At 57.7% G+C, this 90,484-nt stretch carries 85 protein-coding genes, 3 tRNA genes and 1 pseudogene (2 of these 89 running past the window's edge); 52 read left to right on the forward strand and 37 right to left on the reverse strand.

The window, feature by feature from the left end; translation table 11 throughout:
• A protein-coding gene (locus tag GRI41_RS00315) for an ArsR/SmtB family transcription factor (RefSeq protein WP_160602684.1) crosses the window boundary here: on the forward strand, positions 1 to 316 show its 3' portion. Its footprint begins 23 nt before the window's first position; only the last 316 of its 339 coding nucleotides appear in the window; the start codon falls outside the window, past its left edge; the stop codon is at positions 314 to 316.
• Between the two features lie 243 nt (positions 317 to 559).
• Here GRI41_RS00315 and GRI41_RS00320 read toward each other — a convergent pair whose 3' ends face one another.
• The gene (locus GRI41_RS00320; RefSeq protein WP_160602685.1) at positions 560 to 1,339 is read right to left on the reverse strand and encodes a DUF2189 domain-containing protein; all 780 of its coding nucleotides are present in this window, start codon (positions 1,337 to 1,339) and stop codon (positions 560 to 562) included.
• Between the two features lie 118 nt (positions 1,340 to 1,457).
• On the opposite strand from GRI41_RS00320, the gene GRI41_RS00325 reads away from it, so the two are divergent.
• From GRI41_RS00325 to GRI41_RS00385, 13 genes are all read left to right on the forward strand, one after another.
• Positions 1,458 to 2,156, forward strand: a complete 699-nt coding sequence (locus tag GRI41_RS00325; protein WP_160602686.1) for a Crp/Fnr family transcriptional regulator — start codon at positions 1,458 to 1,460, stop codon at positions 2,154 to 2,156.
• 92 nt (positions 2,157 to 2,248) lie between these two features.
• Positions 2,249 to 3,913, forward strand: a complete 1,665-nt coding sequence (gene ccoN, locus GRI41_RS00330) for a cytochrome-c oxidase, cbb3-type subunit I (RefSeq protein WP_160602687.1) — start codon at positions 2,249 to 2,251, stop codon at positions 3,911 to 3,913.
• Between the two features lie 11 nt (positions 3,914 to 3,924).
• On the forward strand, positions 3,925 to 4,704 hold the full coding sequence (gene ccoO, locus GRI41_RS00335) for a cytochrome-c oxidase, cbb3-type subunit II (RefSeq protein ID WP_160602688.1): 780 nt from the start codon (positions 3,925 to 3,927) through the stop codon (positions 4,702 to 4,704).
• A gap of 2 nt (positions 4,705 to 4,706) precedes the next feature.
• Positions 4,707 to 4,865, forward strand: a complete 159-nt coding sequence (locus GRI41_RS00340; protein WP_407985504.1) for a cbb3-type cytochrome c oxidase subunit 3 — start codon at positions 4,707 to 4,709, stop codon at positions 4,863 to 4,865.
• On the forward strand, positions 4,852 to 5,793 hold the full coding sequence (gene ccoP / locus GRI41_RS00345; RefSeq protein WP_235901009.1) for a cytochrome-c oxidase, cbb3-type subunit III: 942 nt from the start codon (positions 4,852 to 4,854) through the stop codon (positions 5,791 to 5,793). Before GRI41_RS00340 ends, ccoP begins: the two co-directional genes overlap by 14 nt.
• Positions 5,780 to 7,264 (forward strand): cytochrome c oxidase accessory protein CcoG, encoded by a 1,485-nt coding sequence (gene ccoG / locus GRI41_RS00350; RefSeq protein WP_160602689.1) that lies wholly within the window; start codon positions 5,780 to 5,782, stop codon positions 7,262 to 7,264. The genes ccoP and ccoG overlap by 14 nt, the downstream gene beginning before the upstream one ends.
• Positions 7,264 to 7,710, forward strand: a complete 447-nt coding sequence (locus GRI41_RS00355; RefSeq protein WP_160602690.1) for a FixH family protein — start codon at positions 7,264 to 7,266, stop codon at positions 7,708 to 7,710. The genes ccoG and GRI41_RS00355 overlap by 1 nt, the downstream gene beginning before the upstream one ends.
• Positions 7,707 to 9,830, forward strand: a complete 2,124-nt coding sequence (locus tag GRI41_RS00360) for a heavy metal translocating P-type ATPase (protein ID WP_160602691.1) — start codon at positions 7,707 to 7,709, stop codon at positions 9,828 to 9,830. Before GRI41_RS00355 ends, GRI41_RS00360 begins: the two co-directional genes overlap by 4 nt.
• Positions 9,827 to 9,973: a cbb3-type cytochrome oxidase assembly protein CcoS gene (gene ccoS, locus GRI41_RS00365; RefSeq protein ID WP_160602692.1), complete on the forward strand. Its 147-nt coding sequence runs from the start codon at positions 9,827 to 9,829 to the stop codon at positions 9,971 to 9,973. The genes GRI41_RS00360 and ccoS overlap by 4 nt, the downstream gene beginning before the upstream one ends.
• Positions 9,974 to 10,276: 303 nt before the next feature.
• Positions 10,277 to 10,540 carry an SH2 domain-containing protein gene (locus GRI41_RS00370; RefSeq protein WP_160602693.1) on the forward strand — a complete coding sequence of 88 codons (264 nt, stop codon included), beginning with the start codon at positions 10,277 to 10,279 and terminating at the stop codon, positions 10,538 to 10,540.
• 345 nt (positions 10,541 to 10,885) lie between these two features.
• A complete protein-coding gene (locus GRI41_RS00375) occupies positions 10,886 to 11,467 on the forward strand; it encodes a tyrosine-type recombinase/integrase (RefSeq protein WP_160602694.1) in 582 nt (193 codons plus the stop codon).
• Positions 11,468 to 11,517: 50 nt separating this feature from the next.
• Positions 11,518 to 11,886, forward strand: a complete 369-nt coding sequence (locus GRI41_RS00380; protein ID WP_160602695.1) for a DUF3768 domain-containing protein — start codon at positions 11,518 to 11,520, stop codon at positions 11,884 to 11,886.
• Positions 11,886 to 12,674, forward strand: a complete 789-nt coding sequence (locus GRI41_RS00385) for a hypothetical protein (protein WP_160602696.1) — start codon at positions 11,886 to 11,888, stop codon at positions 12,672 to 12,674. Before GRI41_RS00380 ends, GRI41_RS00385 begins: the two co-directional genes overlap by 1 nt.
• Here GRI41_RS00385 and GRI41_RS00390 read toward each other — a convergent pair.
• On the reverse strand, positions 12,671 to 13,849 hold the full coding sequence (locus tag GRI41_RS00390; RefSeq protein WP_160602697.1) for a tyrosine-type recombinase/integrase: 1,179 nt from the start codon (positions 13,847 to 13,849) through the stop codon (positions 12,671 to 12,673). The genes GRI41_RS00385 and GRI41_RS00390 overlap by 4 nt on opposite strands.
• Before the next feature lie 144 nt (positions 13,850 to 13,993).
• Between GRI41_RS00390 and GRI41_RS00395 the strand changes: the two genes are divergently transcribed.
• A tRNA-Ser gene (locus GRI41_RS00395) sits at positions 13,994 to 14,072 on the forward strand.
• Between the two features lie 194 nt (positions 14,073 to 14,266).
• On the opposite strand, the gene GRI41_RS00400 is transcribed toward GRI41_RS00395, so the two are convergent.
• The 3 genes from GRI41_RS00400 to GRI41_RS00410 are packed head-to-tail and all read right to left on the reverse strand — an operon-like array spanning position 14,267 to position 16,612.
• Entirely contained in the window at positions 14,267 to 15,928 is a 1,662-nt protein-coding gene (locus GRI41_RS00400; RefSeq protein ID WP_202388621.1) for a recombinase family protein, read from the reverse strand.
• Positions 15,921 to 16,367 (reverse strand): DUF2924 domain-containing protein, encoded by a 447-nt coding sequence (locus GRI41_RS00405; RefSeq protein ID WP_160602698.1) that lies wholly within the window; start codon positions 16,365 to 16,367, stop codon positions 15,921 to 15,923. The genes GRI41_RS00400 and GRI41_RS00405 overlap by 8 nt, the downstream gene beginning before the upstream one ends.
• Positions 16,367 to 16,612 (reverse strand): DUF3489 domain-containing protein, encoded by a 246-nt coding sequence (locus GRI41_RS00410; RefSeq protein WP_160602699.1) that lies wholly within the window; start codon positions 16,610 to 16,612, stop codon positions 16,367 to 16,369. Before GRI41_RS00410 ends, GRI41_RS00405 begins: the two co-directional genes overlap by 1 nt.
• A 395-nt stretch (positions 16,613 to 17,007) precedes the next feature.
• Between GRI41_RS00410 and GRI41_RS00415 the strand changes: the two genes are divergently transcribed.
• Positions 17,008 to 17,694, forward strand: a complete 687-nt coding sequence (locus GRI41_RS00415) for a LamG domain-containing protein (RefSeq protein WP_160602700.1) — start codon at positions 17,008 to 17,010, stop codon at positions 17,692 to 17,694.
• A 773-nt stretch (positions 17,695 to 18,467) separates the two neighbouring features.
• On the opposite strand, the gene GRI41_RS00420 is transcribed toward GRI41_RS00415, so the two are convergent.
• Entirely contained in the window at positions 18,468 to 20,417 is a 1,950-nt protein-coding gene (locus GRI41_RS00420) for a sensor histidine kinase (RefSeq protein WP_160602701.1), read from the reverse strand.
• A gap of 144 nt (positions 20,418 to 20,561) precedes the next feature.
• On the reverse strand, positions 20,562 to 21,191 hold the full coding sequence (locus tag GRI41_RS00425; RefSeq protein ID WP_160602702.1) for a response regulator: 630 nt from the start codon (positions 21,189 to 21,191) through the stop codon (positions 20,562 to 20,564).
• 131 nt (positions 21,192 to 21,322) lie between these two features.
• Here GRI41_RS00425 and GRI41_RS00430 point away from each other — a divergent pair, with 131 nt between their 5' ends.
• From GRI41_RS00430 to GRI41_RS00440, 3 genes are read left to right on the forward strand one after another with little or no spacing between them, the layout of a single operon-like run.
• The gene (locus GRI41_RS00430; protein WP_160602703.1) at positions 21,323 to 23,665 is read left to right on the forward strand and encodes an MAC/perforin domain-containing protein; all 2,343 of its coding nucleotides are present in this window, start codon (positions 21,323 to 21,325) and stop codon (positions 23,663 to 23,665) included.
• Positions 23,662 to 24,483, forward strand: coding sequence for a DUF1036 domain-containing protein (locus GRI41_RS00435; protein WP_160602704.1), 822 nt, complete (start codon positions 23,662 to 23,664; stop codon positions 24,481 to 24,483). The genes GRI41_RS00430 and GRI41_RS00435 overlap by 4 nt, the downstream gene beginning before the upstream one ends.
• Entirely contained in the window at positions 24,467 to 25,540 is a 1,074-nt protein-coding gene (locus tag GRI41_RS00440) for a hypothetical protein (RefSeq protein WP_160602705.1), read from the forward strand. The genes GRI41_RS00435 and GRI41_RS00440 overlap by 17 nt, the downstream gene beginning before the upstream one ends.
• 204 nt (positions 25,541 to 25,744) lie before the next feature.
• Here GRI41_RS00440 and GRI41_RS00445 read toward each other — a convergent pair whose 3' ends face one another.
• On the reverse strand, positions 25,745 to 26,428 hold the full coding sequence (locus GRI41_RS00445) for a queuosine precursor transporter (protein WP_160602706.1): 684 nt from the start codon (positions 26,426 to 26,428) through the stop codon (positions 25,745 to 25,747).
• A gap of 148 nt (positions 26,429 to 26,576) precedes the next feature.
• Here GRI41_RS00445 and GRI41_RS00450 point away from each other — a divergent pair, with 148 nt between their 5' ends.
• The 3 genes from GRI41_RS00450 to GRI41_RS00460 all read left to right on the forward strand — a co-directional run bounded on the left by GRI41_RS00450 (position 26,577) and on the right by GRI41_RS00460 (position 32,539).
• Positions 26,577 to 27,923: a NupC/NupG family nucleoside CNT transporter gene (locus GRI41_RS00450; RefSeq protein ID WP_160604548.1), complete on the forward strand. Its 1,347-nt coding sequence runs from the start codon at positions 26,577 to 26,579 to the stop codon at positions 27,921 to 27,923.
• A 9-nt stretch (positions 27,924 to 27,932) separates the two neighbouring features.
• Positions 27,933 to 28,850 carry an isopenicillin N synthase family dioxygenase gene (locus GRI41_RS00455; RefSeq protein ID WP_160602707.1) on the forward strand — a complete coding sequence of 306 codons (918 nt, stop codon included), beginning with the start codon at positions 27,933 to 27,935 and terminating at the stop codon, positions 28,848 to 28,850.
• A gap of 269 nt (positions 28,851 to 29,119) precedes the next feature.
• Complete coding sequence (locus tag GRI41_RS00460; protein WP_160602708.1) at positions 29,120 to 32,539, forward strand: TonB-dependent receptor; 3,420 nt, start codon at positions 29,120 to 29,122, stop codon at positions 32,537 to 32,539.
• A gap of 138 nt (positions 32,540 to 32,677) precedes the next feature.
• On the opposite strand, the gene GRI41_RS00465 is transcribed toward GRI41_RS00460, so the two are convergent.
• Positions 32,678 to 35,482 carry an MASE1 domain-containing protein gene (locus GRI41_RS00465; protein ID WP_160602709.1) on the reverse strand — a complete coding sequence of 935 codons (2,805 nt, stop codon included), beginning with the start codon at positions 35,480 to 35,482 and terminating at the stop codon, positions 32,678 to 32,680.
• A 102-nt stretch (positions 35,483 to 35,584) separates the two neighbouring features.
• Here GRI41_RS00465 and GRI41_RS00470 point away from each other — a divergent pair, with 102 nt between their 5' ends.
• From GRI41_RS00470 to GRI41_RS00480, 3 genes are all read left to right on the forward strand, one after another.
• A complete protein-coding gene (locus tag GRI41_RS00470; RefSeq protein ID WP_160602710.1) occupies positions 35,585 to 36,313 on the forward strand; it encodes an energy transducer TonB in 729 nt (242 codons plus the stop codon).
• Positions 36,314 to 36,378: 65 nt separating this feature from the next.
• The gene (locus tag GRI41_RS00475; RefSeq protein ID WP_160602711.1) at positions 36,379 to 37,413 is read left to right on the forward strand and encodes a mannose-1-phosphate guanylyltransferase; all 1,035 of its coding nucleotides are present in this window, start codon (positions 36,379 to 36,381) and stop codon (positions 37,411 to 37,413) included.
• A gap of 78 nt (positions 37,414 to 37,491) precedes the next feature.
• Positions 37,492 to 37,932: a DUF2721 domain-containing protein gene (locus tag GRI41_RS00480; RefSeq protein WP_160602712.1), complete on the forward strand. Its 441-nt coding sequence runs from the start codon at positions 37,492 to 37,494 to the stop codon at positions 37,930 to 37,932.
• On the opposite strand, the gene GRI41_RS00485 is transcribed toward GRI41_RS00480, so the two are convergent.
• The 3 genes from GRI41_RS00485 to GRI41_RS00495 are packed head-to-tail and all read right to left on the reverse strand — an operon-like array spanning position 37,929 to position 40,259.
• Positions 37,929 to 38,240, reverse strand: coding sequence for a polyhydroxyalkanoic acid system family protein (locus GRI41_RS00485; protein ID WP_160602713.1), 312 nt, complete (start codon positions 38,238 to 38,240; stop codon positions 37,929 to 37,931). The two genes, GRI41_RS00480 and GRI41_RS00485, sit on opposite strands and share 4 nt — an antisense overlap.
• Positions 38,240 to 39,049, reverse strand: a complete 810-nt coding sequence (locus tag GRI41_RS00490) for a hypothetical protein (protein WP_235901010.1) — start codon at positions 39,047 to 39,049, stop codon at positions 38,240 to 38,242. The genes GRI41_RS00485 and GRI41_RS00490 overlap by 1 nt, the downstream gene beginning before the upstream one ends.
• The gene (locus GRI41_RS00495; RefSeq protein WP_160602714.1) at positions 39,039 to 40,259 is read right to left on the reverse strand and encodes a toxic anion resistance protein; all 1,221 of its coding nucleotides are present in this window, start codon (positions 40,257 to 40,259) and stop codon (positions 39,039 to 39,041) included. The genes GRI41_RS00490 and GRI41_RS00495 overlap by 11 nt, the downstream gene beginning before the upstream one ends.
• A 205-nt stretch (positions 40,260 to 40,464) precedes the next feature.
• On the opposite strand from GRI41_RS00495, the gene GRI41_RS00500 reads away from it, so the two are divergent.
• On the forward strand, positions 40,465 to 41,988 hold the full coding sequence (locus tag GRI41_RS00500; RefSeq protein WP_160602715.1) for a TIGR00341 family protein: 1,524 nt from the start codon (positions 40,465 to 40,467) through the stop codon (positions 41,986 to 41,988).
• Positions 41,989 to 42,010: 22 nt separating this feature from the next.
• Here GRI41_RS00500 and GRI41_RS00505 read toward each other — a convergent pair whose 3' ends face one another.
• Positions 42,011 to 43,780 carry a fatty acyl-AMP ligase gene (locus tag GRI41_RS00505; protein ID WP_160602716.1) on the reverse strand — a complete coding sequence of 590 codons (1,770 nt, stop codon included), beginning with the start codon at positions 43,778 to 43,780 and terminating at the stop codon, positions 42,011 to 42,013.
• Positions 43,781 to 43,937: 157 nt separating this feature from the next.
• On the opposite strand from GRI41_RS00505, the gene GRI41_RS00510 reads away from it, so the two are divergent.
• The 4 genes and pseudogenes from GRI41_RS00510 to GRI41_RS14280 all read left to right on the forward strand — a co-directional run.
• Positions 43,938 to 44,489 carry a regulatory protein RecX gene (locus GRI41_RS00510; protein ID WP_328600489.1) on the forward strand — a complete coding sequence of 184 codons (552 nt, stop codon included), beginning with the start codon at positions 43,938 to 43,940 and terminating at the stop codon, positions 44,487 to 44,489.
• 1 nt (position 44,490) lies between these two features.
• On the forward strand, positions 44,491 to 44,979 hold the full coding sequence (locus tag GRI41_RS00515) for a DUF192 domain-containing protein (protein ID WP_160602718.1): 489 nt from the start codon (positions 44,491 to 44,493) through the stop codon (positions 44,977 to 44,979).
• A gap of 96 nt (positions 44,980 to 45,075) precedes the next feature.
• Positions 45,076 to 45,474 (forward strand): NADH:ubiquinone oxidoreductase subunit NDUFA12, encoded by a 399-nt coding sequence (locus GRI41_RS00520; protein WP_160602719.1) that lies wholly within the window; start codon positions 45,076 to 45,078, stop codon positions 45,472 to 45,474.
• 227 nt (positions 45,475 to 45,701) lie between these two features.
• Positions 45,702 to 45,875, forward strand: a pseudogene (locus GRI41_RS14280) (DUF2155 domain-containing protein); the annotation flags it as partial.
• Positions 45,876 to 45,910: 35 nt separating this feature from the next.
• Here the strand turns inward: GRI41_RS14280 and aat are convergent.
• On the reverse strand, positions 45,911 to 46,660 hold the full coding sequence (aat, locus tag GRI41_RS00530; protein ID WP_202388622.1) for a leucyl/phenylalanyl-tRNA--protein transferase: 750 nt from the start codon (positions 46,658 to 46,660) through the stop codon (positions 45,911 to 45,913).
• A gap of 117 nt (positions 46,661 to 46,777) precedes the next feature.
• Here aat and GRI41_RS00535 point away from each other — a divergent pair.
• Positions 46,778 to 46,853: transfer RNA gene (locus GRI41_RS00535), tRNA-Trp, on the forward strand.
• Between the two features lie 35 nt (positions 46,854 to 46,888).
• Here the strand turns inward: GRI41_RS00535 and GRI41_RS00540 are convergent.
• Entirely contained in the window at positions 46,889 to 48,382 is a 1,494-nt protein-coding gene (locus GRI41_RS00540; protein ID WP_160602720.1) for a hypothetical protein, read from the reverse strand.
• Positions 48,383 to 48,664: 282 nt separating this feature from the next.
• On the opposite strand from GRI41_RS00540, the gene GRI41_RS14205 reads away from it, so the two are divergent.
• Positions 48,665 to 48,814, forward strand: a complete 150-nt coding sequence (locus GRI41_RS14205) for a hypothetical protein (RefSeq protein ID WP_202388623.1) — start codon at positions 48,665 to 48,667, stop codon at positions 48,812 to 48,814.
• An 85-nt stretch (positions 48,815 to 48,899) separates the two neighbouring features.
• On the opposite strand, the gene GRI41_RS00545 is transcribed toward GRI41_RS14205, so the two are convergent.
• Positions 48,900 to 50,438: an alanine/glycine:cation symporter family protein gene (locus GRI41_RS00545; RefSeq protein WP_160602721.1), complete on the reverse strand. Its 1,539-nt coding sequence runs from the start codon at positions 50,436 to 50,438 to the stop codon at positions 48,900 to 48,902.
• 283 nt (positions 50,439 to 50,721) lie between these two features.
• On the opposite strand from GRI41_RS00545, the gene secE reads away from it, so the two are divergent.
• Both secE and nusG read left to right on the forward strand, forming a co-directional pair.
• Complete coding sequence (gene secE, locus GRI41_RS00550; protein WP_160602722.1) at positions 50,722 to 50,928, forward strand: preprotein translocase subunit SecE; 207 nt, start codon at positions 50,722 to 50,724, stop codon at positions 50,926 to 50,928.
• Between the two features lie 58 nt (positions 50,929 to 50,986).
• On the forward strand, positions 50,987 to 51,523 hold the full coding sequence (gene nusG, locus GRI41_RS00555) for a transcription termination/antitermination protein NusG (protein ID WP_160602723.1): 537 nt from the start codon (positions 50,987 to 50,989) through the stop codon (positions 51,521 to 51,523).
• 34 nt (positions 51,524 to 51,557) lie between these two features.
• On the opposite strand, the gene GRI41_RS00560 is transcribed toward nusG, so the two are convergent.
• The gene (locus tag GRI41_RS00560; protein ID WP_160602724.1) at positions 51,558 to 52,223 is read right to left on the reverse strand and encodes a PspA/IM30 family protein; all 666 of its coding nucleotides are present in this window, start codon (positions 52,221 to 52,223) and stop codon (positions 51,558 to 51,560) included.
• A gap of 548 nt (positions 52,224 to 52,771) precedes the next feature.
• Between GRI41_RS00560 and GRI41_RS00565 the strand changes: the two genes are divergently transcribed.
• A complete protein-coding gene (locus GRI41_RS00565; RefSeq protein ID WP_235901011.1) occupies positions 52,772 to 55,780 on the forward strand; it encodes a TonB-dependent receptor domain-containing protein in 3,009 nt (1,002 codons plus the stop codon).
• 61 nt (positions 55,781 to 55,841) lie between these two features.
• Here the strand turns inward: GRI41_RS00565 and GRI41_RS00570 are convergent, their stop codons facing one another.
• Entirely contained in the window at positions 55,842 to 56,885 is a 1,044-nt protein-coding gene (locus GRI41_RS00570; RefSeq protein WP_160602726.1) for an aspartyl protease family protein, read from the reverse strand.
• Positions 56,886 to 57,106: 221 nt separating this feature from the next.
• Between GRI41_RS00570 and rplK the strand changes: the two genes are divergently transcribed.
• Complete coding sequence (gene rplK / locus GRI41_RS00575) at positions 57,107 to 57,538, forward strand: 50S ribosomal protein L11 (protein ID WP_160602727.1); 432 nt, start codon at positions 57,107 to 57,109, stop codon at positions 57,536 to 57,538.
• 4 nt (positions 57,539 to 57,542) lie between these two features.
• Positions 57,543 to 58,238: a 50S ribosomal protein L1 gene (rplA, locus tag GRI41_RS00580; protein ID WP_160602728.1), complete on the forward strand. Its 696-nt coding sequence runs from the start codon at positions 57,543 to 57,545 to the stop codon at positions 58,236 to 58,238.
• A gap of 60 nt (positions 58,239 to 58,298) precedes the next feature.
• Here rplA and GRI41_RS00585 read toward each other — a convergent pair whose 3' ends face one another.
• The 4 genes from GRI41_RS00585 to GRI41_RS00600 all read right to left on the reverse strand — a co-directional run bounded on the left by GRI41_RS00585 (position 58,299) and on the right by GRI41_RS00600 (position 62,552).
• Positions 58,299 to 59,213: a GNAT family N-acetyltransferase gene (locus GRI41_RS00585; RefSeq protein WP_160602729.1), complete on the reverse strand. Its 915-nt coding sequence runs from the start codon at positions 59,211 to 59,213 to the stop codon at positions 58,299 to 58,301.
• Positions 59,213 to 60,187, reverse strand: coding sequence for a polysaccharide deacetylase family protein (locus GRI41_RS00590; protein WP_160602730.1), 975 nt, complete (start codon positions 60,185 to 60,187; stop codon positions 59,213 to 59,215). The genes GRI41_RS00585 and GRI41_RS00590 overlap by 1 nt, the downstream gene beginning before the upstream one ends.
• Before the next feature lie 61 nt (positions 60,188 to 60,248).
• Entirely contained in the window at positions 60,249 to 61,004 is a 756-nt protein-coding gene (locus GRI41_RS00595) for a competence/damage-inducible protein A (RefSeq protein WP_160602731.1), read from the reverse strand.
• Between the two features lie 45 nt (positions 61,005 to 61,049).
• Positions 61,050 to 62,552, reverse strand: a complete 1,503-nt coding sequence (locus tag GRI41_RS00600; RefSeq protein WP_160602732.1) for a flavin-containing monooxygenase — start codon at positions 62,550 to 62,552, stop codon at positions 61,050 to 61,052.
• Between the two features lie 104 nt (positions 62,553 to 62,656).
• On the opposite strand from GRI41_RS00600, the gene GRI41_RS00605 reads away from it, so the two are divergent.
• Entirely contained in the window at positions 62,657 to 64,681 is a 2,025-nt protein-coding gene (locus GRI41_RS00605; protein WP_160602733.1) for a TonB-dependent receptor plug domain-containing protein, read from the forward strand.
• Here GRI41_RS00605 and GRI41_RS00610 read toward each other — a convergent pair.
• The 4 genes from GRI41_RS00610 to GRI41_RS00625 all read right to left on the reverse strand — a co-directional run bounded on the left by GRI41_RS00610 (position 64,678) and on the right by GRI41_RS00625 (position 68,614).
• Complete coding sequence (locus GRI41_RS00610) at positions 64,678 to 65,718, reverse strand: ACP S-malonyltransferase (protein WP_160602734.1); 1,041 nt, start codon at positions 65,716 to 65,718, stop codon at positions 64,678 to 64,680. The genes GRI41_RS00605 and GRI41_RS00610 overlap by 4 nt on opposite strands.
• On the reverse strand, positions 65,715 to 67,904 hold the full coding sequence (locus GRI41_RS00615; RefSeq protein ID WP_160602735.1) for a thiamine pyrophosphate-dependent enzyme: 2,190 nt from the start codon (positions 67,902 to 67,904) through the stop codon (positions 65,715 to 65,717). The genes GRI41_RS00610 and GRI41_RS00615 overlap by 4 nt, the downstream gene beginning before the upstream one ends.
• A 75-nt stretch (positions 67,905 to 67,979) precedes the next feature.
• Entirely contained in the window at positions 67,980 to 68,387 is a 408-nt protein-coding gene (locus GRI41_RS00620; protein ID WP_160602736.1) for a PilZ domain-containing protein, read from the reverse strand.
• A 137-nt stretch (positions 68,388 to 68,524) separates the two neighbouring features.
• Positions 68,525 to 68,614, reverse strand: a tRNA-Ser gene (locus GRI41_RS00625).
• Positions 68,615 to 68,841: 227 nt separating this feature from the next.
• Between GRI41_RS00625 and GRI41_RS00630 the strand changes: the two genes are divergently transcribed.
• From GRI41_RS00630 to GRI41_RS00640, 3 genes are all read left to right on the forward strand, one after another.
• Positions 68,842 to 69,681, forward strand: coding sequence for a DUF1134 domain-containing protein (locus GRI41_RS00630; RefSeq protein WP_160602737.1), 840 nt, complete (start codon positions 68,842 to 68,844; stop codon positions 69,679 to 69,681).
• A 103-nt stretch (positions 69,682 to 69,784) separates the two neighbouring features.
• Positions 69,785 to 70,960 (forward strand): amino acid aminotransferase, encoded by a 1,176-nt coding sequence (locus tag GRI41_RS00635; protein ID WP_160602738.1) that lies wholly within the window; start codon positions 69,785 to 69,787, stop codon positions 70,958 to 70,960.
• A complete protein-coding gene (locus GRI41_RS00640) occupies positions 70,961 to 71,500 on the forward strand; it encodes a GNAT family N-acetyltransferase (protein ID WP_160602739.1) in 540 nt (179 codons plus the stop codon).
• A gap of 34 nt (positions 71,501 to 71,534) precedes the next feature.
• On the opposite strand, the gene GRI41_RS00645 is transcribed toward GRI41_RS00640, so the two are convergent.
• The 6 genes from GRI41_RS00645 to GRI41_RS00670 all read right to left on the reverse strand — a co-directional run bounded on the left by GRI41_RS00645 (position 71,535) and on the right by GRI41_RS00670 (position 75,440).
• Positions 71,535 to 72,152, reverse strand: coding sequence for a riboflavin synthase (locus GRI41_RS00645; protein ID WP_160602740.1), 618 nt, complete (start codon positions 72,150 to 72,152; stop codon positions 71,535 to 71,537).
• On the reverse strand, positions 72,153 to 73,145 hold the full coding sequence (gene ribD, locus GRI41_RS00650) for a bifunctional diaminohydroxyphosphoribosylaminopyrimidine deaminase/5-amino-6-(5-phosphoribosylamino)uracil reductase RibD (protein ID WP_328600490.1): 993 nt from the start codon (positions 73,143 to 73,145) through the stop codon (positions 72,153 to 72,155). It abuts the gene before it with no gap.
• Positions 73,142 to 73,603, reverse strand: coding sequence for a hypothetical protein (locus GRI41_RS00655; protein WP_160602741.1), 462 nt, complete (start codon positions 73,601 to 73,603; stop codon positions 73,142 to 73,144). The genes ribD and GRI41_RS00655 overlap by 4 nt, the downstream gene beginning before the upstream one ends.
• A gap of 63 nt (positions 73,604 to 73,666) precedes the next feature.
• A complete protein-coding gene (locus tag GRI41_RS00660; protein ID WP_160602742.1) occupies positions 73,667 to 74,401 on the reverse strand; it encodes a M48 family metallopeptidase in 735 nt (244 codons plus the stop codon).
• A complete protein-coding gene (locus GRI41_RS00665) occupies positions 74,398 to 74,841 on the reverse strand; it encodes a YcgN family cysteine cluster protein (RefSeq protein WP_160602743.1) in 444 nt (147 codons plus the stop codon). The genes GRI41_RS00660 and GRI41_RS00665 overlap by 4 nt, the downstream gene beginning before the upstream one ends.
• The gene (locus GRI41_RS00670; RefSeq protein WP_160602744.1) at positions 74,829 to 75,440 is read right to left on the reverse strand and encodes an SCO family protein; all 612 of its coding nucleotides are present in this window, start codon (positions 75,438 to 75,440) and stop codon (positions 74,829 to 74,831) included. Before GRI41_RS00670 ends, GRI41_RS00665 begins: the two co-directional genes overlap by 13 nt.
• Positions 75,441 to 75,526: 86 nt before the next feature.
• On the opposite strand from GRI41_RS00670, the gene GRI41_RS00675 reads away from it, so the two are divergent.
• From GRI41_RS00675 to GRI41_RS00700, 6 genes are all read left to right on the forward strand, one after another.
• Positions 75,527 to 76,159 carry an ankyrin repeat domain-containing protein gene (locus tag GRI41_RS00675; RefSeq protein WP_160602745.1) on the forward strand — a complete coding sequence of 211 codons (633 nt, stop codon included), beginning with the start codon at positions 75,527 to 75,529 and terminating at the stop codon, positions 76,157 to 76,159.
• 1 nt (position 76,160) lies between these two features.
• On the forward strand, positions 76,161 to 76,820 hold the full coding sequence (locus GRI41_RS00680; RefSeq protein WP_160602746.1) for a COQ9 family protein: 660 nt from the start codon (positions 76,161 to 76,163) through the stop codon (positions 76,818 to 76,820).
• 51 nt (positions 76,821 to 76,871) lie between these two features.
• Positions 76,872 to 77,126, forward strand: coding sequence for a FeoA family protein (locus GRI41_RS00685; RefSeq protein WP_160602747.1), 255 nt, complete (start codon positions 76,872 to 76,874; stop codon positions 77,124 to 77,126).
• Positions 77,123 to 78,970, forward strand: a complete 1,848-nt coding sequence (feoB, locus tag GRI41_RS00690; protein WP_160602748.1) for a ferrous iron transporter B — start codon at positions 77,123 to 77,125, stop codon at positions 78,968 to 78,970. Before GRI41_RS00685 ends, feoB begins: the two co-directional genes overlap by 4 nt.
• Positions 78,971 to 79,083: 113 nt before the next feature.
• Positions 79,084 to 79,599 carry a single-stranded DNA-binding protein gene (gene ssb, locus GRI41_RS00695; protein ID WP_160602749.1) on the forward strand — a complete coding sequence of 172 codons (516 nt, stop codon included), beginning with the start codon at positions 79,084 to 79,086 and terminating at the stop codon, positions 79,597 to 79,599.
• A gap of 29 nt (positions 79,600 to 79,628) precedes the next feature.
• Complete coding sequence (locus GRI41_RS00700; protein WP_160602750.1) at positions 79,629 to 80,171, forward strand: hypothetical protein; 543 nt, start codon at positions 79,629 to 79,631, stop codon at positions 80,169 to 80,171.
• Here GRI41_RS00700 and GRI41_RS00705 read toward each other — a convergent pair.
• Both GRI41_RS00705 and GRI41_RS00710 read right to left on the reverse strand, forming a co-directional pair.
• On the reverse strand, positions 80,168 to 80,686 hold the full coding sequence (locus GRI41_RS00705; protein ID WP_160602751.1) for a YceD family protein: 519 nt from the start codon (positions 80,684 to 80,686) through the stop codon (positions 80,168 to 80,170). The genes GRI41_RS00700 and GRI41_RS00705 overlap by 4 nt on opposite strands.
• Positions 80,683 to 81,198: a ubiquinol-cytochrome C chaperone family protein gene (locus GRI41_RS00710; RefSeq protein WP_160602752.1), complete on the reverse strand. Its 516-nt coding sequence runs from the start codon at positions 81,196 to 81,198 to the stop codon at positions 80,683 to 80,685. The genes GRI41_RS00705 and GRI41_RS00710 overlap by 4 nt, the downstream gene beginning before the upstream one ends.
• A gap of 194 nt (positions 81,199 to 81,392) precedes the next feature.
• Between GRI41_RS00710 and GRI41_RS00715 the strand changes: the two genes are divergently transcribed.
• The 5 genes from GRI41_RS00715 (at position 81,393) to GRI41_RS00735 (ending at position 87,196) form a co-directional block, all read left to right on the forward strand.
• The gene (locus tag GRI41_RS00715) at positions 81,393 to 81,866 is read left to right on the forward strand and encodes an outer membrane protein assembly factor BamE (RefSeq protein WP_160602753.1); all 474 of its coding nucleotides are present in this window, start codon (positions 81,393 to 81,395) and stop codon (positions 81,864 to 81,866) included.
• Positions 81,867 to 81,936: 70 nt separating this feature from the next.
• Entirely contained in the window at positions 81,937 to 82,497 is a 561-nt protein-coding gene (hslV, locus tag GRI41_RS00720; RefSeq protein ID WP_160602754.1) for an ATP-dependent protease subunit HslV, read from the forward strand.
• An 8-nt stretch (positions 82,498 to 82,505) separates the two neighbouring features.
• Complete coding sequence (gene hslU, locus GRI41_RS00725; protein ID WP_160602755.1) at positions 82,506 to 83,807, forward strand: ATP-dependent protease ATPase subunit HslU; 1,302 nt, start codon at positions 82,506 to 82,508, stop codon at positions 83,805 to 83,807.
• Positions 83,808 to 83,816: 9 nt separating this feature from the next.
• Positions 83,817 to 84,236 (forward strand): ACT domain-containing protein, encoded by a 420-nt coding sequence (locus tag GRI41_RS00730; RefSeq protein ID WP_160602756.1) that lies wholly within the window; start codon positions 83,817 to 83,819, stop codon positions 84,234 to 84,236.
• A gap of 116 nt (positions 84,237 to 84,352) precedes the next feature.
• Complete coding sequence (locus tag GRI41_RS00735; protein ID WP_160602757.1) at positions 84,353 to 87,196, forward strand: M16 family metallopeptidase; 2,844 nt, start codon at positions 84,353 to 84,355, stop codon at positions 87,194 to 87,196.
• 58 nt (positions 87,197 to 87,254) lie between these two features.
• Here the strand turns inward: GRI41_RS00735 and GRI41_RS00740 are convergent, their stop codons facing one another.
• From GRI41_RS00740 to GRI41_RS00750, 3 genes are all read right to left on the reverse strand, one after another.
• Positions 87,255 to 89,054, reverse strand: a complete 1,800-nt coding sequence (locus GRI41_RS00740) for an ABCB family ABC transporter ATP-binding protein/permease (protein ID WP_160602758.1) — start codon at positions 89,052 to 89,054, stop codon at positions 87,255 to 87,257.
• Positions 89,055 to 89,116: 62 nt separating this feature from the next.
• Positions 89,117 to 90,115: a retroviral-like aspartic protease family protein gene (locus tag GRI41_RS00745; protein WP_160602759.1), complete on the reverse strand. Its 999-nt coding sequence runs from the start codon at positions 90,113 to 90,115 to the stop codon at positions 89,117 to 89,119.
• A 70-nt stretch (positions 90,116 to 90,185) separates the two neighbouring features.
• A protein-coding gene (locus tag GRI41_RS00750) for a lipopolysaccharide biosynthesis protein (protein ID WP_328600491.1) crosses the window boundary here: on the reverse strand, positions 90,186 to 90,484 show its 3' portion. 1,216 nt of this gene lie beyond the right edge of the window; only the last 299 of its 1,515 coding nucleotides appear in the window; its start codon lies beyond the right edge, outside the window; it ends in the stop codon at positions 90,186 to 90,188.

Genomic DNA, 90,484 nt, shown 5'->3' on the forward strand with positions numbered 1-90,484 from the left:
AATATTGAAAGCACTCGCGCACCCAATCCGGCTAAAGCTCCTTCAAGTGCTGGCAGACGAAGAGCTCAACGTCGGTGAGATCGAGGTGGCATCGAAAGTAGGTCAACCAGCGCTCTCGCAGCAACTGGCCGTGCTGCGAAACGCAGGGATCGTTCAAACACGAAAAGATGCAAAACTGGTATTCTATCGGATCGATAAAGAGAGCTTGTCTGGCGTAGCGGCGTTGATCGAGGGGCTTGCTAGCAAGCGGTCGATGTCTCCAAAGTCCTCGAGAACATCAGCTCGGGGCGTAGCTAACTTTGCGCGTATGTCGTAGTTTGACGGTTACGGCATTCTCTCTTAGCCCGTCAGTAGGAATTCACAGTAGCATATCGAGTTGGTGGTCCGCTTTGCGCCCCAATCTCGGTCATAAGGGGTTTGCTTTCGAGGGCCTGAAAGCAGACATCCTATTCGGCCGCTTCGGCTAAGGAGGAGGGCGACTGCGTTTTCACAACTCGATCCATCGGTCAGAGCCGTATCCACTAGACACTAAATGCCAAAGTTTGACCAGGGTAACTGTTCAATCTTGGGGTTGAACCACTCGGCGGTAAAGGTGCCATGTTGCATGTCCTAACACTGGCAAGGCGATTAACAGTCCCAAAAAAAGCGAGACTATAGCCACAAACAGTGATGTAGCGATGATCACCGCCCAGCAGAGCAGGATCACGAGATTGGCGCGAAAAGCGCGTAGGCTGGTGATAATCGCTGTCAGAAAATCCACTTCGCGATCGACCAGCATCGGCAGGCTGACGACAGTGATGGTGTAGAACACCAAAGCTATCAGAGCTCCGGCGATGCCGCCGACCAATAGCATGGCAACGCCTAGCGTGGTGGCTAGAAATTCCAGTGTCTCAGATCCGGCTCCGGCCTCGACTACAAAGATCGAGAAGATTGTGTGGGCTACGATTGTCCAGAAACTGAATGCCACAAATAAAAGCACGCCCATGCTCAAAATTTGCTCATCGCCGCGCCCACCTACTGCCTGGAGAACCACTCCCCAATTGACCGGTAATCCGCGCTCTCGCCTCCGGCTCACCTCGTAAAGGCAAACCGCAGCGAACGGGGCAACGACCGGAAAGCCAGCCGCCGCCGCTATGAGCCATACATATTCACCACGCATGAACAGCAGGTAAGAAAACGCCAGGCCAGAAAGCACGAACGCTAAGGCAATACACAGCCCGTAAGCCGGGAGCGCGACGAAATCCGCCCAACCAGCCGATAGCGCAGTGCGCAGGTCGGCTAGTTTCAAATCTGTTGCGATGGCGGTAGTGGTCGGCGCGCTTTCCTCATGGCTGTCCATACCGTTCTCTCCCCCGACAGTTGGTTTATATTGTCATTGTTCCCAATGCCTGCTGAGCATTTTGATTTCATTGATCTAGATCAAAGACTGCCTTCAAAAATGGTGCGACGGGTGAGTCATGGAATCGCACGATCTCAAGCGGCGCTTTGCCGATTTTGTTCTGGGCAGTGCAACCGATCCGGTGACGCTAGACCAGTTCGCTGCAATTGCGCGTGTGGTGCGTGCGGATCGTACCGAACGTGTTCGGCTTGATGAGAGTGGACCGCAATTCGTCTTTATCGGAGAGGGCGCGACAAAACTTGTCGCGCACGCGTCGTCGGGGCGAGAGCAGATTGTCGCGTTCCACTTTCACGATGACCTCGTGTCGATTCCGCCGCGCGGGCCGCATTCCTATTATCTCTGCGCGCTCGAAAGTTGCACGATGTTGGTGTTCAACGCTGATAAGTTCATGGCGCTCGCCGTCACCGAGCCTGGCATTCTGAACGAGACCTGCCAACGTACATTGGCCGCGCTTTGGCGCTCACGGGAAAAGGCCATTCAGCTCGGTCGCAAGACGGCGCGCGAAAGGTTGGCTAATTTCCTGCTCCAGATGGCGGAGCGCAAAGTACCGCATCGAACCGGAAGCTGCGAAGTGCACCTGCCGATGTCGCGCCGCGACATTGCCGACAGTCTTGGTCTGACCATCGAAACGGTCAGCCGTCAGATCGGGGAACTCAAAACGGAGGGGCTGATCGGGACGGCAGGCCGCTCGACTGTGCATCTGCACGACCTCCAGTCCTTGCGGACGCGTGCGGACTTGCTGCCCGACCCGGGCTGATACCAAAACCAACATTTTTTCGAAATTTGATCTGGATCAATGAACGCGGTCGCGTCGCCAACTAACGACGCGACAGAATAACGGAGATTTTCATGCAGGCAGAAAATGCGCTGGGGCGAGTCGGATTGTGGTTCGGCGTGATGCTCTTGTCGATCGGTGCAATAGTCGCTGCAAAGGATAGCGGCTTCGCAGCGCACGCCACGATCATTGGCGTCGTTGCCTTCCTGCTGATGTGCTTTTCAGCCGCGCGGTTCGATCCGACGAGCAATGCGCGTAGCTTCTTCAAAATGCCCGAAGGACCGACGCGCTATGACGACGACCCGGTTCGCTGGGGCGTCATCGCGACGTTGTTCTGGGGAATTGCGGGCATGTTGGCGGGTGTTGTCATCGCGCTGCAAATGGCGTTCCCGCAGCTTAATATAGAACCCTATCTGAATTTTGGGCGCTTGCGACCGCTGCATACAAGTGCAGTGATCTTCGCGTTCGGCGGAAACGCACTGATTGCGACGAGCTATTACATTGTACAGCGTACTTGCCGCACACAGCTCGCCTTTCCGAGCCTCGCACGGTTTGTATTCTGGGGCTACCAACTGTTCATCGTCCTGGCTGCGACGGGCTACCTGCTCGGTATCACCCAGTCCAAAGAATACGCCGAGCCTGAATGGTATGTCGATCTATGGCTGACGGTGGTCTGGTTGGCTTATCTCGCGGTGTTTATCGGCACCATCGTGCGCCGCCGTGAACCGCATATTTATGTCGCCAACTGGTTCTTCCTTGCCTTCATCATCACCGTAGCGATGCTGCATGTGGTGAACAATTTGGCAATGCCAGTCAGCCTGTTGGGTGCGAAGAGCTATAGCGCGTTCGCCGGGGTGCAGGATGCGCTGACCCAATGGTGGTACGGCCATAATGCGGTCGGTTTCTTCCTGACCGCCGGTTTCCTTGCGATGATGTATTACTTCGTGCCGAAGCAGGCAGAGCGTCCGGTCTATTCCTACCGCCTGTCGATCATTCACTTCTGGTCGCTGATCTTCCTCTACATTTGGGCTGGCCCGCACCACCTGCACTATACCGCGCTGCCCGATTGGGCGCAGACGCTGGGCATGGTGTTCTCAATCATGCTGTGGATGCCCAGTTGGGGCGGCATGATCAACGGTCTGATGACGCTCAACGGCGCGTGGGACAAGATCCGCACCGATCCAATCATCCGGATGATGGTGATGGCGCTGGCCTTCTACGGCATGAGCACGTTCGAAGGTCCGATGATGAGTATCAAGGCGGTCAACAGCCTGTCACACTACACAGACTGGACAATTGGCCACGTTCACTCGGGTGCGCTTGGCTGGAACGGCCTGATCACCTTCGCTTGCATGTACTACCTCGTCCCACGCCTGTGGAAACGCGAGCGGATGTACAGCTTGCGGATGATCAACTGGCACTTCTGGCTCGCGACGATCGGCATTGTTTTCTACGCCGCAAGCATGTGGGTCGCCGGCATCATGCAGGGCCTGATGTGGCGCGAATACGGCACCGATGGTTACCTTCTGTGGTCCTTCGCCGACACGGTTTCCGCGATGTTCCCGATGTATGTCATGCGCGCCGTAGGCGGTCTGATGTACCTCTCTGGCGCGCTGATCATGACTTACAACGTCTGGATGACTCTGGCGGGCAAATTGCGTGAAGAGAAATCAATGACCGAAACGCCATACGATGCGGATGCCGACCGTCCCATCCCTGCAACCGTTCCTGCCGAATAGGACTGCCGACTATGACCGATCCCGTCGTCAAGGAAACCGCCGCTCTTGAGAAGCCCAAGGGGCACAAACGGCTCGAACGTAACGTCACGCTGTTGTCTGCTGTAACGCTCGTCGCTGTCGCTATTGGCGGCATCGTCGAGATCGCCCCGCTATTCTGGATCGACAATACAATCGAGAAAGTGGAAGGTATGCGGCCCTACACGCCGCTCGAACTGGCGGGGCGCGACATCTATATTCGTGAGGGTTGCTACACCTGCCACAGCCAGATGATCCGTCCGTTCCGCGATGAGGTGGAGCGCTATGGCCATTACAGCCTGGCCGCTGAATCGATGTATGACCATCCCTTCCAATGGGGTTCGAAGCGGACCGGGCCGGACCTGGCCCGTGTCGGTGGCCGCTACTCAGACGAATGGCATGTCCAACACTTGAAAGACCCGCAAAGCGTGGTGCCTGAAAGCATCATGCCGACCTATTCTTTCCTCTCCGAAACCCCGCTTGAGATCGCCGACCCAGCGGCGAATTTGAAGGCGCTCCAACGCCTCGGTGTGCCCTATACTGAAGAACATATCGCCAATGCCGAAAGCGATTTGAAGCTGCAGGCGGCAGAATTCGGCAGCGCGGCTGAGTTGGAGGCGCGTTATCCCAAATCGCAAATGCGCGACTATGATGGCGATCCCTCGCGGCTGACCGAAATGGACGCTCTCGTCGCGTACCTCCAGATGCTCGGCACTCTGGTCGACGTGAACAGCGCAGCCGCGCAGGAAGAACTGGCCGAAGAGAAGGGGCGCTGACCGTGTACGAAACACTCCGCCACTTCGCCGACAGTTACGGTCTGGCCGTAATGGTCGTGCTCTATCTCGCACTAGCTGCGTGGCCATTTCGCCCGGGTGCTCGCGAGCACAACCAGTCCGCCGCCAACTCGATTTTCAAGGACGACAATGATGGCGAATGAAGGATCCGACACGAAGACACCCGCCACCAAGCGGATCGACGAGCCGACCGGCACCGAGTTCGTGGGGCACGAATGGGACGGGATCGAGGAACTCGATACGCCGATGCCGCGCTGGTGGTTGTGGACCTTCTACCTCACGGTCATTTGGTCAGTCGTATATATGGTCCTTTACCCAGCATGGCCATTGATCGAGAAGGGCACTGAGGGCGTCCTTGGCTGGACCAGCCGCGGGCAGCTCTCCGAGGAAATGAGCCTCGCGGATCAGGCACGAGCAACTGTGCGCGAGCGAATTGCGGGCACGCCGATTGAACGTATCCCGGAAGATGCCGAGCTGTTGCAGAAAGCCGTCGCTGGCGGTGCCGCAGCCTTCAAGGTCAATTGCGTCCAGTGTCACGGCTCAGGCGCGGCGGGCAGTCAAACGCTCGGCTATCCCAACCTCAACGACGATGACTGGCTATGGGGCGGCGACATCAAGGCCATCGAATACACGCTGATCCACGGCATCCGTCAACCGGGTGATGATGCAACGCGGATGAGCGCGATGCCGCCCTATGAGGGCGTTTTCGATGATGCGCAGGCGGATGCAATTGTCGATCACGTTCTGTCGCTGAGCCGAAAGGCGCGGCCCAATGCGGTCGGTGCTGGACTGTATCAAACCAATTGCGCGTCATGCCACGGTGTCGATGGCACCGGAGATCGCGCGCAGGGCGCTCCAAACCTCGCCGATGCAATCTGGCTTTATGGTGACAGCAGGGGACAGGTTCGCCAGCAGATATTGCGTCCGCGCATAGGCATGATGCCCAAATGGGAAGGCCGGCTCGACTCGGTCACCATCAAGATGCTCGCGGCTTATGTTCACTCGCTCGGGGGAGGCGAAGACTTCGTGGAGGCCGCAAATTCGGCGGTCGAAGTCGATGAACAGCCCTAACAATCGGCCTGACGACTGGAGCGCCTTTACCAAGGTGAAGACCGAGCGGGCGGATCCGCTCTACGAGTCGGCCAAGACCGTTCACAACAAACGGATCGATGGGCCTTTCCGGCGTTTCAAATGGCTGGTCATGCTGGTCACGCTTGGCATCTACTACGGAACGCCGTGGATCCGCTGGGATCGCGGACCCTATGCACCAGATCAGGCGGTTCTAATCGATCTCGCCAATCGCCGCTTCTACATGTTCAATATTGAGATATGGCCGCACGAATTCTATTTCGTAGCTGGCCTGCTGATCATGGCCGGAATCGGATTGTTTCTGGTTACCAGTGCGGTTGGCCGCGCATGGTGCGGCTATGCCTGCCCGCAAACCGTCTGGACCGATCTGTTCCAGCACGTCGACCGCTTCGTCGATGGTGACCGCAACGCGCGTGTCAGGATGGAGGCCGCGCCATGGACCATCGCCAAGCTGTCGCGCCGTGTCTTCAAATATATGATCTATCTTGTCATCGGTTTTTGGACCGGTGGCGCATGGATAATGTATTTCGCTGACGCGCCAACACTGACAGTGGATTTCTGGACCGGGCAGGCGGCGATGGCTGCCTATATTACCGTTGCAATATTGACCCTCACCACAGTCGTATTGGGCGGCTTTATGCGCGAGCAAGTATGCGTTTATATGTGCCCGTGGCCACGCATCCAGACAGCGATGATGGACGAGAAGTCGCTGCTGGTGACGTATAAGGACTGGCGCGGCGAACCGCGCGGCAGCGTCAAGAAAGCACAAAAGAACCCCGGCGAATTCGGCGACTGTATCGACTGCATGCAATGCGTGCAGGTGTGCCCGACCGGAATCGATATCCGCGAAGGCCCGCAAATTGGCTGCATCACTTGTGCCCTGTGTATCGATGCCTGCGACAAGGTGATGGCCGATATCGGTCGGCCGCGCGGTTTGATCGATTACGCTACGCTCGAGGACTGTGAGGCCGAGCAGGCAGGCCAGCCTGCAAGACCCGCATGGAAGGCGCTAATGCGGCCGCGTACTTTTGCCTACACTCTGATCTGGGGCGCGATAGGGCTTGGCCTGCTATTCGCGCTGGGGGTGCGAAGTCATGCCGATATTTCAGTTGCTGCGGACCGCAATCCGCCCTTCATGCTGATGAGCGATGGGTCAGTGCGCAATTCCTACACTATCAAGCTGCGCAATATGGAAAGCCAGCCGCGCCGGATGGAAGTCGCGCTGAGCGGTCTTCCGGGCGGGCGGATGTGGACCGAAACTATCTCAAACGATGATGCTGCGCCGAGCCAGACCTTCGAAGTGCCCGCCGACCAGACATTGAGCACACGTGTCTATGTGATGGCACCTGCAGGTACCGAAGCGCAGGAATTCACGCTCGATCTCACAACACTCGACGAACAGCGTGAGTCCGACAGCGCTGCGACGAAGTTTGATGCGCCGGGAGACAATTGATGACACGCAAATTTACCGGACGGCACTTCGCGATCATAATGGTGGTCGGTTTCGGTATTGTCGTGGCGGTGAATCTGTTCATGGCAACTTTGGCCACGCGCGGTTTTGGCGGGGTAGTGGTCGAAAACTCTTATGTCGCGAGCCAGAAATTCAATGGCTGGCTCAAAGCGGCGCGCGAGCAGGAGAAGCTGGGTTGGACTATCGAGCCTTCGCGCGATGCGGAAGGCAGACTGGCGGTGCGGACTCAGGCGGTGCCGGCAACTGCCAGAGTGCGAGTGGATATAAGGCGTCCATTGGGGCAGCCTGAGCAGGCTGCTTTCGAACTCGTCCGTGAGAGCGATGGAATGTGGCGTTCGCCGGAACCTCTCGCGGAAGGACGTTGGCTTACCCGCCTTTATGTCGAAGCAGGCGACGATCGCTGGGCGAACGAGGTGATGATCCCGTGAATGCCTCGGTCGCCATAGACCAGGGCGCGGACAACACTGCCGTCGATACGCGTTTTACCGTGCCGGGCATGCGCTGTGCCGGGTGTATCGCGAAGATCGAACGCGGCCTTGCTGAGGTGGACGGCGTTGAAGCAGCGCGGGTGAACTTCTCCGCCAAGCGTGTAGCCGTGCGCCACGATTCCGCGCTTGATGACGAGCGACTGGTCGATGCCTTGCGAAAACTCGGTTTCGAAGCGCAGCCCGTACTCGCTAACCCGCTGGCGCAAGACGACAAGGAGACGCGGCAATTACTCCGCGCTTTGGCCGTGGCCGGTTTCGGCATGATGAACATCATGCTGCTCTCGGTCAGTGTTTGGTCCGGCGCGGGCGGTGTCACACGCGATCTGTTTCATTGGCTGTCGGCGCTAATTGCATTGCCTGTGGTCGCCTATTCGGGGCGTCCCTTCTTTTCCTCCGCGCTGATGGCGCTGCGCTATCGCCGAACCAATATGGACGTGCCGATTTCGATTGGCGTATTGCTGGCGACAGCGCTCAGCGTCTATGAAACCTTCAGCGGCGGCGGGCATGCCTATTTCGACGGCGCGGTGATGTTGTTGTTCTTCTTGCTCGCCGGACGCGCGCTCGATGCCACGATGCGGGGCCGTACGCGCGACGGCATTGGCGCATTGCTCGGCCGGATGGGCCGCAGCGCCAGCATTCTCCAACCCGGCGGATCAACCCGCAGGGTCGAGGTTGAGAATATCCGCCCCGGCATGATGATGATTGTCGCCGCCGGCGAAGCGCTGGCGGCCGATGGTGTGGTTGAACAGGGTACAGGCTCAATCGACAACTCGATGCTGACGGGCGAGAGCGTGCCTGACCCTGTGACGGTGGGCAGCGTTGTCCATGCCGGGGCGATGAACCTGTTCGATCCGATCCATGTGCGCGTCACCGCCGTGCAAGACGATACCGCTATTGCCGAAATTGCGCGGTTGATGGACGAGGCGGGACAGTCGCGTAGCCGCTATGTCCGCATCGCCGACCGCGCTTCGCGGCTCTATGCGCCAGCGGTGCACACATTGGCCGCGCTCGCTTTTATCGGCTGGATGATTGCCGGGGCTGGGTGGCATCAGTCACTGGTGATTGCGATTGCGGTGCTGATTATTACCTGCCCCTGCGCGATGGGCCTTGCTGTTCCCGCTGCACAGGTCGTGGCGAGCAACACGCTGATAAAGCACGGCCTACTCGTGAAAGATGGTAGCGCACTTGAGCGCCTCGCCGAGGTGGATGTTGCGATTTTCGACAAGACCGGAACGCTGACTTTGGGGGAACCGCGTGTCGATATTGCTCAACTCAGCGAAGCGCGTCGCTCAATCGCGCTGGCTCTGGCGCAAACCAGCCGCCATCCGCTGAGCCGAGGAATTGCCAAGTCGCTGATTGCTGCGGGTGTCACGCCCGCAGTGCTTGATGACGTTCATGAAATGCCCGGTTTGGGCATCGCTGGCGAATGTGCGGGAACCCCGGTGTTTCTCGGACGTCCGGCCAATGCGGGGGAGGGCATGGAAGTCGAGCTGCGCATTGGCGAGACAGGCAAACGGATAGCGCTCAGCGACCCGCTACGCGCTGATGCCAGCGAAGCAATTGCCCAACTCCACCAATACGATATCGACTCAATGATCCTGTCGGGTGACAATTCGCAGTCCGTCGCACAGGTCGCAGATGAACTCGGTCTTTATGCGAAGAGTTCGGTTGGGCCGCAGGACAAGCTCGCCGAAATAGAGCGAATGAAAAGCGAAGGGCGTATGCCAATGATGGTCGGCGATGGCCTCAATGACGGTCCAGCGCTCGCCGCCGCGCATGCATCTATTGCACCGGGCACGGCCAGCGATGCTAGCCAACAAGCAGCGGATGCGGTGTTCGTCGGTGAACGTTTGATGCCCGTTGCACTGGCCATCCGCGTGGCGCGCGCTACGATGCGGATCGTGCGTCAAAACTTCGCCTTTGCCATCGGTTACAATTTGCTTGCCGTTCCGCTCGCACTGGCAGGATTGGTGACTCCGTTGATAGCAGCCGTTGCGATGTCGGTTAGCTCGCTTGTTGTCGTGGCCAACTCGCTACGTCTTTCGAGGTCGGCCCAATGAACGGGCTTCTTCTCCTGATCCCGGTCGCACTAGGCCTCGGCATTTTCGGCCTTGCGATGTTCTTCTGGGCAATGCGCGATGGTCAATTCGAAGACCTTGACGGCGCTGCAAATCGGATCCTGATAGATGATGAGGAAGAATGATCTTGTTCCCGACTGACCTAGGCTTGTGTTTCCTAATAGCGACTTCAAGCCGAGATAAGTTGACGGTATTCGGATAATCCGGCGCTGCGCCCACAAAATTCTGAAGCCCATACCAACTCGTGAGCTGGCAAATGACTACTGCGAGATCAAGAGACGGAGAAACAGACAGTCAGCTAACGGCCCATCTACCGCCATTTTCGGCGGTCTGCACCTTAGCCTTTGATATCTTACTCCTCACTTTGGAATCCAACCAGAGCTATCACTGTAAATGATCCTTCCTAGCAAAAACCAAGGAAGAAAATCATGACAACTCTGACTTTTGACGGAACAGAGAAATGCTTGAAAGACTGGCTTGAAGATGAAGGTATTTTTGGAATCTGGTCAGACCAGCCCAATGGGGTCAAGATGCTCAGATGTGGGAAACAGGTGCAAATACATTGGTCGAGCACAAAAGGTTCGCTTTGGGTATCGGGCAAAGCGGATGCGAAACGTAAGATGGAAAAGCGCTTAGAGTCCGCACTAGCTGAAGTGGATGTCGATTATGCAGATTTCGATCTGGTCGAGTGAAGTGAATTGAACGGGTCACTAAACCGGAGCGAGCCAGCATATACCTTGCTGGCTCGCATTTCACCTCACAATCGACTTCGCTGTCTCAATCCACGGCCCAACGGAATGCCCAACTGATGGGTAAATCAGGTCAAACGCTGGGAAAAGGCAGACGTTTTGCCGTTTCGGAGTTTTTCTGGCGCGCCAAGTGACTTTACCGGGGCCACCAGACCCTAGAGCTAAACGCCGAAAAAGCGACTCTAAATGGCTGTAATATATAGATATATTGACATGCTTTGCGTATGGTGCTAGTTATCAAATCAGCGCCGATTGGGCGCGAAATCCCCAAAATCACAGGAAAAGGCAATGACAAGGCAACCAGCAAGGATGCTGGAGCCGGTCGATTTGCGCCGTTTGCAGGCGCATGTCGGCTCGCTCAGGCATGGGACACGCAATCGTGTCATGATAGAGGCAAGCTTCAAGGCGGGTTTAAGGGCGTGTGAGATCGCCGGGCTAACCTGGCCGATGGTGCTTACCTCAAGCGGCAAGATAAGCGATCACCTGACGATAACGAAATCCATTGCAAAATATGGCAGTGGAAGGTGCATCCCGATGCATACGGACCTGAAAAAGTCGCTCAGAAGCCATCATCGGTACTCTGATCGACAGATCGATGGTCCGATCATCGTATCGGAGCGGGGAGGCCATATGAGGGGCCAGAGCATCGTAAACTGGTTCAGTGAGGTTTATGCAGAACTCGGTATCATCGGTGCGTCATCGCATTCAGGGCGCAGAACCTTCATCACCCGCTCAGCAAGAGCAATCAGCAAGGCGGGCGGCTCATTGCGCGATGTACAGGAGCTAGCGGGTCACCGCGCTCTTACGACTACAGAACGCTACATTATGGGCGATAGGGACGCTCAGCGTAAATTGATCAGCATGCTTTGATCACTCCCTCACCGCACTTTCCAACAATCTAACCAACAGGAGACGAGGCTATGGCTAGCCGCGAACAGGACAGTTGTGTCCAAAATCCAGACCAAATCCGTATCGAAGAAATCAGAACGCTCAATGACACATTCCGCAAGAGGCCGGCGGATGGCCAGCTGATGCTGACCGAAGGCATCATCGCGCTTGGAGGTCGAGCGATGATGGAAGTGCTCCTACTGGTGTCGGAATTCGATAAATTTGACCCGTCGAACGATCCATATGGGGAGCATGACTTTGGAGCGATTACCTATCGCGGCCACAAGCTATTCTGGAAGATCGACTACTATGATCGATCCCTGAAATACGGGTCAGAGAACCCGGCCGACCCCTCCGTCACAACAAGGGTGCTGACCGTCATGCTAGCGCGAGAATACTGATGGCGCGCGAACCGCTTGAGATTGGCACTCTGTCATTTGCCAAGAACGGCCTTCGCATGGAGCTATCGGCAGAACGGCGGGTCGAAATCATTCTTGGCTGTATCCAGCTTTATCGTCCCAGGCTGCTCGTAACTGCAGGTTATGCGCTTGATACCATCCGCCAACTCACGGACTTAGCGCGTAGCCTCACAACCCTCGGTCAAAGTTTGGCGGTGGTGGCGGAGGTGCATCATGAAAGCGCCGTGCCGCTAGGTGATCCGACGAAGCACGCGTTGTGGATGATCACCGCGCCGAGCGGAGATATGCATCGGTTCGGTTCGCAGGCCTTTGGCATGGCTCACGAAGTGCCTACAAAAGACTGCGAGGCAGCTGCCAAACTTCGGTTGCAGCTTCCGGCCCGAATCGCGGGCTTCGGCGATTTTACGCTGCTCGGTTTGATCTGCGGGGAGATTAACATTCTTCAGGGACGGCGCAACCCGAAGTTTATGTGCCCTAGTGCCAAGGCCGCGATTATGGCGGCAGACATCGTGCTGAATCCCACGCATGACAGGATGGGTAACGGTGGCACATTGCGGGCTAAGCGAGCGGTTCTTTCGGCCAAGCGTCGAGATAGAAATCGCGCTTACATATCTTGCTCGAATTGGGATGTAAGTGGGGGAAAGCGCGGCCGTCAGAAGCCTTCGAGAACTTTGCATACGCTTTACCGGTCTGGCGAACCTTTGGAGTTCAAGGAGCGGGCAGATGGTTCAGATGGCTTCGTCTATCGGCGTTGGACGCTCGACCTCTAGTTACTTTCTGGCGACAATTTTGCGAGCGAAGCGCCAATAGAATTGGCTGCGTTCAGAGCGGGTTCGTGGTCAATATGCGCATATCGTAAGGTTGTTTGCGCTTGACTGTGTCCGAGCAACTTTCCGATCATTATGAGAGATGCCCCCTGCCTGGCAGCAATGCTCGCCGCAGTGTGCCGTAAATCGTGAATCCGGACATTCGTAAGCCCCATCTGCTCACAGACCTTTTGCCATGGTTTCCTTAGATTGATCATTCTTCCTGTCTTTCCATTGCCGGGAAAAAGGACCGCTGAATCGCCAACCGATTTGAGTTGCTGATTAATCGTATCAACCGCTTGTTGGCTAAGGTAGATTTTCTTCGGACCGGTTTTGCTTTCGGGCAACTCGATTACACGGTTTCGTAGATCAATCCATTCAGTGCGAGTTCCCAACATCTCATTCAATCTCGCGCCTGTTAGCAAGAGCAGCCGTATTGCATTTGCTGCGGATTCCGAGATCTCTTTTGCGCGCGTCATCTTGTTCAAAGTCACGGCCAATCGCGTCAACTCCTCAGATGACAGATATCGTTCCCTTGCCTTTTCAACGAACCTTTCCACCCCTTTGCAAGGGTTGCTTCCTTCTTGGCGGATACCCCATTTTTCTGCGAGCCCGAATAGGCGAGACATAAGAGCTAATGCACGATTTGCTTGATAAGGCGTGGCGCCATAACCTTTATGCCAAATCTCGATGTCGTTCCGGCACAACGTGTCAGCTCTATGGTGGGCGAATTTTGGCTCGATGAGCAAGCGCCACAGATTGGTATAATCGCGTTTTGTTTGAACCTTCCTTTGAATCAGTATTTCGGCCTGAAACCTGTCCCAAAGTGCAGCGATTGTCGGAGCGTTCCTTTGAACATCTCGCACTGATTGTAAATCTTGGCCGCTCGCGACCGAAGCCAGCGCCTGTACCGCCAACTTCCGGGCTTGATCAGGTGTAATATGACCATGTGTCCCGAGCATATACCAACGCTGTCGTGCTGATCTTCCCCCACCATCAGATCGGTACTTAATAAGATAACGCTTCTTGCCGCTTGGCAAACACTTTACGCCAAAGCCCGGCAACTGGTCGTCCCACAAGAAGACCGGCTTCTGCGAAACGGGCGAAAGCTGATCAACAGCCCTTTTGGTGATTCTCACTTGATTGAACTCCACAACGAATATCTGGCAACCACCTAGCAACCACGGAAAATGGGTACTTGGGGTAGCTCATAGTATCTGATGCAGCATGCGAAAACCTATTAAGTCAAATTAAATCAGATGTTTATAGGGAGGTATAGCAACGGGTAGCAGTCGATAGGAAATGGTCAAAAACTGACTTTTAATCAGTAGGTCGCTGGTTCGAACCCAGCAGGGCTCACCACCCAGTCTTAGAATTGCGACGGAAAAGACGTGTCCGCGGACTGTGCGAATTTTCGCCCGTCTTTCCGTGGCTTTGCCGCGCGCATCTCTGGCACTCAGTCTCTCCACGATCTCTGCTCTTGTATATCGACGAGATTTGCGCCGAACAGTCTCTGCGGTCCCAAAAGTGTCCTACGATTGGATTGTGATGCGGAGTTAGTTGGCCAGCAGCATCCCGCGTTGCGCTGCCCAATCCAGCGGAAGTGAGGCTGCTCGGACCAGTTTTCTGGCCGAGAGGTGAGCCGGCTGCGAGCCATCGAGGATGGCGATTACAATGTCCGGCGCGAGGTAACTTAATTTCGCCGTGCGCTCGAGGTGCCTGCGCTGGCGGATTGGCATTGCCGCGACGTCGGTGTCGTCCATTGCCAGCAAGGTGTCGCGAGCCTCGAACGCTCTTCCGAGCAAATCGACCAGCGCCTGGTTTGGGGCGGCGTTGCTTCGAGCCGGAGGATTGAGGCGAAGACGCTTCTCATGACCATGCGATCTTGTCGTGGTTGGCACGTCGATCTCGACCGTGTTCGAGCCCGCCTTTCCCTCGATTTTGGTTCCGGTAAGGCAGGCGAGATTGAGAATAGCATTTATTGAACGCTCGCCGACAGTGACCCGTAGATCGAGTTCGGCCAACTTGTTTTTGAGCGCAGTTCCTTCTGTCGAGCGAAGCTTGCTTGCAAGCCTGCCGGCTGCCGCAACTGCATTCAGCAAACCCGCATCCGGCAGCTCTCCAAACGATAGCCACAATCTATTCCGATCACTGAGGAAGCTCCCTATTGCCTTGACTACCGCCCCCTCGAGATCGGGTGCAGGAAAGCGAACAGCAGCATGCTTTGATCCGTCACGCGGAATGGAAGCGTAGTAGCGATAATGCTTGCCATGGTTCTGCGTATGGCACGGCGTCATCGGCCTGCCATGATCGTCATGGACACGCCCGACCAGGATGCTGGTGCGTGAGGCATTTGCCGTCCCACGTGCTCTTCCCTGGTTGAGTGCCAGCTTTGCCTGCACGCGGTCGAACAGCTCCTGGTCGACGATCGCATCGTGTTCTCCTTCGTATGCCTTGCCCTTGTGTGTAATCAGCCCGAGGTAGATGCGGTTCGACAGTAGGTGCGCGAGCGCACCGCGCCGAAACGGGGTTCCGCCCTTTACCGACCCGTCACGCATCTGCCTTCGCTTACTGACTACGCCGTCGCGTTCCAGCTCTTCGACAAGCGATGGCACGCCGTCGCTCTTGAGGTAGCGCTGCATGATGTCGCGGACGGTTGCGGCTTCCTCGGGGACCACCAGAAGCTTGCGGTCCCTCACCTCGTAGCCGAGTGGAACCGGCCCACCCATCCACATGCCGCGCTTCTTGGATGCAGCGATCTTGTCACGGATGCGTTCGGCAGCGACCTCGCGTTCGAACTGCGCAAACGAAAGCAGCACGTTTAGTGTCAGCCTGCCCATCGAGCTTGTCGTGTTAAACGACTGGGTCACACTCACAAACGAGCAATCCGCAGCATCGAAGGTCTCGACGATCTTGGCGAAGTCAGCGAGGCTGCGGGTCAGGCGGTCGATCTTGTAGACGACCACGACATCTACCCTGCCTGCTGCTACATCCCCGAGTAGTTGCTGCAAGGCAGGGCGATCCATGCTACCGCCCGAGTATCCGCCATCGTCGTAGTGATCAGCCAGTTGCACCCAGCCTTCGGACGATTGGCTCAATATATAGGCTGCGCATGCCTCGCGCTGGGCGTCGAGGCTGTTAAAGTCCTTCTCCAACCCTTCGTCGGTCGACTTTCGCGTATATATTGCGCAGCGAAGCTGCTTGATGCGCTCACCCATCGGTGGTCACTCCCAACGTTTCCAGGCGCGGGGAGGTGAGGCCGAAGAAGCGCGGGCCTGACCAGCGCGCTCCGGTGATCTTGCGAGCCACCGCGCTCAGTGAAGCGTAACGCTTGCCGCGATACTCCACGCCGTCATCAACTACGATCACCTGGTGAACTTCGCCATGCCATGTTCGCGACAGCCATGTGCCGGGTCGAACACTTCGCTTGGGTGAAGAAGTCCCAACGCTGCCCTCCATTGCGATCATTCTGATCCGTTTGACATTTGCGTTGGCAAGCCCGCCAAACGCCTTTTCCTGTTCGCGATACGCCAGCGCTCTTGCCAGGAGGCCCGAACCAAACGCAGGAGGTGGAGGCGACTTTGTCAGGCGCCTCCACTCAACCTTGCGTTCCCTGGCCGACATCGCTTCAATTGTTGCGATGCGGTCTGCGAGCATCACTTCGATTCACCCACGATTGAGTATCGCGACACTCCGTCGCTCTTTGTCCGGGTAATTTCCCGCCCCCTTTTCCGTAGTCCGCTCAACGCGGCGTGGGTGGTATGCGGCAGCCACGCAGTTGCTTGTACCATCTCCTCGAGGCTCGCGCCGTTCTTGCGGCGCATTAGCGCGATGACCTTGTTGATCTTGGAATCCGCCTTCTTTCTAGGCGCGCTTTCTTTCGTTGTCGTTTTCTTGGTCATGGGTGGTTCTCCGTATCACGGACGGCACCGTGCCGCCCCACCACCCAAGGCCCCGTTACGCGCTAGGCGTCGGGGTACAGCCGAGTTGCGGCTGCGATCCTCTGATCACACCAATGCTTGTCTTACAGACTAAGTCCAGTCGGAATGCAGGAAGTTATCGGTACTCTGTGAGAACGTGACCAGTTGCGCGATCTATGACCACTTTGCGCCCCAGTTTCGGACATCGTGACTCACAATTCTGGTATTCAAGAGCAGACGCCGCTGGCCCGGGTCTCGGTTCATGGACGAGAAAGTCTGAGGTCAAGAATATGGGGCCTGCCCCCCATGTTTCAGGTGTGTCAGCCCGTGCATAATTCAACCCATGGCATCGACGATGCACAAGAGGGAACAGAACTATGCTTCGAACGATCACATCTTTGCTGGCTGCAATGCTGTTGGCGCTTCCGGTCGTGGCTCAAGACAGCCAATACCTTCCGGACGTGCTTGAACTGGACGGCCAGACCACGCTTAATTTCCCAGCCGACGAAAGCCTTGATCTTTCAGGTGGCGCAACCATCGAGTTCTGGGTTCAGCCCGATTGGACGGATGCCCCACAGTTTGACCCGGTTATCCTGTCATATGCCGGAACCGAGGGAGCAAGCTATCTGGTAGCCATGTTGCGAGATCGAGACGGGATCGGCATCATGACCGGTGAAACATTCGAAGTGGCACCTTTCGATTTTTCCGACAGCAAGATGCACCACGTGGTGCTGATCGATTACGGAAATCAGATCGAGGTTCTCGTCGACAACGCACTGGTCGCGATACTGCCGGTGACAATTCAGTCGCTATCGGCCGACGGACTGTTCATCGGCTCATCCGATGGCGAGAATGACCCGTTTCTTGGCGCGCTGGCTGGGGTGCGCTTGTGGGGTTTGCCGGTTGCGCAGGATGTGGTCGCCAATTGGCGGATGCGCGATGTGCTTTCCAATGAAGAGCAAGAGCACCCCGACCTGAGGTTTCTGGTCGGCCACAGCGCCTTTCAAAGCGAAGATTTCCTACTTGCGAATGCGGAACCGAATACTGAGAATGAAGGAAACTGACATGACTTATAGACCAAGTACCAAGACAGTTCTCACTACCCTTGTCGCGGCAATGGCCATGAGCACGGTCACGGTTGAAGCAGAAGCAAAGCCCAAGCCTAAGGCAACTGCGGCAAGCGCCTCGAAAGAAAGGCCAAAAACCACCGCAAGGGCACCGGGTCAGCGTGCTGGGAACACGCGCAGCACCGCAACCGGGAATGGCACAAGGCCCGACACCAATCGCAACCAGCCGGGCTACATAAATCCCCCAACGGCCAAGCCGCCGCGCAAGGTAACCTTCAAACCTGCTACCAGATCAGACCGCACAGCAGCGAGCATGCTGCGCAGGAAACCAAGCAACAATGTTGTAGCTCTGAGCAGCATGACCATCGACCGTCTTTCCCCACAAGCGAGCGCGGCGCTGGCTGCCAAACAAAGAACGCGCGGCAAGCCGGTGATCAGCAAAACCTCGACTACAGCGCTTAATGTGGCAGCCGCGAACAACTTCCCGTCGACGCCAGCGGCCCGGGGAGCTGTAAGATTGGGAGCTGCTCCGGTCGGTTCTGGACAGGCGAGCACACGCCAATGGTCACAACTGGCCGCCCAGACAGCGGCACGCCGCGGGCTGCCTCAGCAGAGACCGGGGTTATTCAAACGACTTGGTCGAAAGTTTAAGGCCCTCTTCACGAGCTCTTGATTGCGAAGAACAAACGCTTCGGGTTAGTCAAACGAGCAACGCATCGGCAAAAGAGGCCGACGCGCATCTAGCCCGCCGGCCTTTTTCCTGACCAAGTCTAATCGTCAGACAGCCAGATAAAGGCGACGGATCCCGTGTCTTCTTGCGAGCGGAATTCGAAGGAATGCCCCAGTTCCTGACAAATGCGCTCGACAATATGCAAACCGAGGCCCGAACCTTGAGAGTTCGTTCCCTTCGCTCCGCGCGCTTTGAGCCGCCTAAGCTTGTTGGCTGAGAGCCCCCTACCATTGTTCCACACCTCGATGCGCGTACCATCGTTGCGTTTTCGGGCTGCCAGCAGAATTTTGTCTCCTTCGCCGTGTGACAAAGCGTTATCGACCAGATTACTCAGCACACGCATCAGCGAGATGGGATGGCTGCGGATCTGGAGGCCGCTCCCGTGTACTGCGATAGAAACACCTTTGTCGTGCGCCTGGTCGGTATAGAGCTCCACAATGTTGTCCAGCAAAACTCCGACGGGAAACAGCTCAAACCCTTCATCATCCGGAAGCCGCACCGAATCCGCATCGTGCCCCTGCGCGCGCGCTATTCCCTCCAGATACCCCACAACACTGCCCAGCGACTTATCCTCTGCCCCCTCAAAGCGTGCCAACCGCGCCAATGCATCCTTGATAACCATCAAAGGCTGGCGAATGTCATGCGACATTTCCGAAAGCTGCCTTTGCCCCTGTTCTGCATGGGATTTCGCTTCTTCAAAATCGCGCTGGCTGGCAGCCAATCGCTCGTTGAGCTTCAGTTGTTCTTGCGAGGCCTCGAGTTCAGCCGCGAGAGCATCATCGCGTTGGCGGCGCAGTGACAAGAACCGAAGCAAGATCGCCAGCGCAAAGGCAAGGCACTCGCCGAGCAAGGCGATGTGCCCAAAATCAAGCGTCGCATCGAGATCAAGAGCGCCTGGGATCAGATGTGCCGCAGTAGCATAGACCAGCGAGGCAAATACCAACATCGCCCCAAGCAGGAATGGCAACGCACCAATCCGGCCATGACGCAGAGCAAATACACCAGCCAGGCAAACGAAAATATTTGCCAACGGAGGCAAGAAATAAGCTGGAACAAAAAATGCCTCGTAAGCGATGAAGGCAAATGCGAGCGGAACACACAATGCCGCAATCCCAAGGAGCGCGATCAAGGCACGATCGAAATTGGGCGAAATGGCATCAAACCGGAATAATTGCCGGCATAGGTTGAGCCCGAGGGCGGTCATACTTAGCATGGAAGCAAGATTCATCGGCTCGTTGAGCCAGGCTGCGTCGGGCCACACCGTCTGCATGGGGTAGCCATCGGCAACTATGACATAAAATGCGCCCGCTCCGATGTAGGCGGCAAAAGAGGTTGCGAGCCGCCATCCGATGACAGGCATCAAAAGAAGTGAATAGACGATCATTGCGACCAGCATTCCGTTAAGGAATAGATCGACACTTAGCTCAGCCTGATGATTGGCAGTCACCCCATCGACTGTACCCACAGCCAAAGGGAGAAATGTCGTCGTGCTGCTGCGAAAACCAATCAGGAATGTTTTGGTCTCGCCCGGTTCAAACGGTATATCGGCAAGCAGGAAGCGGCTCGGAATGTCTCGCTGTGCAAAGGGATCCTCCTGCTCGTGGTCGAGCAGCAAAAGCGGCTCCCCTCCTTCGACCAACTCGAACAACCGAAGTTCCGTAAAATACTGTCGCTTCATATCGATACGGAAAATGTTGGGTTTGCTTCTGGTGTTGGTAGCTTCCCATTTCAGCCAAATACGATCGTTGGTGAGGCCAAAGTCGACATGGCGCGACGACAGCGACTGAAAATCCGCTGGAGCGCTGGCGATATCGTGGACGCTCTTGGTAAGCTCCGGATCCCGGTAATACTGCAGACTGTCCCTGACAGTGGCATAGAGCAGCGGATCATCGCCCAGTATGACCGGGGATATTTGCCCAACCTGAGTTTCTGGTGGCATCGCCGGGCTTGCGGGTGACTGGGCAAAGGCCAGACCCGGCAAGAAGCCCATACAAAGCCACACGACCAAAAAGGTTGAACGGTAAAGCGTCGCGCGCGATTGTAATCGCTGATTATGCACTATTTGCATGTGCAGAACCTGCGCTGCAACGGGCAGCAAGTCGATGGGTGGTGCGCCCCATATTTCGGCAGCAGTCTAGAGTTGTTTTTGTGCATCCAGATATCCCTCGCGTAGCGCGAAGGCGAGCAGTTCCGCCAAGGAGCGCACACCGAGCTTGCCCATTAGGCTGGCGCGATGCTTTTCGACAGTTTTGATGCTTATCCCAAGCCTTTCGGCGATCTCGGCATTGCTCGCGCCGGTTGCGACCAAAGACAAGACCTCGCCCTCACGCGCGGACAATTTCTTAGTCTCCAAGCCTTCTTTGAGTATGCGCCGGACTTCATCGGCGGCATATTTATGTCCGGCCAGAACTGTTTCAAAACAACGCTGGATTTCCTCTGAATCGCAGCTTTTCAGCAAAATCCCGTGGACATTTTGCGCCATGTAGTCGGCGAGCAGGTTCTGCGACGTCAGGCCCGTCATCATGACAATTCTAGTCTCTGGGCACCACCGCTGCACTTCTGCAAGCACCTCAATGCCTTTCGCGAGCGGCATAGCTTCATCCAGGACCAACATATCAGGCTTGAATTTGCGAGCCTGCGTGATCGCATCGAGACCATCGACCGCTTCGGCCACCACTTTGGTCTTCGGTATGCGGGCCAATATCTCGATGCTGGCCTTTCGGATGAGCACATGATCGTCAGCCACAATGACTGTCTTCATCATGTCAGCGCAATTGTCAGTCACCCAGGCCCCCACGGTTCGGTTGCCGATTGTCTACTAGATTTCGTCCGGAAGACCAATGTTCAGCCAGCAGCAAAGAGAAAGCCACCGAAATGGGGTGCTCTACCCATATTTTGCGCATCCTTCTTGTGAGACAAAGTTCTCGAATTGGTCGGAACGAGAACCCAGTTTCTCGTGACAGGGAGGTTACTTTGAAATCCAGAATTCTCGTTGTCGCTGCACTCTTGCCACTTGTGTTTACAAGCACGGCAAGCGGGCAATCTGGCAATCAGCAGCGTTCGCTCGAAGATGCTCTCACGCGTCCGGTTGCTGGCGGCAGCCCGCTTCTCGGCGACAAACCGGTCACACCTGTTGGTGCGCCAGCCGAGGCATTCAAGGGATGCGCCCCTCCTAAAAACCTGGATGGCGGGACCATCAACAATGCCGAGCGCATCAGGGCACGGCAAGCAACGGTAACCGATCCCGTAACGGCCCGCCGCTTTGCTGCGGTTGAAATAGACCCGAACGAAGCGGTTACCGATGAAGGCTTGGCGAACGATTGCCGGCTCCGCCTCGACGGGGTCTGGATACAGGATGCCCCGGTCGTATTCGACCGAACAAGCACGCCAAAGTTGTTTTCGGGTCTTCCGAACCAGGGGTTCAAACCAGAGCTCACCCACGGCAACTACACCACGCCCTTGATCCTCCATGTGAAGGCTTCTGATGACGGGCAGACCTTGGCCGTTCGCTCGGCCATGCATGACGACGAGCCGAACATATTGCGCAGCACTGACGGCATATCATTGCTGCGGCTTTTCACGCCGGGCGGCCCGGTCAAAACTTACAACAGCGGTGGTGGTGCGCCGATGGTTTTCGAAGCGAGCACCGACCGCTTTGGAAGGATCAGGCTACGCTTTGTCTCGATCAATTTTCGCAGGCCGCAGCCGACAGTGACCGAGGCGCAAGATACCAGCGCTGCAGATGTATTCGCGGTTGGGTTCAACCTCGACAATCTGACAGCGAATAGACGCGGCTACGACATTGTGACGATGAACATGTTCAATCTGCTGGCAGATGAACGGGCAGAGGTGTTCGCGGCTGCTAATCCCCAAGATTACTACATTTCGGAGAAACGCACGGTTCCATTGGGACTGAAGCTCCATCCCGAAAACTATTCGGGCACGGTCGCGTCCAGCACGATGACTTCCAGCCAGCGGGAATACCAGCAGGTCGTTTCCACCTCAATCGGGGTAAACATTGGCTTCAAGACGCTGGGCGATGACGGGAAAGCCTTGGAAGATCTGGGGAGTGCCTCTGCAGGCGCCAACTACGCAACAGAAAGAACAACTGGCGCAAAATACGGGACCGCCCAGATGCGTGATATCGGTTTTGCCCGGCACAAGCTCTACTCCCTGACGCTCGATCGACCCTTCGCAACGCTATCGAAGGATTTTATCGCTGCCATCGATGATGCGATGCGGCTCGGGCGCTACGATGAACTGATCCGAAAATTCGGGACACACTACCCCTATGCTATAACCTACGGTTCTGCCGCACGGATGGAAACGGGGTTTGACAGTGAGACGATCAATGAATGGCAGGCAAACGGTGAGAATGTCAGCACCAAATCAGGTTTTTCGCTGGTTGGGTTCGGAGTAAGCAGCCAGTCCAACGTCTACACCGAGAACCGAAAGAGCATCGAAGAATTCAACCAGGCGAGTTTTAAGGACTTCTCTGCTGTTGGTGGAACGGGAAGTTTCGGTGAAGGCGGTCATCAAACGGGAACTCCGTCGCCAATCCTGGCAGACCTGCGTCCGCTATATGAACTGCTGAGCCCGCTCTACTTCCCGAACGAGCCCAGAATATACACCACAGCGCGCTCGGAATTGAAGGTGGCAACCGAAGCCTATTTGCGCGAGCACGCCAACAAGACGAGCACTGCGAGATACGAGCCGGAAATCCAGACCTGGCGCATCCATTCGCGCTGGCTGCGCTGCACTTTTGCAGGCGACGACATCATCTCGATAAACCCCATAGGCCGCAGCCCTATCCCGAAAGCCCAGCTGCGCGGATGGATCAAGCTTCAGTCGATCCAGCAACCAGCAGGTCATGAACAGACGAACGCGGTCTATCCATTCCATGCCATCAACGGTGTCACCCGTGAAATCGGCTGCATGAATGACAATCGTGTGCAGCACAACATACGCAAGATGCGGCCGCATAACGATTATCTGATCGTGCGCGGGACAGTGGCGGAAATCCGGAAATATGTGTTCCGCTATCGCGCCGAAATTGCCGAGGTCGACGGAGGGCTCAACCCTGACGACACCATCAATGCGAATTCTCCGAACCTGCTCATCCCTGCAAGGGCCGACAGCAAGGTGGGTGACTACTACACACGCGAATGGGATTTGCCCCACCCCAGCGGCAAGCATGCCCGTCTGCACGTGAACACCCGGATCGAGCGGGTCAAATGATCTGGCGTTGCCCGAGCATTACGCCATCGCAATATTCCAGGGAGCGAGCTGTGCCAAACACGATAAAGGCGATTATCGGATCGGCCATCTTGGCGGTCTTTCTCTCAGTTGCGTTCGACATTCCGGAAGCAAGGGCAGCCGGGAAGCCGATGAACCTCACCGCATATTGCAATGCCAAACACAACCCCAGCGGGCGCGGGCTGTCATGGCGCGCGAAATACTATCAGGGTGCCGCGCAGTGGTGGTGCGAACAGGCGACAGAAACTGGGCCGGTATCGCGTGGCGGCGGTCGCAAGCGGATTGATCCGGCACAAGCATGCCTTTTGATGCACGACACACTGAAGATCCACACCCATCGCGGACTGGACTATGCAGTCGAATCCAACATGCACTGCGGCGTGCATAGCGGCCTGATGCCATCTGAAGCGGATATGCAGCCCGCGTCGCTAACTCTCTGCAACAATACCAGCGCCCCGAAACTGTCGGTTGGCTATGCCTATTGGGACCGGCGCGGCCGTTATACTCCCAATTGGCGGTCAAAAGGACATTGGATCTTGGCACGCGGCGAATGTGAAACGTTCGCTCTGCCAACCAGCTACGATCATTACGGATATCGCGGCGAGCTGTATGTGTTTGGCGGTCATCGCGGTGCGCTCATCCCCGGTCGAGGCAAACAAATTTGCGTGTGGGGATTTGGGAACTACGAGCAGCCTTTAGCCGACGATAGCAGTGCTTGCACAAAGAATGGCTACAGGATGATGCCAACGACCCGCGTTGAAGCTTTTGCAGGAGAAGTTCGCCATGCTTTCTCCGACTGACCGGAGGCCGGTAAAAATGGCCTCGTTCGGCCTACTTCTCGCTTTTGCTACTACGGCATCGGCATCAGTGTCGCCTCCAGTACTAAACAGGATCGACGTTCCGATTGATGTGATTGAATCTATCCGCACCTACACGATTAAACCACACGATGGCCGTGAACCCAGCGACGAATATAAACGCGAAATGGAAAGTGTCGCGGTCGATTGGTTGACTGATCTGGGATCTGATCCCTGGCGAGTGACATTTCTCGGCTTGGAGTCGGAGTTCAGCGACAGTCCCTATGCGCCATTGCCTCAATACCTCCGAGTGTATGGCGGCGGATTTGAACTGACCGTTGGCTTCGACGACGAAATCAATTCGTACATGTCCGCAGATGAGATACAGAACCGGATAAGTTTCGTCGGCTCAAGCGGTTTTCCGATCCTGGAACTGAACAGCGAAGACTGGAGGTTCGAGGCGAGCGTGCCGAGTACGCATATCGAAAAGGGCATCCGCGTTACGAAGTTCGGCGATGGTTCAATGACCCTAACTATCGATACCGGGTTTTTTGCGGTGTATGGTACTGACCGCAGGGTGGTACCGGGCGTGCCGGAGTTCATCATGCCCGAATTCGCTTACTTTCAGCATCGTCAGGCGTTCACCGGCGAAATCACGCTCGAAATGTCGATTGATGCTTTCAAAAAAGCCGAGACGGCGCAGGAACATCCGACTTGGCGAGAGATTCAGCATGAGGCGTGGAGGCGGGCAAATGCGCCTTCGATTTTCGAGCTGATGTCAATTTATGCTGGTGATCATCTAGCCTCGGCGGAGGGCCAACCCGCAGTCACCTTTCGCGCGCACCGTACCAGAAATGTGGCAGAAGAGTTCAGTGGTGAGCATATGGTTTCTGCGACAATTACCGTTTTTGACTTGCCGAATGACTCAATCAAGGGGCAACGTTGGACAGGCCTTGTCCGGTTTAATGATGATCAATGGTATCTTGAGCGCCTTTACCTTTCGCAGAAGTGTCGGCGCGGGCCAGACGAAGATCGGTGGACTAGCTCACCATGCGAATGATCTGGCAAAGCCAGCCCGGAATGCACCTCCAAATTGGCTGCCTCGAAGATCACACCAAGGCAGTATTGGCGTGAAGGCAGCACGAAGACTTCTTGATCGCGTCAACCCTATAGCAGACAGTCTCCTCTCGACCCGTTGACGGGTTAAGTGGTGACTGCGCCATTCACCACCTTTTCAACGACATGTTCAGAACCGCGAGAGCAGCTAAGCCTGTTCGCGATCGAGCCATTTGGCGAACTGGACGAAGCCGGTGATCAGGAATGGTACCAGCACAAATGACAGCACCACTTTGGCGAGCATCTGTCCGATCAGAAGGTCTCTGATTTCAAACTCGCCATAGAATGCCAGTGTAATGAAGATCACCGAATCGATCGCCTGGCTCAGCGCAGAGGCGATTGCGCCGCGCACCATCAGGCTGATCGTTCCGCCTTCACCGTCTCCGCGCAGTTTGGAAAATATCCAGACATTGAGCAGGAGCGAAACGAGATAGGCCGCGGGGCCGGCCAGCCACACACGCCACAATTGCGCGTGGACTTTTTGAAATGCAGCGAGATCGTCAGGGCGGAACTGCACCATTTCCGGCGAAGCGGGCAGCGAGAGGACCAGCGTCATCAAAAGCGACGAAACGCCCAGTGGGATAAACCCCCACCAGACAATTCTGTTGGCCAGTTTCTGCCCGTAAAGCTGCGCAACCGTGCTCGAAATCACCACCAGGATCAGGAACGCGAATATGCCTGCTTCTACCGCCAGATTGCTCGGCCATAGTTGCACCTGCTTATAGGCGAGCACCCCCGCAACAACGGTCGAACCGCCATAGAGCAGCAGCATAAAGAGCAAAGCACGGGTGATTGGGGCGCTGCCATTTGGCGCGGATTGCGAGTCTGTCATGGGCAGTGACTATTGTCTCCGCGCGCAAAAGAAAAGCCGGTGACGACAAGGGCTGTGGGTAGCGGGTTTGACTGGCGAGCCGCAAAAGGCGAAGGCTTTCGCCGAAGAATCGGGCGAGGGGCCCTGATTGAGATTCGCGAAAGAAACTATGCATCCGATCCTGACCAGCCTGCTCGGCATCCTCGCTATACTTGCCATCGCGTTCCTGCTTTCGACCGGCAAGAAACGGATCAAATTGCGCGTTGTCGGTGCGGCCTTTGCCTTGCAAGCGCTGATGGCATTGTTGGTGCTGCGAACCCCGTGGGGCGTGCAGGCGATCCAGTTCCTGTCGAACGGGGTGATCGCGCTGCTCGACTATTCCAAAGTCGGGATCGAGGCGGTGTTCGGCAGTATGGATGCCAACCCCTTCACCAATACGTTCGTGATCGCGGCGCTGCCGGTGATCGTGTTTTTCGCGGCGATTGTTTCAATCCTCTATCACTGGGGAATTATGCAGCGGCTGGTCCGCTGGGTCGGCGGCGCGATTGGCTGGATCACCGGGATCAGCAAAGTCGAAGCGCTGGGTAGCGCAGCCAACATCTTTGTCGGCCAGTCGGAAAGCCCGCTGGTTGTCCGGCCCTATCTCGCTGCGTTGTCGCCAAGCCGGCTGTTCACGCTGATGACTGTCGGTATGGCGGGCGTCGCGGGGACGATCCTTGCGGCCTATGCCAGTTTTATCGGCTCTGAAGCGGTGCCATTCCTGCTTGCGGCGGCTTTCATGTCCGCGCCGGGAGGCATTCTGATGGCCAAGATCATCATGCCCGATGATGAAAGCGATCTGGCCAAAGATGCGGCGGAACTGGCCGGAACCGAACCCGACACGATTGAACTGCCCAATGCGCGGATCAGCGCCGAAGGGCCCGGCGCGCTGGTCGAAGGCGGAAAACCGCATGAGGTCGAAGTCGCCGAGACTTTCGAGGAGGGGCACCGCCCCGCCAATGTTATCGAGGCCGCTGCGCAAGGTACGCAAACCGGAGTGAAGCTGGCGGTTGCGGTTGGTGCGATGGTGATGGTGTTTGTCGCGCTGGTTGCACTGGCAAACGGCATACTCGGCGGTGTTGGCGGGTGGTTTGGCTATAGCGATATCAGCTTCCAGCAATTGATCGGCTATGTCTTTGCGCCGGTCATGTATCTGATCGGTATTGCCGATTGGGAACAAGCACGGATCGCGGGCGGATTGTTCGGCACCAAGATTGTGCTCAACGAATTCGTCGCCTTTATCGAACTGGGCGCAATGACTGCTGGTGAGCTGACCGAACGCAGCCGCGCGATCATTACCTTTGCCCTGTGCGGCTTTGCCAATTTCAGCTCGATTGCCATCCAGATGGCGGTGACCGGCGGGCTCGCGCCCAATCAGCGGCCGGTGATTGCCAAACTGGGGCTGCGTGCGCTGGCCGCCGGTTCGCTTGCCAATTTGATGAGCGCGGCACTGGCAGGATTGTTCCTGCCGCTGTAAGATAGCGCCATGACCGATATCGCATCCGTTTCGATTGCGCGCCCGCTGTCCGAAGTGGCGGAGGAGCTGCGTTCAAGTTTTGCAGAATTTGGCTTCGCGGTAATTCGCGACCACGGCATTCCCGCCGATCTGATCGCTCGGGCAGAGGAAATGTCCAAGAGCTTCTTCGCGCTGCCCGAGGATGTGAAGCGCCAGTATATTCTGAAAGATGGCGGCGGCGCGCGCGGCTACACGCCGTTCGGCACAGAAAAAGCCAAAGACGCCAAAGTCCACGATCTCAAGGAATTCTGGCATGTCGGGCGCGAACTGCCAGAGGGGCACGAACTGTCCGAATTCATGGCGCCCAATATCTGGCCTAAAGAAGTGGATGGTTTCCGCGAAACTTGCGAAGCGCTGTACACCGCTTTCGAAGAAGCAGGGGACCGGGTCCTTCGCGCGATTGCATTGGGTCTTGGCCTCGAAGAGGACTTTTTCGTTGCCACGGTAAAGGATGGCAATTCGGTAATGCGCTTGCTGCGCTATCCGCCGCTCGAAGGCGCAGAGGCAGAAGGCGCGATCCGCGCTGCGGCGCATGGTGATATCAACACAATCACTCTTCTGCTTGGCGCTGAAGAGGCGGGCCTTGAATTGCTCAAGGCTGATGGGGAATGGCTTGCAATCGATCCGCCGGAAGGTGCGCTGGTGGTCAATATTGGCGATATGCTGGACCGGCTGACCAATGGCCGGCTGGTTTCGACCACGCACCGGGTGGTCAATCCCAAAGGCGAAGCGGCCTATCGTGCGCGCTATTCGATGCCGTTCTTCCTGCACTTCCGGCCCGACTATGTGATTGAGACCTTGCCCTCATGCATAGACGACAACGCGCCGGAACCGATTTCGAGCCACGCGTTCCTTTTGCAGCGACTCAAAGAGATCGGCCTCACCTGATTCGGTCTGGAATGACCACCTGTTACAAACAGAGTCAGATTACCTGACGTGTGTTGCAATGCAGCAACATCTCAAAATCTATATATTTCAGTAATTTAGGTTGATCTAGTGGGCCTGTGCATAAGAATCTGTGCGTCCGTCATATTCCCGTCATAAAAAGTCTTTTGCCCGTCATGTATCGCTCGTACCGGGCGCACAGTGAATTTAGTTGCTGAATTTTTACTGCCAATTTTCGTCACGTTCAGATCGTCAAATAGGGACCATCTTTCATGAAACTCAAATATCTCTTGGCTGCCAGTGTTGTCAGCCTTTCCGCATCCGCAATGGTTGCTGCACCGGCTTCGGCGCAGCAGATTACGTCGGGCATCGAAGGCGAAGTCACCGACGCTGAAGGCGCTGCAATTTCCGGCGCAACCATCGTCATTACCGATACGCGTACCGGTCAAACCCGCACGCTGACCACCGGAGCGGACGGTTCGTTCCGCGTCAGCTCTCTGGTTCCCGGCGGTCCATACACAGTCACCGCCACCGCGGCCGGTTTTGAAGGCCAGTCGGTTGAAGGACAGTTCATTACGGTTTCGGGCAACACCGACTTTACCTTTGAACTGGCAGCTTCTTCGGGCGGCGAAGACAACTTCATCGTTGTTACCGGTGAGCGCGCCAATGTGCAGCAGCTCGCAGTTGGCCCGGGTTCGGCATTCAGCGCAGAAACGCTGGAAGCATTCCCAAGCCTCACACGTGACGTTCGTGACGTTATCCGCCTCGACCCACGCGTCAGTCTGGAGCGTGACAACGAAGTGGACCGGATTTCCTGCCTCGGCGGTAATGACCGTTCGAACACTTTCACCGTTGACGGAATCGTGCAAGCCGACGTGTTCGGCCTGAACGGCACTCCTTTCGCAGCGCGCAACTCGCTGCCTCTGCCATTTGATGTTATTCGCGAAACTTCGGTCGAATTTGCGCCATTCGACGTTGAATATTCGGACTTCACCGGCTGCTTGGTCAACGTTGTTACCAAGTCGGGTGAGAACAAGTTCCACGGCAGCGCATTCTATACCTTCTTCAACGACAGCTTGCTTGCCGACACCATCATTGATGGTGACGGAGTGGAACAACCGCTTTCGTCGGGCAGTGAAAAACGTTGGGGTGCCACGCTTGGCGGGCCGATCATTCCTGATCGTCTGTTCTTCTATGCTGGCTATGAAGAAACCGACCTTGGCGATGCCAATGATACCGGTCCTGCAGGTGGCGGCTTTGCCAATGAAGTCGACGCCATCACGCAAGCCGATTTTGACCGCTTCGCGCAAATCGCGAACAATGTTTACGGTCAGGACGTGGGCGGTTACCCGCGCACTCTGGCTGAAACCAGCGTCCGTTACTTCGGCCGTCTTGACGCCTACATCACCGATGATCACCGTCTTGAAGCGACTTACCAGAAGCTGAAAGAAAGCAATGTCGAGCCTGACTTTGGTGGCGACAATCTCGGCGGTCTGAATTCCTTCGAAGAAGAAGGCACACAGTCCGATTATTACTCGGTTCGCCTCTATTCGGATTGGAGCGACAAGATTTCGACCGAGCTCCGTTTGAGCCGGGCAGAAGTATCAGACGTGCAGGGCCCATTCGGCTTCGGTGAAGCACAATCCGAAAACCCCACCGTTCGCCTCGTGGTTGGTACTCGCCAGCCGGGTGACGACGGAATCCTGGGCAATGGCGACGATGATTTCGGCGTGCTTAACACCGGTCCTGGCATTTTCCGGTCGGCCAACGCTCTTGAAAGCACGGTCAATCAGGCAAAATTCCAGATGAACATCGATGCCGGTGACCACCAGGTCAAACTCGGTGCGGAAATCAACGATCTGCAAGTGTACAACCTGTTCGCCATCAACGCGACCGGTTCGCTGTACTTCTCGAACCTCGATGATTTCGAAAACGGTATCCTGTCTCAGGGCTTCGCGTTCTTCCCCGACAACCAGGAAATCGTCGAAGGCGATGCCTATGGTGCGGATATCAACGCAACCCCATCGGGCGACATCAACGAAGCAGCGGCCACTTTCGGTCGTCAGATCTACTCGTTCTATGCCCAGGATGACTGGCAGGCGAGCGATCAGCTTTCGATCACCGCTGGCCTGCGTGTTCAGCTCTATGCCGGCGATGCTCCGCGCGCGAACCCTAACTTCTTCGCCCGCTATGGCTTCACCAACTCGAACTCGTTCGGTTCGCTCGATCCGGTATTGCTGCCGCGCCTCTCGGCGACTTACGAGCTCGATAATGACGGCTTGTTCAGCAACACACGTATCACCGGCGGCGTCGGGATCTTCTCGGGCGGTGATCCGGTTGTGTATTTCTCGAACGCGTTTTCGAACAACGGTTTCTCGTCAGCTCTGGGTACCTCGGTATTCTGTGCGACTACGCCAACCAATGTTCTGGACGCATCGGGCAACTTCACCGGGTTCCCACAATGTGTGCGCGACTCCGGCTCTGCAACCGCATCGGCCGGTCTCGCTGACACCCAGTCGACTGACCCGAACTTCAAAGTTCCGACGGTTACCCGCGCGAATATCGGGATCAGCACTGATTTCGGAACCGATACCGGTTTCTTCAGCGATTGGCGCCTGAACCTCGATTACATCTACAGCCGTTTCAACAACACGCTGAACTTCGTGGATCTCTCGCAGACTCCTGACGTTCGGCGTGCGGATGGCGGATATACGGTGGACGGTCGTCCGATTTACCGGGCCATCGATCCGAGCAACGCAGGTTGTAACGCAGTTCTGCAGGGCACCGGCGGCACACCGCCGACATACACCGGCGTAACTGCTGCTTGCTTTGCTACCGGCCGTGATGACGAAATCCAGCTGACCAATGGTCCAAGCTACGACAGTCACATTGCCTCGATCCTGCTTTCGAAGCGCTTTGACGGCATCTTCACCGACGGGGGAAGCACCAACTTCCGCATCGGCTATGCCTTCACGGATTCGAACAACAACCGCAATGTCGGATCTTCGACCGCAACCTCGTCATTCGACGTATCGGCTGCTTTCGACCGGCAGAACCCGGCTGTTTCGACTTCGAACTTTGAAACACGCCACAACATCACTGCGGCTCTGAGCTTCAAGGAAGAGTTCTTCAGTGATTATGCAACGCGTCTCGGTATCTTCTTCCGTGCGCGTTCGGGCCGTCCATACAGCCTTACTTTCGATGGCGGTTCGGTGTTCAACGACAGCTCGTCTGGTACAGACAACGCACTGGTTTACGTACCATCGGGTCCTGCTGATCCGAACGTATCGCCACTGTCTGATCCGGCTGCGGTCCAATCGCTGATCAACTATGTTGCGGCGTCGGGCTGTGAATATGAACCAGGTCAAAGCATCAAGCGTAACACCTGCCGCAATCCTTGGTCTTACGATCTCGACTTGCGCTTCAGTCAGGAACTGCCTTTCATTGGCCGCCTGACCGGTATCGTCGATGACAAGATCGAGCTGTTTGCCGATTTCGATAACTTCCTGAACTTTATCGACAGCAGCGCGAACCGCGTTAAGTTCCAACCCGAATTCACCGATGTGGTTGATGGCGGAGTGGATACGCAAGGGCGTTACATCATCAGCGGCTTCAACCCCGATGATGACCAGTTCGTTGCTATCTCCAGCTCGGCTTGGAAACTTCAGGTTGGTGTTCGTTACGAATTCTAATTCGTATCGGCATTGCTGAAAAGAAGCGGCGGCTCTCTTCGGAGGGCCGCCGTTTTCTTTTGGCCCCAGCGTTATCAGGCCCCAGTGTTGTCAGGCCCGAGCGTTTTCAGGCGCCAATGCGATCAGGCCCCAACGCAATCAAGCTGCGTCGAGCAGCGCCTCGGCCGCTTGGATGCGCGCATCGAGGTTCCCCGCTGACCGCAATGCCAGTTCGAGCGATTTTGCGCGTTCACCCAAAGTGTCCTCGCCAAAACTGCCCGCAGTCCCGGCGAGTTTGTGCACAATGCGGGCTAGCTCTTCCGCAGACTGGCCTTCCAGCGCCCCTTCGCGCAAAGCGCGCCCAACCGCGTCAATCGCCTCTTCGCGCCGGCTAATCCAGCGTTCCTGCAGGCTGGGCGAGACGGGTGATCCGATGGTTTCGCTGGCGCAAGGAAGTACGGCGCGAGGGCCGATAGTCGGCAGCCAATGTTGCAGCATGCCGGCCAGCGCCTCCATCTGGAGCGGCTTGGCCAGATGCGCTTGCATTCCTGCGTTCAGGGCGGCCTGAATGTCGTCTTCAAACGCGTTTGCGGTCAGTGCGACAATCGGTAGCTCGTTGGCAGAGATGCCCAGACTGCGGATGGTCTCGGTTGCGGTATACCCATCGCATTCGGGCATTTGCACGTCCATCAGCACCAGATCGAATGGTGCACCCTTGGCTTTGGCTTCCATCACCGCGGCGACGGCCTGTTCGCCATTCTTGACCAGATCGACGGTCTGGCCGCAACGCTCCAGCATCGCCGAAACGAGGACCCGGTTGATGTCATTATCTTCGGCCACCAGGATCCGTGCGCCTGCTATCAGTTCATGATGAGCGGCTGGCGCACGGCTTTCTGCCTTGATCGGCTCTGACCCTTCGGGAATGACCAGCGGGATCCGCAATTCAAACAGAGAACCCTTGCCGGGTTCGCTGCTGGCGGACAATCTGCCGCCGAGAAGATCGGCCATATGGCGGCTGATCGTCAGGCCCAGCCCTGTTCCGCCAAATCTGCGCGAAGTGGCATTGTCTGCCTGCTCGAAGGGCTGGAAAATGGCTTCGAGCCGGGTTGGTTCGATCCCGACACCGCTATCCTGAATTGCGATGACCAAGTGGTGCTGATCCACATATGCCCGCAAGGTAACTGTGCCTTGCGCGGTGAATTTCACCGCATTGCCCAGCAGGTTCAGAATGATCTGCCGCAACCGCAAGCTGTCGCTGAGAATGAATTCCGGCAGATCATCACCCACCGCCTCCTCCAGCTTGATGCGCTTTTTCGCTGCATTTGCGGAATGGAGCCTGAGGCAACTGGCCACCAGATCGCGCAGATCGACCCGCTCTTCGGTGACAGCAATCTGCCCTGCTTCGATCTTCGACAAGTCGAGAATGTCATTGAGCAGCCGCATCATCGAATTGCCCGATTCCTGTACCAGTTGCGCATGTTTGCGCTGCTCTTCGGGCAAATCGGATTGCAGCAGCAACTCGACGAAGCCGAGGACTCCGTTCATCGGGGTACGGATTTCGTGGCTCATATTGGCGAGGAATTGCGATTTGGCGATCGCTGCATTCTCTGCGTGGCGCCTTGCGCGCACCAGATTCTTTTCAAGCCTGACACGCTCGCTGACATCGCGGCAGGAAACGATAATCGTTTCGGGTTCGCCGGACCGCTCGCAGCGCACAAGTACACAATCTGCTTCGATGAAAACGGGCCGTCCGTCGCTATCATCGAGCACGCGGCGGTAAGTGAATCGCTCTCTTTCCGTCTGTCCGGTGACCAGTCGGGATTTGACCGTGGCAATTTCATCCTTTGCATCCGGGTGGACATCGTCAGCTGCGCCCTTGCCGACAAAATGTTCGCGGGGTTGGCCCAGCACATCCACGACAGAGGCAGATGCATATGTGCATACCCCCGCCAGATCGTACCGCATGACGGCATCGGACATATTGTCCGCCAAAAGGCCAAGCTGCATGCCGCGATCTTCCATCTCGGTGATCAAATCTTTCTGCCGATTGAGCAACGCGGCCACCGGAAGTCCGACCAGGAATACTGAAGCCAGAAAGGATTGCAGAACAACAAATTGCACCGCTTCGGAATGATCGAATAACCGGATCGGGCCGCGATCCAGCCATGTGCATAGTGTTGCGATTGTCCCGATCTTTATGATCGAAAAGGCAGTGCCCAATGTACCCAGCCGGAAAGCGTGGCTGAGAACAACGGGCATGACCAGAAAGAGCAAGGGATACTCTGTCTGGATGAATATTGCGGCGACGATTGTTGTGCCGATGGCTGTGAGCAGAAGCCACTCGATGCATTCGCGCCGGGTCGGCGCGCGCGGTGAACGCGCGGCATCGATAAATGTCAGCAGCGTAGGGGCAATCAGTATCATCCCCAGCCCGTCCGTAAGGACCCATTTAAGCCAATCGGCCAAAATGTCTTGAGACGCGGATTGCAGTGCGGTCATTGCGATCGTGGCCGATGCCGCAGGCGCGCAGAAACCGGCGAAACAGACGAACAATATCAGGTCACTGACCTTGCGCATGTCCGGCCGCGGACCAACGAAACGCCGCGTGAGAAACAGCGCCAATCCGATTTCGACAAGATTGCTGGCCGCGAGGGTAGAAGCTGTCGCAAAGGTGTCGCCGGCAACGAGATTGGCGGCGACATTCCCCATCCAGAGCGCAGCGAACAGGAGGTGTTCGCGCGGCGCATCCCACCGTAGCAGTGCTGCCACGGCGATGGCGTTGGGGATCCAGACCATTGCAATCCGCCCGTCACCGCGCGTCAGATCAATCGCCAGATGGGCAATCGCGCCGAACATGCAGCCTGCCGCCAGATAGAGCGCGGCGATGCGCACAATCGCCATAAGCTGTGTAGCCTTTTCAGACCCACGGAATGCAGCAAGATACGGCTTTGTGATGCCCGACATTGGTTTCCCCTTGGTGGCAGTCTATAGCTATGCCTGCATCACGCTTGGCTAATTGCCGAATAGGGGATTCTACGGGGCAGGGCAGAACATGGCGGACATGGAATGAGCGCAACCAAATATTCGACCATCAAGCGCAAGCCGCGGGTCAGCACGATCATCATCATCGTTCTGCTGCACATCTTGGCGATCTACGGGCTGACCAGGGCATTCGCCCCGCAAGCGGTGGAATCGGTTGAACGCAGCATCATTTCGGCTTTTACCGTGACGATCACCGCGCCGGAGGAAGCACCGCCGCCAGAAGCCGAACCGATCCCTGACGAAGGCGCGGCCGGTGATGCCGGCAAGAAAGCCAAGCCCAAGCCGGTTGCTGCCCCGGAAACACCGCTCAAGCCCAATTGGCCTATGCCCAAGGCGTCATCGACCGGCACCGCCAATGCTTCGGGTGCGAAGGAGGCGGGCGACGGAACCGGCGCGGCTGGAACCGGCGATGGTACAGGCAGCGGGCGTGGCGGCGGCGGGCAGGGCGGGGTGACAATCGCGACCAAACCGTCAGTCCGGTCTGGCGAACTCAATACCGCATCCGATTTCCCCGTACCGGAAGGAGGGCGTGAGACCCGGTTCGGCAAATCTGTGACGGTCCATTTCACCGTTGGAATTGATGGTGTGGCGAAAAACTGTTCGGTTGCGCGATCGGGTGTGGATTCCGCGACAACCGCGCTGGTTTGCCCGCTGGTCGTTCGCAAAATCAGATTCAATCCGGCGAAGCGTAGTGATGGAACTCTGGCCGAGGCGCGTTATGGTTACCGCGTCGATTTCAACAGCTCGCGCTGATCGCGGGCAGGTAATTCGATGGAAAGACGTGGCCGTTAAAGGCGCCGACAAGGAGACGCAAAGCAATGGGCGCAACAATCCATCCGGTAATCCTGTGCGGCGGAAGCGGCACCCGCCTATGGCCGCGCAGCCGGGTCGAAAAACCGAAGCCGTTCCTGCCGCTGGTCGGCAAGCGCAGCCTGTTCGAACAGACGCTGGCGCGCTGTGCAGGCGCGATTTTCGCGCCGCCCATGATTGTCACGGGGCACAAGCATCTCGGCCATGTCGAGCAGCAGCTGGGCGAATCCGAAGGCGCGTCGATTATTGTTGAACCGCAGGGAAAAAATACCGCCCCCGCAATTGCCTTGGCCGCGATGCGGCTGGCGCCCGATGCGGTCATGCTGGTGTGCCCCAGCGACCACTACATAAGAGATCAATCCGCATTCTCCGCCGCCGCCGAAACGGCTGCAGCGCTGGCCGAACAGGGCCAATTGGTGGCTTTCGGGATTGAAGCGGAACATCCTGAAACCGGCTATGGCTATATCAAGCGCGGCGGAGCAAACGGCAGCGGATTTGTGGTCGAACGCTTTGTTGAGAAGCCCGATCTCGAAACCGCCATGCGCTTTCTGGAGGAGGGTAATTACAGCTGGAATGGCGGCATTTTCGCTTTTCAGGCGGGCGCTTTCGTTGAAGAGCTGACCCGCTTCCGTCCCGAAATGGCAAAGCTGGTCCGCCAGTCAATCGATCGAGGCGAAGAGGATGGCGTGCGGTTCCACCCCGATGCGGCCAGCTTTGCGCAGATCGAGGGCGATTCCATCGATTATGCGGTGATGGAATCAACCGGAAAAGCGGCGATGGTTCCGGTGGCAATGGGTTGGTCCGATATCGGCAATTGGCAAGCGCTGCGCGATGCGAGTGAGCGCGACAGTAGTGGCAATGCGGCAAAGGGAAGGGCCGAGCTCGTCGATTGCAGCAACGTTCTGGTTCACAGCGACGGTCCGCGCGTTTCCGCGATCGGGCTCGACGACATAATCGTGGTGGTTGATGGTGACGATGTGCTTGTGACAACTGCAACCGGCGCGCAGAAAGTGGGCGATCTCAAAGGCGCAAAATCGCAGTAGGTATATGAAATACGGGCTTGTAGTCAGCGCGATGCGCGACCACATGGCGCGCATATCCAAGATCCAGCAGGACGCATCATGATTGCCGAAACCATCCAATTGTCGCTGACGCCAGTATTCGTACTGGTGGCGATTTCCAGCATTCTGAATTTCCTGACCACCCGATTGGGCAGAGTCGTCGACAGATCACGCCATTTGCGCGACCGGCATGGCGAAACAGAAGGCCCGGAGCATGATCTGCTGGTTTCCGAAATCCGTTCGCTGGCGCGGCGGATTGAACTGGTCAATCGCGCGATGCTGCTCCTGGTGTTGAGCGGTCTGACCATCGGCTCGACCGTAGTGATCCTCTTCGTAGGCGGCTTTTCGGGCAACAATCTCGATCAATTGGCAGCGGGCGCATTCATTGTTGCGATTGTGCTGATGCTGATCGGGTTGATCATGTTCCTGCTCGAAACGCGCGAAGCGTCGGCCTCGCTGCGGATTCCCGAAACCTATCTGGAACTGGATCGCAAGCTCTAGTCGCCCGACGGGGCTTCGAGCATCTTCTGCCCCTGCTTGCGGATCGCCCCCGAAATAATCGGTTCGACAAAGCCAAGCGCAGGCGGCAGCGCAATTTCGAACACGATCTGCCGGTCTTCGATATCGACCATGCCGGCCAGGTCGTTGCCCATTGCGTTGACGTTGATGCTCATCCGGTCATCGCTGGGCCAATCGGTGGTCACACTGGCCATTCCGCCCGGAATATGATCGGCGATTTCGTGGCTGCGTTCCTTGAGACGGCGGGTGACCTCCTCGCGGGGCAAATCATGCGGGATGGCAACGCGCATCAGCTGGCTTTCGTTTTGGCTTTGTCGAAATCGGGCAGCGGAACACCATAGTCACCGCCATCGCCGGTAATATCGCCGCTATATTTGTAGTCGAGATAGCGGCCGCGGATCGCGAGGTCGTCTATCGAGCCTTGCGCGAGTTGCCGGTTGATCGAGTCAATCTCGCGGCTAATAACATCAAGCCCGTTTTCAAGCTGTTTGACCGGCGTGGTGCCGTTCTTTTCTTCATAGCGCAGGCTTTCGGGGATTTTCAGGAATCCCTCGATCATATCGGGCAAGTCTTTGCCAACCAGCTTGCGGATTTCTCCGGCGGTCGGGTGCTTTTGATCGACCTCTTCAAGCTGCGGCTGCAGCTCGTCGAGCTGGCTGCCGATTGTCGTCAGGCTCGCGGCGATCGGCTTGGGCAAGCGCGAGCGCTGCATTTCCAGCCACAGTTCGGTCTTCGCCACCAGTTGGCGGACATCCTCGGTGTTAAGGTCGGCGCGCTGCGGAACTTTCATTTTCGGGAATTTGCCGAAAACCACTAGGGCTGCAGCGGTCAGTGCGCCAACGGTCATAACCCCGGTAAAGCCGATCCCGCCGATGATCGATCCGATGATCGACGTGCCAATCCACAATCCGCCAACTGCCAAGGCAATGTTGCGCGCTTTCTTGGCCCAGTGCCGCATCTTGAGTTTGGCCGAACCGCGCCCAACCGAATAGGCGCGCCGGTGCGTGCCGCCCGCCCTTTGCTGTGCGAGCGACAGGCTTGCCGCGCGGACGATTTCGTCGTTCTGGCTGGTCAGATCGCCCAATTGATCAATCCTCAACCGTCAGCAAGTTTGACTCGGCGACTTTATTGGCCGCCTGCGCCTGACCTTCGGCGCGCGCGATATAGCCCTTCGACTTTTCGACTTCGCTGGAAAGCGCATCGACCGTCTGCTTCATCGAATCGAGCGCGCGGACTTTGAAGGTGTCGACTTCATCCATCGTGTCATAGATATTCTGGAATGCGCGTTGCAGCGTTTCGAGCGGTATCGTGCTCGCTGCTGCCTGCTCGTGGATCTGGCCGGTTTGTTCGCGCAGCAATGTCGATGTGCTGTCGATAATGCCGGTGGTGGTTTCGTTGAGCGCGGTGATCTGGCCCAGAACGAGCCGCTGATTGGTCATCGCTTCGGAAACGGTCACTGCGGTGCGGAGCGCGCCAACAGTGGTCGTGCTCGCGCGGTCAACGCCTTTGACCAGCTCGACATTGTTCTTCTTGACCAGATCGAGCGCGAGATATCCCTGCACCGAAACAGCCATCTGGGTTAGCAGATCCTGTGTCCGCTGCCGGACATAGAACAATGCGGTTTCGCGAACCGCCTTGGCTTTGGCCGGATCGGTTGAATCGAGTTCGACCGCCTTTTCTTCAAGCTTCGCGTCGAGCGTCTTGGAGATGTGGATCATCTGTTCCAGATCACCCATCGCTTCCCACAATTTCTGCCTCTCCACATCAATCGCGGCATTGTCCATCAGCAATTCGTCCTTGCCGTTGCTCAGCTTGGACAGGATCGCCTGGATGTGCGATTGCGCGCTTTGATAGCTGCGGAAATAGTTCGTCAGCTTGTTACCCCAAGGGATAATCCCGAAAATCTTGCGGGTGCCGGTGAGCTTGCCGCGCTTGCCCGGATCGAGGTCTTCCACGACATTGCGCAATTCCTGCAGATTGGCGCCAACGCCTTCATCCTTGTCCATCGCGCGGATCGGGCGGTCGAGGAAGCGGTTGGACATTCCCGCCGCAGCGGCGATTTCCTTGCGCCCCATATTGGTCAGCTGATCCACTTTCTTGCCGAATTCGGGCGAATTGGCATCTTCGCTGATTAAATCGGCGACAAAGGAATCGACTTTGGTCGCGAGTTTCGATTGCACTTCCTCCGAAACCGGAACCAGACCGGCGGCATTGGCCGGTTTTACTTCCGGCACCGGATCGGGTGGGGTCAGCTCAAGATCGAATGAAGTATCCGTTTGTGTGGCGGTTTTCGTTTCGGTCGCGCTCATAATCTGCGGCTAGCTCCTGATGTTGCGCTCCCTCCCGTAACGCGTGGGCGCGCGCATGTTCTCAATACTGTATTAGTGCCGTAAGACACGAAGTTCAAGATTGGTGACCGAAACATGCGCCATATGGCCAAGCACGTCCATCCTTTCATGACGCAATTCAGCAGTGTAAGGCGGTCCGGTTAATCAATGAGAGGAATGCCCGCCCATGGCGAGCCAGCAAGCTGCACCCACTGCAACAAAATCCAACGATCTGTCCTTCGCGCGCGTTGTTCTGAGCTTCCGCAAATGGTGGCGCGACGATGTTATGGGCACCGTCGACCAGCCCGCAGTGATTGAGAAACGGCGCGCCGAATGCGTCATGTCGGGGCGCTACATGTTCATGACAGCGATGTCAGGCGGCATTGCCGTGCTGGGCCTGCTATTGTCGTCGCCTGCGGTGGTTATCGGCGCGATGCTGCTGTCCCCCCTTATGGACCCGATCATGGGGCTTGGCTTTGCGCTGGCCATTGGAGACTACAAATGGCTGCGCAAGTCGGCAAAATCGCTGGCATGGGGCTCTCTCATGGCGATCGGGCTGTGTGCGTTGATCGTTTTCCTCTCTCCGATCCAGGACATCACATCCGAAATTGCCTCGCGAACGCGGCCAAATCTGTTCGATTTGCTGGTGGCGGTGTTTTCTGCTCTGGCAGGTGCCTATGCGATGATCCGGGGGCGCGAAGGCACGATTGTCGGCGTGGCGATTGCGACTGCATTGATGCCGCCGCTGGCGGTTGTCGGCTTCGGTCTGGCAACGGGAAACTGGACCGTCTTTTGGGGCGCGTCGCTGCTCTACATAACCAACCTGATGGCGATTGCCCTGATCGCCGCGTTAATGGCGCGTATTTACGGCTTCCGAACGCGGCTTTCGGACAAACAGACCCAGTTCCAGAATTTTGCGATTATTGCGGTGTTCATTGCGCTTGCCGTCCCGCTGGGTTTTTCGCTGCGGCAAATCGCATGGGAAGCGAATTCTGCGCGGCAAGTGCGCGCTGAACTGATTGCCAATTTCGGATCGTCTGCGCGCCTGTCCCAACCGGAAATCAATTTCGATGGCGATCCGATACAGGTGTCTGCCTTTGTCTGGACCACCGAACTCAAGCCAGAGGCGGAGATCAAAGCGGAAGAAAGCCTGGCGCGTGCAATCGGGCAAAAGGTCGATATCGATCTCAAACAGTTCTTGGTTCGCGACGAGAAAAGCGCCGAGCAAGCACAGATAATTTCCGCGCAGGAACAGGAAGAAGCCGCAGCGTCGCAGCGGGCCGATGCGCTTGCGGACCGGCTTGCCCTGATGGCGGGTGTCGAGAATGACGAAGTCATAATTGACCGCCAACGCCGCCGGGCGATGGTCAGGGCAGTCGAACTGGAGGGCGCGCCGCTTGTGACTTACTATAACCTAGAACGGCGGATCGCGGCGACGGAGCCAGAATGGCGTGTGGAATTGATCCCGCCAGCCAAGCCATTGCCGACAATCGAATTTGCCGATGGCGAGCTGAGCGAAGCAGGCACCAAGGCGCTGGCTTTGATCGCATGGTCTGCCGGGCGAGTCGGGGCGCCGGTCATTCTATCGGGGCCCGATGCCGCGGTAGAAGTGGCGCAGAAAGAGCTTGCAGAGCAGGGCCTACCACTGGTCGCAACGCAGCGTGGGCGCGGGCCGAACGTAACCGCCGAATGGGGCAGCATCGGGCAATAACGCCCTTCGGGAATGGCTGGAGCTAGGCTGCTTCCAAAATCTCGAACGGCTGGATCTCACCGCTGAGATAGAGCTTTTTCGCTTTGGCGCGGCTCAACTTGCCCGAGCTGGTTCGCGGCAATGTACGCGGCGGGACCAGTTCGACGACGCAATTCATGCCGGTGATCGAACGGACCTTGTCGCGAATTGTCTCGTGCAGCTTGGCGCGCTCTTCAGGGTCGATAACGCGGCAGTGGACCAGCACCGCGGGGGCTTCCTCGCCGTCTTCTTTTTCGACTGCAAAGGCCGCGATATCGCCGTGGTTGAAGCCGGGCAATTGCTCGACCGCCCATTCGATGTCTTGCGGCCAATGGTTCTTGCCATTGATGATGATCATATCCTTGGCGCGGCCAACGATGAACAGATAACCATCCGCCAGATAGCCCATATCGCCGGTGTCGAGCCAGCCATCGATCAGGCATTCCTCTGTAGCCGCTTCATCGCGGAAATAGGAATGCATAACGCTGGTTCCTTGGCACCAGACCTTGCCGATCTGGTGATCGCCTCTGACATCGCCATTCTCGCCGCGGATTTCGACTTTCATTCCCGGAACGGGTTTGCCGCAATTCACGATGGCGCGGTACCGGGCAGGGCGCGACAAATCGCCGCGTGTGCCGGAAAGGCGCTCCTCTTCGACCAGCTCTACACGAATACCTTCGCCTGGGGGCATCACCGTCACCGCCAAAGTCGCCTCGGCAAGGCCATAGCTGGGGGTGAAGGCGCTGGCTTTGAAGCCGGCATCGGAAAACGCATTGACGAAATTCTGCATCACGTCGGGGCGGATCATATCGGCGCCGTTCCCCGCAAGCCGCCAGCGGGACAGGTCGAACCGGTCGGCGACGTGGCTTTGGCTGGAAATACGGCGCGCGCAAATGTCGTAGCCGAAAGTGGGCGAATAGCTGAGCGAATTGCCTTTGTTGCGGCTGATCAGATCGAGCCACGCCAGCGGGCGCCGCGCAAAATGTTCGGTCTTCAGATAATCGACCGACACCTGATTGGCGACCAGCGACAGGAAGCATCCGACCAGCCCCATATCGTGATACCAAGGCAGCCAGCTAACGCCGCGGTCGTTTTCGCCGATCTTCATCGAAATCGCATGACCCGCCAGATTGTCGAGCAATGCGCGGTGTGTCACCGCTACGCCCGTCGGGAAGCGCGTCGATCCGCTGGAATATTGCAAATAGCAGATATCGTCCGGGTCGGGTTCGGACATTTCGAATTCGGGATCATCGCGCTGTGCCAGGCTGTCCCAGTCGATTCCTTCGCAGCCCTGGCGCTCCGCTGCCGCTGCGCCCATTTCGGCAATCTCTGCCGGATAGACCAGCATTTTGGGGTCCGAGCTGGAAAGCTGGACGGCCAATTGGTCAATATAGCCTTCTTTCCCGCCAAATCCGGTGGGAAGCGGCAGAGGAACCGGCCATGCGCCGGCATAGATCACGCCGCAAAACAGCGCGGCAAATTCTGCGCATGTTTCCGCGATCAGCGCAACGCGGTCTTCCTTCTCGACCCCGGAAGCGCGCAGCCGCCGTGCCATTGCCAGGGCATCGTCGCGCATTTCGCTATAGGTATACACGCGCTCCAGCTGGCCGCGCATGTCGTGGAAATTCAGCCCCTTCGCACTTTGCGCGGCATAATCGACCGCTTCGGTGAAAGTTGCGAAGTCCGATCTGCGGCGCGGTAGCGGGCAGTCATTTGGTGTGGGTGTCAGCCCGGTTGGTTCTGGCGCGTTGGGCGCCGTTCCTACGTCGGTCATATGTTTTGCGTAAACCCGTAAGTTGCGCGCCGATCCAGCGCTTCCAAGCAATCCCTATGTGCGTTTCTTATAGTCGCACTGTTGTAATCTTTCCCATTTGAGGCAGACTGTGGCACGAATATGGCCAATGCGTGAGACCGATAACAGCAAGCGACGAGTGAAGCGCCCAAAAAAGCCTCTTGATTCAGCACGTTTGCAGGAATTGGCGCTCGCATATGTCGCGCGTTTTTCCACCAGCACGTCCAAACTTGAAACATATTTGAAGCGCAAATTGCGCGAACGCGGGTGGGAAGGCGAAGCGGAACCCGATGTAGCGGCGATCAGTGCGCGCTATGTCGAGTTGGGCTATATCGACGATGCGGCCTATGCGCGGGCAAAGGCGGGCGGATTGCTGAGCCGCGGATATGGTGCGCGGCGCGTGTCGCAGGCGCTCTATGCGGCCGGAATCGATGAGAATATTCGCGAGGATGTCGCGCCCGACGAGCTGAAGATGCGCCTGGCGGTGCAGAAAATGGCGCAAAAGCGGCGTTTCGGCCCCTATTATGTGCCCAAAGACGGGCAATCGCTCGATCGGGACCGGCGCGAGAAGCAAATCGCCGCATTGCTGCGCGCGGGGCATGGATTTGATATTGTGGGTAAAGTAATGAACGCACGCAGCGCAGAGGCGGTTGATGATTGGGTCAACGAAGCGCGTGACGAGGAGTATTGAAATGTTGAAGCGAAATCTGCTGGCTGCTGCTGGATTGGCTTTGGCGGCGTGCACCCCGCAAAATGCCGCCGAACCTGTCGCTTCCGAAGTGGCGGAGAACACGCACCCGATATCGGGGCTGGAAATTGTTCCGCTCTCGGTCACCAGCGGGGAAACCAAGCACGACTTTCAAGTCGAAATCGCCCGCACACCTGCCGAGCAAGCCCAGGGTTTGATGCACCGCACCAAACTCGGCCCGAATGAAGGAATGATCTTCCCACGCAACCCGCCCGATGTGGCCAGTTTCTGGATGAAAAACACGGTCATATCGCTCGATATCATCTTTGTCGGTGAAGACGGGCGGATATTGAATATTGCCGCCAACACCGTGCCATTGTCGCTCGAGCCCGTCGGCGCGAGAGGTTTGACCAGCCTGGTTTTCGAAATCCCCGGCGGCCGCGCGGAAGAGCTGGGCATTGGCGCTGGCGATCTGGTCGAATGGCAGGAATAGCCACGCGAATGCGCATTGCCCCGGTTTCAAGCTTGGCGGCCGGAGAGGAATCGGCTAACCGCGCCTTGAACAGATTTTTCGTTTGAGATTTTCAGCATGAGCATTCTTGGCAAGATTTTCACATGGTGGGACGGCGCGACCATCGGCACGCTGTTGAACAGTTGGCGGACCGGTGAGAAAGTCGGGACCGACGCGCAGGGCAATGCCTATTACCGCGCCAAGAAAACCAAAGACGGCGCGCGCGAAAGGCGCTGGGTCATTTATGAAGGCGCCAACGACGCCAGCCGGGTGCCGGCCGAATGGCATGGCTGGCTGCACGGCGCGGGTGATGATGTGCCCGAAAGCAATCTGCCGCCTGCGAAAATCTGGGAAGTGGACTACACGCCCAACGCAACCGGCACTGCCGAAGCCTATCGCCCCGCGGGTGCTCTCGAAAGAGGCGGCAAGCGGGCCAAGGCGACCGGCGATTACGAAGCGTGGGCGCCTTACAGTTGATCATGCGCGGTCCGGCACTGATCCTCGCTTCGACGCTGCTGCTGGCCGCATGCGGCGATAGCAAGCCTACGGTGCCCGAGTCGGAAGAGACCGAGGTTCCGGAAGAGTTTCAGAGCGCACCGCCTTCGCAACCTGCCGAAGAGGCCGGGCTGGGCACCCCGATGGCCGAACGTGTCGCGACACTGGGCCTGCTCAACAAGCGCAACAATCTTTCGCAGGAATTGCAGATGAAACCGGGCGAATCGCGCCGGATTGGGGATGTGATCCTTCGGCTTTCGGCATGCGAGCGCACCGCGCCTTGGGAAATGCCCCGCCAGACCGGGGCATTCGTGCAAGTGCTGGTTCAAAGCAAAGATGACAGCGAGCAGTGGCTCCGCGTATTTTCCGGTTGGCTGTTCAAGGAATCACCCTCGGTCAATGTGGTCGAGCATCCGATCTATGACGTTTGGGTCAAGGATTGCGCGATGAGATTCCCGGGTGAAGATGCGCCGGCGCCAACGCCAACCGCATCTGCCCCCGCTGCCGCACCGGCGGAGCCCGCACCGTCTGCGCCGGAAACCAGCGAAACATAAGCTTCTGGAATACTCATGCGCGGCTTGCCCTGCGCGGAGGCAATTTTTTGCACATAGTCTTGCTGCGACATTTCGATCGCGCCCAATGACGCCAGATGGTCAGTCATGAACTGGCAATCGAGCACTTCAAACCCGGCGCGGCGCAAAATCGCAACCAGCCAAGCCAGCGCAACCTTGGATGCATTGTTAGCATGGCTGAACATGCTTTCGCCGCAAAAGACGCGGTCGAAACTGACGCCGTAAAGGCCGCCAACCAGAGTCTCGCCATCCCAGCATTCGATCGAATGCGCGTGGCCCTGATCATGCAGGGCTGCGTAGCTTGCGGCGATGCGGTGGCTGATCCAGCTTTCGGGATGGTCCGGCCGCGGCTGCGCGCAGGCCCCTACCACGTCCGCAAAGGCGGTGTCGCAGCTTACCCGAAACCGGTCTTGCCGCACGGTCTTGCGCAGCGATTTGCTCATCCGGAAGTTTTCCAGCGGAAAGGTGGCCCGCTCGCGCGGCTCGACCCAGAATATCTCGGGATCTTCGCGGCTGTCGGCCATAGGGAAAATTCCGCTGCGATAGGCCAGCAGAAGCATTTCGGTGGGGATCAGGGGCGGGGCCGGAGCATGCATAGGGATCAATTCTAACGCGGTCGCGGCGCAGCGCCTAGCTGTCATTCGTTCGCGCAAGAGCAGTCAAGTTCGGCATTGCCATGGCCACGACATGGCATTAGAGGCGCGTGTGCCTGCAGGGGCGTAGCTCAGTTGGTAGAGCGTCGGTCTCCAAAACCGAAGGTCCAGAGTTCGAGTCTCTGTGCCCCTGCCAGGCCCATCCCCGAAATCGTCTCCCCCAATTCGTCGCTATCTGAAGAAGCTCAAATCGAGAGCCAGCCGCAATTGGTGGGTTACGGACAGTTGGTCTGTTTTGTCCGGATCATCACCCGCTTCCGGCTTTTTGTCAGGGAAGCTGAAATAGAGCGCATGCGCGACCGCGGGAATAAATCTGCGCCAGCCATCGCCTTTCAACCGGATATCGCGAATTCCATGCCCGAATAGCGGCGCCAGCGGCCCGCCAAACCAGTCTCCGAAGAAGTTCAATGCAGGCGGGAACCACATATTGGTCCAGCGGGTCACTGCAAAAGGTGCGGCATGATACAAGGCTGTGTTCGCGCCATAGGGGTACCCGTAGGAAACCGGATCCTTGGGGAAGCCATCGCGCGACAGGTCCGATTCGGGCGGGCATTTTGCAATATGCCGCAAATCGACGCGTTCTTGAAAACGCGCTTTGTTCTTTGTCATGATACTGTCGGCCATATACATCGGCGTGCCGACGGAAACGAAATCGCTGATACGCCAGGGGTTGCCCTGTTTCTGCAGCTCTAGCCAAAGCGCCTTTTGCGCCTTGCGATAATCATCGACCTTTTCCGCACTGTGATCTTCGCTTGCATCAAGCAGCGCCGCGCCTTTCTGCTCCACATCGCGCAGGGTTTTGACACCAATTTTGCCGGAGAATTGCTGATTGGTCCTGGTCCAGTAATAAGTGATCGCATCATAGGCGATATAGGCGCCCAGGCTGTGGGCGACGATGACGACCCGGTCATATTTGTTCTTCCCGCCCTCTTTCTCCTGATGCAGGTTCTCGATCAGATCGACCATGCCTTTGCGGATGTTCTTGCGCACAGCGTATGATCGGGGCGAAGTATCGAGATAGCGGATGACGTCGACGAAATGCGATGTCACCTTCGCCGGGATGAAGCGCTTGAACAGCCACCGCAAAGCTTTGAAAGCCAGCCCGCCAGCACCGATCGCGAAGATGGTGCCGATCAATGCGGCAATCGCGCCGCCGGTGCCGTCATTTGTGTAGACCGCTGTGATCTTGCTCCAGATGTCCGGGGTCGAATAGAGCTTGTACGCCGCATAGAATATCAACAACCAAATCGCCGCCCAAACCACCAGCAGGCCGCTGGGCACCCGTGTCGGGCTGCGAATGAGCATCCGGAAGAAAGTCGCGATTATATCGGTGAACTTGTTCCCCTGCATGTGGAACGACCAGTGATATTCGAAGAAATCGGCCTGATCCTGCTGGACCGGATCATCCTTTTCCGATTTTTGAGAGACAAGATATCGCGACTCAAAGGCATCTTCGAAGTTGGTCGGGCGGGAAAAGTACTTTGCCCGGAACTTTGCAGTGCTTGTGTCTGCTTCACCCGATGAAGGGGGCTCTTTGACAACTGCATTGGCAAATCGAAACAAAGTATCAAGCGGCCGTTGCTCGCCCATTCCATGGACGATAACTACTGCCTGCCGGATTTTTGGCCCCTTCTTTTCCGTTTTATCGGCACCTTCTTGCGTCATGTCACGTTACCTTGCCGGAGTAATTCTGACTAATTCCACCGGTTATACTTGCCTATTCGCTGTTCGTAGTCAAAATTTTGAATGGCCGCTTTGGGGCAATTCCTATGTGCCTTGGCGCTTCTGATTCCCGAAATTACGCAGGGTCCGCAAATTCAGGTTGATCGCCCGTTCATGATACGGTGAAAGTTTATGAACAAACGGCAACATTTGCGTTCAGGAACGGCGAAGGTGAGCCGTGCATAATCAGCGATAGAACGAAATGGCAGATGAAGGAGAAGCACTATGTCATCTTTGGTCTATCGTAGCAGCCGCCCTGACCAGTGGGCCGATCCGCGCCCCTATCGCGATGCCAGCCAGCGCTTCATGGCGCATGGCGCCGTTCTTCCGATGGAAGAACCCGGCTTCTTCGCACGCCTGTTTGGCGCTCGCTGAATTTCCAACAGTTCGTCACGGAAAAGGGCCGGTCTCCCCGCTTTGGGAGCGACCGGCCCTTTCTGGTTTGTGCGGAAGATAGCCCTTAATACTCGTTGGGTTCTTCCGGTGTGTCAGCATGGTGATCTTCACCCGCGGTTTTGTCTCCCTGCGCCAGCTTGAAGACAACGCCCGAAAGTAGCGCCAGAGCCAGCAGGTTGGGAAGCGCCATCGCCGCGTTGGAAATGTCTCCGAGACGCCAGACCAGAGTGAGGTCTTGCGACGCACCGACAAAGATGACCACGCACCACAGAACACGCCAGATCATGTGCAGCACTTTCTCACCACCGCGCGTCGAACCCGGTACGCGGTCATAGATGAAGGTGATCGCGCGCTCGCCGTAATAGCTCCACGTAAGCAGTGTGGTGAACACGAACAGGATCAGCGCCAATGAAGCGATAAGCGTGCCCAGGGGTACGCTTGCGATCTCGAACGGGAAAGCCGCTGCAAAGGCCCCGCTGGTCATTGCAAAGCCTTCCAGATCCGAATTCCACGCATGCTGCACGACTTCGGTACCCGCCGTGAAATCGCCTTTGACGGTCAACATGACCAGTGCGGTCATCGTGCAAATCACGATCGTATCAATAAAGGTTCCCAGCATAGCCATGCGGCCTTGCTGTTCCGGATCGTTGGTCTGCGCCACCGCGTGTGCGATCGGGGTTGAACCTTGTCCGGCTTCGTTGGAGAACAGACCGCGCGCCACGCCCGCTCGGATCGCCAGCATGATCGCCGCGCCCAAAAAGCCGCCGGTGGCTGCTTGCGTGTTAAACGCGCCGTGGAAGATCAGGCCGAAGGTTGCCGGCAAATCTCCGAAATTCAGGATCAGCGCGATGATCGCCATAATGATATAGGCGCCGGCCATGAACGGGATGACCTTTTCCGCGACGCCGCCAATCGACTTGATCCCGCCGATGATTACAATGAACACCAAGATTGCGACAATCAGTCCGCCGAGCCATTCCTCGATCCCGAACAGTTCGTTCATTCCGTCCGCGACGGCATTCGCCTGAATCGAGTTGCCGGTGACCAGTGCAGAGAACAACGTGCCGAGGCAAAACAGTATGGCGAGCCAGGTATATTTCTTACCCAGACCCATCATGATGTAGCTCATCGGGCCGCCGCGATAGACGCCGTCCGATGTCTTTTCGCGATATCGGATCGCCAGCGAACCCTCTGCAAAGGCGAGCGCCATGCCGACCAGTGCGGTGATCCACATCCAGAAAATGGCACCGGGGCCGCCCAGCGTTATCGCAGTTGCAACACCGGCCAGATTACCTGTGCCGACTTGCCCTGACAGCGCCGTTGAAAGCGCGGCAAACGGGGAAATTTCACCATCGCCTTCGCCTTTGCGGCTGGCGAACAGGCCTTTGATCGAACTGCCGAGATTGCGGATCGGATAGAATTTCAGGCCGATCATGATCCACATGCCGATGCCGAGCAGGATCAGCGTCATCGGTGGAATCGGTTGGCCGCCTATCGACAACCAAGGCAGCGCCTCTCCATTCCACGTTCCGCCCCAGATAAAATCTGATATGTTGGTGACGCGGTCAATTAATGTTGGTGCTTCTGTACCCGCAGCGGCCATTCGATGGATCCCCCTGATGTCCGTTTATTATGGCGAGCGACGCTAGAACGGTCGGCACGGCATGGCCAGTGTAAAAAACGTCCCGCGTACTGGATCGCGTATCAGGTTGGCCATTTGTCGTGACGAAATTTTGCCATCTTGCTTTCGCGGCCTCTCGCGCCTAGATGACTCGCGTCTTCCGACATTTGTTGGTGTTACAGCCCCTCCCAGACTTGAACTGGGGCGGCGATATCCCCATCCCGGAAGAGACAAATTTTGAAACCGAGTAGCGAAAGCTGACGCCATGGCCGAGAAAAGCAAGAAAACCTCTCCTGCGGAATTTATCCGTCAGGTGCAGACTGAAACCAGCAAGGTTGTCTGGCCGACACGGCAGGAAACCATCACCACCGCAATCTTTGTCGGTATCATGATGGTGATCTTGTCGCTGTTTTTCCTCGGTATCGACACCGTCTTCGGTTCGATCGTCAGCTGGTTGCTGACACTCGCGTAACCCAAACATTCGCGCCGGAACGCCGGCTGCACAACGATTTTCTGACAGGATTTGATTGATGGCTCGCTGGTATATCATCCACGCTTACTCAGGCTTCGAAAACAAGGTTCGCGATGCGATCATTTCCGAAGCAGAGCGTCTTGGCCTGTCCGATGGCGTCGAAGAGGTTGAGGTTCCGACCGAGACAATCACCGAGATCAAACGCGGCAAGAAGGTCCAGACCGAGCGTAAATTTATGCCGGGTTATGTCCTTGCCAAGCTGCAAATGACCGACGATGTCTATCACTTGGTGAAGAACACACCGAAAGTCACCGGCTTCCTTGGCGCGAACAACAAGCCGCAGCCGATTTCGGAAGCTGAGGCGGCGCGCTATTTCGGCGGTGTCGAGGAAGCCAAGGCTGCGCCGAAGAAAGACATTCACGTCGAATACGAAATCGGCGATTCGGTCAAAGTTCTCGACGGCCCGTTCGCCAGTTTCAACGGCGTGGTCGAAGAACTGGATTTCGACAAAGCCAAGGTCAAAGTATCGGTCTCAATCTTTGGCCGCGCGACTCCGGTCGAACTGGAATTCGAACAGGTCGAACTGGTCAAGTAAGCCGGCTGCGCGTCAGGGCAGCCAACCGGCTGTCTTACGAAGCTTTGCGCTTCTTCTTTCCTGCCCCGCGAAGTTTGGCCAGCTCTGCATCGACAGTCGCATCGCGCTGCATCGCGGCAATCTCTGCATCAACCGCCGCATTTGATTTTGAATGCTTGGGCTGATCGCTCTGCGACAATTCTACGCGGCGTTCGAGATGGGCGATGCGGTCCATCCGCTTGTCGGTCTTGCTGTCTTCGTCGGTCGAAATGCCGGTGCTGGCGCTGCTGCTTTCGCGCGCCTCCTGCTCGCGTAGCTGCGAATTGGTCTCGTCAAGCTTGGCTTTGAGCTGTTCCAATGCGGTTTCCGCTTCGGCAATTTCGGCGGCCAGCGTTTTGGCCTCTTCCTTGAGGTCTTCTGCCTGTTGCTTCGCATCTTCGCGCGCCAGCAATGCAGAACGGGCCAGATCCTCGCGATCGTGATCCATCGCTACCTTGGCCTTTTCCGACCAGCCTTTCGCATCGTCGGCCAATTTCTTGGCCGCCGCTTCTGCGCGGTCTTTCTGGCGTCCCATCTTGGTGATTTCGCCATGGAGAGCGATGTCACTCTCCTCGATCTCCTTGCGAAGCAACCGCAGCATCTTTGCCGGATCGGAAGCCTTTTCGACCATGGTTGTCACATTGCTCGACACCAGATCGCGGACCTGAACAACAATTCGCACGATCAAATCACCTCAAATATCTGCTTGGATTCAGTCTAGTAACAGGAATTCTAGCCTGCAACTGCTTAATATGCGGTGTTCTTGCGGCGATCAGCGCTGCAATCCACCCGCCAAAACGCATCCATGTTCCGGCTGTATCGGGCGGCCGGAGAAGCGCTTTGCTGCAAGTTGCTGATGCAATTTTGTCACAAAGATCGATTCTGGCCAATTTTGCGCGCAAAATCAGATGTGTCGCAAATGCATGGGGCCGGCACCATCACCGGATCGTGCACCGGCGGGAAAATGCCAATATTTTCAATCTCAAATAGAGAGCGATTGGCACTTCAGTGGGCAAGTAACAACAGATTTGTACTTGCCTTTACTTGGCCGGTGGTTCCCAACAAACCAAGTTGAGTCCCCGCCAATATGAGCCAAAAACAAAGATTTACGTGATTTCGCTTGCTGCAAAAAAAATTGGGTCCATTTTCGCATTCCCAACGTGTTTTCAGGGGGCAGAAATGCGTCAATTTAAATCTAGGTTTCAAGCATTTATCTTAACTTCGTCAGCGATGGCTCTGGCGCATGGAACGGCCCATGCACAGGCCGTCCAAACCGATTCGGATTCAAGTGAAACCGAAGAAACGGAAATCGTTGTAGTTGGCACGCAGATTCAGGGCGCGCAGATCAACGATGTGTTGCCGGTTACGGTTCTCGACGAAACCTCGATCGAGAATGTCGGCGCGTCTTCGGGCGATGAACTTTTCCGCGCGATCCCGCAGGCCGGCGTCGCTGCTTTTAACGAACAGAACACAACCGGCGGCGTCAATGGCGCTCGCGGCGATGTGGGTTCGATCAACCTGCGTGAACTGGGCACCGGCAATACGTTGATGCTGATCAACGGCCGCCGGATGAATCTGCACCCGGGTTTCCAGACCGAGCTGCTGGTCCCGGTGGTTTCGCCTGATACCAACGAGATCGCGCCCGGCAGCGTCCGGCGGATCGAAGTGCTGCGCGATGGCGCGTCGGCAATTTACGGCGCAGATGCGGTCGCGGGTGTGATCAACACCGTGCTCAAAGGCGATATGGATGGCGGTTTCCTCGAAGCCGATTGGCGTGCTTCGGATGGAACCAGCCTCTACAGCTATCGCTTCACCGGCGGGCTCGGCTTCGACTTCTCCGACGGGCGCGGCAATCTCACGCTATATGGCGGCTATTACCATGAAAGCGGCATGCCGGCATCGGACCGTGATTATGCTGCTGATGATGATCGCACAGCGCTGATTACCGATCCCGATTTTGCCGACGACACGCAGTTCAACAACCGGTCAACTTTCAATTCCTTTGGCCAATTCGACATTCAGGCGCCGAGCAACAGAACTGCTTTGGCGGACGATGACTTCTTCCTGATGCCATGCAGTCTTTTCGGCCCGACGGGTCAGCCCAGCGACGGCCGGTTCCTCGACCTTGGCGGCGGTGTGTGCGCGGATAACGGCACTTCGCCGCCGCTTGCGCAGCGATACAACACCAATTTCGGGACCGATCTGTTTTCGCAGAAGAACCGATACAATGCGATGGCGCTGTTCAGCTACGAACTCAGCAACGCGCTCGAGTTCTATGCCGAGGGCAGTTATTACCGGAGCGAGAACGAACGTAATATCGATGCGCCGGTTTCGCTGACGGCGGTTCCGATCGGGATTTCGCGCAACGCATATTACAATCCCTTCGGTCCTGTCGGCAGTCCCAACCGCCTACTGGGCACCAATATTGCCGCCAGTGGGGCAGATGTGATCATGGAGCGCTATCGCTTCGTCGATATCGGCAACCGCAATGTTTCGGTAGACAAGGATTCCTATCGCATCGTCGCCGGTCTGCGCGGAAATCTGGGGGCATGGGATTTTGATACCGGGCTGCTCTATTCCCAGTCCAACTCGACCGACCTTGCCCGCAACCGCGTGTCGCTGACACTGGTTCAGGATGCGATCAACCGGACGACGCCCGATGCCTACAACCCGTTCAATGGCGGCTGTCTCAACAACGTCAACGAAGGCGATTGTACGCCCAATCCGCAAGAGGTGCTCGATAGCTTCCGCATCAATGTGTTCCGCAAGGGCGAGACCACGCTCGCACTGGCCGATTTCAAGATCAGCCGCGATGATTTGTTCAGCCTTCCTGGCGGGGATCTGGGCGTCGCGGCGGGTGTTGAATTCCGGCGCGAGACCTTCTTCGATGATCGCGATCCGCGCCTTGATGGGACAATCACGTTTACTGACAGTGTGACCGGCGAATTTAACGGCAGCGACGTTGCCGGTTCGAGCCCGTCGCCCGACACCAGCGGCAATCGCGAAGTCTATTCCGCCTATGCCGAGGCATTTCTTCCGCTTGTCTCGGAGGACATGAACATCCCGCTGGTGCATGATTTCAGCGTCCAGCTTGCCGGGCGGATAGAGCGTTTCAGCGATATCAAGGCGACCGCAATTGTTCCGCGCGTGGCTGCGTCATGGACGCTTATACCGGGATTGATGTTCCGCGGGGCATGGTCGGAAGGCTTCCGCGCCCCGAACCTGGTGCAGGTCAATGATGAAGGCACAACCCGCGTCAATACGCGCGACGACTATGTCCGCTGTCAGGCGCAGGTCGAAAAGAACATCATTTCGGATCTGGGCGCATGCTCCGGCACGGGCACGGTCAGCCTTCGTACCGGCACCGAGAATTTGACACCCGAGGATAGCGAGAGCATCAATCTGGGTGTCGTGTTGCAGCCCCGCTTTATCCCGGGCTTGACCCTGACCGCGGACTATTGGCGTGTTCGCCAGGAAGGATTGGTTGGTACTTTCGGTGATGACAATGCGATTGCATTGGATCTGCTGCGCCGCTTCAACGGCTCGAGCAATCCGAACGTCATCAGGGAAGCACCCGATGCCGATGACATCACATTGTACACCGGCACCAGCCTCACGCCGGTCGGTGACATCATCCAGGTGCTCGACCCGTATCTCAATCTCGACAGCCGCGAATCGAAAGGGTGGGACTTCGGCCTGACCTACGAAATTCCCGATTTCGGAATTGGCGATTTCCGCATCCGCGCAAATGCAGCCCGCTTGGAAAGCTTTGTGCAGTCGGCCGGGCCTGACGGGCAGGAACTGCTTGATGCGATCGCCGCGGGGACGCTTCCACCAGAAGTGTCGGTCGGTGGTTTGGGCGAATTGCTCGAAATCGAAGGGCGCCCGAAATGGCGCTGGAGCGGTTCGGTCAACTGGAGCAGCGGCCCTGTCGATGTCGGTCTTTATGGCCAATATGTCGGCGGCGTTTACGACACCAGCGTGACGCGCGACGTGCCGGTGGTTTCGGACGACCCCAACGCCAATTTCTACCGAGTTGACGATTGGTTCACGACCAACTTCTCAATCAGCTACACGATCGACAATGACACCGCGCTCGATGGAACGCGGCTGCGCTTTGCGGTCAATAATCTGTTCGACAAGGATCCACCGCTGGCCGATGAATCCTATGGCTTCTTCAGCGAATTGCATTCCGCCAGGGGGCGTGTGTTCCACGTCGAATTGCGCAAGAAGTTCTAAAACTCAGAGCAGTCCGCAAGGGCCGCCAACTTCGGGGGAGCTTCGGCTCCCCCTTTTTTGTCTACTTGCCGCAGACCAGCCCATCGGGATTGTCGGCCCCGATCCGCGTCGCACGCCTCCCCACTGTGCGCAGGCGGCGGGAGCGGAAATCGCATCCGCGCAGCTGGAAACGCAGCTTGCGTTCGCGAAAGTCGAGGGAGACCTTGCGGAAAGTCTCCATCAGATCGGTTCCGACCAACAAAGCTGGCTGATCGGCCAGCCCGAACACTTCGAATGGCGGGACGTCGGCAAAGGCAATCGGGACATTGCGCATGGTGATCGGGCCAAGTTTCAATTCGCGCACAAAGGCAAGTTCCAATTCGGCGGGTTTGCCGGTTACGCCGATGACCGTGAGCTGCTGGAATTCCTGACGGCCGCGGATCAATTCTTCACGCAGCAGCGAATTGCCGATCGACACTTCGGTCCCGGTATCGATAACCGCGCTGATCGGAATGCGGTTTGCTTTGACTTCGGTCAGGATCAGCTGGCCCTTATGCAGCCGCGCGGTCACGACGATTTCTCCCCGGAAGCGTTCCTGTTCCACCTTGGTGTCGTCGACGCTGATTGTCCGCTCGTCAAAGTCGAGCAATAGCCTTTGTTCAACCAGCGCATCGAGGCCGATCATGCCATCGGCGCCGATATCATCTTCCTCCAGCACCGGCAGCTCAAGATCGGTAATCGTGGTGGGGCCAAGCGTCAGCGAATCCACCAGCACCTGATCCACGCGGGCCACTTCGGTGATTCCGCCGAGCATTGTCGGCTGGCCCGCCGGCAGACCCAGCTCTCCGGCAATTTTGGTGCCCACAACCGATGTGTCGGCTCCGCTATCGACGATGAAGCGATAGGGGCCGCTGCCGTTGACTTTGACCTCAACGGTCATCCGGCTGCGCAATTTCGTGCTGTCGATCTCCTCGCCGCCAATATCCAGCCTGTTGTCGATTTCGGCGGGCGGAAGATCGGGGACACGCTGGCCCGATTTTTGTCCCTCTTCCTGTTCCTGCGCATGGGCAATTGGCGTCATGCCAAGAAGCACAGTGAACAGGATGGGGCGAAGAAAAATGCGCATGATGGGCGGCAGGCTACGCCCTTTACCGCCGCCGAGTCCAGTTTCGGCGCCAACCCGCGCCCGTTGGCGCGCTGGTTTCGCTTGCATTCTCCTCGCAAATCGCTATCAGCGCCGCTTCCCGAAGGGGATCTCGTGCGGGAGGCAGATTCGTCTGCTGTTTGACCGCTTAACATGAGCCTGCGGATATTGATCCAAGGCGACAGTGTGAAAGGAAGCCATTAATGGCCAAGAAGATTGACGGATATATCAAGCTGCAAGTGCCCGCGGGCACTGCAAACCCATCACCACCGATCGGTCCAGCGCTGGGTCAGCGCGGCGTCAACATCATGGAATTCTGCAAGGCGTTCAACGCTGCGACGCAGGACCTTGAAAAGAATGCTCCGATCCCGACAACGATCACCGTTTATGCGGACCGTTCGTTCAGCTTCACCACCAAAACCCCGCCAGCGTCCTTCTATCTGAAGAAGGCCGCCAAGGTGAAAAAGGGTTCGGGTGAGCCGAACAAGAACAAGGTTGGCCAAATCAAGAAGAGCCAGCTTAAAGAGATTGCCGAAGCCAAAATGGCCGATCTCAACGCAAACGATCTCGATCAGGCAATGAAAATCATCGAAGGCTCCGCGCGTTCGATGGGCCTCGAAGTGGTGGAGGGCTGATCCAATGGCAAAACTGACAAAAGCACAGAAAGTCCGCGCCGAACTGGATGGCGACAAGCTTTACAGCTTCGACGAAGCCATCGCGACCCTGCGTGAGCATGCCAGCAAGAAATTCGACGAAACTGTCGAAGTCGCGATCAATCTCGGCGTCGATCCACGCCATGCGGACCAGATGGTTCGCGGCATGGTCGCTTTGCCATCGGGCACCGGTAAAGACGTAAAAGTCGCCGTGTTCGCAAAAGGCGACAATGCTGACAAGGCTCTTGCCGCTGGCGCAGACAAGGTTGGCGCCGAAGACCTGATGGAAGACATGCAGGCGGGCAATCTCGATTATGACCGCGTGATCGCATCGCCGGACATGATGGGTGTTGTTGGCCGCCTGGGTAAGGTGCTCGGCCCCAAGGGTCTGATGCCGAACCCGAAGCTTGGCACCGTGACACCGAACGTGGAACAGGCCGTGAAGGACGCCAAAGGCGGCCAGGTCGAATTCCGCGTGGAGAAGAACGGCATCGTCCACACCGGCATTGGCAAAATGTCGTTCAAGGATGATGGCATCAAAGCAAACTTCGATTCGATCACCAAGGCTATCGTGAAAGCGAAGCCATCGGGCGCGAAGGGCAAATATGTGAAGAAGGTCTCGCTGACCTCGACCATGGGCCCCGGTCTGAAGATCGACCTGTCGGAGATCGAAGGCGCGTAAGCGACGATTGATCAACCGGAGAAATCAAAGGGCTGCAGGATCGATCCTGCGGCCCTTTTTTTATCCGGCTCTCAGAAGTCCGCGAATTTTCCCTAGAGCTCCGGTCCGCTCGGCCAAATTCTTTGCGCCAGCAACCGACGCATCGAAGGCATCGACCGATTTGAGCAGCATCCGGTTGGCGGCTTCGCCTCTCAGCAGAAAGAACGAACACGCCTCTACGCTGTCCGTCCCGAACATCGCCTTATGCGCGCCTTCGCCTTCGGTGAAATCGAAATAGCGATACCGTTGTTCGGCAAACAGGCGGTCCAGCGCCTCGAGTTGCAACACGGTGCCGGGTGATAGCCGCGCGTGATCCGGATCGTAGCCGAGAAAGGCGTAGTTGATCGCGTCGCCTTCGATGGGCAAGTACAGATAGCTCACCGGCTTGCCATCGGCGATTAACAGATAGGCGCGGACATTGTCTTGCGCTGCCAAGGCGCGTCGCGCGTCGTGTGATGCTGCATCTTCGGGGAGCCCGGCATTGAGCGATTTCGCCTGATACGTCCGGCGCGAGAGCGGGATCGCGAGGTCGCGGAACTCGTCCATTTCGTCCGGAGTACGATATTCGCGAAATTCAACCTCGCCGCCAATATCCTTGACCAGTTTGCGATGCTTGCGCCGCAATGTTGAACGCGTCTTTGAGGAAAAGCGCGCCATGTAATCATCAAAGCTGCCGCGCATGTCGATATAATGGCGGCGGTAAGTCTGGATGCCGCCGGCGGCCAATCCGCGATGCTCGCGCAGGATCTGCGACAGGGCGTGAGCGGGGGCCGAAAGGATACGATAGCCGTCCTGGCCGTCCGCCAAATCGGGCAACGACACTCGGCTGCCGTCGATCACTTCGGTCAGCGACAGCAACACATTCTCAAGCGCTTTGGGAACCGAAAACAGCACTTTCGATCCGACGACAAACTTGATGGGGGTCAACGCACCCATCAATCGCTGCCATAAAGAATGTTGGACAGCGCCTGCTCGGCAAGACGGATGCCCGAACGCACCTCGCTAAGCGGCAATACGGGGGCAGTCACATCGTCATTGGCCACTTCGGGCGGGCTTGCAGCATAAGTCGCGGCATGGGCCCCTTCGATTGCGCTCAATCCCGCGCAAAATCCGTCAAACCGGTTTTTGACGATGCGATTGATTTTCTGCCGGTCGCGGCTGAGCAATTCGAAGCTGTGGGAGACAATTGTGAAGCTGGGAATTTGCTGCGCACAGGCGTGCCGTATCGCGGCGAGCAATTCCCACGCCGAAAGCGCGGTAATCTGCGCGTGCCGCAGCGAACCGCCAAAACTGTCCACGCACCCGATGGGGACGACGATGGCCCCTTCATGCTCGACCGGAAGTAGGTCGTCATTCGAAAGCGAAATCTCGCAATGTCCGTCGTCAATTCCCGGCGTGTGGCTGGTTTCATAATCCAGCCCGACAGCGCTCAGCGCGCGCACCGTATCATCGTTTGAACCATAATTCCCTGAACGGAAAGCGACCGGCGTGCGCGCGCCCGCCGCGATGAGCGTATCCCGCGCATATTCAAGAATTTGAACCTGCTGGTCATGGGTAAAATCGGCAATGTTATTGCCGGTGTGGTCACCCAACGGGTTCGCTTTTCCCGCCAGTTCCAGCCATTCGGTGTGGACATGCAATTGCACGTCATGACCGCGCGTTACGATCGGTTCGACAATGTCGGTGATCGCTTCAACACCCCAGATCAGCGCAGGCATGGGATCGACGAAGAATACGCCTTTCAGGCCGTGGCGATCGAACACATCCATTTGATATTGCACGCCAACATCGCCATCGGGAGTTTCGCAAGCGATCGAGCGCCTGAAATTTTCCTCGCGCAGCCCGGTTCCTTCCGCTTTGGCAAAGCCAGCAGAATATTCGGTGTCGATAGTGATATACACCGCGGTCATGCCCGCACGCGTAGCAGCGACAGGTTAAGGTTGCGTTTGCCCTAATTCGGGCGCGTTGCGATCAAATTCCGCCGGGCGTAAAGTCGAAGCCCAGCTCACCCAATCCCTCGCACAGCACATGCATGCAGCTTTGCAATGCATCTGCGTCGGTAGAGCGGATGACAAAGTTCGAACCGACTTTGCCTTCGCGGAAAAAGGGATAGCTGCCGAGCTGGCAGTTTTCGTGCGCCTTTTCGACTTCGCGCAGCAGAGTGGAGACTTCGCTTTCGGGAATAAAGCCGCCAACGGTCTCCGAAAGGAGCGGTGCACCGCCTTCCAGCGAGCCGGTGAGCGCATCGAGCATGCCAGCGGTGATGTGCGGGACGCCCGCCATCAGATGGATGTTGCCGATCTTGATGCCCGGAGCGCCGGTTTTCTGGTTGGGGATCAGCTCTGCGCCATCGGGCACACGCGCCATCCGCAACCGCGCATCGTTCAGCCCGCCCTTGTCGCTGTAATATCGCTCCAGAATGGCGCGTGCATCGGGGTGGATGACCACACCCACGCCAAGCGCCTCTGCCACCGCGTCAACAGTAATATCGTCATGCGTCGGGCCAATTCCGCCGGTGGTGAACAGGTAATCGTTGCGCGCCCTCAGCGCGTTGACCGCCTCCACGATCCGTTCCTGCACATCGGCAACCACGCGTACTTCATCGAGCCGGATATTCTGGACCTGCAGCCAGCTCGCCACTTGGGCAATATTCTTGTCATGCGTGCGGCCAGACAGAATTTCATCGCCGATTACGACAAGTCCGGCGGTGTAGATTTTCTCGCTCATAAAGTCGGGTTAGGCGATCACGGCACGCAGGTGAAGAGCGGAAAGCTATTCCGCCGCTTCCAACTGCTGTTCCGGCTCGACCGCATTGGCGCCGGCTTTGTGCAAAGAGATCAAACCGTCTCCAACCGGGCCTTCCTGCATGATCTTGCGATCATGGATATATTCCTGATTGAGCCGCCACGGGTAAGTGACCGAATTCTTCGGCATGATGTGTTTCGACCGTTGGATATAGCCGCTGGAGAAGTCGAAAATGTCGTCCTCTTCCAATTGGTGATCCGCCGGCAAAACGGGAACAGCGACATCGCTTCCGCGCTTCTCCATCAAATTGAGAAGGCGGCAGACATATTCTGAATTGATGTCCGCCCGTAATGTCCAGCTTGCGTTGAGATATCCGAACACCACCGCCAGATTGGGCAGGTTGGAGAACATACAGCCCTTGTAATAAAACCGCTCAGCGAAATCGACGGGCGCACCATCCTGGCTAACCGCGATCTTCCCGCCCACAGCGAGCTTCAGCCCGGTCGCAGTGATGATGATATCGGCTTCTAGCGTTTCGCCATTATCCAGTTCGATTCCGTTTTCGGAAAATTTGCTGATTTTCGCAGTGACAACGCTGGCCTTGCCCGATTTCATCGCTTCGAACAGATCATCGTCGGGAACCAGACAAAGGCGCTGTTCCCACGGATTGTAGGGCGGCGTAAAAGTCGCGTCATCGTAGTTTGTGCCCAAAGCCTTGACGATGCGCTTCTTGAGCGCCTGCTTCACTTTCTCGGGCTTGCCGCGGGCACGTTTGAAACCGATGTCCTGCAGCTTGATGTTTTTCCAGCGTGTGATTTTGTATGCAGTTTTCTCGGGCAAGATCTTGCGCAGGAAATTGGCAATTGCGTCTTTGGCCGGGCGCGAGAACATCCATGTAGGTGTGCGCTGGAGCATGGTTACATGCCCGGCCTTGTCCGCCATTGACGGTACAATGGTCACCGCCGTCGCGCCCGATCCGATAACGACCACTTTCTTGCCGCTGTAATCGAGATCATCGGGCCAAAATTGCGGATGGACCACCTGACCTTTGAAATCGCCAAATTCAAAGCCGGGATCATAGGCTTCGTCATAGTCGTAGTAACCCGATGCCAGATACAGGAAATTCGCGGTCATCCGCGTTTGCGATCCGTCTGCCTGCTCGATCGTGACATGCCAGCGGGCATCGTCGCTGCGCCAATCGGCAGAAATGACTTTCTGGCTGTAGCGGATGTGCTTGCGGATATCGCGTTCGTCGACAATCGTGTTGAGATAGTCGAGAATCGCGGGAGCATCGGCGATTGATTTTTCATGCTTCCAGGGTTCGAACACAAAACCCAGCGTATGCATGTCCGAGTCAGAGCGAATGCCGGGATAGCGGAACAGATCCCAGGTCCCGCCCAGATTTTCCCGACGCTCCACGATGGCGTAAGAGCGACCCGGGCACTCCATTTCCAAATGTGCGGCCATGCCAATTCCGGAAATTCCGGCGCCGACAATCAAGACATCGAAATCGGGGGCGGTTGCTAGCATTGTCTCTCTCCTGCTGTTTGCGTTGAAGCACAGCTTTGCGGCAATTGCGAGTCCGGTTGCAGAATAATACTGACGTTGACGTAAAGTGGCGTTAGGGCGCGCGCATGCGTTTCTCCCTCAAATTTGCCGTTTCCGCGCTGGCGCTGATTTCCGCCGCGCCTGCCTTTGCACAAGACGAGGATCCGCGCGAACAGGATGAAGCCGACATCATCGTGAAGGGGCAGGGGCTCGAAGATTCGCCCGCACAAACAGCCTATTCCTCGATCGAGCTGGATCGGGTTGCGATCACAACATCGGCTTCGGGCCGGATCGAGGATGTGCTGTCATCGGTTGCAGGCTTCCAGCAATTCCGCCGATCGGACAGTCGCAGCTCCAACCCCAGCGCGCAAGGCGTTACGCTGCGCGCGCTCGGCGGGAATGCGACCAGCCGCGCGCTGGTGCTGCTCGATGGCGTGCCAATGGCCGATCCGTTCTTCGGATATATTCCGCTGAGCGCGATTGCGCCCGAGCGACTCGACACAATCCGGGTTACGCGCGGGGGCGGTTCCGGGCCATTCGGTGCAGGCGCGCTTGCCGGTACGATCGAACTCAACAGCGCCGATGCCAATATGCTGGGGCCGGTCAGTGGCTCAGTCTTTGTCAACGATCGCGGCGAGACCGAAGCCAGCGGCAGCATCGCGCAAAATTTGGGCTCCGGCTTCGCTGTTTTGAGCGGACGCTGGGATCGCGGGCAGGGCTTTTTCACGACGCCGGAGGACCAGCGTGTCCCGGCTACTGCGAGGGCCGGTTTTGATAGCTGGTCTTTCGGAGTACGCGGCGCTGCGCCGCTAACCGATTCTATCGAACTGCAAGCTCGCGGCCTGGTGTTCAATGACGAGCGCGTCTTGCGTTTTGACGGTGCTGACAGTTCCAGCGAGGGCGCCGATGCGAGCATCCGCATTGTCGGGCGTGGCGATTGGCAGTTTGATGCGGTCGGCTATTTGCAGTCTCGCAATTTCTCCAATGTGGTGATTTCTTCGACGCGCTTTGTTCGCGTACTGGATCAGCGCAACACGCCATCGACAGGGCTGGGCGGAAAGTTCGAGATACGCCCGCCGGTGGGTGCCGATCATGTGCTGCGTATGGGCATGGATTACCGGCGTTCGTCGGGCGAATTGCAGGAAGAGGCCTATAGCGCTTTCACAGGTAGTCTTCGCGAACGCCGCCGCGCGGGCGGGCGAAACAGCGATTTCGGTGTCTTTATCGAGGATGACTGGTTGATTGGTGATCTGGTCCTGACCGGCGGCATTCGCGCGAACCGGACCGTGATCGAGAACGGTTTCTATCGGGCAGTGGATGCGGACAATGTGCTTGTCGATGAAACCATCGCGCCGGATCGAGCGGATTGGTCTTTCTCCTATCGCGCCGGGGTGTCCTATGACGCGAGTGACGGGCTGCGCCTTCGCGCCGCGGCCTATCGCGGATTGCGCTTGCCAACATTGAACGAGCTATACCGGCCTTTCGTGGTTTTCCCGGTGGTGACGCAGGCCAATGACGCGCTGGAGAATGAACAGCTAGAAGGTTTTGAGGCCGGCGTTGACTTCACCCCAGCCGAGGGTGTCGAGCTCTCGGTCACGGCGTTCAACAACCGCGTTGAAAACGCCATCGCCAATGTCACTTTGTCGCCGACTTTGCGGCAGCGGCAGAACTTGTCGGCGATCGAAGCGCGCGGGATAGAGGCGGGGGCATCGATTACCGCCGGGCAAATCAGCTTTAACGGGACCATCGCTTACACCGATGCACAGGTCGATGGCAGCGGGGCATCGCTTGCATTGGATGGCAACCGTCCGCCGCAAATGCCCGAATTCGCCGCCAGCGCGACTGTTGCATGGAAGCCCGCGAAAAATTGGCTGCTCTCGGCAACTTTGCGCCACGTCGGTGCCCAGTTTGAGAGCGACCAGGAAACCGATGTGCTGCCCGCGGCGACCACGCTAGACGCTTTTGCGCAAATTCCCCTCTCCGGGAAATTCTCGCTGGTCCTGCGCGGCGAAAATCTGTTCGACGAGACTATCGTAACGCGCAATTCAGATGGCGCGCTTGACCTTGGCGTTCCGCGCACCGTTTGGGGCGGAATACGGTTCGGCTTCTAGACAACGACGCCGCGCTGTTCGTGCAGACCCATTGATACCAGCAGGCCGCTTTCGGCTTGTTCGGATTTGAAAGCGGCCTTGCTGCCCATGCCTTTCCAGTCGGCGAGGATCAGCGATTGTGCCACCGCACCGCCCAAAGTGGTTCCGGGGCCGGTGATAATGAACAGGTCGGGTGCAAACTCGCGCGCGGCGACTTCAATGGCTCGCGTAAAGTCATAGGACTCCGTCACCTGGTGACCCAGCGTATAATCCCACAGCGCTTGCGTGTCGCTGGCATGCGGCCACCAGATCGCGCCGCGCCCATCGATCATCGGCACATCCGGCTGGCCAAACAGGTCTGGCGAGAGAAGATCGCGACCTTTCTCTGCAACTGGTTGCTGCAAGCGCGTATGAAACGCCGCATGATTGCCGAGCCGCATCGGAAACCGTCCGTCGATGGCGTCCACGGCACTTTCAAACGCTTTCAATCCAGCCTCGTTACCCGCCAGCACCAGCATCCCGCCGAGGTGAATAGAGGAGAGCAAGATATGATCTGCGCGCCCGTTGATTTCTGAGACTGTCACCAGCAGATCATCGCGCTTGGCCGCATCGGGCATCCAATCATCGCCCACAAACGGGTAAACCAGTTGTCCGCCAATCAGCGCTTCCTGCATCAGCGTACCCATAGTGTTGGCCACGGTGAAGCCGTCTTCCGGCGATGTTGCTCCGGCGCAGGCAAGCGCGGAGTACCAGCCCATCGAATTGCCGGTGACCGCGACGACGTCCACAGCGCCGCGATCAATGCTTAGAAAATCACCCAGTGTAGCCGCAAAGATCAAGCCGGACGCATTGTCTCCGCGCGTATGTCTGGCGAGCGAGAACCGCTCGGCTCCATCGAGCGAGGACAGCGTTTCCTGATCGCGCGCACTGCGCTGCGCATCGAATTTTGTCAGCAGCGCCTGGTCGGGAAAATGCCTGCGTAAATACCCCAGCTCGGTCTTGTTATAAGTCCCCCGGCCGGGGCAAATGACGACTGCGCTCTTTTTGCCGGTGGTCATTGCGTGCCTCCTGCCAAAGCGGTGGCTGCTTTCACAATTCCATCGGCTGACGGCATGGTTGCAGCATAGGCCGGCCCGGTCGGGATAAGGCTGTCTTCCGCGACGAGCCGTGCATGGCGCATATCCGATTTCTCGGTGAACATTGCCATCAGCGCTTCGGCCAAGCCGCCGGTGCGGCGCGTTTCGTCAACAATAAGCACATTGGCGCAGCCCTTCGCGGCGGCAAGCAGCGATTCTTCGGGCAGAGGTGACAGCCAGTTCAAATCGATAACGCGCGTTTTGATGCCTTTGTCGGCCAGTATTTTTTGAGCCTGTAAGGAGAGATAGGTGCCGTTGCCGAATGTCACGATGGCGACATCTTTGCCGTCACCATGCGTTGTAACCTGGCCCAGTGGGAGGCGGTCTGACGGATCGGGGTAGGTCCGCAGCCATCCGCCATCGCCCGGCTCATGCAGATCACGCATCGGGTAAAGCGCAATCGGCTCCAGGAAGATCACCAGCCGCTGTTCCTCGCGGGCTAGCCGTACCGCTTCGCGCATCATCCGCGCGGCGTCCGCCCCGTTGGATGGGCAGGCCAGAATTACACCGGGGACATCGCGAATAGCGGCGAAACTGTTGTCATTATGGAAGTGCCCGCCAAAGCCCTTCTGATAGCCAAGCCCTGCAATCCGGACGACCATCGGGTTGGTAAATTGGCCATTGGAGAAGAACGGTAACGTCGCGCCTTCGCCGCGGATCTGGTCCTCGGCATTGTGGTAATAGGCAAGGAACTGGATTTCGGGGATCGGCAAGAAACCGTTCTGTGCCATGCCCAGACCAAGCCCGAGGATGGACTGTTCGTCCAGAAGCGTATCGATTACCCGCGCTCTGCCAAAACGCGCTGACAGCTTTTGCGTCACCCCGTAGACGCCGCCTTTGCGCCCGATATCCTCTCCCATCATCGCGATCTCGGGGTATTCCAGCATCAGATCGGTCAGCGCCCAATTGATTAACCGCGACATGATTTGCGGTTGGTCCATCAGCTTCATATCGCCGCCGAACGCCGCCGCACGATTTTCGGGGGCCGGGCCGTTGCTTCGCTCGCATGCACGCGCTGGCGGGATGATGCTCGCCATGACCTGTTCGGCGGTCTGCAAACGCGGCCGTGTCACCGCCTCCGTCGCAATCCGGTCAACACGCTTTGCGGTCTGGTTGTAGATATCGAGCGCCGCTGCACGGCCCAGCGCGCCTGCTTCGTCCATCAACCGGACCGAATGCAGAAGCGGATCATTCGCCTCTTCGGCCTCAACCTCTGACTTCGCCATATAAGTCGTCGGTACATCGGCGCCTGCATGGCCATAGAGGCGGATCGTGCGGATATGCAGAAAAGCCGGCTTGCGGCGTGTGCGGACATAGTGCGCCGCCTGCTGCGTTACCCGGAAAGTGTCGTAGATATCGGTCCCGTCGCAGCTGAAATATTTGAGCCCCGGTCGTGCCTGAAAGCTCGCTGCGATCCAGCCGGTCGGGGTCTTGGTCGAAATTCCAATCCCGTTATCCTCGCACACCCAGAGCAGCGGCATCGGGATCTTCTGATAGGCTGTCCAGCATGACGTGTTAATCGCGCCTTGTGCGGTCGAATGATTGGCCGAGGCATCGCCGAAGCTGCACATTACAATTGCGTCATCGGGCAATAGTTTATGCTCTGGCGGCTGGCGCTTGGCGAGGCCGAGCGAATAGGCCGCGCCAACCGCTTTGGGCAAATGGCTGGCAATGGTCGAAGTCTGCGGCGGGATTGTCAGAGCTTTGGAGCCAAGGACCTTGTGCCGCCCGCCCGAAATCGGGTCTTCGCTGGAACAGGCAAAACTCAGCAACATGTCCCAGGTGATGGTTTGGCCCGGCACCTGTTCTGCCCGCTGGATTTGAAATGCGGCGTCGCGATAATGCAAAAATGCCATATCGGTGGGGCGCAATGCAGCTGCGACTGCGGCCATTCCTTCATGCCCCGACGAACCGATCGTGTAGAAGCCTTCGCCCTTGCTTTGCATCGCGCGGCTGGTGCGGTCGAGTGCACGCGTCAGGCAGCCAGATCGATAGATCGAAACCGCCAGAGCTTCGCCAAGCGGCCCTTCTGGATTTGCGCCTTGGGGCAGGTCACCATCCGCGACCCGGCGGAGGAAATTGTCATGTACGATTTGCGCGCGGTCCATCCGCCACCTTTAGCCGCCTTTGCTATCAGCGGCCAAGCCTAGTTTCATCTGCAACCAATGGCCGGGAAGGAAATGCTAGATGCGAACGCCGCCATTGGCCCAACCTTCCGCCGCCGTCCGGTTGAGCGAATCGGGCCCGCCATCTTCCATCAGCTCGTCTTGCATGGCGCGCGTTTCCATCAGCGCCTTGGTTCCGATACTCTCTTCGAATTCGATCCCGACTGAATCAGGAGCGGTCCACACCAATTGGCCGAAGGTTTCATGCCCGTGCCACGTCAAAACGGCATCGATACCGACGCGCAATTGCTCTTCGATCTTGCGATTCTTGCTCAGGCCCAGCTTGGCCCCGGTGAGCGAAATATCCTGCAGGACAACATTTTCCGTGCCGAACATCGTCGTCAACTGACCAGGCAACAGCGTTGCCAGGCGGCTCTTGTGCCGCCGGGCTCCGTTTACGCTGTTACGTTGGTTTACATTCGCCATGAAGTGCGCCGTAGCACCAACAGGTTATCGCAGATTTAATGCTCAGTTGTGCGGGCGGTTAGGCAGAAATTTCAGCGCCTTGAAGCGCGGCCTCGCCGTCAGCTGCTGCCAATATTCTTAAAAAGCGTGGCGGAAAATGGCGGAGACGGAGGGATTCGAACCCTCGATAGGATTACTCCTATGGTTCCTTAGCAGGGAACTGGTTTCAGCCACTCACCCACGTCTCCGGATCGCAGCGGCATTGGAAGCATAGCTGCGAAGTGGAGCGCGCTATAACGGGGCTCTTTGCACCGGGCAAGTGGAGTCACGAGAAAGGCTGAAATTGGCAATCGCACACGCAAAAGACTCGCTTCGCCGCAATTTCGATTCGATTCGTCGCCGGTTCATTGCCGCTTCACCTGTCAGCGACTCTGTTGCGGGCCTACCTGTCCGTTTCGCGGACATAGGAGGACCTATGAGCATCGTATCCATCGCCCGTTCGCATTTCCGCGGCCTTTGCGTGGCCATTGTGGGCTCTGCCGCTCTCGCTGCCGCCCCGCTTTCCGCGCAAACGATTGATGTCGTCGATCCCGATGATGCCTATGCCATCGATGGCGATCTTGCCGAACAGCCAGGCGACCAGCCGGTCTATGCTGACGAACAGGCCGCAGATGCCACCGATGCACAGCCCAGTTTCGAAGAACAAATGGCCGGCGCGGTCGACGAAGCAGATGTTGCACCAAACTGGTCCGATCCGGTTGTAACGTCGAGCGATCCCGAAGTGGCTGCGTCACAGGCCTCTGCAAACCCGGCCGGAGCGGCCGCGCAAGGCGATACGTATAAGGAAGACGATTTGATCGGCGCTGCCGAAGGCGTGTTCGGCAAAGGCGCCGAAGGCGTCGCCAAAATGATCCAGAACCTGCTCAAGGATCAAGGTGAGCCAAACGCGTATATCGTCGGGCGCGAAGCGGGCGGTGCGTTTGTGGTTGGCGCGCGCTACGGTTCGGGAACCCTGTTCCACAAGGTCGAAGGCGAACGTCCGGTCTATTGGACCGGTCCGTCAATCGGCTTTGATGCGGGCGCCAATGCAGGCAACACTTTCGTGCTGGTCTACAATCTTTACGACAGCGAAGAGCTGTTCAAACGCTTTCCTGCCGGTGAAGGGCAGGCCTATCTGGTTGGCGGAATGCACGCGAGCTATATGCGCCGCGGTGACACGGTTCTGATCCCGATCCGCGTGGGGGCAGGGCTGCGGCTGGGCGTCAATGCCGGGTATATGCGCTTTTCGAAAAAGCACCGCTGGCTGCCGTTCTGATACGCCGGTGTAAGTGAGCCTTACGGGTTGCAACAATAACTAGGCGTCAAAAGACGCATATTGTGGTTGCGAGTATCCGCGTCCCTCGGCAATGGGGGGCATCATGCTCGACCGTTTGAAACCCCAATCGCCCGACGCGCTTCTTGCGCTGATCAAACTCTATGCCGCCGATGAACGAGCGGACAAGATCGACCTTGGTGTTGGTGTTTATCGCACCAATGAAGGCGATACTCCGGTGTTTGCGGCGATCAAGGCCGCAGAGGCGAGGCTGGTCGCCGAGCAGGACAGCAAAAGCTATCTCGGCCCCGAAGGCGATCTGGGCTTTGTTCATGCATTGATGCCTTATGTGTTCGGCGATGACCCGACTATGGGCGGACGGATCGAAGGCATGCAGACGCCGGGCGGAACAGGCGCTGTCCGTCTGGCCGTTGCGGTGGCGAAACAGGCTGGCGTCACCGCCATTCACATGGGTACGCCCAGCTGGCCCAACCATGCGCAAATCCTGTCCGATGTGGTGATCGATTTTAAACCTTTCGATCATGCCAATGACGATGGAACCGCCAATATCGACACCGTATTGCAGGTGATTCGCGCTGCTTCGGAAGGCGAAGCGGTGTTGCTGCACGGTTGCTGCCACAACCCGACCGGCATTGACTACACTGACGACCAATGGGACGCGATTGCCGCGGCTTTTGCAGACAGCGCGGCGCTGCCCATTCTTGATATTGCCTATCAAGGGCTGGGGCACGGTCTGGACGAGGATGCCTATGGGATCCGCAAAGTCCTCGCTGCGGTTCCCGAAGCGCTTGTTGCCTATAGTTGTGACAAAAACTTCGGAATGTACCGCGACCGGGTTGGCGCTCTTTATGTGATGGCGCGCGATGCCGATGGGCTGCCTGCTATTCTCTCAAACCTCAACGCGTTGGCGCGGGCCAGCTGGTCGATGCCGCCTGATCATGGCGGTGCGGCAGTGCGGGTGATCTTGAACGATGCGGATATGACCGCGCAATGGCTGGAAGAGCTGGCTACGATGCGCGCGCGGATGCGCCGAGTGCGTGACCGGCTGGCCGAAGCGGGCGATGTCGGCAGCCTCGATCTGCGTCCGCTGGGGCACCAGAACGGGCTGTTTTCGGTGTTGCCACTGAGCAAGGACCAGATCCAGCAATTGCGAGACGATCATGCGATCTACATGGCGGGCTCGGGCCGGATCAACATCGCAGGATTGCATCAAGGCAATATCGACAAATTCATCTCCGCACTCGCGGAAGTGACCGGATAGTTGGACCGCCAGCCGATCCTCGAAGGGGAGCGGTTATTTCTCCGGCCGCTGGCCCGCGAGGATTGGGACGCTTTGTTCGCAGTCGCTTCGGACAAACGCATCTGGGAACAGCACCCGATGCACGATCGCTGGCAGGAGCCGGTGTTCCGCGAATTTTTCGACGACGCGTTGGCCAAGAGTGGCGCGCTTGCGATCATCGACAAAGCGAGCGGCAAGATTGTCGGCTCGTCACGGTATCAGGATCATAAGCCCGACCAAGGCGGTTCGGTCGAAATCGGCTGGACTTTCCTGGCCCCTGCATTGTGGGGCAGCGGCGCGAATGCGGAGCTCAAGCGGCTGATGCTAACCCACGCATTGGAATCGGTCGAGCGGGTCAATTTCCGGGTCGGCGAAACAAATCTTCGATCGCGCAAAGCGATGGAGAAAATCGGCGGGCGGCTGACCGATGAAACCCAGATTGTTCAACTGCCCGATGGGCCCGCCGTGCATGTCATCTATGCAATCACGCGCGCGAGTTTTGCCAAAGGGCCGCTGAGCTAACCACAATTCGCGCGTGAATTGCTTTGGCCTGAGCTTATCCGGCCAGGCTCTGCATACGCTTAAGATAGCGCGCGAGCACGTCGATCTCAAGATTCACCGAGTCGCCAGTTGCCAGATCGCCCAGAGTGGTAACTTCGGCAGTATGCGGAATGATGTTGACGGCAAAATCGCACGCGCCATCGGTCCGGTCGCGAATGTCGTTTACGGTCAGCGAAACACCTTCGATCGTGATTGATCCCTTGGCCGCAATGAACGGAGCGAATTCCGCCCGTGCACGAATTGCCAATTGGGTCGAACCGCCTTCTGCCTTGACCATCACAACTTCGCCAACCGTATCGACATGGCCGGTTACTATATGACCGCCCAACTCGTCGCCAACTTTCAGCGCCTGTTCCAGATTGAGTTTGCGGCCTTCTGTCCATTGATCTTTGGCAGTGCAGGATGCCGTCTCTGCGGACACATCGACAGCGAACCAAGCATCACCGGCCTCCCCGCCACGTTCAACAACCGTCAGGCACACGCCCGAACACGCAATTGATGCGCCGATCACAATGGTGTCCGGATCGTAGGGGCAAGCAATCACCGCGCGCAAATCGCCTTTGGATTCGATCTTGGTGATGCTTCCGATTGCCGTGATAATGCCTGTAAACATCTAATTTCCTTCGCCCGTACTGGGTCTGACGCGGTCATAGGCTTCGTATGTGTCACTGCCAAGCATCCGCTGATCGGCCAACATCCACCGGCCATGGGCATCCGCAAGTGTACCCAGGCCAATGTCGCTGATCGCCGATCGGCCGCTGCCCAGAATAATCGGCGCGCGGTATAACTCCATCCGGTCAACCAGATCCGCTTTCAGGAAAGAGGCCGCGGTTTCGGCCCCGCCTTCGACATAGAGATATTGGACATCCTCAAGCGATCCGATTTGTTCGGGCCGATTGATTATCTTCACATCGTCGGGAACCACACCGCGGGTGAGCACAATGCGCTGCGGGCTTCTGTTTTCGAGGCCCTCAAGCCGGACATCGAGCCGGGGTAGATCCCCGCGCCAAGTGCCGCCTCCGACCAGGATCGCATCGCTTTGCGCGCGGCGCGAGTGAACATGCGCGCGCGAAGCCTCGCCGGTAATCCACTGGCTTTCTCCCGATGGCAGCGCGATAAAACCATCCAGCGACATTGCGAGTTTGAGTGTCACAAATGGGCGCGCTCCGGATTGCCGGGTCAGATAGCCGCTCAAGCTGGCAGTGGCTGCGGCATTTTCCATCTGGCTGACCTTGATGCCCGCTGCGCGCAATTTTTCCGCGCCGCTTCCCGCTGTCCTGGGATCAGGGTCGGTCACCGCATAAACGAGCTTTGCAATACCCGCTTCGATTATCGCATCGCTGCAAGACGGGCCGCGCTCTGACACATGCGCGCAAGGCTCGAGCGAGGCGTAGAGCGTGGCTCCTTTGGCGCAGGCTCCGGCCTGATCGAGTGCCATTTTCTCTGCATGAGGGCGGCCGCCGGGCTGGGTCCAGCTGCGCCCGATTACTTTGCCATGTTTGACAATTACCGCGCCGACAGAGGGATTGGGGCGCGACAAGGGGCGGCCGCGCATTCCCAGCCGCGCGGCGGCGCTTAACCAGTCAGCGTCGCTTGGCTTGGTCACTCTGCCGGTTCATCGCCGCCGTCAGCGGCGCTCTCACCCAGCGCAGCGGCGCGTTGCTGTTCTGCAGCGGCTTCTTCTCGGGCGCGTTCTTCTGCAGCTTCGCGCTCGATCTCTTCCGGGTCCATGCCGGAAACCCGGGCGAGTGTGCGATAAATTTCTTTCTTGCGCTCTTCCCGCTCAGCCAGAATCGCTGCACGCTGTTCTTTGCGTTTCTGGTTCTCGATATTGGCGGCAATGATATCCGCTTCGGTGCGCTCGGGGTCGAAGGTCGTGATATAGGTCACTTCAGGGGGCACGGGCGGACCGATTACTTCCTCTGTGACAATGAAATAGAACAATCCCGTGGTGATCAGCATAGAGGCCGCGAGAATGCGGTATTTATAGGGATGCGGGCGGCGGAACTCGCTCCACAAATCCTGAAAACCTTCTGTCGGATTGAGTTTGCTGATCAGGCTCATAGGGCCAAGATAAGGCGGATGGGCGCAAATCGCCAGAGTTTTGCTCGGCGTCGCGGCGGCGATCTATCCGAATTGGCTATAAAGAGAGCGGCCTTTCGCTTTCAGCCACGCATTGGCGCCGTCCATATCGCCCTCGAAGATATCATCGAGAAGCGCATAGAAAGCCGCGCTGTGATCAAAATGCACAAGGTGCGCGACTTCATGTGCCACGACAGAGCGGCGGACCTGCTCCGGCGCCATGATCAACCGCCAATTGATGCGGACCGTTCCGCTGCTGGAGCAGCTACCCCATCGGCGCTGCGCCCGCGACAGCGCGAGCTTCGGTTTGGGGACGCCTGCGACTGCGCAATAATGCGCCAGATCCCGTTCCATTGCCGACAGACCTTCGGCGCGAAGCCACCGCTCGATCCGGCCATGCAGGCCTTCTTCGGGGCCTCCCACCATCAGCTCCGATCCGGCCAAGCGCGGTTTTCGGCGCGCAGCCGGGTCCCACGCGATCCGTATCGGCGTTCCGCAAAAGAGGATGTCTCCACCCGGGCCCGGCGGTGCGATCTCCTCAACACCCTGCAATTGCGCTTCCAGCCATGTCTGGCGTGACCTGGCAAATTCCAGCGCATCGGCAGACTGGCCCCATCGCGGCATGGTCACACGGATCTCGCTGCCATCGGGGGCGAGCCGCAGGATCAGACGCTTGGCCGTGCGGTGCCGCTTGATGGCAATGGGCAAAGACCGTCTGCCAACTTCCAATTGCAGGGGGCGATCCTGCTGCGCAGATCGGGGCCGCAGCCAGTCGATCATTCTGCGTCCCATTCGGTCAAATGATGTTCCAGCGGGCCGGCATCGTTCTCGCTCACCACGCGTCCGGCAACAGATATGCCTGCCTGTTTCACAGCCTCGCGATCGCCAGAGATCAAATAGTGCCAGTCTTTCAGCGGCTTCCCGGCGGCGCGCAATTTGTACGCGCAGCTCGCCGGTAGCCATCTGACCTCAGTCACCAATTTCGGGGTCAGGCGCAGGCAGTCGGGCACATAGGCCTTGCGATTGCGGTAATCCTTGCATCGCGCAGTCGCGGTATCGAGCAATTTGCAAGCGACATTTGTGCCTTCGATCTTGCCGGTGTCTTCGTCTTCCAGTTTATGCAGGCAGCATTGGCCGCAGCCATCGCACAAGGCCTCCCATTCGGCGCGATCAAGCTGATCGAGCGGGAGTTCCCAGAATTTGTCCCTCAATGCACCCATTTGCCAAGCTCAGCTGCCACCGCATCGGGGCCTTGGTCGGTCGGCAAAAGCGCTAGCGGCTTTCCTTCCGGATCGAACAGATAGGTGATGGCATAATGTTCCATATCATATCCGCCGCCGGGCATGTCTTTGCCGCGAGAGAAGGGGATGCCGAACAGCGCCGCTGCCGCTTTGATATCCTCCTCAGATCCCGTTAGCCCGATGAGCTGATTGGGCACACCGTCGGGATGGAAGCCTGAAACAAATTCGCCGACAACTTCGGGCGTGTCGCGCGCAGGGTCGATAGTGATGAAGATCGGCTGGATCAGCGCAGCCCGTTCGCGATCCGATTTGGCGAAGTTCTGGAGGCCAAGCGTCGTACGCGCCAGATCGGTCGGGCAAATGTCGGGGCAGAAGGCAAAACCGAAATAGACGATCCGGTACTTCCCGTTGAAATCAGACCACTTCGTCGGCTTGCCGCTGCTGTCGGTCAATTCAAACGGACCGCCGATTGTTGCGCCCTCAAGCGGGGGGCGCTCATCGGGCAGCGGAGCGGTTGGATTGCACGCCGACAAAGCAAGCGCAGTGAGGGGCAGCATCAGTTTCAGGGGGTTCATCATGGCGCTCGGGTTCATGCTCTGCTAATTGGATATCAGCAAGGGTTCGATTCTTCGTCCCGCATGTAACAAATTCTTGGAGGTTGAAAATGGCCCGCGCCGTTTTCCGTACAGTTTTTCCCGGCCTTGCACTGGCAATCGCTTCATCTTTGGCGGTTGTGGCCGCGCCCGCATCGGCGCAGTTCAAGTCAAAAGGCTATGCCTTTCTGGAGGCGGTGGAAGATCGCGATGGCAATGTCGTTACCGAAGCTTTGAAAGAGCCGGGCAGCGTCATCGTTAACACGCGCGACATCACCACGGGTGAAACCGCGCTGCACATCGTGACCAAGCGCCGTGATCTGATGTGGATCCGGTTTCTGACGCAGAATGGCGCCAATCCCAATATCAGCGACAATAAGGGTGTCTCACCGCTGCAGATTGCGACCCAGCTCGGGTTTGTCGAGGGCGTAGAGGCCTTGATCAAAGCGGGTGCGCGGGTCGATGTGTCGAATGATGCGGGCGAAACGCCGCTGATTTCCGCGGTCCACCGGCGCGACGCCGGCATGGTCCGCCTGTTGCTTGCCCAAGGCGCGAACCCTGACCAGAACGACAATTCGGGCCGTTCCGCGCGCATTTATGCAGAGCTTCAGACTGCCAACAGTGCGCTGATGGCCGAATTCAAACGTGCAGACGAAGCGCGCGAGGGCCAGAAGGAAACCCAAACCTACGGTCCAAGCTTCTGATATGACCACCATTGCCGATATGACGCTGGACGAACTCCGTCTGGAGCTCGCGCCCGAAATTGCCGCTGCCGCAGTGTTTGACGGGTGGAGCGATGCAGCCATTGTTTCGGCAGCGGATATGGTCGGGGCCGATGCGGATGTTGCGCGGTTGGCATTCCCTGGCGGGGCAATGGACATGATCGGGGCGTGGATCGACACGGTCGATGCCAAAATGGTCGACGCCTTTCCCGTAGAGAAATTGGCATCAATGCCCATTCGCGAGAAAATCCGCAGTCTTGTCCAGTTCCGGCTCGATGCGATTTCCGGTCTGGAAGAAGCGCTCAAACGCGCCACCGCGATCATGGCGATGCCGCAGAATGTGGCGCGTTCGCTCAAGACCGGATGGCACAGCGCCGATCTGATGTGGCGGCTCGCCGGCGATACAGCGACAGATTACAACCACTATACCAAGCGCACAATTCTGGGCGGAATCTACACCGCAACATTGGCGGTTTTCGCCGATGACGACAGCGAGGGCAAAGCCAAGACGCGCGCATTTCTGGATCGCCGGATCGAAGGCGTGATGAGATTCGAAAAAGCCAAGGCCAAATGGTTGAACCCCGACCGTGAAAGCTTCAGCGTTTCGCGGTTTCTTGGCCGTTTGCGCTACCCTTCAAATTAGTCCTATTGATAATCAGTTGCAATTAGCCGCGCTGTCTGGCAGCGCGCGCTGATGGATTCCCGAACACCAACTCTCGACAGTCTCAAACCCGGCGTGCATGCCACGATAATCTCCGTTGATTGGGATGCGCTGGCCAGCGAAGAAGGCAAGCGGCTGCGGGCCCTTGGAATTGATGAAGGCGCGCATGTGGGGATCGCGCATAAGGGTGTTTTTGGCGGGAGTGATCCGATCGCCATCACTATCGGGCGTATGACAATTGCGGTGCGCAAAGTGCACGCCGCCGCGATGCAGGTGGACCCGGCATGAGCACGGCCACAACCGCCGCGCTGGTCGGCAATCCCAATGCCGGCAAGAGCGCGCTGTTCAACGCGCTGACAGGTGCGCGGCAGAAAATCGCCAACTATCCCGGCGTCACGGTGGAACGCAAAGCCGGAAAGCTGGCTCTGCCGTCGGGCGAAAGCATCGAACTGATCGATCTGCCCGGCAGCTATTCCTTCGACACCACCAGCCCCGATGAAGAAGTCACCCGCAAAGTCGTGATGGGGGAACAGGAAGGGCAGGCCCAGCCCGATCTGTTGGTCGTGGTTCTCGATGCGGCAAACCTGCAGCAGCATCTGGTCTTCGCGCAGGAAGTGATCGCATTGGGGCGCCCGACGATCATTGCGCTCAACATGGTTGATCTGGCGGAGCGCGACGGGCTCACTCTTGATCCCGCAGCGCTGGCTGGCGCGCTCGGCGTTCCCGTAGTGTCCACGGTGGCTGTGCGCCGCAAAGGTCTGGCCGAATTGACAGCAGCGATTGAAGCTGCGGCGGAACAAGATCCGGCGGCGATCGATGCGCGGCCAAGTGTGACCTTGCCCGAACGCCGCCTAGCGGCCCGCAACATCGCCAAAGCGGCCACTTTGGCCGAATCGACAGAGCGGCGGATCAATTCGGGTCTGGACCGGATATTGCTGCATCCCTGGCTGGGCCCGCCGATCTTGTTCCTGTTGCTGTTTGTGATTTTCCAGGCAGTCTTTGCATGGGCATCCCCATTTGCAGACGGGTTGGAAGCCGGCGTGGGCGCGGTTTCTGATTGGGTCAGCGCCACTTTTGCCGAAAGCTTCTTCCGCGATCTTATAACCGAAGGCTTGCTTGCGGGGGTCGGTTCGGTTGTCGTATTCCTGCCGCAGATTATCATCCTGTTCGCGTTTATCCTGGTCATGGAGGCGACCGGCTATATGGCGCGCGCGGCCTTTGTGATGGACCGGTTGATGGCATCGGTTGGCCTGTCAGGCCGCAGCTTCATTCCGCTTTTGTCCAGTTTTGCCTGCGCGATTCCGGGCATTATGGCGACGCGGAGCATTGCCGATCCCAAAGACCGGCTGACAACCATTCTGATCGCGCCCTTGATGACCTGTTCGGCGCGTTTGCCGGTTTACCTTGTGATTATCGGGGCGGTCATCCCGCAGCGGCAGGTCGCGCCCTTGATCGGATTGCAGGGTCTGGTGATGTTCCTGCTCTATGTGGCGGGCATCGTCGGCGCGGTGATTGTCGCCTTTGCATTGCGGCGGACAGTGACCGCGGGGCAAGCGAGCGGATTTATCATGGAGCTGCCGCGCTATCAGATGCCTAATCTGAAGGATCTGTTGATCGGGCTGTGGCAGCGCGCATGGGTTTTCTTGCGGCGCGCGGGCACGATCATCTTTGCAGCGACCGTCGTGCTGTGGCTGCTGCTGTCATTCCCCAGGGCCGAGATCGGCGAAAGCCAGCTCGATGCATCTTACGCGGGGCAGATATCTGCGGCTATCCACCCTGCATTTGAACCGATCGGGTTCAATCAGGAAATGACGCTGGCGCTGGTTCCGGCAATGGCTGCGCGCGAAGTGGCGGTGGCATCGCTCGCCACCACCTATGCGGTTGAATCGGAAGACGAAGAGGCAACCGAAGAGGCGCTGCGCGAACAGATCGCCGCGCGTTGGAGCTTGCCCACCGCGCTGGCATTCCTCGCCTGGTTCGTTTTTGCGCCGCAATGCATATCGACCATTGCGGTTGCGAGACGCGAAACCAATGGGTGGAAATGGCCGATCTTCATGCTGACCTATCTGTTTGTGCTCGCCTATGTGTTTGCCGGTGCGACCTATTGGTTGGCGGTCTGGGCAGGGCTGTAGCGGACGGCCTGAGGCCACTTTCCACATCTTCGCACAATAAAATTTGCCAGCGACTCGCGCCAAAAGGGGCGACCCGCTAACTCCGTGGCAACAGATTCGCGAAGGAAGACACCATGGCAGGCAGCCTCAACAAAGTAATGCTCATCGGCAACCTCGGGGCGGACCCAGAAGTCCGCTCGTTCCAGAATGGCGGCAAGGTCTGCAACCTGCGCATTGCCACCAGCGAGACCTGGAAAGACCGCAATTCGGGCGAGCGCCAGGAACGCACCGAATGGCATACTGTGGCGATCTTCTCCGAAGGCCTCGTCAACGTCGCAGAGCGTTATCTTCGCAAAGGCTCCAAAGTGTTTGTCGAAGGCCAGCTGCAAACCCGCAAATGGCAGGACCAAAGCGGCAATGACCGCTATTCGACCGAAGTCGTTTTGCGCGGCTTCAACGGAACGCTGACCATGCTCGATGGTCCCGGTGGCCAAGGGGGCGGTCAGGGCGGAGGAGGCGGCCAAAGCGGCGGCTGGAACCAAGGCGGCGGAGGCGCATCTGGTGGTGGCAACGGCGGTTCGGACAATCAGGGCGGATCATCCGGTGGTGGTTCGAACTATGACGATCTGGACGACGACATCCCATTTTGATGCGAATTGTGGGCCTGGTCGTGCCCATATTGGCTCTTTTTCTCGCGTCATGTGCTGACAATCGAGGTGCAGAGCTTGATCGTGATACCCATGCGATCATAGCCACGGTTTTGGCCTTGCAGGCTGATATTCCGGTTGAGAACGAAAAATGGTTTTCAGAGCACCCTGAAGAGAAGCCAAACTTCTACGGCTGGTTCGACCACCGTCTTTGTGTGGCTCGAGAGCTGGCCGGAACGACTGCCGAAATTAGGATGGCTAGAAACTCGGTGCAGGCCAATGGCGGCACGACGGACTTCGGCCTAAATGGGAAGCGTCAGGCGTGGGAAAGCGCCAGCAAGCGTAGCGTTCTCCCTAGTGATATCAAACCAGAACATCTTCGTTGGGATGGAGCTCTCAAATACTGTTTAAACGGCGTGTTGTGGATGAGTCATCCAGAAATTGATGGCGATGACGCAACCATCTTTATTCAGAACGAATGTTCCGGCTGGTGCGGCTGGGGCGGGGTTTATGAACTGAAACGAACAAAGGCTGGCTGGGAGCTTGGCGACAAGTTGGAAGGATGGATGTCCTAACCCTTCTTCAGCGCGGCTAACATATCGGCCATCGGGCCGTCCTGCTCTCCCTCGATCTGGATGCCTTTTTCCTTGCGCGTTGCATCCGCGTTCGGGCCTGTCGCATAGGGATCGATCGCTAGCCCGAGGCTTTGCGCTACCGCTTCGCCCAGATCGAAACTGTCCCCGTCATAGTCGAGCTCGTCCAGATCGTCTTCGGTAAGCTCCACTTCCTCTTCCGGCGTGAAATCGGACCGGGCAGGGACGAAGCGGAAATGCAGCGGTTCGTCGGCGCTCGCGGCAAAATCCTCTCCCGAAATCGCGCATGGCTGGAGCCAGCCTGCCTGCAATCGGCCTTCGGCGACAACGGCATTGCTCTTGGGCGTGAGCGTTACTTCGGCGCGCAGCGATTGCAGTTCGCTCAATGCGAATCTTTTGGAAAGCGCTTCGCGCTCAGCTTGCGTCGCTTCGATCACATAGGGCTCTTCCTTGAGCGCCTTGGCTTTGACTGTCCGGCTCAGTTCGCTTTGCGTCATGGTGACAAATCTCCGGCAGACAGTTCCTCATTGGTCAGGCCGGACAATCTTTGGGACAGTTTGGTAAGTTCCTCTGCCATCGCTGCAGGATCACCGCCTTCAGCCAGCGTCACATTGCGCTGCACAGCGGCGGTCATGGCCTCTTTCCCTGAAGCCAATGCATCGCGGTACGCCCCGATCCGGCCGCCCATCGCTTCCATCAGCTTGCCCATCTTCTTGCCCAGCGTCGGATCACCCATGCCTGTCTCGCGCAATTGACCGTCGATATCCTCGACGAACAATTCGGTCAGCCGAGCCGTGGCGGGCAGCATTTTTTCGTCCGCTTCCAGCCGCAGCATCACCATCGCGGTGACATTGGTGATCATGTCGAAACGGCCATCGACAGTGTCTGCCGCGCCGCAATGCCGGTACCATTGCGGTCTGCGGGCCTCTGCCACGATACCATGCCACAATGGTCGCACGGCCTCTTTCGGATCGGTTTCAAAGCCAAAAAGGCGGGAGAGAAAGGACATGTCGGGTTTCCTCGCGGCAATAATCGTTCATCGGCAATTCAAGCCACTCTCTGCATCGGTCCGCCACTGCATTCAAGCGACGGTTGCATGGCGGTGAGCATCGCCGTAAGGCTGCGTCTGATATAGGATTTGCGCCTGCCTATCCAAGCCGTGATATCGGTTTGATGTGCGGGACCCGAAGAAGGTTATACTCGATGATTCAACGCAAACTGATCGGCACCGCGATTGTACTGGCGGCCGCGCTGGCAGCCAGCGGATGCGCGTCCATTCGCGAGAACCGCGGTTATATTATCGATCAGACTTTGATGGATTCGGTCCAGCCGGGCATCGATAACCAGCAATCGGTCACCCAGACATTGGGGCGGCCAACTTTCACCAGCCAGTTCGGCGATCCGGTTTGGTATTATGTCTCCAGTGTGACCGGGCGCAAACCATTTGTTCGCCCGCGCATCCGCCAGCATTCGGTATTGGCAGTCCGGTTTGACGGATCGGGCAATGTTGTTTCGGCAGATCGTTCGGGTCTCGACCAAGTGGCCTATTTGCAGCCTGACGGCGACAGCACGCCGACACTGGGCCGCGAGCGCGGCTTCTTCGAAGACCTGTTCGGCAATATCGGTACGGTTGGTGCGCCGGGTGCAGGCGCAGGGGCAGGCGGCCCGGGCACATAACGCCTTTGCCATGTCAGGGTGGCCTCATTGCGCGGCTTGATCGGCGCAGCGTGCACCCCATATCCGGTCTATGAGTACAGCAGATAACCCTCACGGTTTGGTGCAATGGCACGGAACCACCATCATCGGCGTGAAAAAGGGCGGCAAGACCGTGATTGCCGGGGACGGACAAGTCTCCATGGGCAACACGGTAATGAAGCCAAATGCACGCAAAGTCCGCCGGATTGGCGAGGGCGAGAAGGTCATCGCAGGATTTGCCGGCGCAACTGCCGACGCGTTCACTTTGTTTGAACGGCTCGAAAAGAAGCTGGAGCAGCACCGCGGCCAGTTGAAACGCGCCGCAGTGGAAATGGCCAAGGACTGGCGGACCGACAAATATCTGCGCAATCTCGAAGCTTTGATGATCGTGGCCGATGAAGAGAGCCTGCTGGTTCTCACCGGCAATGGCGATGTGCTGGAACCGGAAGGCGGGATCACCGCGATCGGATCGGGCGGTAATTATGCGCTCGCGGCTGGCCGCGCGCTGGCCGATTATGAAGATGATGCAGAACAGATCGCCCGCAAAGCAATGCAGGTCGCGGCGGATATCTGTGTCTTCACCAACGGCAATGTGACCGTCGAAACGATTTAAGAGACCCTATGACAGAAGCACTTACCCCGAAGGCGATTGTCGCCGCTCTCGACGAGCATATTATCGGTCAGAAAGACGCGAAGCGCGCGGTTGCCGTGGCGATGCGCAATCGCTGGCGGAGGCAGCAGCTTTCCGACGAGCTGCGCGAAGAAGTCACGCCGAAAAACATCCTGATGATCGGCCCCACCGGTTGCGGCAAGACAGAGATCAGCCGCCGTCTGGCCAAGCTGGCCGATGCGCCATTCGTCAAAGTCGAAGCGACCAAATTCACCGAAGTCGGTTATGTCGGGCGCGATGTCGAACAAATCGCCCGCGATCTGGCCGAAGAGGCTATCCGTCTGGAGAAAGAGCGCCGCCGCGAGGCGGTTCGCGAAGCGGCTTCGCAAGCTGCGATGGACCGGCTGCTCAATGCGCTGGTGGGCGACAATGCCTCCGAAGCGACACGCGAAAGCTTTCGCCAGCGGATCGTCGACAATTCGATGAATGACACCGAGGTCGAAATCGAAGTGCAGGATCAACCCAGCGCGCCGATGGAAATTCCCGGCATGGGCGGCAGCATGGGCATGATCGACCTGAGCGATATGATGGGCAAGGCGTTCGGCAAATCGAACACCAAACGCCGCAAGCTGAAAGTCCCCGAAGCGTGGGACAAGCTGGTCGATGAAGAAGCAGAGAAACGCCTCGATCAGGACGATGTCGCCCGCGTGGCTCTGCAGAACGCAGAAACCAACGGCATCGTTTTCCTTGACGAGATTGACAAGATCGCGGTGTCGGACGTGCGCGGCGGCAGTGTCAGCCGCGAAGGCGTGCAGCGCGATTTGCTGCCGCTGATCGAAGGCACAACCGTTGCGACCAAATATGGACCGATGAAAACCGACCATATCCTGTTCATCGCGAGCGGTGCGTTTCACGTTTCAAAACCGTCGGACATGCTGCCCGAATTGCAGGGCCGCTTGCCGATCCGGGTTGAGCTGCGCGCGCTGACGGAGGAAGATTTCGTGCGGATCCTGAGCGAGACACGCGCCAATCTGGTGTCGCAATATGTCGCGCTGCTCGGAACAGAAGATGTGACCGTCACTATTGGCGATGATGCGGTGGCCGAAGTCGCCAAAATCGCGGCAGAAGTGAACGAAAGCGTCGAGAATATCGGTGCACGCCGTTTGCAGACGGTGATGGAAAAACTGCTGGAAGATCTCAGTTTCGAAGCGGAAGATCATCAGGGTCAGACTATCACGATCGATGGCGGATATGTGCGCGAGCGTTTGACCGAGCTTTCGCAGGATACTGACCTCAGCAAATATATTCTGTAGTTTGCCCCGATGGGCAGCGACACAATCAAAGACACATCGGCGATGATCGCGGAGATGGACCCGCTGCTTGATCCGGCACAATGGTGCTTTGTTTCGGCGAGCGATCAGGGCTGGGCATTCGCGCTTATGCCGCACGCCCTTTCGACATTCCGCGAAGAAGAAGGACTGTCGCTGATCGTCTCGCAGGAAGCCGCATTGGAGGCGGGGATTGAGGCCGATCCCTATTGCCGGATTAAATTGCGCATCAATTCCGCGCTCGACGGAGTTGGCCTTACCGCAGCGGTGTCGGCTGCGCTTGCTGACGCGCGGATCGCTTGCAACATCGTTGCCGCATATCACCACGACCATGTGTTCGTGCCTGCAGGCCGGGCAGAAGAGGCGTTGGCGCTGCTGATCGGCCTGTCGCGGGACAAGCAAACAATAGCCTAGCATTTGGCAGGGCGGTTGGTGCCGTTGGTCGAATTTTACCTGTGTCAGCTTGTCAGCCTGTCCGCGAATTGTTCTATTCGCTCCCACGAAAAAATCTGTTTGTCAGGGGGCCTATCATGTTCCGTTCGATTCTAGCCGCAGGCACCGGTCTGCTTGCACTTGCCGCTGCCCAGCCAGCATTTGCTGACGACCATGCTGCGGGCGAGACCCCGGCCATCACTGCGCCGGAGATCGAATTTACCGAATGGACGCTGGATAACGGGCTGCGCGTGATCGCGGTGCAGGATGATACCACCGCTACTGTCACCACTTCGATGTGGTACGACATCGGATCGAAGCTTGATCCCGAAGGGCGCACGGGTTTCGCGCATCTGTTCGAACATATTCTCAGCCGCAAGACCGAGAATATGCCCTACAATATGATCTACGGTCTGACTGCCGATATCGGCGGAACGCGCAATGCCTCCAACAGCCCCGATCGCACCAATTATTACGAACAGGTTCCGGCAGAGTATCTCGAAGCGATGCTGTGGACGCATAAGGAACGGATGGCGCTGCCGGTGGTCGACCAGGACGTGTTCGACAAGGAACGCGAAGTGGTGAAAGAGGAACTGCGCCAGCGCGTGCTTGCGCCGCCCTATGGCCGCTTCCAACGCTTTGTTCTGCCAGAAAACAGCTTCGATGTGCTGCCCCAACGCCGCCCAGGAATCGGCTCTATCGAGGATCTCGATTCGGCCACGCTCGACGATGCGCGGGCATTCTTCCAGGCCTATTACGGGCCCGATACCGCCACCCTTATCGTCGCGGGCAATTTCGAAATGGATCAGCTGCGCAGCCTGGTCGATGAGTACTTTGCCGCCATACCGCGCAGGGAAAATCCGGTTGCTCTGGACATCCCGATGCGCGAACCGGAGCGGACCGAACCGCGCTTTGTCACCGCAACCGCGCCCAATGTTCCATTGCCGTTGGTCGGCGCGACATGGAAAGTGCCCGGCGCGGCGCATCCCGATATCGCGGCGCTCGAAGTGCTCGATTACATCATGTCGAGCGGCGAAAACAGCCGGCTGCATCAAGCGCTCATCCGCACCGGCAAAGCTGTCGACGTGGCGGAATTCGTCAATCCGAGCGAGGAGGGCGGATTTTTTGCGCAGTTTGCGATTATCAATCGAACTGCTGACCCTGATGAGGTGATCGCGATTCTGGAAGCCGAGCGTGCCAAACTGCTCAGTGAACCGGTCAGCGCCGCCGAACTGGCTGAGGCGAAGACCGAGATATTCTCGAGCGCGCTGCGCCGCCGCGAAACAGCACGGGGGCGGGCTTTTGAAATCGGCGAAGCTCTGGTCCGCACCGGACAGCCCGAAGCGGCCGATACGCGGTTGCAGCGCATTTCTGCGGTAACTGCGGCCGATATCCAACGCGTAGCGCGGCAATATCTCAAGCCCGAAGCACGCGTTGAACTGCGCTATATCGAAGGGGACGATGATCGCACTGCCTATACGAATCCGGCTCCGTTTCCGACTTTCCGGACGCTGCCAGCAGCCACGGGCGAGCCGCGTAAGGTCAAGCCTGAAGGGGAGCGTCAGGCACCCCCGGGCCCGGGCGCCAAGCCCGCTATCGAAGCGCCCACCATTGTCGAAACGACGCTGGATAACGGGATAGAGGTGGTCGCCACGCAAACCGGAAATGTACCGATTGCAACGATGACGGTGCTGTTCCCCGGTGGCAGCGCGAGCGACCCGCGTGCCAAAGCGGGCATTGCCGAAATGGCGGCCGCGCTGGCCGACAAAGGAACAGCCAATCTGACATCGACCGAAATCGCCGCGCGGCTCGAAAGTCTGGGTGCGCGATTCTCTGGCACGGCCGCGACAGACGGCACCTATTTCAGCCTGACCGCGCCGGTCGCGACATTCCGCGATGCCGGTGAAGTGATGGCGGACATCATCAACAGCGCCTCTTACCCAGAGGAAGAGTTCGCCCGCGAACGCAAGCGCGCGGTGGACGGGTTGCAGATTTCGCTCAAAGACCCGGGCGATCTGGCGCGGTTTGTATCCTTGCCGGTGATGTATGGCGATGCGCCTTACGGAACCATCGGCGGAGGAACGACCCAGAGCCTCGCGGCGATTTCGCCTGCGGATCTGATCGCGCACCGCGAAAAATACTGGCATCCGGCACGGGCCAAGGTGATTGTCAGCGGCGGTATCGCTCCGGATGCGGCGACGCAGCTGGTCGGCTCTCTGCTTGGCGATTGGACAGTCGAAGCGGCTCCTCCCGAACCGGTTGCGGACCCTGATGGTGAAGCGCTCGCGCCACGTACCGTGGTGATCGATATGCCCGATGCCGGCCAGGCCGCGGTCATTGCCGGGGTGCGCGCGCTGTCGCGCAGCGACGAGGACTACTATTCCTTGATGCTGGCAAACGCCGTGCTGGGCGGTGGATCAAGCGGGCGACTGTTCGATGAAGTCCGCACCAAACGCGCTTTGAGCTACGGCGCCTATAGCGGATTTGGTTCGCGGGCAGGCGAATCAGTGCTCACCGCAAGCGCGCAAACCAAGAACGAAACCGCCGCAGAGGTCGCGCAGATATTTCTCGATGAATTTGAACGTCTCGGGACCGAACCTCTACCAGAAGACCTGCTCGAAAAACGCAGGCTTTATTTGGGCGGATCTTACTCTCGCTCGCTGGAAACCAGCTCCGGCTTCAACGGGATTACCGCCGGATTGATGCTGCAGGGGATAGAACCTGCCGAAGCATCGCGGCTGGCTGAAAAGCTTTCTGCAGTCCGCGCTGAAGATGCGTCGCGTGTTGCAGCCGATGTGGTCGATCCGACACAAGCGACCATCATAATCGTCGGTGATTCAAAGCAATTCATTGACAAGCTACGTGCAATGCGGCCACAAGTTGAGGTGATTTCGGCAGATCAATTGGATTTGTCGAGTTCAGTTTTGAAAGCCGCCGAGTAACGTGCTTTTAAAATAGAGAAGGGGTATCGCTTGATTGCGGTGCCCCTTTTTTGTTGCGTCAGGCGGATGTTTCGTTGGCCTGCCGCGCCCACATCTCGGCGTATAATCCGTCATGCTGCAAAAGCGCCGAATGCGTCCCGCGCTCGGCAAGTTTGCCCTGATCAAGCACCAATATTTCATGCGCGTCGGCGATGGTCGAAAGACGGTGTGCGATCGACAGTGTGGTGCGGTCGCGGGAAACCCGGTGCAATGTCGCCAGAATATCCTGCTCGGTCCGGCTGTCGAGCGCGCTGGTGGCTTCATCGAGCATCAGAATAGGCGGGTTCTTCACCAGCGTTCGGGCAATTGCCACGCGTTGCTTTTCACCGCCCGACAATTTGAGCCCGCGCTCGCCGACCTCGGTATCGAAGCCTTGGGGCAATTGTTCGATAAAGGGGAGAATCGACGCGTCGCGCGCGGCAGACATCACCTGCTGATCGCTGGTGCCATCTTTGCCGTAAGCAATGTTGTAGCCGATCGTCTCATTGAACAGCACGCTGTCTTGCGGAACGATGCCGATTGCTGCGCGCAGGCTTGTCTGAGTGATTTGGGAAATATCCTTCCCGTCAATCAGAATGCGGCCTGACCAAGGGTCGTAAAAACGGAACAACAGCCGCGCGATGGTCGATTTGCCGGCGCCCGAGGGGCCGACAATCGCGACATTGTCTCCTGCAGGAACTTCGAAACTGAGGCCCTGCAATATCGTCCGGTCCGATTCATACCCGAACACAACATTGTCGAATGTCACGGTTGGGCGATGGATCACCAGCGCGGGTGCGCCGGGGGCGTCTTCCACTTCGACCTCTGAATCCATCAGGCGAAACATCTCGGCCATATCGACCAAGCCTTGGCGGATCGTCCGGTATACCCATCCCAGCAGATCAAGCGGTCGGAACAGCTGCATCAGATAGGTGTTGACGAAAACAAGATCGCCCACGGTAAGGTCGCCTTTGCTCCAACCCCACACGGTATAGGCCATGGCTCCGGCCATCAGGGCATTGGTGATCAACGACTGGACAATGTTAAGCAGACCGAGCGAGTTCTCGCTTTTGACAGCCGCATCGGCATAGGCGCGCGCGGCGGCGGCATAGCGCTGCTCCTCGCGCGCTTCCGCACCGAAATATTTGACCGTTTCGTAATTGAGCAGCGAATCTACCGCGCGGTCCAATGCGCGGCCATCCAGATCATTCATCTGCTTGCGCAGCTTGGTCCGCCATTCGGTAATCCAGCGTGTGACCAATATATAGCTGATGACAGTGAAAGCGGTCGCGGCGACCAGTTCCCATCCGAAATTGATATAGAAGATCACGCCCACTGCCGTCAGCTCGATCACCGTCGGGGCAATGTTGAACAGCAGGAAATAGAGCATCGAATCGATGCTCTTGGTTCCCCGCTCGATAGTCTTGGTGACTTCGCCTGTGCGCCGCGACAGGTGGAAGCGCAGGCTCAGCCGGTGGAGCCGGTGGAACACATCTTCGGCGAGCTTGCGCGTCGCGTCCTGGCCGACACGCTCGAACACAATGTTGCGCACATTGTCGAAAACAAGGCTGGCAAAGCGGCCGAGGACAAAGGCGATCACCAACGCCATCGGCACCAGATAGGCGTCTTGCGCCCCGTTGGTCATGCTATCGACCGCGTTTTTGTAAGCGAAAGGCAGCGCGAGAATGGTCGCTTTGGCGGCGAGCACAAAAAGCACCGCGACAACAATCCGCCATTTCAGCGAAGGACTATCCTTGGGCCAAAGATAGGGCAGGAAGCGCTTTAGCGTCCGCCAACTGTCATGGTCGATCGATTTTGGAGTGGCAGTATCTGGCGGCATCGCGGCCTATGTGGGGCGACGTGCGCGCAAGGGCAATGGCTGATGGCGGCAGGTTTAGCGGTTCAAAGGCGTGTTGCCTGAAATTGCTGCCTCACGCCGCGGTGGTTTTTGCTGCCGGTTGGCAGGTCGAACAGTACCTGCCTTTTCTCGAAATCAATCGCCACCCGGTTGAACAGGCGCAAATCGCGCATCCCCATTATAATCGCCGGGCGTTCGGACAGGCCGAGCGCGGCAAAGGCCGGGCTCTCGGCAAAAGTTATCGGCATATTGTTGAGCTGCAGTCCCTGGATCTGGAAACGCTTGGCATAATGCCGTTTGCCGATGATCACCGCGCCATTTACGTCTTGCGAGCTGACTTCCACGCGATTGCGAGCCCCGCGCAGGCGCTTTTGCAATTTGAGATTGCCAAAGGAACTTTGCGCGCCGGTGTCGATGACAACAGCGGTCCTCACCCCGTCGATCGTTGCATTGGCAATGATCAGGCGGCCCAGCTTGCGGCGCGCCCTTACGATGATTTCGTAGCCGCTATTTCCGCCCAGCGCACTGGCATCGTTGACTGCAATGGTTTGCGATCTGAAATCGATCATCACCCGCATATCCTGCAAACTGTCGAGCCCGAGGATGCCGTCGGCCCCGACATTGCGCGCTTCGAGCAAGGGGGCGGCGATATCGCCCAGCGTGCGGTCGGCAAATTCCAGACCGTCCAATTGCACCAGTTCAACATCTTCCCGGCTGCCCATGCCGACAACCACAGCAGATCCGATGGTTGGCAGTTTCAGCTTCTCGCTAAGCCCCCGGGTAATGACTGTCGCCTGCGCGCCGGTATCAATCATGAAGCGGAACGGGCCTTCGCCGCTAATGGTCACCGGCACCGTCATCCGGTCATAATAATCGGTGCGGCCTTCAACAATGTCATCGGGAGGTAGTAACGAGGGTTCCGTGGTCGGCAGCGTCGCCGGCTTGGGAAGCTCGGCAGGTTCGGAAACGGAGGTTGGCGGCGCGGCGGGTGGCTCTACGGAAGCGGCAAGCATGCCTGCCGCGGCCCAAATCCAATGTGACATAATCCTCTCCGATTGTTTTAATCGAAGACTACCACCAACCGGCGATCTCGCCAAATTCCAGTGCGGGTGATTATGCCGGGGTTACCACGTCGGCGGGGTTCGCCTTGCGGCTCCGCAACATCGCCCATGTCTCGGTAAGGATATGCGGCCACAGCATCCACAATGCCGCGCCATAGGTAACGCCGCCGGTCGCCGCCAAAATGGCCAGTTCGAACGGGGCTGCCATTTCGGGAAGCACGGACTTAACGGCAGTGACCACTGCCGCCATCAGGGCGCACGCCACCGCTACCGGAAACAATTGCTTCAACAAATCCCCAATCCGGACTTCGATTGCCGGCAATGTCAGCGCGAGTGTGATCGCGAGCAATG

Source organism: Pontixanthobacter aquaemixtae (assembly GCF_009827395.1).
Classification (GTDB): domain Bacteria; phylum Pseudomonadota; class Alphaproteobacteria; order Sphingomonadales; family Sphingomonadaceae; genus Pontixanthobacter; species Pontixanthobacter aquaemixtae.

Excerpts from the sequence above, each read along its gene's own strand:
- GRI41_RS00320 (WP_160602685.1), bottom strand. The coding sequence starts at position 1,339 with ATGGACAGCCATGAGGAAAGCGCGCCGACCACTACCGCCATCGCAACA.
- GRI41_RS00325 (WP_160602686.1), top strand. The coding sequence starts at position 1,458 with ATGGAATCGCACGATCTCAAGCGGCGCTTTGCCGATTTTGTTCTGGGC.
- ccoN (WP_160602687.1), top strand. The coding sequence starts at position 2,249 with ATGCAGGCAGAAAATGCGCTGGGGCGAGTCGGATTGTGGTTCGGCGTG.
- ccoO (WP_160602688.1), top strand. The coding sequence starts at position 3,925 with ATGACCGATCCCGTCGTCAAGGAAACCGCCGCTCTTGAGAAGCCCAAG.
- ccoP (WP_235901009.1), top strand. The coding sequence starts at position 4,852 with ATGATGGCGAATGAAGGATCCGACACGAAGACACCCGCCACCAAGCGG.
- ccoG (WP_160602689.1), top strand. The coding sequence starts at position 5,780 with ATGAACAGCCCTAACAATCGGCCTGACGACTGGAGCGCCTTTACCAAG.
- GRI41_RS00355 (WP_160602690.1), top strand. The coding sequence starts at position 7,264 with ATGACACGCAAATTTACCGGACGGCACTTCGCGATCATAATGGTGGTC.
- ccoS (WP_160602692.1), top strand. The coding sequence starts at position 9,827 with ATGAACGGGCTTCTTCTCCTGATCCCGGTCGCACTAGGCCTCGGCATT.
- GRI41_RS00370 (WP_160602693.1), top strand. The coding sequence starts at position 10,277 with ATGACAACTCTGACTTTTGACGGAACAGAGAAATGCTTGAAAGACTGG.
- GRI41_RS00375 (WP_160602694.1), top strand. The coding sequence starts at position 10,886 with ATGACAAGGCAACCAGCAAGGATGCTGGAGCCGGTCGATTTGCGCCGT.
- GRI41_RS00380 (WP_160602695.1), top strand. The coding sequence starts at position 11,518 with ATGGCTAGCCGCGAACAGGACAGTTGTGTCCAAAATCCAGACCAAATC.
- GRI41_RS00385 (WP_160602696.1), top strand. The coding sequence starts at position 11,886 with ATGGCGCGCGAACCGCTTGAGATTGGCACTCTGTCATTTGCCAAGAAC.
- GRI41_RS00400 (WP_202388621.1), bottom strand. The coding sequence starts at position 15,928 with ATGGGTGAGCGCATCAAGCAGCTTCGCTGCGCAATATATACGCGAAAG.
- GRI41_RS00405 (WP_160602698.1), bottom strand. The coding sequence starts at position 16,367 with ATGCTCGCAGACCGCATCGCAACAATTGAAGCGATGTCGGCCAGGGAA.
- GRI41_RS00410 (WP_160602699.1), bottom strand. The coding sequence starts at position 16,612 with ATGACCAAGAAAACGACAACGAAAGAAAGCGCGCCTAGAAAGAAGGCG.
- GRI41_RS00415 (WP_160602700.1), top strand. The coding sequence starts at position 17,008 with ATGCTTCGAACGATCACATCTTTGCTGGCTGCAATGCTGTTGGCGCTT.
- GRI41_RS00420 (WP_160602701.1), bottom strand. The coding sequence starts at position 20,417 with ATGGGCTTCTTGCCGGGTCTGGCCTTTGCCCAGTCACCCGCAAGCCCG.
- GRI41_RS00425 (WP_160602702.1), bottom strand. The coding sequence starts at position 21,191 with ATGATGAAGACAGTCATTGTGGCTGACGATCATGTGCTCATCCGAAAG.
- GRI41_RS00435 (WP_160602704.1), top strand. The coding sequence starts at position 23,662 with ATGATCTGGCGTTGCCCGAGCATTACGCCATCGCAATATTCCAGGGAG.
- GRI41_RS00440 (WP_160602705.1), top strand. The coding sequence starts at position 24,467 with ATGCTTTCTCCGACTGACCGGAGGCCGGTAAAAATGGCCTCGTTCGGC.
- GRI41_RS00445 (WP_160602706.1), bottom strand. The coding sequence starts at position 26,428 with ATGACAGACTCGCAATCCGCGCCAAATGGCAGCGCCCCAATCACCCGT.
- GRI41_RS00450 (WP_160604548.1), top strand. The coding sequence starts at position 26,577 with ATGCATCCGATCCTGACCAGCCTGCTCGGCATCCTCGCTATACTTGCC.
- GRI41_RS00455 (WP_160602707.1), top strand. The coding sequence starts at position 27,933 with ATGACCGATATCGCATCCGTTTCGATTGCGCGCCCGCTGTCCGAAGTG.
- GRI41_RS00460 (WP_160602708.1), top strand. The coding sequence starts at position 29,120 with ATGAAACTCAAATATCTCTTGGCTGCCAGTGTTGTCAGCCTTTCCGCA.
- GRI41_RS00465 (WP_160602709.1), bottom strand. The coding sequence starts at position 35,482 with ATGTCGGGCATCACAAAGCCGTATCTTGCTGCATTCCGTGGGTCTGAA.
- GRI41_RS00470 (WP_160602710.1), top strand. The coding sequence starts at position 35,585 with ATGAGCGCAACCAAATATTCGACCATCAAGCGCAAGCCGCGGGTCAGC.
- GRI41_RS00475 (WP_160602711.1), top strand. The coding sequence starts at position 36,379 with ATGGGCGCAACAATCCATCCGGTAATCCTGTGCGGCGGAAGCGGCACC.
- GRI41_RS00480 (WP_160602712.1), top strand. The coding sequence starts at position 37,492 with ATGATTGCCGAAACCATCCAATTGTCGCTGACGCCAGTATTCGTACTG.
- GRI41_RS00485 (WP_160602713.1), bottom strand. The coding sequence starts at position 38,240 with ATGCGCGTTGCCATCCCGCATGATTTGCCCCGCGAGGAGGTCACCCGC.
- GRI41_RS00495 (WP_160602714.1), bottom strand. The coding sequence starts at position 40,259 with ATGAGCGCGACCGAAACGAAAACCGCCACACAAACGGATACTTCATTC.
- GRI41_RS00500 (WP_160602715.1), top strand. The coding sequence starts at position 40,465 with ATGGCGAGCCAGCAAGCTGCACCCACTGCAACAAAATCCAACGATCTG.
- GRI41_RS00505 (WP_160602716.1), bottom strand. The coding sequence starts at position 43,780 with ATGACCGACGTAGGAACGGCGCCCAACGCGCCAGAACCAACCGGGCTG.
- GRI41_RS00515 (WP_160602718.1), top strand. The coding sequence starts at position 44,491 with ATGTTGAAGCGAAATCTGCTGGCTGCTGCTGGATTGGCTTTGGCGGCG.
- GRI41_RS00520 (WP_160602719.1), top strand. The coding sequence starts at position 45,076 with ATGAGCATTCTTGGCAAGATTTTCACATGGTGGGACGGCGCGACCATC.
- aat (WP_202388622.1), bottom strand. The coding sequence starts at position 46,660 with ATGCATGCTCCGGCCCCGCCCCTGATCCCCACCGAAATGCTTCTGCTG.
- GRI41_RS00540 (WP_160602720.1), bottom strand. The coding sequence starts at position 48,382 with ATGACGCAAGAAGGTGCCGATAAAACGGAAAAGAAGGGGCCAAAAATC.
- GRI41_RS14205 (WP_202388623.1), top strand. The coding sequence starts at position 48,665 with ATGTCATCTTTGGTCTATCGTAGCAGCCGCCCTGACCAGTGGGCCGAT.
- GRI41_RS00545 (WP_160602721.1), bottom strand. The coding sequence starts at position 50,438 with ATGGCCGCTGCGGGTACAGAAGCACCAACATTAATTGACCGCGTCACC.
- secE (WP_160602722.1), top strand. The coding sequence starts at position 50,722 with ATGGCCGAGAAAAGCAAGAAAACCTCTCCTGCGGAATTTATCCGTCAG.
- nusG (WP_160602723.1), top strand. The coding sequence starts at position 50,987 with ATGGCTCGCTGGTATATCATCCACGCTTACTCAGGCTTCGAAAACAAG.
- GRI41_RS00565 (WP_235901011.1), top strand. The coding sequence starts at position 52,772 with ATGGCTCTGGCGCATGGAACGGCCCATGCACAGGCCGTCCAAACCGAT.
- GRI41_RS00570 (WP_160602726.1), bottom strand. The coding sequence starts at position 56,885 with ATGCGCATTTTTCTTCGCCCCATCCTGTTCACTGTGCTTCTTGGCATG.
- rplK (WP_160602727.1), top strand. The coding sequence starts at position 57,107 with ATGGCCAAGAAGATTGACGGATATATCAAGCTGCAAGTGCCCGCGGGC.
- rplA (WP_160602728.1), top strand. The coding sequence starts at position 57,543 with ATGGCAAAACTGACAAAAGCACAGAAAGTCCGCGCCGAACTGGATGGC.
- GRI41_RS00585 (WP_160602729.1), bottom strand. The coding sequence starts at position 59,213 with ATGGGTGCGTTGACCCCCATCAAGTTTGTCGTCGGATCGAAAGTGCTG.
- GRI41_RS00590 (WP_160602730.1), bottom strand. The coding sequence starts at position 60,187 with ATGACCGCGGTGTATATCACTATCGACACCGAATATTCTGCTGGCTTT.
- GRI41_RS00595 (WP_160602731.1), bottom strand. The coding sequence starts at position 61,004 with ATGAGCGAGAAAATCTACACCGCCGGACTTGTCGTAATCGGCGATGAA.
- GRI41_RS00600 (WP_160602732.1), bottom strand. The coding sequence starts at position 62,552 with ATGCTAGCAACCGCCCCCGATTTCGATGTCTTGATTGTCGGCGCCGGA.
- GRI41_RS00605 (WP_160602733.1), top strand. The coding sequence starts at position 62,657 with ATGCGTTTCTCCCTCAAATTTGCCGTTTCCGCGCTGGCGCTGATTTCC.
- GRI41_RS00610 (WP_160602734.1), bottom strand. The coding sequence starts at position 65,718 with ATGACCACCGGCAAAAAGAGCGCAGTCGTCATTTGCCCCGGCCGGGGG.
- GRI41_RS00615 (WP_160602735.1), bottom strand. The coding sequence starts at position 67,904 with ATGGACCGCGCGCAAATCGTACATGACAATTTCCTCCGCCGGGTCGCG.
- GRI41_RS00620 (WP_160602736.1), bottom strand. The coding sequence starts at position 68,387 with ATGGCGAATGTAAACCAACGTAACAGCGTAAACGGAGCCCGGCGGCAC.
- GRI41_RS00630 (WP_160602737.1), top strand. The coding sequence starts at position 68,842 with ATGAGCATCGTATCCATCGCCCGTTCGCATTTCCGCGGCCTTTGCGTG.
- GRI41_RS00635 (WP_160602738.1), top strand. The coding sequence starts at position 69,785 with ATGCTCGACCGTTTGAAACCCCAATCGCCCGACGCGCTTCTTGCGCTG.
- GRI41_RS00645 (WP_160602740.1), bottom strand. The coding sequence starts at position 72,152 with ATGTTTACAGGCATTATCACGGCAATCGGAAGCATCACCAAGATCGAA.
- GRI41_RS00655 (WP_160602741.1), bottom strand. The coding sequence starts at position 73,603 with ATGAGCCTGATCAGCAAACTCAATCCGACAGAAGGTTTTCAGGATTTG.
- GRI41_RS00660 (WP_160602742.1), bottom strand. The coding sequence starts at position 74,401 with ATGATCGACTGGCTGCGGCCCCGATCTGCGCAGCAGGATCGCCCCCTG.
- GRI41_RS00665 (WP_160602743.1), bottom strand. The coding sequence starts at position 74,841 with ATGGGTGCATTGAGGGACAAATTCTGGGAACTCCCGCTCGATCAGCTT.
- GRI41_RS00670 (WP_160602744.1), bottom strand. The coding sequence starts at position 75,440 with ATGATGAACCCCCTGAAACTGATGCTGCCCCTCACTGCGCTTGCTTTG.
- GRI41_RS00675 (WP_160602745.1), top strand. The coding sequence starts at position 75,527 with ATGGCCCGCGCCGTTTTCCGTACAGTTTTTCCCGGCCTTGCACTGGCA.
- GRI41_RS00680 (WP_160602746.1), top strand. The coding sequence starts at position 76,161 with ATGACCACCATTGCCGATATGACGCTGGACGAACTCCGTCTGGAGCTC.
- GRI41_RS00685 (WP_160602747.1), top strand. The coding sequence starts at position 76,872 with ATGGATTCCCGAACACCAACTCTCGACAGTCTCAAACCCGGCGTGCAT.
- feoB (WP_160602748.1), top strand. The coding sequence starts at position 77,123 with ATGAGCACGGCCACAACCGCCGCGCTGGTCGGCAATCCCAATGCCGGC.
- ssb (WP_160602749.1), top strand. The coding sequence starts at position 79,084 with ATGGCAGGCAGCCTCAACAAAGTAATGCTCATCGGCAACCTCGGGGCG.
- GRI41_RS00705 (WP_160602751.1), bottom strand. The coding sequence starts at position 80,686 with ATGACGCAAAGCGAACTGAGCCGGACAGTCAAAGCCAAGGCGCTCAAG.
- GRI41_RS00710 (WP_160602752.1), bottom strand. The coding sequence starts at position 81,198 with ATGTCCTTTCTCTCCCGCCTTTTTGGCTTTGAAACCGATCCGAAAGAG.
- GRI41_RS00715 (WP_160602753.1), top strand. The coding sequence starts at position 81,393 with ATGATTCAACGCAAACTGATCGGCACCGCGATTGTACTGGCGGCCGCG.
- hslV (WP_160602754.1), top strand. The coding sequence starts at position 81,937 with ATGAGTACAGCAGATAACCCTCACGGTTTGGTGCAATGGCACGGAACC.
- hslU (WP_160602755.1), top strand. The coding sequence starts at position 82,506 with ATGACAGAAGCACTTACCCCGAAGGCGATTGTCGCCGCTCTCGACGAG.
- GRI41_RS00730 (WP_160602756.1), top strand. The coding sequence starts at position 83,817 with ATGGGCAGCGACACAATCAAAGACACATCGGCGATGATCGCGGAGATG.
- GRI41_RS00735 (WP_160602757.1), top strand. The coding sequence starts at position 84,353 with ATGTTCCGTTCGATTCTAGCCGCAGGCACCGGTCTGCTTGCACTTGCC.
- GRI41_RS00740 (WP_160602758.1), bottom strand. The coding sequence starts at position 89,054 with ATGCCGCCAGATACTGCCACTCCAAAATCGATCGACCATGACAGTTGG.
- GRI41_RS00745 (WP_160602759.1), bottom strand. The coding sequence starts at position 90,115 with ATGTCACATTGGATTTGGGCCGCGGCAGGCATGCTTGCCGCTTCCGTA.